The following is a 103,222-nucleotide window of genomic DNA, read 5'->3' as shown; positions in this document are numbered from 1 at the left end:
ATCGCGCGCATCGTTGGCGACGTGAAGCTCGCGCGCCCGCTGAAGCTCGTCGTCGACGCCGGCAACGGCGTCGCGGGTCCGCTCGCGACGCGCCTGTTCAAGGCGCTCGGCTGCACGCTCGTCGAGCGCTTCACCGACATCGACGGCACGTTCCCGAACCACCACCCCGATCCCGCGCACCCGGAAAACCTGCAGGACGTGATCCAGGCGCTGAAGGATACCGACGCCGAACTCGGCTTCGCGTTCGACGGCGACGGCGACCGCCTCGGCGTCGTCACGAAGGACGGCCAGATCATCTACCCGGACCGCCAGCTCATGCTGTTCGCGGAAGAAGTGCTGTCGCGCAACCCGGGCGCGCAGATCATCTACGACGTGAAGTGCACGCGCCATCTCGCGCAGTGGGTGAAGGCGAAGGGCGGCGAGCCGCTGATGTGGAAGACGGGCCATTCGCTGGTCAAGGCGAAGCTACGCGAGACGGGCGCACCGCTCGCGGGCGAGATGAGCGGCCACGTGTTCTTCAAGGATCGCTGGTACGGCTTCGACGACGGTCTCTACACGGGCGCGCGCCTGCTCGAGATCCTCGCGAAGACGGCCGATCCGAGCGCGCTGCTCAATGCGCTGCCGGACGCGATGAGCACGCCGGAACTGCAGCTCAAGCTCGAGGAGGGCGAGAACTTCCGCCTGATCGAGAAGCTGCAGCAGGAAGCGAAGTTCGACGGCGCCGACGAAGTCGTGACGATCGACGGCCTGCGCGTCGAGTACCCAGACGGCTTCGGCCTCGCGCGTTCGTCGAACACGACGCCGGTGGTCGTGCTGCGCTTTGAAGCGGAGACCAAGGAAGGGCTCGAGCGCATCCAGGCGGACTTCCGCCGCGTGCTGACGGCCGCGAAGCCGGACGTCGAGCTGCCGTTCTGAACCCCGGCGGCCTGCGGGCCCCCGCCGGTGCGACGACGGTAGAAGGATCGTCGCGCCATTCCCGAAAAGCGGCGCACGCTGACGGCGTGCGGCCGCTTTTTGCCTGTGTGCCTCCCCGGGCGCGATAAAATCGCGTCTTTATGCCTGTCGCCGGCTGTCCGCCGGCGTTTTTTCAGCGTGCAAAAGATCCTGATCGTGCGCGTGTCGTCGCTGGGCGACGTCGTGCACAACATGCCGGTGATCGCCGATATCCGGCGTCGCCATCCCGACGCGCAGATCGACTGGCTCGTCGAGGAGAGCTTCGTCGACCTCGTGCGGCTCGTCGACGGCGTGCGCGACGTGCTGCCGTTCTCGTTGCGCCGCTGGCGCAAGAAGCCGTTCTCGGGCGCGACGTGGCGCGAGATCCGCGCGTTCCGCAAGCGCCTCGCGGCCGAGCAGTACGACCTCGTGATCGACTGCCAGGGGCTCATCAAGACGGCCTGGGTCGCGAGCTGGGCGCGCGGCCCGCTCGCCGGCCTCGGCAATCGCACCGACGGCGCCGGCTACGAATGGCCGGTGCGCTTCTTCTATCGCAAGCGCGTGCCGATCGCGCCGCGCACGCACGTGGTCGAGCGTTCGCGCCAGCTGGTCGCGGCCGCGCTGGGCGACCCGGCGCCGACGCCGGCCGATCCGGTCGACTTCGGCCTCGATACGCGCGCGGCGGCGCGCGCGGTCGCGACGCTCGGCCTGAACCTGCCGGTGCCGTACGTGGTGTTCGTGCATGCGACGTCGCGCGCCGACAAGCAGTGGCCGGATGCCGCTTGGATCGAGCTCGGCCAGGCGCTCGTGCGGCGCGGCGCGTCGCTCGTGCTGCCGTGGGGCAACGACGCGGAGCGCGCGACCAGCGAGCGGCTCGCTCAGTCGTTCGGCGCGGCGGCGATCGTGCCGCCGAAGCTGTCGCTGCCGGCCGTCGTCGGCCTGATCGACGGCGCGGCCGCGACGGTCGGGGTTGATACAGGTCTGGTTCACATCGCGGCCGCGCTGAAGCGTCCGACGGTCGAACTGTACAATTTCGCGACGGCCTGGCGCACCGGCGGATACTGGTCGCCGAACGTCGTCAATCTCGGCACGGCGGGGCAGCCGCCGTCGATCGCGCAGGTGAAGGCGGCACTCGCGGGCTTCGGCCTGCTGTGATGCCCGTCATGCCTGTCCTGCCTGCCTTGCCTGTCACGCACGCGAACCGATCATGAGCGAATCCCAGATCATCGAAGTCCCGTCCGCCGACTGGAGCGGACACAACCTGTCGACGCCGCGCGAGCAGCTGCTCGCCGCGGTCGAGGAAGGCAAGGTGCTGTATTTCCCGCACCTGCGCTTCGCGATCGAAGGCGGCGAGGAAGCGTTGCTCGATCCGGCGCTCGCCGACCCGAAACGCAAGAACATCAGCCTCGCGCCGAACGGCGGCGCGCTCGTCGGCGTGCTAGGCGACAGCGTCACGCAATCGGCCGTGCGCGCGCTGGTCGCGCGCTTCCAGCAGCAGGCCGGCACGCTCGTCGACGGCCTGTTTCCCGAATACCGCGGCAAGCTGCGCGTCGCGCCGACGAGCCTGCGGCTGATGCAGGTCGAGACGCGCCAGACATCCTGGCGCAAGGACGACAGCCGGCTGCACGTCGACGCGTTCCCGTCGCGGCCGAACTACGGCGAGCGGATCCTGCGCGTGTTCACGAACGTGAACCCGGCCGGCGTGCCGCGCGTGTGGCGTGTCGGCGAGCCGTTCGAGGACGTCGCGAAGCGCTTCCTGCCGAAGATCCGGCCGCAGTTGCCGGGCTCGGCGTGGCTGTTGAACCTGCTGCACGTGACGAAGTCGCCACGCAGCGCGTACGACCACCTGATGCTGAACCTGCACGACGGGATGAAGGCCGATCTCGACTACCAGAAGACTTGTCCACAGCAGACGATGCCGTTTCCGCCGGGCAGCGTGTGGATATGTTTCTCGGATCAGACTTCGCACGCTGTGATGTCCGGCCAGTTCATGCTCGAGCAGACCTTCTTCCTGCCGGTCGACGCGATGGTGCGTCGCGAATGCGCGCCGCTCGGGATTCTCGAGCGCCTGCAGGGCAGGGCGCTGGTTTGAGCGCGCCTTTTCACCGACGCAATACGAGGGCTGCTGCATGCTGAGGGCGATCTATCGCACGCTGTGGTGGCTCGTCGCGCCGATCGCGGTGATCCGGCTCCTCGTGCGCTCGCGCAAGGAGCGCGGCTATCGCGAGCACATCGGCGAGCGCTTCGGCCACGTCGCCGGCCGTTCGCCGGACGATCGCGCGCCGCTGATCTGGGTGCATGCGGTGTCGGTCGGCGAGACGCGCGCCGCGCAGCCGCTGATCGACGCGCTGATGCGCGCGCGGCCCGACGCGCGCATCCTGCTCACGCACATGACGCCGAGCGGCCGCGCGACCGGCGAGCAGATCTTCGGCGAGCGCGTGCTGCGCTGCTACCTGCCGTACGACATGCCGGGCGCGGTGCGGCGCTTCCTGCGCGCCTGGCGGCCGACGCTCGGCCTCGTGATGGAAACCGAGGTGTGGCCGACGCTGATCGACGAGTGCCGCCGCGCGGACGTGCCGCTCGTGCTGACCAATGCGCGGATGTCCGCGCGCTCGCACCGGCGCGCGGCGAAGTTCGGCGCGGCGACGCGCGACGTGTTCGGCGGATTCTCGCGCGTGCTCGCGCAGAGCCCGGCCGACGCGGAGCGGCTGACGTCGCTCGGTGCACGCAACGTGGCGGTGCTCGGCAACCTGAAGTTCGACATGACGACGCCGCCGGAGCTGGCGGCGCGCGGCCACGCATGGCGCGACGCGATCGGCACGCGGCCGGTGTGGGTCGCGGCCAGCACGCGCGAGAACGAGGAGGCGCTGGTGCTGCAGGCGTTCGCCGCGATGAAGACGGCCGGTGCGCTGCTGATTCTCGTGCCGCGTCATCCGCAGCGCTTCGCCGAAGTGGAAGCGCTGGTCGCGCGCAATGGGTTCAAGTGCGTGCGGCGTTCGGTGTGGGCCGCCGACGCCGCGGCGCTCGCGGCCGGCCGGCCGGCCGCCGAACCGTTGCCGGCCGATGTGACGGTGCTGCTCGGCGATTCGATGGGGGAACTCGGCGCGTACTATGCGGCCGCCGACGTCGCGTTCATCGGCGGCAGCCTGCTGCCGCTCGGCGGGCAGAACCTGATCGAGGCGTGTGCGGTCGGCGTGCCGGTGCTGATCGGCCCGCACGTGTTCAACTTCACGCAGGCGACCGCCGATGCGGTCGCGGCCGGCGCGGCGATGCAGGTCGCGGATCCGCTCGATCTCGCGCACGTGCTCGATGCGCTGTTCGCCGACCACGCGCGGCGTGTCGCGATGGGCGCGGCCGGCGCCGCGTTCGCGTCGCGCCATCGCGGCGCGACCGCGCGCTCGGTGGACGTGCTCGCGGCGCTGCTGCCGCCCGTCGAGCGCGGCGGGCGTGCGATGCACGGCGCGGCCGACGCATCCGACGACTGAGCGGGCGGCGCAAGGCCGTCCCCCGGGCCGACGTGGCGGCGGCATGTCGCCGCCGCGTCGCTCACACCGTCAGCAATCCTTTCCTTTCGATGAACGCGACGACATCGGCGACGCCCTCGAGCGCTTTCAGGTTCGTCATCACGTAAGGCCGCTCGCCGCGCATCTTCTTCGTGTCGGACGCCATCACGTCGAGGTTCGCGCCGACGAGCGGCGCGAGATCCGTCTTGTTGATCACGAGCAGGTCGGACTTCGTGATACCGGGCCCGCCCTTGCGCGGAATCTTCTCGCCGCCGGCCACGTCGATCACGTAGATCGTCAGGTCCGACAGCTCGGGGCTGAAGGTCGCCGCGAGATTGTCGCCGCCCGATTCGATGAACACGATGTCGGCGTCGGGGAAGCGCGACAGCATGCGGTCGACGGCCTCCAGGTTGATCGACGCATCCTCGCGGATCGCCGTGTGCGGGCAGCCGCCCGTCTCGACGCCCATGATGCGTTCCTCGGGTAGCGCGCCCGCGACCGTCAGCAGGCGCTGGTCTTCCTTCGTATAGATGTCGTTCGTGATCGCGACGAGGTCGTAGCGCTCGCGCATCGCCTTGCACAGCATTTCGAGCAGCGTGGTCTTGCCGGAGCCGACCGGGCCGCCGATGCCGACGCGCAGCGGCGGCAGTTTCTTGGTGCGGCGGGCGGAGGAGGTTGCGGGTGCGTTCATGGCGTGGATCGGGTTCAGGAGCGGAACAACCGCGAATACTGGGTTTCGTGCCGTGCGGACAGGATGCCGAGCTGCGGCGCGAACGTGTTGATGGAGTCGGGCGGCGTCGCGAGCGCGCGGCGCACGGCCGCGTCGATCGCGCCGCGCAGCGCGACGATGATGCGCTGGCCGGCGAGCTGGCCGAGCGGCACCGCTTTCAGCGCGGCCGACGTCTGGTTCTCGACCCAGCCGAACGCGTATGCGGCGAGCGTGGCGTCGGCGCCGGCACCGTGTGCGGCCGCCGCGTATGCGAATGCGGTCGGCAGCGCGATCGGCGTGAGCGATGCGAGCGTCGCGCGGCGTGCGGCATCGCCCCATTCGAGCGACGCGCACAGTTGCGCGAGCGACCAGCCCATCTGCTCGGTCTCGCGGCGCAGCTCCGCCGATTCGCGGCTCGCGACGAACCATGCGTTCTCGCGCGCCAGCGCGTCGGCGTCGTGCGCGTGCCAGCGCGCGAGCTGGTGCGCGAGGAACGGCAGCTCGCCGTGTGCGAGCACGTCGGTCAGCCCGCTCGCGATCCAGTCGCGCGCGGTGTCGGCGTCGCGGATCAGGTTCGCGTCGAGCGCGGCTTCGAGTCCCTGCGAATAGCTGAACGCGCCGATCGGCAATGCGGGCGACGCGAGATGCAGCAGCGCGACGAGCTCAGTGGTGGTCATGACCGTGGTGGCCGTGCGAGCAGCCGGGACCATGCTGATGATCGTGATCGTGATCGTGATCGTGATCGTGCGAGTGCGAGTGCGAGTGCGAGTGCGAGTGCGAGTGGCCGTGGTGTTCGCCGAAGACCTGCTGCGCGAGCGCGTAGTCCTCGGCGAACGTCGCATCGTGCCCGTGCTTGTGGCCGCCACCATATGCGCCGGCTTCCGGCTGGAACGGTGCGCTCGTTTCTTCGACCTGCGTGTCGAGCCGGCGCAGCATGTCAGCGAGCACCGGATCGGCTTCGAGCTTCAGGTAACCGTCGCCGATCTCGACCGGCGTGTGACGGTTGCCGAGGTGATACGCGGCGCGCATCAGCGTGAGCGGGTCGGCCGCGCGTACGAGCAGCACCGTTTCGGAGGCAGCTGCGACGCGCACGAGCGCGCCGTCGTCGGCGACGAGCACGTCGCCGTCGCGCAGCACGGTGCCGCGCGGCAGCAGGACCGCGACGTCCTCGCCGGTGTCGAGCGTGGCCGCGAGGCGGCTCTTGCAGCGGGCGTCATAGGCGAGCGTGAGCGTCGGCGCGCGCGCGACGAGCGACGCGGCGAGCTTCACGTTCGGGGCAATGCGTTTGTCGAGGGTGCGCATGGAACGGAAAACCGGAAATCAGAACAGGAAATAGCGCTGCGCCATCGGCAGCACCGTCGCCGGCTCGCAGGTGAGCAGCTGGCCGTCGGCGATCACGTCGTAGGTTTCGGGATCGACGCTGATCGACGGGCGCCATGCGTTGTGGATCATGTCGGCCTTCGTCACGTTGCGGCAGTTGCGCACGGGCACGACGCGCTTCGCGAGCCCGTAGCGTTCGGCGATGCCCGCGTCGGCCGCCATCTGCGACACGAAGGTCAGCGACGTGCGCGCGAGCGCGCCGCCGCGCGTGGCGAACATCTCGCGGTAGTGGACCGGCTGCGGCGTCGGGATCGACGCGTTCGGGTCGCCCATCTGCGCCATCGCGATCATCCCGCCCTTCAGGATCATCGACGGCTTGATCCCGAAGAATGCGGGCTCCCACAGCACGAGGTCGGCCCACTTGCCGGGTTCGATCGAACCGACTTCGTGCGCGATGCCGTGCGTGATCGCCGGGTTGATCGTGTACTTCGCGACGTAGCGTTTCGCGCGGAAGTTGTCGTTGCGCGCGCCGTCCTCGGGCAGCGCGCCGCGCTGCACCTTCATCTTGTGCGCGGTCTGCCAGGTGCGGATGATCACTTCGCCGACGCGGCCCATCGCCTGCGAGTCGGACGACAGCATCGACAGCGCGCCGAGATCGTGCAGGATATCTTCGGCCGCGATCGTCTCGCGGCGGATCCGCGATTCGGCGAACGCGAGATCCTCGGCGATCGACGGATCGAGGTGGTGACACACCATCAGCATGTCGAGATGCTCGTCGAGCGTGTTGATCGTGTACGGGCGCGTCGGGTTGGTCGACGACGGCAGCACGTTCGCTTCGCCGCACACCTTCAGGATGTCCGGCGCATGGCCGCCGCCCGCGCCTTCGGTGTGGTACGTGTGGATCGTGCGGCCCTTGAACGCGGCGACGGTCGATTCGACGAAGCCGCCTTCGTTCAGCGTGTCGGTGTGGATCGCGACCTGCGTGTCGGTGTCGTCGGCGACCGACAGGCAGTTGTCGATCGCGGCGGGCGTCGTGCCCCAGTCTTCATGCAGCTTCAGGCCGATCGCGCCGGCCGCGATCTGCTCGACGAGCGGCTGCGGCAGGCTCGCGTTGCCCTTGCCGAGGAAGCCGAGGTTGATCGGCCAGCCGTCGGCCGCCTGCAGCATCCGCTCCATGTGCCACGGGCCCGGCGTGCAGGTCGTTGCGTTGGTGCCGGTGGCGGGCCCCGTGCCGCCGCCGAGCATCGTCGTGACGCCCGACGCGAGCGCTTCGTCGATCTGCTGCGGGCTGATGAAGTGGATGTGCGTATCGATGCCGCCGGCCGTCACGATCAGCCCTTCGCCGGCGATCACTTCGGTCGCCGCGCCGATCGCGATCGTCACGCCGGGCTGGATGTCGGGATTGCCGGCCTTGCCGATCGCGGCGATCCGGCCGTGCTTGATCGCGATGTCGGCCTTCACGATGCCCCAGTGATCGAGGATCACCGCGTTCGTGATGATCGTGTCGGGCACGTCGGCGGCCACGCGCTGCGACTGGCCCATCCCGTCGCGGATCACCTTCCCGCCGCCGAATTTCACCTCCTCGCCGTAGGTCGTGAAGTCGCGTTCGATCTCGATCAGCAATTCGGTATCGGCGAGCCGCACGCGGTCGCCCGTCGTCGGCCCGAACATTTCCGCGTACGCGCGGCGGCTCAAGCGTAGTGTCATGTGCTGTTCCTGAAGAGCGGGGCGCGGCTTACAGCGGCCCCATCACCTTGCCCTGAAAACCATAGACGGCGCGTTCGCCGGCCAGCTCGACGAGCTCGACGGTGCGCGTCTGGCCCGGCTCGAAGCGCACGGCCGTGCCGGCCGCGATGTTGAGCCGGAAGCCGCGCGCGGCCGCGCGATCGAACGACAGCGCGTCGTTGACTTCGAAGAAGTGGTAGTGCGAGCCGACCTGCACCGGGCGGTCGCCGGTGTTCGCGACGACGAGCGAGATCGTCGCGCGGCCCGCGTTCAGTTCGTGCTCGCCGTCGTCGGTGAGGATTTCGCCGGGGATCATGCGTGCTACCTCGGTCACGGAATCGGGTGGTGGACGGTGACGAGCTTGGTGCCGTCCGGGAAGGTCGCCTCGACCTGGATGTCGGGGATCATCTCCGGCACGCCGTCCATCACGTCGTCGCGCGTGAGCAGCGTCGTGCCGTAGTGCATCACCTCGGCGACGGTCTTGCCGTCGCGCGCGGCTTCCATCAGCGCGGCGGTGATGAACGCGACCGCTTCCGGATAGTTGAGCTTCAGCCCGCGCGCGCGGCGGCGCTCGGCCAGCAGCGCTGCCGTGAAGATCAGCAGCTTGTCCTTTTCTCGGGGAGTCAGTTTCATGAAGGCAGTCGTTCAGGAAAACGTAATTTTTATCGGTGCGCGGGATGCCGGCGGGGGCGCGGTTCATCGTAGCACCGTGCCGTTGTTCCTGCGTCGTGTATCCGATATGTAAGCAGCAAGGTGCGTGCCATGTCGGTGCGGCGTGCGGCGATGCGCGATCGTGGTGCGCGATGCATGGATCGTGGGCAGCACGGGCGGCGCTGCTGCGCCGAAACGGTGCGTGCCGGGCCGCGTGCTCAGGTCTGCCAGAGGCGCAGCGGTCGCGCGTCGACACCGTGCACGAGCGGGCGCAGGTGGAGCCAGCAGCCGGCGAAGTGACGCTGCAGCGCTTCCATCGACGTCGACACCGCGCGCACCAGCACGACGCCCGGCGTCACGCAGGTCGCGCCCGCGCGCAGCGTGTCGTCGAACGGCATCCGCGCGCCAAGCATTTCGGCGAGCGCGGCATCGCACGCGGCGCCGGCCGCCCACAGCGTGCCGTACACGGGAAAGCCGGCGAGGCCCTGCAGCGCGCCGCGCAGCGGATCGTGCGCGTCGAGCAGCGCGCGCTCGGTCCACAGCGGCCGGCCGTCGGCATCGACGAGTGCCGAACCCGACACGATGCGGCCCGCCGACCACGTTTCGCCGGCCGCCTGCCGGCCGAGCTGCGTCGCGTCCCAGCCGATCGCGCTCGCGCCCGCGCCGAGCGTCACCGTGAAGTCCAGCGCGGCGTGGGCCGCGTCGAAGAACAGGTTGTTCTGCGGCAGCCAGTCGAGCTTCGCGTGCGCGCCGACCGTGATGCCGATGCGTTGCGTCGCGTCGAGGCCGTTCGACTTGTACCACTTGGTCGCGCCGGGCGTCGTCAGCACCGCGTGCGTGCCGTCGCCGAGCGCGATGTCGATGTCGAGCCGGTCGCCGCCCGCGACACCGCCCGGCGGGTGGACGATGACCGCGTGGCAGATCGCGTCGCCTTCCGGATACAGCGGCCGCTGCACGCGCAGCGGGCCGTCGTGCAGCCGATGGACGAGCGTCGTGCGCGCGCCGTGCCGTTCGAAGCCGAGTTCGAGACGGCCGCGCCACGACTTGGCGACGGCGGGGCGGGACAGCGGGGCGTGGGAATCGAGGGCGGACATCGGCGGGAAGCAGGGAACGGGCGCGGTGATCGAGGATGCTACCGCAACACTATACGCTTGGGTGTTCGGGTTGCCGAACGTGGCGTAGGGGAGCGGCGACGGCACCGGCCATCGCGTGACATGCGTCGACCGTCGGCGCAACGCGTCGGCGCAATCCTGCGCTGCGTGGCGCGCTACACCGCGATCAGCTCGCGCACGCCGTTCGTTTCCATGTCCCGCGCATCGCCGCCGGCGATGACCTCGCCGCGGCTCATCACCCAGTAATGGTCTGCGATCGAGCGCGCGAAGTCGTAATACTGCTCGACGAGCAGCACGGTCATCTTCGATTCGTCGACGAGCTGGCGCAGCGTGCGGCCGATGTCCTGGATGATCGACGGCTGGATGCCCTCGGTCGGCTCGTCGAGGATCAGCAACTGCGGCTCGCTCATCAGCGCGCGGCCGATCGCGAGCTGCTGCTGCTGGCCGCCCGACAGGTCGCCGCCGCGCCGGGCGCGCATGTCCTTCAGCACCGGGAACAGGTCGTAGATGCGGTCGGGCACTTTCGATGGCGTCTTGCGGCTTGCCGCGCCGACGAGCAGGTTCTCCTCGACGGTGAGCCGCGGAAAGATGTCGCGGCCCTGCGGCACGTACGCGAGACCGGCCGCGACGCGCGCATACGGCGGCAGTGCGCCGAGCGCGGTGCCGCGCCACGACACGCTGCCGCTCTTCGCGGCGACGACGCCCATCAGGCAGCGCAGCAGCGTGCTCTTGCCGACGCCGTTGCGGCCGAGCAGCACGGTGAGCTTGCCGTCGTCGGCGGCCAGCGTCACGTTGCGCAGGATGTGGCTGCCGCCGTAGTACTGGTTCAGTGCATCGATCTTCAGCATTGCGTCACCGTCCGAGGTAAGACTCGATCACCGCGTCGTCGCGCTTGACCTGGTCGAGCGTGCCTTGCGCGAGCACCGCGCCTTCGGCCATCACCGTCACGCGGCCCGTGTCGCCCGCGAGCGCCGCAACGAACTCCATGTCGTGCTCGACGACCATCATCGAGCAGGTGCCGCGCAGCGTGTTCAGCAGCTTCGCGAGTTCCATCGTCTCGTGGTCGGTCATCCCGGCCGCCGGCTCGTCGAGCAGCAGCAGGGCGGGGCGCTGCATCAGCAGCATGCCGATCTCGAGCCGCTGCTTCTGCCCGTGCGACAACTCGCCGGCCGCGCGATACGCGTCGCTTTCGAGGCCGATCAGCGCGAGCGTCTCCTCGATCTTCGCCTGCGCCGCGCGGTCGAGCCGCGCGCGCAGCGACGCGAGCCAGCCCTTGTCGGTCTGCATCGCGAGTTCGAGGTTTTCCCACACCGGATGCTGTTCGAACACGGTCGGCTTCTGGAATTTGCGGCCGATCCCCGCGCGCGCGATCGCGGGTTCGTTCATCCGCGCGAGGTCGATGGTCTGGCCGAGAAACACCTTGCCGGCATCGGGCCGCGTCTTGCCGGTGATCACGTCCATCATCGTCGTCTTGCCCGCGCCGTTCGGGCCGATCACGCAGCGCAGCTCGCCCGCGTCGATCGCGAGCGACAGCTTGTTCAGCGCGCGAAAGCCGTCGAAGCTCACCTCGATGTCCTCGAGGTAGAGGATCGTGCCATGCGACGTGTCGATGCCGGGCGGCGCCACGCGGCCCATCGATGCGCTGCCGCTGACGGCCAGCAGCTCGTCCTCGGGCGGTGGCGTGAACTGGTAGAGGGCGGTGCCGTTCATCCGCGTTTCCCCTTTGCGAGCAGCGTGTCGACGAGGCCCATGATGCCGCGCGGCAGCAGGAGCGGCACGAGCACGAAGATCAGGCCGAGAAAGAACAGCCAGTATTCGGCGAAGTACGCGGTAAAGAGGCTTTTCGCGCCGTTCACCGCGAATGCGCCGACGATCGGCCCGATCAGCGTGCCGCGCCCGCCCACCGCGACCCAGATCGCCATTTCGATCGAGTTGCCGGGCGACATCTCGCCGGGGTTGATGATGCCGACCTGCGGCACGTACAACGCGCCCGCGATCCCGCACAGCACGGCCGACAGCGTCCACACGAACAGCTTGTACGCGAGCGGGCTGTAGCCGAGGAACATCAGCCGCGTCTCGCCGTCGCGCACCGCGGTGACCACGCGCCCGAGCTTGCTGGTGACGATTGCGCGCGCGACGATGAACGCGAGCACGAGCGTCGCGAAGGTCAGCAGCAGCAGCACCGTGCGCGTGCCGGGCGACGTGATCGGAAACCCGGCGATGCGCTTGAAGTCGGTGAAGCCGTTGTTGCCGCCGAAGCCCGTCTCGTTGCGAAAGAACAGCAGCATCGCCGCGAACGTCAGCGCCTGCGTGATGATCGACAGGTACACGCCCTTCACGCGCGAGCGGAACGTGAAGAAGCCGAACACCCACGCGAGCACGGCCGGCACGAGCACGACCAGCGCGAGCGCCCACGCGAGATGCTGCGTGCCGCTCCAGTACCACGGCAGTTGATGCCAGTCGAGAAACACCATGAAGTCGGGCAGGTCGCTGCCGTACTTGCCGTCGCGGCCGATCTCGCGCATCAGGTACATGCCGATCGCATAACCGCCGAGCGCGAAGAAGAGGCCGTGGCCGAGGCTGAGAATGCCGCAGTAGCCCCACACGAGATCGAGCGCGAGCGCGGCGATCGCGTAGCACATCAGCTTGCCGGCGAGCGTCATCGCATACGCGGACAGATGGAACGCGCTCGACTCGGGCGCGACCAGCGCGGCGAGCGGCACGCCGATGCCGATCGCGACGCACAGCGCGACGAGCGCGAGCCATGCGCGACGCGACAGCAGCGCGGGGCGGGGCGGCAGGCCGAGCGCGAATTTTTCTTCCGCACGCGCGGCGGCAGCGGGCTTCGGCGCGTCGGCGATCGGCTTCGACAACGAATCGGTGATTGAAGTCATGTCAGGCCTCCGCGCTGCGTCCCTTCGGGGCGAACATGCCCTGCGGACGTTTCTGGATGAACAGCACGATCATCACGAGCACCGCGATCTTCGCGAGCACGGCGCCCCAGAACGGCTCGATCGCCTTGCTGACGAGGCCAAGCCCGAAGCCGCCGAGCACGGTGCCGGCGATCTGGCCGACCCCGCCGAGCACGACCGCCATGAACGAATCGATGATGTAGTTCTGCCCGAGGTCGGGGCCCACGTTGCCGATCTGCGACAGCGCGCAGCCGCCGAGGCCCGCGATGCCCGCGCCGAACGCGAACGCATACGCGTCGACGCGCGCGGTCTTCACGCCGACGCACGCGGCCATCCGCCGGTTCTGCGTGACCGCGCGCACGAACAGGCCGAGCCGCGTCTTCGTCAGCACGCCCCACGCGACGCACACGACCGCGAGCGCGAACGCGAGGATCGCGAGCCGGTTGTACGGCAGGATCAGGTTCTGCATCACGGTGACGCCGCCGCTCATCCACGACGGGTTCACGACCTGCACGTTCTGCGCGCCGAACAGCATGCGCGTCGCCTGGATCAGGATCAGGCTCACGCCGAAGGTCGCGAGCAGCGTCTCGAGCGGGCGGCCGTACAGGTGCCGCAGCACGAGCCGCTCCAGCACGACGCCGACCAGCGCGGCCGCCGCGAACGAGACGGGCACCGCGACGAGCGGATACCAGTCGAACGCGGCCGGCGCGTAGCGCTGGATCAGCATCTGCACGACATAGGTTGCGTACGCACCGATCATCAGGAATTCACCGTGCGCCATGTTGATCACGCCGATCAGCCCGTACGTGATCGCGAGGCCGAGCGCCGCGAGCAGCAGCACGCTGCCGAGCGACAGGCCCGCGAACACGGTGCCGGCGATTTCGCCGCGGCGCTGCAGCGCGTGCAATGCGTCGAGGCCTTGCTGCGCGGCGTCGCGCACGCGCGCGTCGGGTTCCGTGTAGCTGCCGTCGGCATTCTTCGCGACGAGCGGGCGCAACTGCTCGATCATGTCGAGGTCGCGGCGCGCGGCCACCACCTGCACGGCTTCGAGACGCTTCGCCGGATCGGCGTCGTGCAGCGCGGCGATGGCCCACAGTGCGTCGAGGCGGCGCTTCAGCGCGGGATCGGTTTCCTTCGCGCGCGCGCGATCGATCATCGGCTTGAGCGCCGGGTCGGGCGACTTCAGCAGCGCATCGATCGCGTCGCGGCGCGCGGCGACGTCGGGCGACGCGAGTGCGAGGCCCGACAGCGCGCCGGCGATCTTCGTGCGCAGCAGGTTGTTCAGCATCACGGGCTGCGCGTCGCCGGCCGGCGTCGCGGCTTGCGTGAGCGCGTCGCGCGCGGTGTCGCCGGTCTGGATCAGCAGGCGGCCGTCGCCGGTCGCGAGCGCGTCGCCGCTCGACAGCGCATTGAGCAACGCGACGGCGCGCGGGTCGGCATCGGCGGCGAGATGGTCGACCGCGGCCGTCTTCGCGTCGAAGTCGTCGCCGGCGAGCGCGGCGGTATCGGCGGCCGTCAGGGCGAACGCGGCGCGCGGCAGTGCGCCCGCCAGCGCGGCACAGGCGACGACCGCGACGGCGGCGCGGCGAAAGCGTGTAGGCATCGGGAGATCCTGTCGGGCGTGGGAAAGCGGGTTCGTGCGGCGGTGCGCGTGCGATGCGTTACGGTGAGTACCGGCATTCGCGCACCGGCCTGCAAGCGGAGCGCCACGCCGGTGCGCTGCGCCCCGCATCACATCAGGCCAGCGCCGCGCGCTGCCGGCGCAGGAACGCCGGGATCGAGCTGACGATGTCCGGCTTGCCCTGGTTGCCTGCGATGTACGGGCTCCACGGCTGCGCGCGCACCGCGGTCTTCGTCTTCCACACGACGTTGAATTGCCCGTCGCCGCGGATCTCGCCGATCATCACCGGCTTGTGCAGGTGATGGTTGCCGTCCATCGAGAGCGTGAAGCCCGAGGGGCCGGCAACGGTCTGGCCGATCATCGCGACGCGCACCTTGTCGACGTCGGTGCTCTTCGCCTTTTCGACGGCCTGCTTCCACATGTGGATGCCCACGTAGGTCGCCTCCATCGGATCGTTCGTCACGCGCTTCGCGCCGCCCGGCAGGTTGTTCGCCTTCACCCACGCGGCAAACTGGTCCTTGAACTTCGTGTTGGTCGGGTTCTTCACCGACATGAAGTAGTTCCACGCGGCGAGATGGCCGACGAGCGGCTTCGTGTCGATCCCGCGCAGCTCTTCCTCGCCGACCGAGAACGCGACCACCGGCACGTCGGTCGCCTTGATCCCCTGGTTGCCGAGTTCCTTGTAGAACGGCACGTTCGAATCGCCGTTGATCGTCGAGACCACGGTCGTCTTGCCGCCCTGGGCGAAGTTCTTGATGTTCGCGACGATCGTCTGGTAATCGCTGTGGCCGAACGGCGTGTAGACCTCCTGAATGTCGGCGTCCTTCACGCCCTTCGATTTCAGGAACGCGCGCAGGATCTTGTTGGTCGTGCGCGGATACACGTAGTCGGTGCCGAGCAGGAAGAAGCGCTTCGCGCCGCCGCCTTCCGCGCTCATCAGGTACTCGACGGCGGGGATCGCCTGCTGGTTCGGCGCGGCGCCCGTGTAGAACACGTTGCGCGACATTTCCTCGCCTTCGTATTGCACCGGGTAGTAGAGCAGGCCGTTCAGTTCCTCGAACACCGGCAGCACCGACTTGCGCGACACCGACGTCCAGCAGCCGAACACGCACGCGACCTTGTCCTGCGTGAGCAGCTGGCGCGCCTTCTCCGCGAACAGCGGCCAGTTCGATGCGGGATCGACGACCACCGGCTCGAGCTTGCGGCCCATCACGCCGCCGTTCTTGTTGATCTCGGCGATCGTCATCAGCGCCGTGTCCTTCAGCGACGTTTCGGAGATCGCCATCGTGCCCGACAGCGAATGCAGGATGCCGACCTTGATCGGGCCCGTGCCCGCATCGGCCGCGTGAGCGAACGGACTCTTGCCTGCCAGCGCGAGTGCACCGGCCATCGAACCGAACTTCAACAGACTGCGACGTTTCATCGGGATCCCCTTGTCATGTTGGATGTGCGTGCGCCGTGGCGGCGCCGGCATCGGAGTAACGCAAGGCATGTGCCAGTCGCGCCGATGCACGCCGGGCGTGCCTGTGCGGGGCGGCGCGGGGCGCCGGCGCGGTGCGCATGACGCGTCGTGCAGCATGCGCGATCCGTTGCGGTGCGCTCGTGCGGGCGCAAATGGTGCACGGCTGGGGCCCGGGTTCGAGCGCGTGCGTCACACGTCGAAGGGGGTGCGGCGCGGGATCGATGCGCACGCATCCGGCCGTGTCGTGTCGGCGTCGCGTGCACATGGCTTGGTCATGAAGTGCCAGGGGAAGGGCGAGGCGCTCCGCTCGACGGGTGCGTTGCCCGGGTTCTCGCCGCCTCGCGTCATCGAGCGGACGCGGATGGCCGGCGTGCGGGAACAAACGGAAGAGGATGGAACGGTGCAGCAGAAACGCAAACGGGCGCGCGATGCGCGCCCGTTCGGCGGGACTGGAGCGATCGGCTATTACTCGCCGGTCGCCGTGGCGGCGCGCGATGCGCCGCCGGGAAGGTCAGTAACGCGGTACGGACGGATCGACGTCACGCGACCACGCGTCGATGCCGCCCTGCAGGTTGTACAGCTTCGTGAAGCCGCGCGATTCGAGGAACATCGCGACTTGCGCGCTGCGCATCCCGTGATGGCACACGCAGACGATTTCCGCTTCGTCGTCGAGCTCCTCGCTGCGCGCGGGGATCTGCTGCATCGGGATCGACACGCTGCCGGCGATCTGCGCGGTCGAGATTTCCCACGGCTCGCGCACGTCGAGCACGACCGGCGCGGGGCGCGCCGGATCGCGAAGCCATTCCGCGAGCATCGCGGGCGTCAGGATCTGCATGGGGCCGCCGCTCAGAACTTGAAACGCGACGGTTCGATCGCGTTGACGAGGTGGTCGACGTAGGTTTCGAATACGTCGGCGACGCGGTACTGCTTCTCGTCGATGCGCGTGATGACCTGCGCCTTCATCACCGGACGGCCGCCGACGAACGCCGACAGGCGGCCGCCGATCTTCAGCTGTTCGAGCATCTGCTGCGGCACGACCGGCAGGCCGCCCGCGACGCAGATCACGTCGTACGGCGCCTTGTCGGGCCAGCCGAGCGAGCCGTCGCCGAGCGCGACTTCCGCGTTCGTCACGCCGTCGTTGCGCAGGTTGTCGGCCGCGAACTTCGCGATGGCCGGATCGATCTCGACGGCCGTCACGTGCTGCGCGCGATGCGCGAACAGCGCGGCCAGGTAGCCCGAACCCGCACCGATCACGAGCACGTTCTCGTGCTTCTTGACCGCCAGTTCCTGCAGCACGCGCGCTTCGACTCGCGGGAACAGCATCTTGCTGCGGCCGCCGGGCAGCGGCAACTCGAGGTCGGCGAACGCGAGATCGCGGTGTTCGGGCGACACGTAGTGTTCACGCTTGACGATCGACAGCAGGCCCAGGACGTCCAGATCCAGCACGTCCCACGGCCGGATCTGTTGTTCGATCATGTTGAAACGCGCGTTTTCGATATTCATGGTGTGGTCACGCAGCCAGGTCGGCCATCAGCGGGGATAGAGAAACTTCGTGATTGTACCAAACGGGGCGGCGGCGAAGCCTTCAGACGGCCTGCAACAGACCTTTACGCCTTGCTCTTCTTGATCTGCGCCTCGAACGCGAGGTCGAGCTTGCTCGCCTTGCGCGGCTTTTTGGGGCCGAATTCGTCGACGAACCTGACGAATTCGTCGAGCGGCAGCGGCTCGCTGCGTTTCTCGGCGGTGCCGCCGGAGCGGTCGACCAGGTAGAACAGGCCGCCCGCCATCGCGACGGCGGCGAACTGCGGGTTGCCGGAACGGGTCTTCAGGCGTTCGACCGCGTGGGTTGCTTTGGTGGTGCGCATCGTGCGGGTTCTTGCAGGGGCGTGGAGCCCCTTACTTTATCAAACCGGCCGCCCGCATGCGGCCGTGCGGTGTCAGACGGTGCGCGAGTAGCGCTGATGCGGCGTCTGGCCGAGGTACGCGTCGAACGCCATCGCGATGTTGCGCACGACCATCCGGCCGGCCGGATGGATCGTCAGGCGGTCGCCGGCGACGGTCAGCAGGCCGTCCTGCTCGAACCCGCGTAGCGCGTCGAGCTCGCGCGCGAAGTGATCGGCGAAGCGGATCCCGTGCGCCGCCTCGATATGCGAGAACGGCAGTTCGAGGTTGCACATCAGCTGCGTGATCACGTCGCGGCGCAGCCGGTCGTCGGGCGTGAGCCGCACGCCGCGCGCGATCGGCAGCCGGCCCGCGTCGAGCGCGGCGCCATAGGCCGGCAGGTCCTTCGCGTTCTGTGCGTAGACGTCGCCGACCTTGCCGATCGACGACACGCCGAAGCCGATCAGGTCGGTATCCGCGCGCGTGCTGTAGCCCTGGAAATTGCGTTGCAGCGTGCCGTTGCGCTGCGCGCGCACGAGTTCGTCGGAAGGCCGCGCGAAGTGGTCCATCCCGATGTACACGTAGCCGGCCTGCGTCAGCATGTCGATCGCGAGGCCGAGCAGTGCGATGCGCGTTGCGGGCGGCGGCAGCGTCGCGTCGTCGATCTGCCGCTGCATCTTGAACAGGTGCGGCATGTGCGCGTAGCCGAATACCGACAGGCGGTCCGGCGCGAGCTCGATGATCGTCTCGAGCGTGCGCGCGAACACGGCGACCGTCTGGTGCGGCAGCCCGTAGATCAGGTCGACGCTGACCGATTGGAAGCCCGTCGTGCGCGCGGCCGACAGCAGGTCGGCCGTCATCGCGAGCGGCTGGACCCGGTTGATCGCCTGCTGCACGACCGGATCGAAATCCTGCACGCCGAGGCTCAGCCGGTTGAAGCCGATGTTGCGCAGGTGGACGAGCGTCGCGGGCGTGACCGTGCGCGGGTCGATCTCGATCGAGAACTCGGCGCCGGCGTCCGGCGCGAGCGCGAAATGTTCGCGGGTGGCCGCCATCAGTTCGGCCGTTTCGTCGTCGGACAGGAAGGTCGGCGTGCCGCCGCCCCAGTGAAGCTGCGTGACCGGGCGCGCGGGATCGAACAGCGCGGCCTGCAGCGCCAGTTCGCGCTTCAGTTGCTCGAGATACGGGCGCGCGCGGCGGCGGTTGTTGGTCGCGATCTTGTTGCAGCCGCAATAGAAGCAGGCCGTATTGCAGAACGGGATGTGAAAGTACAGCGACAGGTCGCTCGCCGACGCGCCGGGATCGCCCGCGGCGCGCACGTAGTCGGCCGGGTCGAATTCGTCGCGGAACTGCAGCGCGGTGGGGTAGGACGTATAGCGCGGCCCGTTCGCACCGTACTTCGCGAGCAAATCGGGACGGAACAGTGTGTCGGCAGAACCGGAACTCATGATGGTCTCGCGCTTTTTGGATGCTTTGGAGTATATGAACGCGCGTTCCGGCTGCATTGTGTAATAACGTCGCAGCCGGCGGTGGCACAATGCGCGGTGGGCTGCCGCACGCTGCGTCCGGTTGCCGCACCGTTTTTTGTTGTTCGTGAGAGAGCCGAGTGTCCGTCGAAATGCCTGTCCGTCCGGCGCCCGCCGAGGTCCCGCCGCCGCACGCGTGCCGCGAGGGGTGCGGCGCATGCTGTATCGCGCCGTCGATTTCCTCGCCGATTCCGGGAATGCCCGACGGCAAGCCGGCCGGCGTGCGCTGCGTGCAGCTCGGCGACGACCTGCGCTGCCGGATCTTCGGCCGGCCCGAGCGGCCCGCGTGCTGTTCCGGGCTGCAGCCGTCCGCCGAGATGTGCGGTGCGTCGCGCGACGACGCGCTCGCGTGGCTGACGCGCCTCGAGATCGCGACGCAGCCGTCGCCCGGCGCGGCCCGCTGACGCGCTGCCCGCGCTGTCGTTTGCCGGCACGCGCATGGAACCGGCGACGCGCGTCGAAGCACTAACTTGGGTCCCCGGCGCCACATGGGGCGGAGCCGATAACCGGACTGCCGCTTCGCCCGATACAGGAGATTGTTCAGCATGACCGCATCTTGCACGCCTGGCCGGCGCCGCTTCCTCGCCGCTTGCGCCGGCGCCATTGGCGTGTCGGTATCGCTCGCCGCCTGCGCGTCGACGTTTCCGTTCATTCCCGATCACTACACGTTCTCGCGCGGCGACGTGCAGAAGGCCGTCGCGCGCAAGTTTCCGTACCAGAAGACGGTCGCGCAGGTCGTCGACGTGTCGCTGGCGAATCCGGCCGTCAACCTGCTGCCCGACCAGAACCGCGTCGCGGTGCAGCTCGATGCGCATTTCGCGAGTCCGTTCCTGAGCGAACCGGTGAGCGGCAAGTTCACCGTGTCGGGCCAGCTGGCCTACGACGCGCCGAGCCGCTCGGTCGTGCTGAAGGCGCCGGCCGTCGACAGCCTCGTGCTCGACGGCAACGCGCAGATGTACGCGCAACAGGTCGGCGCGGCCGCCGGCCTGCTCGCGACGCAGGTGCTGACCAACTATCCGATCTATACGTTCAAGCCCGAGCAACTGCAATTTGCCGGCGTGAACTACGAACCCGGTACAATTACGATTCTTACAAACGGCATACGCGTGGCGATCGTCGAAAAGTGACGGCGCACCGCGCGGCCGGGTGGGCCGCGGCGGTGACGCGGCCCTTTCTTTCGACTACTTCGGAGTTGGGCCACGGATGGACTGGATCCTGATCTGCAAGGCATTGATCCTCGGCGTCGTCGAGGGGCTGACGGAATTCCTCCCGGTGTCGAGCACCGGCCACCTGATCGTCGCGGGCAGTTTCCTGAATTTCAACGATGCGCACGCGAAGACCTTCGACGTCGTGATCCAGTTCGGCGCGATTCTCGCGGTCTGCTGGGAATACCGGCAGCGGATCGTGTCCATCGTGTCCGGGCTGCCGAGCCGGCCCGACGCGCAGCGCTTCACGCTGAACGTCGTGATCGCGACCATTCCCGCGATCGCGCTCGGCCTGCTGTTCGAGAAGAAGATCAAGGCCGTGCTGTTCTCGCCGGTGCCGGTCGCATTCGCGCTCGTCGTCGGCGGCGCGATCATCCTGTGGGCCGAGGCGCGGCAGCGCGAACGCAGCGAGCCGCCGCGCGTGCAGTCGGTCGATGCGCTCACGCCGCTCGATGCGCTGAAGGTCGGCCTCGCGCAATGCTTCGCGCTGGTGCCGGGCATGTCGCGCTCCGGCTCGACGATCATCGGCGGGATGCTGTTCGGCCTCGACCGGCGCGTCGCGACCGAATTCTCGTTCTTCCTCGCGATTCCGATCATCTTCGGCGCGACGCTCTATGAAACCGTCAAGGACTGGCAGGCATTCACGGTCGACTCGCTCGGCCTGTTCGCGCTCGGGCTGGTTGCCGCGTTCGTCAGCGCGTTCGTGTGCGTGCGCTGGCTGCTGCGCTTCGTCGCGACGCACGACTTCACCGTGTTCGCGTGGTACCGGATCGCGTTCGGCCTGTTCGTGCTGCTGGTGGGCTACAGCGGGTGGCTGAACTGGGCGTGATGCCGGTGCGGGGGCGCAGGTGCTCCCGACAGATGGATGAAGAACGGCCCGATCGGCAAGATGCCGGTCGGGCCGTTTTTCATGGCGCGGCGCGCAGCATGCGCCGTGCTGCCGCGAGTCGTGGTCAGCCGGCGCGCTTGCGGAACACCAGGTCCCACACGCCGTGGCCGAGCCGCAGCCCGCGCCGTTCGAACTTCGTGACGGGGCGGTAGTCGGGGCGCGGCGCGTAGTCGGCGGCCGTGTTTTCGAGCGTCGGTTCGGCGCCGAGTACTTCCAGCATCTGTTCCGCGTAGTTCTGCCAGTCGGTCGCGCAATGCAGGTACGCACCTGGTTTCAGGCGCGATGCGAGGTGCGCGACGAGCGGCGGCTGGATCAGCCGGCGCTTGTGGTGACGCGCCTTGTGCCACGGATCCGGGAAGAAGATGTGCACGCCGTCGAGGCTTTCCGGCGCGAGCATGTGCTCGAGCACTTCGACCGCGTCGTGCTGGATGATGCGGATGTTCGGCAGGTCCTGCTCGCCGATCAGCTTCAGCAGCGCGCCGACGCCCGGCTCGTGCACCTCGACGCCGAGGAAGTCGTCGCCCGGGCGATGCGCGGCGATTTCCGCGGTCGACGCGCCCATCCCGAAGCCGATTTCCAGGATGCGCGGCGCGCGGCGGCCGAACACGGCATCCCAGTCGGGGATTTCAGCGGCGTACGGCACGACGAATCGCGGGCCCAGATCGTCGAGCGCGCGGCGCTGGCCGGTCGACACGCGGCCGGCGCGCGTCACGAAGCTGCGGATGCGGCGTCGGTGCAGCGGATTGACTTCGTCGGCGCCGTCGGCGGCTTCGTCGGGAAGGGCGGCGTCGTCCGGCGGCAGGCCGGCTTCGTTCGGATCGTCGTGCATCATCGGTGACAGAGAAAGGCTTGGTTCGGGCGCGGGCCCGTTACGCCCGCTACGCGCAGCGGTGCTGCCGGATGGACAGGCAGATGGTACAAAAAAGCCGCCTTCGACGAGGCGGCTCTTGCGCAGGCTGCCGAGCAGCCGAAGGTGGAGCGGGCGATGGGAATCGAACCCACGTCATCAGCTTGGGAAGCTGAGGTAATGGCCATTATACGACGCCCGCAGAACGCGTAATTCTACAGGGTTTGGCGCGGATGTTGCAAGCGAGGCGTTTTGAGGCGTTTTGGCCGCCGGCCTTGAAACCGGCATGGCCCGGTGGCGGTGCGATCGATCGCCGGTAATGAGCGTCAAGGATCGGTCTGCAGCGGTCCGTCAACGCAAGGTCGTCCGGAAAATGCGCTGGCGGCGCGCCTGCATGCGGGCCCGTGTCGAAAATGGACGAGTCGGTGTCGGACGCATACAAGCTGCGGTGCAGCTTTCGAACTAACGTGACAGACCTCTTACCCGATCGTTAGTCTGGAGCTGACATGTCCGATTTCATCACCGTTCTGCGCAAAACCTGCCCGACCCCGGTCGTCGACGCGACCAAGTGGAAGCGCATCGGCGGCGATCCGCACACCGTGAACCTCAACGCCTACGTCTCCGAGGACGGCAGCAAGATCATGGGCACCTGGATCTGCACGCCGGGCAAGTTCGAGGTGAACTACGAGAAATGGGAGTACTGCCACTTCCTCGACGGCTACTGCATCATCACGCCGGAAGGCGAGGAGCCGGTGCACCTGAAGGCCGGCGACGTGTTCGTGATCGAACCCGGCATGAAAGGAACGTGGGAAGTGGTGGAGACGGTGCGCAAGTACTTCGTCTTCGCCTGAGCGTGTGGATCGGTTCGGGCTGCGCCAACGCGCCGGTCGCACCGACGCGTTGAGCCGCACCTTCAGCCGATACCGACGAACAGCGGATTCAGCCGGGGATCGCCAGCAGCGAACCCCGGCCCAATAAAATAAAACGCGTTCCGGTTCGGAAACAGCTCGCCGAGCGTGGTCGCACGCTCGGCCGGTTCCACTATCGCGCCGATCGCGCCGGGTGACGCGCTGTTCACCCGCTGTTTCCCCCCGGTTCACCGGCAGCGACATGTTTCGCATGCGATGCCGATCGGCGCAGCGGTGCCGCGGTACAAGCGTAAATCGTGGGGGCGCCATTGGATCTCGGCGCGCGTTGCCGAGGCCGCGCATGGCCGACGCGCAAGTGCACGTGTCACGCGCCTCGCGCATGACGGAGCACGCGTTCGCACACCGATGCGGTACGGCGCGATTCGGATGCTGTCGCTCAAGCCGCATGACTTCACGGCATCGCGACGATCGCGAGCCTGCAGGGTATCGCGCAAGCGCCTATGATGCAGCGATCCGCCCGTCACGCCGGCTGCCGCGCGTGCATGGCCCGCGAACGCCGAACGTTTTCCCGGAACCCCGACCATGCGCATCACCGACATCCGTGAGCAGGCGATCCCGGTTTCCCGCTATGCCGATCCGGCGATTCCGTCGGGCGGCCTGACGACGAGCGTCGTCGCGATCGTCACCGATGTCGTGCGCGATGGCCGGCCGGTCACGGGCTATGGCTACGCGTCGGTCGGCCGCCATGCGCAGGGCGGGCTGATTCGCGAACGGTTCGCGCCGCGTCTGCTGGCCGCCGCGCACGCCATCGCCGACGACGCCGGCACGAACCTCGATCCGTTTCGCGCATGGCGCGCGATGATGGCGGGCGAGAAGCCCGGCGGGCACGGCGAACGCTGTGTCGCGGTCGGCGTGCTCGACATGGCGATCTGGGATGCCGCCGCGAAGATCGCGGGCCTGCCGCTCCATCGCTTCGTCGCCGACCGGCTCGCGCGCCACGCGGCGCCCCGCGTGCGCGTCTACGCGGGCGGCGGCTACCGCTATCCGCACGACGATCTCCCGCACCTGTCGGACGAGATGCGCCGCATCGCCGATCTCGGCTACACGCACGCGAAGATCAAGATCGGCGGCCCGGATATCGACCAGGACACACGCCGCGTCGAAACCGCCGCGGCCTGCCTTGCCGACAGCTCGCATCTCGCGGTCGACGCGATGAACGCGTACGACGCGACGAGCGGCCCCGCTGCCGCCGCGCGGCTGGCCCCGTTCGAACTCTGGTGGTTCGAGGATCTGTGCGACCCGCTCGACCTGCCGCTTCACGCGGACCTGACTGCGCAATACACGCCGCCGGTCGCGGCCGGCGAGGCGTTGTTCTCGCTCGCGGAAGCGAAGCTGCTCGAGCGCTACGGCGGCCTGCGCCCGGACCGCGACGTCCTCGTGTTCGATCCGGTGCATTGCTATGGCCTGCCGGGCTACCTGCAGATCGTCGACCATTTCGTGTCGAACGGCTGGCGGCGCGATGCGTTCTGGCCGCATGGCGGTCATCTGTTCTCGCTGCACGTCGTGTCGGCGCTCGGGCTCGGCGGCGCGGAAGTCAGCCCGTTCGCGTTCCATCCGTTCAGCGGGCTGGCGGACGGCGCAACGGTCGACGCCGGCTACACGCCCGTGCCGCAGGCGCCGGGCATCGGTTTCGAGCTGCATGCCGATGCCTGTCGCGCGTTTCGCTCGGTCGCGGGCCGCTGACCGGCGCCGCCGGTGTCAGCGCGCGTCGATCGCGAAGCGGGCCGTGCATGCTTTGGCGGGCCGGCTTGGCGCGGATGCCGCCGTCAGCCGATCGCGTGCACGCCGACCAGCAGCAACGCGCCGACGACGATCAGCAGCAACGCATGAATGCGCGTGCCCATCACGCACACGGTCGACCCGACCGCGATCGCCCGCGCGGCCCAGCCGCCGTCGAGCGCGCGCAGCAGCACCCAGACCGACGCGAGGATCATGCCGGCCGCGACCGGGCGCAGGCCGGCTTCGAGTGCGATCTGCCAGCGTGCGCCCTGGTGCCGCCGCCACAGATGCGCGACGCCGTAGATCAGGAACGCGGTCGGCCCGAACAGCGCGAGCGTCGCGATCACCGCGCCCCAGAAGCCCGCCACCTGCCAGCCGATCAGCGTCGCGAGCAGCGAGCCGGGGCCGGGTGCCATCCGCGCGATCGCGAAGTCGTTCACGAACTGCGTGGCCGTCATCCAGTGATGCACGTCGACGACCTGCCGCTGGATGTCGGCGATGATCGCCTGTCCGCCGCCGATCGTCGCGATCGACAGCGGCGCGAATACGCCGAACAGGGCGGCGTAGCGTGACGGGGCAGTCATCGTTCGGCGCTCCCGCCGGTGGCGGCGCCCGCACGGCGGTATTCGAGCGCGACGCTCAGCGTGCCGCCGATCAGCACGGTCCAGACGAGCGGCCAGTGCAGCACCGCCACCGACACGAACGTCAGCGTCGTCACCGCGAAGGGCAGCGCGCGGCGCGGCAGCCGGCGCACCGCGGTGATCGCCATCGAGATCGACAGCCCGATCGCCGCGGCGGCCGCGCCCGCGAGTGCGACATGCGTGAGTGGAAAGCGCGTGAGCGTCGAGAACGCGACGCCGAACAGCACGATCAGCACGGCCGGCGGTGCGATGATGCCGGTGAAGCCGGCCACCGCGCCGCGCCATCCGGCCAGCCGGTAGCCGATCCAGATTGCGAGGTTCTTCACGTTGACGCCCGGCAGCGCCTGCGACAGCGCGAGGCCGTTGAGGAACGCCTCTTCGTCGAGCCAGCGCCGCTCGTGCACGAAGTCGCGCATCATGCGCCCGCTCAGCCCGCCGCCGAAGCTGGTGAGGCCGATTTGCGCGAACGCGATGAACAGGGCGAGGACGCCGGGGGGCGGGGCAGCGCCGTCGGGCGGCGCGGGTGCGATCGGGGTGGCGGGCGAAGACATCGGACGGACAAGGCGCGGCGGGTGGGCAGTCGCCCATGGTAGCAAGCGGTGCCTGTCAGCACGCTGACATCGGGCCGGCGAGGATGCTTGCGCAACGACGTCGGCGCGCCCGCCGAAACCGGCGCGCGGCTAGGCCCGCACGACCGTCACGCCCGCGGCCTCGATCGGCTCGGTCAGCGCCGCATCGGTTTCCCGTTCGACCACGATGGCCTGTGCGAGCGCGAGCTCGCCGATCACGAACTGCGACGCCGCACGCAGCTTGGATTGCGACGCCAGCACGATCGTCTCGCCGGCTCGCGCGGCCAGCGCGCGCTTGATCGCCGCTTCCTCGAAGTCGCCGGTGCTGAGCCCCGCGACCGGATGAACGCCCGTGACGCCCATGAAATACAGGTCGGCGTGGATGCGCGCGATGCCTTCCATCGCCGCGGCGCCCACCGCGACGATCGAATGCTTGTACAACCGTCCGCCGATCAGGATCACGTCGATCGACGGATGCGCGGCCAGCGCGACGGCGACGCTCGGGCTGTGCGTGACGATCGTCGCGCGCAGGTCGGGCGGCAACTGGCTGACGAGCAAGGCCGAGGTCGTGCCGCCGTCGACGATCACGACCTGTCCGGGCGCGATCATCTGCGCGGCGCGGCGTGCGATACGCCGCTTTTCCGCCGTGTCGAGCGTCTCGCGCTGCGCGAACGGCGCGACGGCCGGCGACGCCGGCAGCGCGCCGCCGTGCACGCGTTGCAGCAGGCCTTCGGCCGCCAGCTCGCGCAGGTCGCGGCGCACGGTGTCCTCGGACACGCCGAATTGCGCGCTCAGTTCGACAGCCAGCACCTGGCCGTCGCGGGCGAGCGCGTCGAGGATCGCTTTCTTGCGTTGGGTCGTCAGCATCGTGTTTGCACGAAATTTCTTGAAATTGCACGAATATGCACGTTACCATGAGTGCCATCACTTGTCGAATGGGAGGCCGCCATGGCCGCAACGCGGGACCGCGTCCGCATCGTCGATACGACGGTGCTGTCCGATGACTGGTATGTGCTGAAGAAGGTCACGTTCGATTTCCTGCGCCGCGACGGCACGTGGCAGCGCCTGAGCCGCGAAACCTATGATCGCGGCAACGGCGCGACCATCCTGCTGCGCAACGCGGCGACGGGCGATGTGCTGCTCACGCGGCAGTTCCGGATGCCGGCGTTCGTCAACGGACACGACGGGATGCTGCTCGAAGCCGCCGCGGGCCTGCTCGACGACGCGACGCCCGACGCACGCATCCGTGCCGAGGCCGAAGAGGAAACCGGCTATCGCGTGCGCGGCGTGCGCAAGGTGTTCGAGGCGTTCATGAGCCCGGGCTCGGTGACGGAGAAGCTGCATTTCTTCGTCGGCGAATACGATGCGTCGCTGCGCACGGGCGACGGCGGCGGGATCGCGGAGGAGGGCGAGGATCTCGAGGTCGTCGAGATGCCGCTGCACGCGGCGCTGGATGCCGTCGAGCGCGGCGAGATCGTCGACGCGAAGACGATCATGCTGCTGCAGTACGTCGCGCTGCGTGAACCCGCGGGCGGGCGCGCAACGACGGGATGAGGCCGCGGCGCGGCACTCGAACGGGCGTATGATCGCGCGACGCCATTCGTACACCGTTCGACGCTACCGCTGCGCCATCATGCCGATTTCCGATTCGCCCGACTCCACCGGTTCCGCCGATTCCAACGCCGCTGCCGCGCCACTGCCGGCGCATCTGGTCGCGTCCGCCGTCGAGGCGCTCGCGCGGGCCGATGCGCTGCTCGTGACGGCCGGCGCCGGCATCGGCGTCGATTCGGGGCTGCCCGATTTCCGCGGCACGGACGGCTTCTGGCGCGCGTATCCGGCGCTGCGCCACGAGCGTTTCGAATTCCACGAGATCGCGTCGCCGCACGCGTTCCGCGCGCATCCGCAGCTCGCATGGGGCTTCTACGGGCACCGTCTCGAACTCTACCGTCGGACGGTGCCGCACGCGGGCTTCGCGATCCTGCGGCGCTGGATGGACGCGATGCCGAACGGCGGCTTCGTGCTGACGAGCAATGTCGACGGCCAGTTCCAGAAGGCCGGCTTCGATCCGGCGCGTGTCGTCGAGATTCACGGTTCGATTCATTCGATGCAATGCCTGCGACCCTGCTCGGACGACACGTGGGACGCCGCGCCGTTCACGCCCGACGTCGATGCGGCCGCGTGCCGGCTGGTCGGCGAGTTGCCGCGCTGCCCGCGGTGCGGCGGCCTCGCGCGGCCGAACATCCTGATGTTCGGCGACCACGGCTGGCTCGGCGAACGCTACGACGCGCAGGAGCGGGCGCTGCACGACTGGATCGCGCAGGCAGGACGGGTGAGCGTCGTCGAGATCGGCGCGGGCACCGCGATTCCGACCGTGCGGCTGCTGAGCGAACGGCTCGGCGCCGACGTGATCCGCATCAACGCGCGCGAAGCGCATGCGCGCCGCGCGGACGTGATCGGGCTGAAGGGCGGCGCGCTCGCGACGCTCGCCGCGCTCGACCGCGCGTGGCACGGCGGTTGAACGCCGCACCCCGGCACGGCCTGCGTTCGCCCGTTGCGGTTGGCCGACGAGCGCCTGCACGAGTGCCGGGGCTTGTCGCACGGCACGGCGGTTGAACGCCGCACCCCGGCACGGCCTGCGTTCACCCGTTACGGCTGGCCGACGAGCGCCTGCACGAGTGCCGGTGCTTGCGGCGAACCGAGGCCGGTCACGTAGTCGTAGCTGCCCGCGGCGTTGCAGATGCTGCCGCAGCCGCCGTTGGACCCGGTCGTGACGTCGTGATAGTCGCTGCCGTAGGCGTTTTTCCCGACCGTATAGAGCGTGTTGTAGGTACCGCTCAACGGGCTTTTGCCGGCCGCCGCGCGCAGCGAATTCGCGATCGCGACGAGTGCCGACCATTGCGGCGCGCCTGCGCTGGTGCCGCCGACCTGGAACCAGCCCGCCTGCCCCTGGTAGGTGACCGAGTCGTACACCGCGAAACCGCTGGACGGGTTCGCGTCGTAGCTGACGTCGGGCACGCCGCGCTTGCCGGCGACCGGCACCGGCCAGGAGGTCTGGCCGGCCGGTTCGCCCTCGACGGAACTCACGCCGCCGCCGCTGCCGCTCCACGCGGCCTCGCCGACGTAGGCGCCGGACGCGTCGGTGGACAACGTCGTGCCGCCCACCGCCACCACGTACGGCGACGCCGCCGGGTACTCGGTGCCGGTGCCGCTGTCGCCGGACGACGCGACGAACGTGACACCCGATACGTTGAAGTGGCTGTCGAAGCCGGTTTCGCTGTTGAACTCGTTGCCGCCGAAGCTCATCGACACGACCGACGCGCCGCGCTTGACCGCGACGTCGACCGCGGCCATCAGGTCGTTGAAGCTGGCCGACGCGGCCTCGACGAGCACGATTCTCGCCTTCGGCGCGATCGCATGCACCCATTCGACGTCGAGCGATATCTCGAGCGCCCAGCCCGAATCGGCCCTGGGCCGCGCGCCGCGTGCATATACCTTGGTGAAGCAGCCGTTCGCCGTGGTGCAGGCCGGCAACGAGAACGCGTTGCTGAACACGCCGAGATCGGACTCGATCCGCGGGTCGTCGTATGCGTCGACGATCGCAACGACCATCCCGTCGCCCTGGTTGGCGATCGTGTCGAATCCGTACGCGTGCCGGGTGAGCGCCGGCGTGAGGCCGGCCACCGTGGCCGTGCTTGAGCGCGGTTTCGTATGGAACGGCGGACGGGCGAATCCCTTGGGTGCACGGGCGCCCTCGACGTAGGGCGGCGGCCCGTTGTCCCCGGCGAGCGCGACGCTCGACGCGAGCAGCGACGCGCACAGCGCCGCTATCAACATGGAAGACAGGCGGATATTGTTCATTCTTCGAATCTCCATGTCGATGGAGTAGGGGGCGAAACAATTCTACGAAATCGGCTGCGTAAATTGCATCGGATATCGAACGAATACGGGAATATCTGATGAGGGTAAATACGTGAAATACCAATGGAATGCGGCGTTCAGGCGCTGGCGTGCCGCCCGATGAAGCTGATCTTTCCGGTATTAAAAATCTGATAAATAATCGACGCCGGTTTGATTTGTAATGTCCGGCGTAATCGATTGGAAAAAATCGATTGCGGCACGGATGCCGGAATAACGAAATGCGTGATGCCGGTGCGACGCGATCCGGGCCTCGTCCGCCGGCCCTCCGGAATTGCCGTCGCGGCGCGATTGCGCATACAGTTCGGCGTAGGCCGCATCCGCGATGCGGGCTCGTCAGCGAGGAGTTCCCTTGTTCTATTCGATGGTCGCGATCTTCGTCGGCGCCGGACTCGGCGCATTGCTGCGCTGGTTTCTGAGCCTTGCGCTCAACGCGTTCTTTCCCGCCGTGCCGCTCGGCACGCTCGCCGCGAACCTGATCGGCGGCTACGTGATCGGCGTTGCCGCCGTCGTTTTTACCACCCGCGTCGGGCTGCCGCCCGAGTGGCGGCTGTTCGTGATCACCGGCTTCCTCGGCGGCCTCACGACGTTCTCGACCTATTCGGTCGAAGTGATGACGCACGCGGTGCAGGGCGAATTCGGATGGGCGTTCGCGGTGGCTGCCCTACACTTGACTGGATCGTTCACGCTGACGGCGCTCGGCATGTGGACCGCGCGCGCGTGGTTCGCGGCGGCCTGAGCGCGCCGGCACCGGGAGGACGCGATGGACAGGGTCTTCTTGCGCTTCTACGTGCACGAGCAGCACCGGCTGCACTGGAAGCCGCTGTGGGAGTGGTTGCTGGAGGAGGGAAACCGGATGGGGGTCGCGGGCGGTTCGGCGTTTCGCGCGATGGCCGGCTTCGGCCGGCATCGGGTGCTGCACGAGGACCGCTTTTTCGAACTGCAGGGTTCGCTCGCGGTCGAGGTCGAGTTCATCGTCACCGAGGACGAGGCGAAGCGGCTGCTCGAGCGCGTGTCGCGCGAGAAAGTGCGCGTGTGCTACGCGATGATTCCGGCGAATTTCGGCGTGATCGACACGCTCGAGGCGCCGCCGGCGCAGGGGCCGGCAGCGTAGCGCGACACGTCGGATCAGATGCCGAAGATCGTCAGCGACACGGCGGCGCGCGTGACGATCATCAGCAGCACCTGCACGATCACGAACAGCAGGATCGGCGACAGGTCGATGCCGCCGAGGTTCGGGATCACACGGCGCAGCGGGTTCAGGAACGGTGCGGTGAGCTGGTAGAGGATCGGCATCGCCGGCGAGCGCGGATTGAGCCACGACAGCAGCGCCATCAGGATCGTCATCCAGATCACGAGATTGAGCGCCCACTTCACGACGGTGAGCAGCGCGACCACGACGAGCGTCGCGATCACCGAGGCCGGGTCGAAGCCGGCCATCACGACCATCAGCACCACATAGACGAGCGCGGTGAGCAGCGCTGCGACGACGCTTGCCCAGTCGATGCCGCGCACGCCCGCGATCACGCGGCGCAGCGGCAGCACGAGCCAGTTGGTCGCCTGCAGCACGGCCTGCGTGACGGGGTTGTACGGCGGCACGCGGACGGCCTGCATCCAGACGCGCAGGATCAGCGCGGCGCCGAACAGCGTGAAGACGGTATTGAGCAGAAAACGGGCGATCTCGCCGAACATCGTTGGCATCCTTTTTATACAGTCGAGTAGCGTGCGGCCGCCAACGCCGGATGGCGGCGCATCGGCCGACACCTTATCACGCCTCGTCCCGCGGCGGGGAGGGGTGCCCGGTCGTGCGCGCGAGCGACGTTTCGACGGCCTGCGTGAGCGCCGGCAGCGCGGCCGGCGGCGCGGCGCGCTTCGCCGCGAGCGCGACCGCGCGGCGGGTCATCAGCGCGTACAGCGTCGCGTGATCGCCGCCGCGCGCCTCGAGCAGCGCGAGCTGACGCTCGACGATGCCGGTGTCGCCGCGCGATACCGGGCCCGCGAGTGCGTTCGCGAGGCCCTTGTCGCGCGCGGTCTCGATCGTGCCGGCGAGCATCGGCAGCAGCGCGCGCAGTGCCGCTTCCTCGTCGAAGCCGAGGCCGCGCCACAGCTCGACCGCTTCCGACAGGCCGCACAGCGCGAAGCTCGCCGCGTAATGGGCGGCCGCGTGATAGAGCATCCGGCCGCCGGCCGGAATCGACAGCGGATGGCAGCCGAGTGCGTCAGCAAGCCGCAGCAGCGTCGCGTGCAGCGCGCCGTCGGCTTCGAGCGTGACCGAGCAGCCGTCGATGCGGGCGAGATCGGCGTCGGTGCCGCCGAACAGGTAGAGCGGATGGAAGCCGCCCGTGGCCACGCCTTGCCGCTTGGTCGGATCGAGCAGCTCGACCGCCGACGCGCCGCTGCAATGGACGAGCGCCTGGCTCGCCGCGCGCGCCGCGTCGAACCGCAGCGCCGCGGCGGTCGACGCGAGATGGTCGTCGGGCACGGTGAGGAAGATCAGGTCGACGGCGTCGACGACCTGCTGCGGCGTGTCGAGCGCGCGGCAGCCGTCGATGCGCGCGGCGAGTGCCGTGGCCGATTCCGCCGTGCGGCTCGCGATCGCGACGACCGGAAAGCCGGCCGCCGCGAAACGCAGGGCGAGACAGCGCGCCAGGCGGCCGGCGCCGATGAAGCCGAGGCGAGGAGTGTCGGGAAGGGACATGGCGGGTCACGAAGCGAAAACGGAGCAGCCGCCAGTATCGCAGGAATGACGGGGCGGCCGCGCAAGGGCAACGCCGGGCGAGGACGACCTGGACGGCGGCGTTCGATACGGGGTAGCGGTAAATTCGCGCGGCCGTTTTCGCCGCCCGCGACGATCGCGTGATTCGGCCCCGAATCACGCGGGGGCCACATCCCCGTTGAATTGTCGGCGTCTTGTCTCAAATTTGTAATCGTTCATTACGGAAGCGTGCCCGCCGTGCTTGCCGGATCCGGTAAGACTGACCGGACAATGTGTCGCGCTTTCACTGGTCGGACGGAATCACGCGACCGGCAAGCGATGTCAAGGATCCGCAAGGCCACGCCGCACGGTGTTTGCAGCCGGATGGAATTGCAATTTGCAACAAATGCGCGATACGCGCGCGGCGGGTTTTCGCTACATTGCTTGCATGCGACGTGCATGCCCGCCGTTGCCGACAGGAGCGCACAAATTACCGCTCCAGCAGGAGAATCGAAGTGAAAAAGCTCATTCCGTTCATCGCCGCCGCCGCGCTGGGCCTGGGTGCCGCGAGCGCCGCGCAGGCCCACGTGTCGATCGGGGTCGGCATCGGGGTTCCGATCGCACCTGCGTATCCCGTGTATGCGGCGCCGCCGCCCGTGTACTACGCACCGCCGCCCCCGCCCGTGTATTACGCGCCGGCGCCGGCCTACTATGCACCGCCCCCCGTGGTCGTCGGCGGCTACTACGGCCGTCCGTACTGGCGTCACGGTTACGGCGGCTGGGGCCACCACGGCTACTGGCGTCGTTGACGCATTCCGCGCGGCGGCCTGACCGCGCGCGGCAAAACGGCGCAACGTCCCGCGTGGGGCGTTGCGCCGTTTTTCATTGGGCGCGCGATCCGGTGCGCGCCGGTTACGACACGGCGTGCGCGATCAGGTCGCGATAGCCGCCGACGATCACGCTGTACGAGAAATACGCGAACAGCAGCGCCGACGCGACGTGGCATGCGCGCATCAGCCCCGCGCCCGCGCGCTTGCGGCCCTGGCTCGCGAGCGTGCACATGAACAGCGTCCACGCGAGGCCGCCGAGGAAGAAGCCGGACAGGAACACCGACGCCGTGGCCGGCGTGGTCGCGCCGGCTTTCGCGATCAGCGCGCCGCCGACCGCCGCGAACCACAGGATCGCGCTCGGCGACGACATCGCGAGCAGCATCCCGCGCATGAAGCTGCGCCGCGCACTGGCACGCGGCTGCGGCGTGTCGTCCGCATCGCCGTCGTCGGTGCCGCCGGCCGGCGCGAGCGCTTCACGCGCCATCTTCCACGTGAGGAACAGCAGCACCGCACCGCCGCCGATCCAGACGATCCAGCGCACGGTCTCGAACTGCAGCAGCACGGCCATGCCGGCGAGCGCGAGCGCCGCGTAGACGAGGTCGCCGACGCACGAGCCGACGCCGAGCCAGAAGCCGGGCCGGAAGCCGTGCGACAGCGTCAGCGACAGCATCGCGACGTTGACGAGGCCGATGTCGAGACATAGCGAAAGCGACAGGAAGAATCCGTCGGACAGCATCGAGGCGGGAGGAAAGCTCATCGTCGTTCTTGTCGGGTGCGTTCAGCGCGCGGACTTACAGTCCGATCTCCTGCCAGAGGCGGTCGACGCGCGCCTTCACGGCGGCGTCCATCTCGATCGGGCGGCCCCATTCGCGGTTCGTCTCGCCGGGCCACTTGTTGGTCGCGTCGAGCCCCATCTTCGAGCCGAGGCCCGCGACGGGCGACGCGAAATCCAGATAGTCGATTGGCGTGCTGTCGACCATCACGGTGTCGCGCACGGGGTCGACGCGCGTCGTGATCGCCCAGATCACCTCGTTCCAGTCGCGGATGTTCACGTCCTCGTCGACGACCACGATGAACTTCGTATACATGAACTGCCGCAGGAAGCTCCACACGCCGAACATCACGCGCTTCGCATGGCCGGCGTAGCTCTTCTTCATCTGGACGATCGCCATCCGGTAGCTGCAGCCTTCCGGCGGCAGGTAGAAGTCGGTGATCTCGGTGAACTGCTTCTGCAGCAGCGGCACGAACACCTCGTTGAGCGCGACGCCGAGCACGGCCGGCTCGTCGGGCGGCTTGCCCGTATAGGTCGAGTGATAGATCGCGTCGCGACGCATCGTGATGCGCTCGACGGTGAACACCGGGAACCACTCCTGTTCGTTGTAGTAGCCGGTGTGGTCGCCGTACGGGCCTTCGAGCGCGTGCTCATAAGCGGCCGACGCGTTGCCGGCCGGCCGCGGCGGTGCGCCGGCCGGGGCAGGGGCGGGCGCGCCTTCCTGCGGATAAATGAAACCTTCGAGCACGATCTCCGCGCGGGCGGGCACCTGCAGCGTGTCGACGCCGGGCGTCAGGCACTTCGCGAGCTCGGTGCGGCTGCCGCGCAGCAGGCCGGCGAACTGATACTCGGACAGCGAATCGGGCACCGGCGTCACCGCGCCGAGCGTCGTGGCCGGATCCGCGCCGAGCACGACCGCGACCGGATATGGCTTGCCGGGGTTCTTCAACGCGAATTCGCGGAAGTCGAGCGCGCCGCCGCGATGCGCGAGCCAGCGCATGATCAGCTTGTTGCGGCCGATCAGCTGCTGGCGATAGATGCCGAGGTTCTGGCGCGGCTTGTTCGGCCCGCGCGTGACCGTGAGGCCCCACGTGACGAGCGGCCCCGCGTCGCCGGGCCAGCAGGTCTGGATCGGCAGCTTGTGCAGGTCGACGTCGGCACCTTCCCAGACGATCTCCTGGCACGGCGGCGACGACACCGATTTCGGCGCCATGTCCCATACGGCCTTCGCGAGCGACAGCAGCTTGCCGGCGTCCTTCAGGCTCTTCGGCGGATCCGGCTCCTTCAGCGCGGACAGCAGCCGCCCGAGGTCGCGCAGCGAGCCGAGCGCGGCGTCGTCGCCGGCATCGACGCCCATCCCAAGCGCGACGCGGCGCGGTGTGCCGAACAGGTTGCCGAGTACCGGGAACGCATTGCCGGGCGGCGCGGCGAACAGCAGCGCCGGGCCGCCGGCGCGCAGCACGCGGTCGCACAGCTCGGTCATTTCGAGCACGGGCGACACGGGTTGCGTGACGCGCCGCAGTTCGCCGAGCGCCTCGAGGCGCTGGATGAAATCGCGTAAGTCTTTGTATTTCATGAACAAGGTCCGGGCCGCCCGCAAGGCGGGCAGCGATGGGCGGGCGCAGCGGCCGGCTGCGGCCCCGAATCGAGCGCAGATTTTACCCGGGCCGCCGCGCGCACGCCCGGGCGGAGAAAAAAGTGGACCGCGCGGAGAGCCCCTACGGCAGGGGGCTCGCGATCTGAAGGGCGGTTCAAAATTACTTTTTGTTATAATTTGAAGGTTTTATAGTGTTGACGATCTATAAAACCCTGCTAGAATCCGCTCACATTGGCTGCAGGGTAAAAGGCTTCGAGCCGCCAATCACCGATCTTTGACGCAGCGCGTCACCGTCCGCCGAAACCTGCACGGCGTATTCGACGGCCTTTGTCGTAGTCCCAGCCAGCGCCACCAGACGCTGGTTTTTTGCGTGGGTGCCACCGCGTATGCCCGCCTCGCCCAATGTGCGAAGGTGCCGGCCGTCTTATACCGTGGCCTCGAACGGTACTTATACCGTTTCCCCGATGCCTGCATGCCCCGACCAAGGCGTGCGGCGTCGTGATTCCGCGGCGCGTTTTCTGTCTCGCCATCGAGCCGAGCGAGCCGCACGAGTCATGTTCATGGGAGATGATCTGAATGAACGCTTGGTTATCGTGGCGTCCCAGTGAGCAGCATGCACAGATCGTGCGCAACATGCTGCGTCGCGGGACGCGAGTCAGTCACCATTTATTCAGCGTCGTCGGCTGTTTCGCCGTCGCGATCGCACTGGCCCTGTGGCTGCTGCCGACCGTGCGCGGGAACCTCGCCGCGAAGCTGATGCCGGTCGTATCCGCGGCCGTGCAGGCCGGTCCGGCCCGTCTGCTGACCGGCCATCCGCTGCCGAACTTCGCGCCCGCCGGCGCGCAGCCGCAGCAGGAAGAGGCTCCCGAGACGGATGCGCTCGCCGTCGGTCTCGACGTGGCACCGGAAACCGCCGCGCAGAGCGATGCGTCCGATCCGGCCCGCAACGGCCCGTCGCCTGTCGCGCTCGCGAAACTGATCCCGTCCCAGCGGGTCCCGGCCGATGCGCGCGACGACCGTGCGCTCGCGTCGAACCGCCAGCAGGCGCTCGTCGCCACCTACCTGTCGCGCCGTTACCGGGTCGCCCAGGAGCCGCTCGGCCAGCTCGTCAAGGCTGCGTTCCAGACCGGCCACGACGTCGGCCTCGATCCGCTGCTGCTGCTGTCCGTGATGGCGATCGAATCGGGCTTCAACCCGTACGCGGAAAGCGGCGTCGGCGCGCAAGGCCTGATGCAGGTCATGTCGAAGGTCCATTCCGACAAGTTCGAATATTTCGGCGGTACCGACACCGCGCTGCAGCCGCTCGCGAACCTGCAGGTCGGCGCGCTCGTGCTGAAGGACTGCATTGCCCGCGGCGGCTCGCTTGCGAACGGCCTGCGTCTGTACAACGGCTCGACCAACCCGGACGACACCGTGTACGGCTCGAAGGTCATGGCCGAGCGCGGCCGCCTGCGCGACGTCGCGCACGGCCGCAGCGTGCCGGTGAATGCGCCGCAGGCGCCGGCCCAGCCGTCGAAGCCGATCGTCACCGCGGCCGTGACGGCAGCGGCAGGCAACACGAAGCGCATGCACGCGACGCTCGACGCCGCGCAGCCGATCGCCGCGAAGGCCGCCGCGGCGCCGAAGGGCGCGCCGCAGCAGGACGACGCAAGCGTCGACACCGCGAAGCAGGCGCACGGCGATCATTCGGAGCTCGGCGCGTAAGTCACGCAACGCCCTGCGGTTCCGGCAGGACTCAAGCAAAAAGGCACCCGATTCGGGTGCCTTTTCGTTTTGGCGTGGACGGTAGCGCCCGGCACGCCGGCCGGGAGGGCCGCTCGGACGTCAGTGCTGGCCGAACAGCGTCGCGAGCCGCTCGACGGCCTCTTCGAGGCGCGAATAGGCGGTCGCATAGGACAGCCGGATATAGTCGCGCGGCGCATGCACGCCGAAATCCATGCCCGGCACCAGCACGACGCCCGCGTCGTGCAGCATCGCCTGCGTGAGCGCCGTGCTGTCGCCGGCCGCCGGATGGGCGACGCCGCCGCAGTGCGCATAGACGTAGAACGCGCCGTCCGGCATCACGGGCACCGTGAAGCCGAGCCGTTCGAGCGCCGGCGCGATGAAGTCGCGGCGACGCTTGAATTCGAGGCGGCGCGCCTCGTAGATGTCGAGCGCCGCCGGTTCGAAGCACGCGAGCGCAGCGTGCTGCGCGAGCGTGGACGGGCAGATGAACAGGTTCTGCGACAGCTTTTCGAACGTGCTCACGAGCGCGGGCGGTACGACCAGCCAGCCGAGCCGCCAGCCGGTCATGCTGAAGTACTTCGAGAAGCTGTTGACGGTGACGACATCATCGCCGTACGACAGCGCCGACACGGGCGCCGCGTCATAGCTGAGCCCCTGGTAGATCTCGTCGACGATCGTGAAGCCGCCGCGTGCGCGCACGGCTTCGACGATCCGCTTCAGTTCGTCCGGTTCGAGCGACGTGCCGGTCGGGTTCGACGGCGACGCGAGCAGCACGCCGCGCGTGCGGCTGCCCCAGCGCGTGCGGACGTCGTCCGCGGTGAGCTGGAAGCGCGCTTCCGGGCCGCTCGGCACGAGCACCGGGCGGCCTTCGGCAGCCGCGACGAAGTGCCGGTTGCACGGGTACGACGGGTCGGGCATCAGCACCTCGTCGTCGCGGCCCACGAGCGCGAGGCACGCGAGCAGCAGCGCGGCCGACGCGCCGGCCGTCACGACGATCCGCTCGGGGCTGATCGTGAGGCCGTACGCGCGCGCGTAGTGCGCGGCGATCGCTTCGCGCAGCGGCGCGATGCCGAGCGCGCTCGTGTACTGCGTGACGCCGCGGCGCAACGCGGCCGCCGCCGCCTCGACGACGGGCTCCGGTGCGGTGAAGTCCGGCTCGCCGATGCCCATGTGGATAACGTCGCGCCCGGAGGACTCGAGCCGCTGTGCCTCCTTCATCAGTTCCATCACGTAGAAGGGCTGGATCGCGTCGACGCGTGCGGCGAGCGTGACGAGCGAATCGGCGGTGGTATTCATCGGTCGGGCGGAGCGGGGAGGGGGAGGGAGAACGAAAAACGGGCGCTCGCGCGCCCGTCTACCTGCGGAATCAGCCGTTGCGGCGCGCCTGCGTTTCGGCGGGGCGCAGCTTCGCGGCGAGCTTGTCGAGCACGCCGTTGACGTACTTGTAGCCGTCGGAGCCGCCGAACGTCTTCGCGAGTTCCACTGCTTCGTTGATGATCACGCGGTACGGCGTTTCGACATGATGCGTGAGCTCGAACGTCGCGATCAGCAGCACGGCGCGTTCGACCGGCGACAGCTGGTCGACCGGACGGTCCAGCGACGGCGTGAGGGCTTCGACGAGCGTCGCATGCTCGCGAATCACGCCGTGCAGGATCGCGTCGAGCAGCTCCTTGTCGGCCTTGTCGTAACCGAGCGCGCCGCGCAGTTGCGCGTCGATCTCGCCGGGGGCCGCGTTCGACAGCAGCCACTGATACAGGCCCTGCGTCGCCAGCTCGCGCGATTGTCGGCGGGCGCTCTTCTTCATGCGCGCTCCTCTTCGTCGTCTTCGTCTTCTTCGTCCTCGTCCTCATCGTCGCCGAGCTGGTCGAGTGCCATCGTCAGGTTGGCCATCTCGACCGCGACGCGCGCGGCGTCACGACCCTTTTCGGTCATGCGCGCGACGGCCTGCTCGTCGTTTTCGGTCGTCAGGACCGCGTTCGCGATCGGCAGGTTGAAGTCGAGGCCGATGCGGGTGATGCCCGCGCCGCTTTCGTTCGACACGAGTTCGAAATGGTACGTCTCGCCGCGGATCACCGCGCCGAGCGCGATCAGTGCGTCGAACTGGCCGCTTTCCGCGAGCTTCTGCAGCGCGAGCGGGATTTCCAGCGCGCCGGGCACCGACACGAGCAGCACGTCTTCACCGGAGACGCCGAGGCGCTCGAGTTCTTCGACGCACGCATCGGCGAGGCCGTTGCAGACGGGTTCGTTGAAGCGGGATTGCACGATGCCGATACGCAGGCCGTCGCCTTCGAGATTCGGTTGGTATTGTCCGATTTCCATGATCTGGTCCGTGGTGTGGATGAACGGTTATAGGGCGAAAGCGTCGTGGCGGGTTACGCGTGGGACGCCGGGCAGGACTTGGCTTCGCCGCCGGGCATCGGAATGAAGCCCGTGACTTCGAGGCCGTAGCCGGACATGCTGCCCAGCTTGCGCGGATTCGACAGCACCTGCATCCTGGCGACGCCGACATCGCGCAGGATCTGCGCGCCGATGCCGAACGTCTTGAAATCGACCGGCCGGCGCTTCAGCGCAGCGGCCTTTTCTTCCTCGTCGAACGCCTTGAAGACGTCGATCAGATGTTCCTTCGTGTCGCCGCAGTTGAGCAGCACGATCACGCCGAGGTCGCGTTCCGCGATGTCGCGCATCGCCGCGTCGAGCGTCCACGAGTGTGTCGAGACGCCCGTCTCGAGCAGGTCGAGGACCGACAGCGGCTCGTGCACGCGCACGGGCGTATCGACGTCGGGCGACGGCGTGCCGCGCACCAGCGCGATGTGCGGCGAGCCGCTCGGCTGGTCGCGGTACAGCACCGCGCGGAACGTGCCGTGCGCGGTCTGCATCGTGCGCTCGGCGATTCGCTCGATGATCGATTCGGTGCGGCTGCGGTACTGGATCAGGTCGGCGATCGTGCCGACCTTCAGGCCGTGTTCCTTCGCGAACTCGAGCAGGTCGGGCAGGCGCGCCATCGTGCCGTCGTCCTTGATGACCTCGCAGATCACCGCGGCCGGCGTGAGCCCGGCGAGCGCGGTGAAGTCGCAGCCGGCCTCGGTGTGGCCGGCGCGCACCAGCACGCCGCCCGGCTGCGCCATGATCGGGAACACGTGGCCCGGCTGCACGATGTGCTCGGGACGGACGTCGTGCGCGACCGCCGTGGCGATCGTATGCGCGCGGTCGGCGGCCGAGATGCCGGTCGTCACGCCTTCGGCCGCTTCGATGCTGACCGTGAACGCGGTGCCGTACTGGGTGCCGTTGCGGTAGGTCATCAGCGGCAGGTGCAACTGCTTGCAGCGTTCCTGCGTCAACGTCAGACAAATCAGGCCGCGGCCGTACTTGGCCATGAAGTTGATCGCTTCCGGCGTGACGAATTCGGCGGCGATCACGAGGTCGCCTTCGTTTTCGCGGTCTTCTTCGTCGACCAGGATCACCATCCGGCCGGCTTTCAACTCCGCGATGATGTCGAGCGTGGAGGCGAGCGTCATAAGGGGGCGAGAAAGAGGAAAGTGCGTATTTTACGCCAGCCGGGCCGCGTTTCGGCTGGCACCGGCTGCGCGCGGCCGGCGAGCGCGCCGAAACGCGGCGCGACCGGCCTGCGAGGCGGGCCTGCCCGGGCCGCCGCGGCCCGCCCGATGTCAGGCAGCCGCAGGCTGGCCGGGGCCCCGCCGTGCGTCACGCGTGGTCGTTGCGGCCGCCGAGGTAGTCGAGCTTGCCGAGTTCGACGCCGCTGTGACGCAGGATGTCGTACGCCGTCGTCACGTGGAAGAAGAAGTTGGGCAGCACGAAGTTCAGCAGGTACGACTGCCCGGTGAACTCGATCGGACCGACACGCATCTTGAGCACGACCTGGCGTTCTTCGCTGCCGTCGATCTGCGCGGCGTCGAAGCCTTTCAGGTAGTCGATCGTCTTCTGGATGCGCGCATGCAGTTCGTCGAACGTCTGCTCGACGTCGGGGAAGCTCGGGATGTCGACGCCGGCGAGCCGGGCGGCGCAACCCTTGGCCGTGTCGGTCGCGATGTACACCTGGCGGACGAGCGGCAGCATGTCCGGATAGAGGCGTGCGCCGATGAACACCGACGGGTCGATCTGCTTCTCGGCCGCATGCGCCTGCGCCTTGCCGAGGATGTGCTGCAGGTTGGTCAGGCCGCGGATCAGGACGGGCAGCGAAGCCTGGTACATCGAGATGGACATGGGGACGACTCCTGGAGGAAAAGGGGCAGCCGGTACGCGGCGCACCGTGCGTCGCGGCGCCGAAAACGCTGCCGTTGCATCTTAGCGCGACGGGATGGCGCGTGCGCGTCGTTGGCCATCAGGCCAGGTGCCGCGCCGAGCCGCCAGCCGCCAATCCCTGCCCAGGGGGCGGAACCGCCCGATCAGTCCTGATGCACGCCCTGCGATGCCGACATCATCCGCTCGACATACCGCGCGATCATGTCGATTTCGAGATTGACCTTGTCGCCGGCCGTCACGTGACGCAGCGTCGTGACCTCGACCGTATGCGGGATCAGGTTGATCGAGAATTCGCAGCCGTCGGCGCGATCGTCGACCGTGTTGACGGTCAGGCTCACGCCGTTGACCGTGATCGAGCCCTTGTACGCCAGATAGCGGCCGAGCTCGCGCGGTGCGACGATGCGCAGCTCGTGCGACTCGCCGACCGGCGCGAAGCGCGTCACGGTACCGAGGCCGTCGACGTGGCCCGACACGATGTGCCCGCCGAGGCGGTCGTGCGCGCGCAGCGCCTTCTCGAGGTTCACTTCGCCGGGTTGCGCGAGCCCGACCGTGCGGTTCAGGCTTTCGCGCGACACGTCGACGTCGAATCGGGTGCCGGTCTTGGCGATCACCGTCATGCACGCACCCTGGATCGCGATGCTGTCGCCGAGCGCGACATCGGCGAGGTCGAGCCCGCCGGCCTGTACGGTCAGCCGCACGCCCGCGTCGGGCGACGCGCCGAGCGGGGTGATCGATTCGATGCGGCCGACGGCCGCGACAATTCCGGTAAACATCGTGACGGCTCCGTTCAATGCGTGGCAGGGGGCGGCGCGACACGCGCCAGGATCCGCAGATCGTCGCCGATCCGCTCGACGCTGTGGAACGCGAGCCGCGTGCGGGCGTCGAGGCTCGCCGGTGCGGCGAGGTCGAACATGCCGGCCGCGTCGCTGCCGAGCAGGCTCGGCGCGAGATAGACCAGCAGCTCGTCGACGCACTGCTCGCGCAGCAGCGAGCCGTTCAGCTTGTGGCCGGCCTCGACGTGCAGCTCGTTGACGCCGCGCGCGCCGAGCGCCGCCAGCATCGCGGGCAGGTCGACCTTGCCGTGCGCATTCGCGAGCGGCACGATTTCCGCGCCGCGCGACTTCAGCACGTTCGCGCGCACTTCGCCGGCGGCATCGAGCCGGCCGCAGAAGATCAGCAGCGGCGCGCCTTCGAGCAGGCGCGCATCGAGCGGCAGGTCGAGGCGGCTGTCGACCAGCACGCGCTGCGGCTGGCGCGGCGTGTCGATGCCGCGCACGGTCAGGAGCGGGTTGTCCTCGCGTACGGTGCCGATCCCGGTGAGGATCGCGCACGCGCGCGCGCGCCAGGCGTGGCCGTCGAGGCGCGCGGCCTCGCCGGTGATCCACTGGCTTTCGCCGGACGGCAGCGCGGTGCGTGCATCGAGCGACGCGGCCGTCTTCATCCGCACCCACGGGCGGCCGCGCGTCATCCGCGACACGAAGCCGATGTTCAGTTCGCCCGCTTCATGCGCGAGCAGCCCGCAGCGCACGTCGATGCCCGCGTCGCGCAGCATTCCGAGGCCGCGCCCGGACACCTGAGGATTCGGGTCTTCCATCGCCGCGACGACCTTCGCGACGCGCGCGTCGATCAGCGCGTTCGCGCACGGCGGCGTGCGGCCGAAGTGGCTGCACGGCTCGAGCGTCACGTACACGGTGGCGCCGGCGACGTCGTGGCCGCGCGCGCGCGCGTCCTTCAGCGCCTGCACTTCCGCGTGGTCCTGGCCGGCCGGCTGCGTAAAGCCTTCGCTGATCACGTCGCCGTCCTTGACGATCACGCAGCCGACGCGCGGGTTCGGCGCGGTCGTATACATGCCGCGCGCCGCGAGCGTCAGCGCGCGCTGCATGTGGGCGAAATCGGTATCCGAGAACATGCGTGCGGACCCGGGTCAGGCGGCCAGCGCCGCGAACGCGCGGCGCGCGGCCGCGAGCGTCGCGTCGATCACCGCGTCGTCGTGCGTGCTCGACACGAAGCCGGCCTCGTACGCGGACGGCGCGAAGTACACGCCTTCGTCCAGCATCAGGTGGAAGAAGCGGTTGAAGCGCTCGGTGTCGCTCTTCGTGACTTCCGCGAAGCTGGTCGGCACGCGCTCGGCGAAGTACAGGCCGAACATCGCGCCGATCGAGTCGGCCGCGAACGGCACGCCGGCCGCGCGCGCTTCGGCCGCGAGGCCGTCGGCGAGGCGCTTCGTCTGCGCGGTGAGCGCGTCGTAGAAGCCGGGCGCCTGGATCAGCTGCAGCGTCTTCAGGCCCGCGGCGACCGCGATCGGGTTGCCCGACAGCGTGCCGGCCTGGTACACGCCGCCGAGCGGCGCGAGGTGGGCCATGATGTCGCGGCGGCCGCCGAACGCGGCAGCCGGCATCCCGCCGCCGATCACCTTGCCGAGGCAGGTGAGGTCGGCCGCGATCCCGTAGTACGCCTGCGCGCCGCCGAGCGCGACGCGGAACCCGCACATCACCTCGTCGAAGATCAGCACGGCGCCGTGCTTCGTGCACAGCGCGCGCAGCGCGTTCAGGAACTCGGGCGTGCCGCGCACGAGGTTCATGTTGCCCGCGACGGGCTCGACGATCACCGCGGCGATCTCGTCGCCGAACGCGCCGAACGCTTCTTCCAGCGCGGCGACGTTGTTGTATTCGAGGACGGTCGTGTGCTTCGCGATGTCGGCCGGCACGCCGGCCGACGTCGGGTTGCCGAACGTCAGCAGGCCCGAGCCGGCCTTGACCAGCAGGCTGTCCGCGTGGCCGTGGTAGCAGCCCTCGAACTTGACGATGCGGCTGCGGCCCGTGAAGCCGCGCGCGAGACGCAGCGCGCTCATCGTGGCCTCGGTGCCGCTCGACACCATCCGCACCTGCTCGATCGACGGCACCAGCTTGCAGATTTCCTCGGCGATCTCGATTTCCGCTTCGGTCGGCGCGCCGAACGAGAAGCCGTCGGCGAGCACGTTCTGCACGGCCGACAGCACTTCCGGATGGACGTGGCCGACGATCATCGGGCCCCACGAGCCGATGTAGTCGATGTACTGCTTGCCGTCGGCATCCCAGAAGTACGGGCCTTGCGCGCGCGACACGAAGCGCGGCGTGCCGCCGACCGAACGGAAGGCGCGCACCGGCGAGTTGACGCCGCCCGGGATGGTCTTCTGGGCGCGTTCGAAGAGGATCTGATTGTTGGACATGTGCGAAACCTGCGAGAGAAGGGCGCGGGGGCCTGTGCACGGGCCGCGGCGCCTGAGCGGAACGATCGTCTGATTGTACCGGAGACGCGCCCGGCGGGCCCGCGGCCGGGTCTGCGGCCTTTGCGCGCGTGGGGGATTGGCCGGCGCGAACGGCGCGCGGCCGATCCGGCCCGCTTATCGTGGCGACCGGCGCTTGCCGGTCAGCTCGGCCCAGCGCTTCTCGAGCGGGCCTTCGACCATCGGCTTGATCGACGTGCCGGAGGATTGAGCGTCCCAGGTCTGCACCGAGTACGGATGCGCGCGCAGCGCGTCGCGCGGGATCACGACGTCCTGGTGGGCGTCGACCAGCCAGTCGTAGACGAAATCGATGCACAGCCGGTAGCCGCGCTTCGTCGCCGGGTCGGGCACCTCGTAGGGCGCGCGCGTCACGTAGCCCGAGCCGAACACGCCCTTCGGCTCCTGCGCGACGCGGTGCAGGAACACACGGTCGCCCGGCAGGATGCCGCGCGCGAAGCCGCAGCCCCACACGTCGTGCACGGCATCGCCGGCCTTCACGCGCGCGGCGACGTCGGGCAGCTCGGGCCACGGCCATTTCTTGGGGCTCCAGATCAGCAGGAAGGCGGTCATCGGGTCGGTCGTGCGTCGGATTGATCAGACAAGAGAGGCGGGGAGCAGCAAGCTTAATCGAATCCGCGCGCGGTCTGCCGCGACGCCGGTCATGCGCGCGTGTTCCAGCCTGGCGCGGCAGACCGCGCGCGGCACGCGAAAAAGTTGCGCGTACAATCATGTGCTTGAACGCGCCGCTTGCGGCGTAGCCTCCCGTCTTCACCGCCACGCGTGCCCCGATGCGCGCGGGCCTCCATTGCGGATACCCATGTCCCACGTCGTCCGGCGCCGGCCCGATGCCCGGCTGATCCTGTTGCTCGGCGCGCTCGCGGCTTGCGGGCCGATCGCCACCGACATGTACCTGCCGAGCCTGCCGTCGATCGCCGACGGTTTCTCGGTGAGCCCCGGCGCCGCGCAGCGCACGCTGACGAGCTTCATGGCCGGCTTCTCGATCGGCATGCTGCTGTACGGCCCCTTGTCCGACACATGGGGCCGCCGGCCCGTGCTGCTCGGCGGCATCGCGCTGTTCACGCTCGCGAGCGTCGGCTGCTTCGTGTCGGGCTCGATCGACATGCTGATCCTCGTGCGCTTCCTGCAGGCGCTCGGCGCGGGCGCCGCGTCGGTGCTCGCCCGTGCGATCGCGCGCGACGCGCACGAGCCGACCGATGCGGCGAAGGTGCTGTCGATGGTCGCGATCGTCACCGCGGTCGGGCCGCTGCTCGCGCCGCTGATCGGCGGCCAGATCCTGCGCTTCGCCGGCTGGCGCGGCGTGTTCGTCGTGCTGGCCGCGTTCGGCGCGCTGTGCGCGGCGACCGCGTACCTGCGCGTGCCCGAAACCTGGCCGAAGGAGCGGCGCAAGAGCACGGCCGTGCTCGCGTCGTTCGCGTCGTACGGGCGCATCCTGTCCGATCCGGTCGCGTGGGGGCACATGCTGTGCGGCGGGATGGCGTTCGCGTCGATGTTCTCGTACATCACCGCGACGCCGTTCGTGTACATCGAGTATTTCCACGTGTCGCCGCAGCATTACGGGCTGCTGTTCGGCCTGAACGTCGTCGGGATCATGATCGGCAACTTCGCGAACACGCGGCTCGTCGGCCGCGTCGGCTCGCTGCGCCTCATCGCGACCGCGTCGCTCGTGAGCTGCGTCGCGTCGCTCGCGGTCGCATTCGTCGCGCTGACGGGACTGGGCGGGCTGTGGTCGATCGTCGTGTGCCTGTTCTTCGTCGTCGGCGTGGTCGGGATCCTGTCCGCGAACTGCACGACCGACCTGATGCACCGCTATCCGCACAACGCGGGTGCGTCGGCGGCCGTGTTCGGCGCGATGCAGCTCGCGCTCGGCGCGCTCGCGAGCATCGCGATCGGCGCACTGGCGGACGGCACGCCGTTCGCGATGGGTGTGACGATCGGCGTCTGCGGCGTGCTGTGTTTCGTCGGGCGTTACCTCGTGCTGCGCTGGCATGGCCGGCCGGTGAAAGCGGGGGCTTGAGCGGTGCGGGAGGATCGGCCTCACCTGGAGCGGTCTGACGAGCGATTATCGAGTCGATAGCTGCGCTTCGGGTTGATGACGAACCGTTTGACCTGAGCGTCGAGTTCCTTGCTGTGGTACAGGTCCAGGCATTTCAAAAAATCGAACCCGACGCCTTTGATTTCGGACTCGACGATCGGATTGCGATAGTCGCGTGCAAGAAAACGATTGACTAGCGATTTGCCCGCGTCGGGATTCCGTTCAAGATCGAAGTACGTCCAGTCCATCAGCGCACTCGCGCTGCATCCCGCGTCCATCGCAGCGGACGGTTCATTCCGATACGCGGTCGCGACACACTCGGCGAGCACCATGTCCTTGTAATTCTGGGCGTAGGTTCGGGCGCTGGCTTGTGGCGACGATGTCGTATCTGTTGCATGGCCCGATTGTGCCGCCAACGTCAGTGCCAAAAATATCACACGCTGGAACAGCGGATTTTGTCTCATGGCAGGCTCCAGACGCGTGCACAGATCCAACACATCGCCTAAAAAATAAACCGGTCTATTTGGCGAGGTACGATCAGCGCGGCAGACTTTCCAAGCGCTGATTGTTCCACTCTCCATCCAAAATAGCCTGATAGAGCATGCCTAGAGTCAGTGGCACTTTGTCATATTTTTCTCGGCGTTTTCTGGAGAAAGCCATCCGCGCCACTTCAATCAAGCTGAAGCCCTCTCCTGAGAAGTAGCGATTGAACTCAAAATCTCCAACTTGCACCGGAAACTTATCGAAGAAGCTCTCCATAAACTCGATCGCATCGTCGCCAGTGATATCCAAATCACCCTCGACGGCATGACCTTTTGTGAGAATTTTTTGGGGACTAACACCGGCCTCCCTTCTCACAAAATCCTCAAACTCGTTCCATGTAAATTGGCTCATCAGAACACCTTGTCCTCAGGCTTAACAAGCGCGTTATAGCGCGACACGGAACGAATGCTGATCATCGTGACATCGTTGGCAGCAATGACCCAGCCAACGACAGGAACCGCGCGCCCAACGAAAACCCCGATGTTTCTCACCAGAATGAACCTCAAGCGCTTAACGCTGGCGTTGGTCAGCGTTGGGAGGATCTTCTTCTTCAAATCGTAGTCCAGATACTTGCGACTCAATATCGACGCAACAGAAGTACCCGGCGTGGTACCAAAAGGCTTTGCTCGTGTTGGCATCCAATTTTGACCGGCCACAATGGCAACCACCGCTGCTACATCGTCAACACCAAGCTCCTTGCATGTCTCATCGACAAAGACAAGGAAAAACAGCTCCATCGGCGTGAGATCTCGATGTGTACCAAAGGCATAGGTATTGTTCATTATAGTATTCCTCTCTCAGGCTATCGACGAGGCTGAAACCTCGAAGAGAACGATCCCCTGCCTATCGTCTCGGGTGCTGCCTCCCAGCGAAGGCGGGGGATTTGATCACTTCTGCTTTGCCCGATCGCTGGATATTGGTGGCCACGTTGCCCCCAATCGTTCGCGCAACTTTCTCCGTGGAATTTATCGGCGCATAAATGCGCATTGCTGCTGCCCATGCGGCTGAAAAGCGTGGTCTAGGCATATCCCTCTCCGCAAACTGGATGAACGTGATGCTGTCGATGCCAATCGGGGTTCTGCGAGAAACGCGTCATTTCTCGCGTCGAACCGGGATGGCCGCATCACGCGGAGCGAAGGAAGTTACCGAGCCTGGGCAACTGCTGACAATTGGACTTGTTCGAAAATAGGGGCGTGTACGAACGTATGAGTCACGCGCAGCCCTCGGCAGACGGCATCGTCGATGCCTGCCGGGCCGCTGTGGTGCGGGGCGGTGCCGCACATGTGAAACACCCCGAACGCCGGGCTTGAATCCAGCATTCGGGGTGTCGTGTATCGACGGCGTTTCGCCGAAGCGTCAATCCCGCGCGACGTCCTTCGCCGCCGGTGACGCGCCGTGGCTCAGCCAGTCGAGCACGTCGGCCGTTTCGTCGTCGCTCGCCCGTGCGCGCGCCTGCGCGACGGCCTCCGGCAGCTCGCCGTTGGTCGACGCGCGACGGATCGCGACGCCGACCGCGAGGATGTCGATCATCAGCAGATGCAGGATTCGCGAGATCATCGACAGCTGAGATTCGCGCATCTCGATGTGATCGGTCTCGAGCGCGACGGTCGCGCGCTTCGCGAGCGGCGTGTTGCTCGACGTGATCGCGATCACCTTCGCGCCGGCCTGCATCGCGACCTCCAGCACACGCAGCAGCTCCGGCGCGCGTCCCGACTTCGACACCGCGACGATCACGTCGCCCTTGCCGAGCAGCGCGGCCGATGCGGCCTGCATGTACAGGTCGCCGTACGCAATCGTCGGGATTCCGAAGCGGAAGAACTTGTAGTGCGCGTCCTGCGCGACGATGTTCGAGTTGCCGAGCCCATAGAACTCGATGCGGCGCGCGCCGTTCAGGATCTCGATCGCGTTCTCGACGTGCTCGAAGTTCAGGTGTTCGCGCAGCTGCAGGATCGCGGACACCGTGTTGTCGAGCACCTTCGCGCCGAAGTCGGTGGCCGTGTCGCCGAGATGGACCTGGCTGTGGCTCATCGGAATCGTGCCGGTGAGGCCGGTCGCGAGCTTCAGCTTGAAGTCCGACAGCCCCTGGCAGCCGAGCGAGCGGCAGAAGCGGATCACCGTCGGCTGGCTCACGTCCGCCTTGCGCGCGATGTCGACGATCGGGTCGTTGATGATCGAGCGCGGATGGTTCAGCGCGAGATCGGCGACGCGGCGCTCGGCCGGCGTCAGCGCGTCGCGCATCTGGCGGATCCGCTCGAACACGGCCGACGACGCGCCGCCCGAACGGTTCGACAGCTGCTCCGCGAGGATCGCCGATACCCCGAGGAACGCCGGATATTCGGCGGTGATCAGGTAGGTCGGGATGTTCTGGAGATAGTGCGTGAAGCGGCCCTTCGCCTCGAAGCGTGCGCGGAACGACGAGCGCGTGAACAGTTCGCCGAGCTTCAGCGCGACGCCACCGCCGATGTACACGCCGCCGAGCGCGCCGAGCGTCAGCGCGACGCTGCCCGCGAACGCGCCGAGGATCCCGCAGAAGCATTCGACCGTCTCGAGCGCGAGTGCGTCGCCCGCATGCGCACGCTCGACGATCTCGGCCGTGTCGACGGTCGCGGCGACGCGTTTCTTGTCGCGCGCGGCGAGCGCACGATAGATGATCTCGATGCCGGGCCCCGCGCACACGCGCTCGAACGACACGTGCGGAAACTTCTTGCGCGCGTACTGCAGCACGAGATCCTCGCGCTCGTCCTGCGGCGCGAACGACGCGTGACCACCTTCGCTGCCGAGCGCGATCCAGCGGTCGTCCGCCGGAATCAGGCCGGACACGCCGAGCCCGGTGCCGGGCCCGAGCAGCCCGATCACGCTGTTCTGGCGGCGCGCGCCGCCGCCGATCTGCACGCGCTGCGCATCGGTCAGGCCCGGCAGCGCCATCGCGAGCGCGGTGAAGTCGTTGACGACGAGCAGCGTGTCGAAGCCGAGCGCGCGGCGCGTCGCCTCGATCGAGAAGCTCCAGTCGTGATTGGTCATCGTCACCTGGTCGCCGTCGACCGGGTTCGCGATCGCGATCGCCGCGTGGTTCACGCGGCTGATTTTCACGTCCTTCAGATACTTGCGGATCGCGTCGGTGAGCGTCGGGTAGTCGGCGCCGGGATAGACGCGGATCTGCGTGATCTCGCCGGGGCCGGTTTCCAGCGCGAATCGCGCGTTGGTGCCACCGACGTCCGCGAGCAGGCGCGGGCCGTCGGCATGCTGGCCGGCGACGACAGCCTTACTTTGCGCACCAGTAGACATCGAGCTGGGTCCCCTTGTCGTTGGCCAGTTGGGAAATCGCGTTCTTCTGCAGCGTCGCGGCCGCGGCGTCGAGGACGTCGCGCTTGGCGGGGCCCGCGATCAACAGGAACAGCCGGTCGACGCGCTTCAGCGCATCGAGCGAAAAGCTCACGCGTGCATGCGGCGCGGCGCCGGGATGCACGGCGACGAAGCGCTCGGTCGTCGTGATCGCATGGTCCCATTCGGGCGCGTCCGCGAAGATCGACGCCGTGTGGCCGTCCTCGCCCATGCCGAGCACCGCGACGTTCGGCACGCGGTAGTCGGCGTTGGCATTGAGCGCGGCGACGTGCGCATCGAGCGATGCGCGCGTGTCGACGAGCGGCAGGAAGCGGGCAGGGGCCGCCGCGTGCTGCAGCAGCGTGTCGCGCACGAGGTGCGCGTTGCTGGCCGCATCGTTCTCCGGCACCCAGCGGTCGTCGACCAGCGTGACGTCGACGCCGGCCCAGTCGAGCGCTGCGTGCGACAGCGTGTGCAGGAACGGGCGCGGGCTCGTGCCGCCGGACACCGCGAGCGTCGGGCGCGCGGGGCCGCCGAGCGCGGCGCGCAGCGCATCGCCGACGGCGCGCGCGAGCGCTTCGCTTTGCGCTTCCTGGGTGTCGAAAGCGTGGATCTCGATCACATCTCCTCCGGACTGCTTTGTCTGTTCAATTCGTGCGAATCGTGGGGCACGTTGCCGCGCGCTGGCGCGCACGGCAACGGTTTGCATCAGTTTTCTTCTTCGAGCCAGCAGGTGCCGTGCTGCGCGAGCATCGCGCTCGCCGCGGCCGGCCCCCACGTGCCTGCCGCGTACGGCTTCGGCGGTTTCAGCGAGCGTGCCCATTCGTTCAGGATCGGCTCGACCCAGCGCCACGCGGCTTCCTGCTCGTCACGACGCACGAAGAGGGCGAGGCGGCCGTTGATCACGTCGAGCAGCAGGCGCTGGTACGCCTCCATCTGCCCTTCCTTGAAGAACTGGTCGAACGCGAGGTCGAGGTGCACGCTCGCGAGGTTCATCCCTTCGCCGGGCTGCTTCGCGAGGCAGTACAGGCGAATCGTCTCGTTCGGCTGCAGCCGGATCACGAGGCGGTTCGAACCGGGGCGCAGCGCGGTCGGGCCCAGCGCCGAGTGCGGCACCGGCCGGAAGTTCACGACGATCTCCGCGACGCGGTCGGCCAGACGCTTGCCGGTGCGCAGGAAGAACGGCACGCCGGCCCAGCGCCAGTTCTCGATCTCGACCTTCAGCGCGACGAAGGTTTCGGTCGGGCTGTCGGGTTTCACGCCGGGCTCGGTGGCATAGGCCGGCACCTGTGCGCCCTTGATCACGCCTGCATGATACTGGCCGCGCACCGCGACCTTGCCGATGTCGCGCGGATCGATGGGCTTCAGCGCACGCAGCACGCGCAGCTTTTCGTCGCGCACCGCGTCGGAATCCATCGAGTGCGGCGGCTCCATCGCGACGATCGACAGCAGCTGCAGCAGGTGGTTCTGCACCATGTCGCGCAGTGCGCCCGTATTGTCGTAGAAATCGCCGCGCGCCTCGACGCCGAGCTCCTCGGCGATCGTGATCTGGATGCTCTCGACCCATTCGCGGCGCCACAGCGGCTCGAACAGCGCATTGCCGAAGCGCAGCGCGAGCAGGTTCTGTACCGGCTCCTTCCCGAGATAGTGGTCGATCCGGTAGATCTGGTCTTCCGCGAAGATCTCGCCGACCGCGTCGTTGATCGCGTTCGACGATTTCAGGTCGTAGCCGAGCGGCTTCTCGAGCACGATGCGCGCGCCCTCGTTCAGGCCGACCGACGCGAGCGCCTTGCAGATCGGCACGAACAGCGACGGCCCTGTGGCGAGATAGAACACGCGGATGCCGGACAGCTGCGCGACCGCATCGCGCAGCACGACGTAGTCCTCCGCACGGCCGAGGTCGAGCTTCACGTATTCGATGCGCTCGAGGAAGGATTTCCACACGCTTTCGTCGAACGCCTTGCCGGCCGCCTTCGCCGCATGCGGCTTCACATGCGTGTCGACCCACTCGAGATAGCCGGCCCGATCCGATTCGTGCCGCGCGACGGCAACGATCCGGCCGCTTTCCGCAAGCATGTTGCCGCGGTGCGCTTCGAACAGCGCGGGCAGGATCTTGCGCATCGACAGGTCGCCGGTGCCGCCGAAAAGTACGAAGGTAAAGCTGGAATCGGTATGCATGTGTCTCCGCCGATTGGGGGTGCTGGGAAGCGATCCGTAGTGTGATAAAAATATTTTTGACACTGAATTGTAGTTTAACTACAATCCGCCGCAAGGGGTAGCACCTGGGCGAAGAAAAAAAGAAGCGCGGTCGACGAACTGCGCGAGCTTCGCCTTCGGGAGCGCCTTGTGCCGAATGTTATCGGACATTGACGGTGCGCATCGTCCGCGCATCGTCGCCCCCGGGCTCGCGCCGCGGCATCGCGGCGGGCCAGAAACACAAAGAGGAGACACGCCGTTGAATCTCGATTCACGCTTTCTGTAAGAGCCCGGCCGGTCATCGGCCCCGTACGCTGCAATGCGTCCCGCGGCTCGATTTCCCCGTCGTTTATCAAGAAGCCGGTTCCCCGTCAGGGAACCTCACGAGTTGATTCAGTCTGGAGGAGATAAGTAATGAAAGTTCGCTCGATCATGGGCGCGCTCTGCGCCGCGGGTCTGATGGCTGGCGCCGTGGCGGCGCAGGCGGCCGAGAACGTAACCGTGCTGCACTGGTGGACCTCGGGCGGCGAGTCGAAGGCCGTCGGCGTGCTGAAGGACGACGTGCAGAAGCAGGGTTACGTGTGGAAGGACTTCGCGGTCGCGGGCGGCGCCGGCGCCGCGGCGATGACCGCGCTGAAGACCAAGGTGATCAGCGGCGACGCACCGTCGGCCGCGCAGATCAAGGGCCCGCTGATCCAGGACTGGGCCGACCAGGGCGTGCTCGTCAACATCGATTCCGCCGCCGGCGACTGGAAGCAGAACCTGCCGCCGGAAATCGACAAGATCATCAAGTACAAGGGCCACACCGTCGCCGCGCCGTTCTCGGTGCACCGCGTGAACTGGCTCTATATCAACAAGGCCGCGCTCGACAAGGTCGGCGCGAAGGTGCCGACCACCTGGCCCGAATTCTTCGCGGTGGCCGACAAGCTGAAGGCTGCCGGCATCCAGCCGGTCGCGATGGGCGGCCAGCCGTGGCAGGACCTGACGCTGTGGGAAGACGTCGTGCTGTCGCAGGGTCCGGCGTTCTACAAGAAGGCGCTCGTCGATCTCGACCAGGCCACGCTGACGTCGCCGCAGATGCTGTCGGTGTTCGACACGGTGCGCAAGATCCAGGGCTATTTCGACACGGGCCGCAACGGCCGCGACTGGAACCTCGCGACCGCGATGGTGATCAACGGCAAGGCCGGCATGCAGTTCATGGGCGACTGGGCGAAGGGCGAGTTCGAGAACGCCGGCAAGAAGGCGGGCAAGGACTACATCTGCGCGGCGGTGCCGGGCACCGCGAATTCGTACACGTTCAACGTCGACTCGTTCGTGTTCTTCCAGCAGAAGGGGCAGAAGGACGCGACGCCGGGCCAGGTCGCACTCGCGAAGACGATCATGACGCCGGACTTCCAGGAGCAGTTCAGCCTGCTGAAGGGCTCGGTGCCGGTGCGCCTCGGCGTGAAGATGGACAAGTTCGACGACTGCGCGAAGAAGTCGTATGCCGACGAGCAGACCGCGATCAAGTCGGGCGGCTTCGTGCCGTCGCTCGCGCACGGGATGGCGCAGGGCGATGCAACGGCCGGCGCGATCACCGACGTCGTGACGAAGTTCATGAACTCGCAGCAGGATTCGAAGAGCGCGGTCGCCGCGCTCGCGAAGGCCGCGAAGGTGAAGTAAAGCGCGACAGGCGCCCGGCCGGAAACGCAGGATCGGCCGGGCGTTCCTGCATGTGCAGCAAACGGGCTCGCTCGCGGGCCCGTGTCGTACCCGGCGCCGGCCCGGCCTGCGTCACCCTCGTTCCAGGAGTCGAATCAAGTGGCTGCCCCTCTTAGCGGAAACGGATCCGGCGCTGCCGCCGCACGGCGCACGTCGCCGATGTCGGCCTTCGCCGATCGCTGGATTCCGAAGCTCGTGCTCGCGCCGAGCCTCGCGATCGCCGTGGTGTTCATCTACGGCTTCATCCTGATTACCGGCTATCTGTCGCTGACCAATTCACGGCTGTTGCCGAACTACGAATTCGACGGCTTCGGCCGTTATTCGGATCTGTTCCAGAACGACGTGTGGTGGACCTCCGCCGCGAACCTCGGCTGGTTCGGGATTCCGTTCATCGCGATCTGCGTCGCGCTCGGGCTGTTCCTCGCGATCCTGCTCGACCAGCGGATCCGCAACGAAGGCGCGCTGCGCGCGATCTTCCTGTATCCGATGGCGCTGTCGTTCATCGTCACGGGCACCGCATGGCAGTGGATCCTGAACCCGGGCCTCGGCCTGGAGAAGGTGATGCACGACTGGGGCTGGACGAGCTTCTCGTTCGGCTGGCTCGACGATCCGGACAAGGCGATCTTCTGTATCGTGATCGCCGCCGTGTGGCAGTCGACCGGCTTCGTGATGGCGCTGTTTCTCGCCGGGTTGCGCGGCGTCGACGCGGAGATCTTCAAGGCCGCGCAGGTCGACGGCGCGACGCTGCCGACCATCTACCGCAAGATCGTGATCCCGAGCATGCGCCCGGTGTTCTTCTCGGTGCTGCTGATCCTCTGCCACATCACGATCAAGACCTTCGACCTGGTCGTCGCGCTGACGGCGGGCGGCCCCGGCACGTCGTCGTCGCTGCCGGCCATGTTCATGTACACGTTTTCGTTCAACCGCGGCCAGCTCGGGCTCGGCGCGGCGTCGTCGGTGATGATGCTCGCGACCGTGGTCGCGGTGCTGGTGCCGCTGATGTATATGGAATCGAGGAGCACCCGCAATGCAGCCTAAAGTGACGATCAGCCGGGCAGTGATCTATGCGGCGCTGATCCTGTTCGCGCTGTATTTCCTGTTCCCGATCTACGTGATGCTGTCGACGTCCTTCAAGGACCTCGACCAGCTGCGTACCGGCAACCTGTTGACGCCGCCGACGCACTGGACCTTCGATCCGTGGGTGAAGGCGTGGAGCGGCGCGTGTACCGGCGTGCGCTGCGACGGCATGAAGCCGTTCTTCCTGAACTCGCTGCAGATGGTGATTCCGGCCGTGCTGATCTCGTCGCTGATCGGCGCGTTCAACGGCTACGTGCTCACGCACTGGCGCTTTCGCGGCGCGGATGCGCTGTTCACGATGATGCTGGTCGGCTGCTTCATCCCGTTCCAGGTGATCCTGCTGCCGATGGCGCGCCTGCAGGGGATGCTCGGCCTCGCCAACACGATTCCGGGCCTGGTGTTCGTGCACGTCGTGTACGGCATCGCGTTCACGACGATGTTCTTCCGCAACTTCTACGTGAGCGTGCCGGCCGAGCTCGTGAAGGCCGCGCGCATCGACGGCGCGGGTTTCTTCACGATCTTCACGAAGATCCTGCTGCCGGTGTCGCTGCCGATCTTCATGGTGTGCCTGATCTGGCAATTCACGCAGATCTGGAACGACTTCCTGTTCGGGATCGTGTTCTCCGGCGTCGACTCGATGCCGATCACGGTTGCGCTGAACAACCTCGTCAACACGTCGACGGGCGTGAAGGAATACAACGTCGACATGGCCGGCGCGATCATCGCCGCGCTGCCGACGCTGCTCGTCTACGTGGTCGCCGGCCGCTACTTCGTGCGCGGGCTGACGGCGGGCGCGGTGAAGGGGTAAGCGCGGCTTCATCCGATACGACGAACCGGCCGCGCACGACGCGCGGCGCATCGAAACGAACCCGACGCGGTGCCGTGGCGCCGCGCGAGACGAGACAGAGGATTCACAGCATGGCAAGCCTTTCCATCCGTGACGTGTACAAGACCTACCCGAACGGGGTGCCGGTCCTGAAGGGTGTCGACATCGAGATCGAGGACGGACAGTTCTTGATCCTGGTCGGCGGCTCGGGCTGCGGGAAGTCGACGCTGCTCAACATGATCGCCGGTCTCGAGACCGTGACGAGCGGCGAGATCTGCATCGACGGCAAGGTCGTCAACGACCTGTCGCCGAAGGATCGCGACATCGCGATGGTGTTCCAGTCGTACGCGCTGTACCCGTCGATGACGGTGCGCGAGAACATCTCGTTCGGCCTGAACATCCGCAAGGTGCCGAAGAGCGAGCAGCAGCAGATCGTCGAGCGCGTGTCGGCGATGCTGCAGATCCAGCATCTGCTCGACCGCAAGCCGGGCCAGCTGTCGGGCGGCCAGCGCCAGCGCGTCGCGATGGGCCGCGCACTGGCGCGCGATCCGTCGCTGTTCCTGTTCGACGAGCCGCTGTCGAACCTCGACGCGAAGCTGCGCATCGAGATGCGCGCGGAAATCAAGCTGCTGCACCAGCGCCTCGGCACGACGATCGTCTACGTGACGCACGACCAGATCGAGGCAATGACGCTCGGCGACCGGATCGCGGTCATGAAGGACGGCGTGGTCCAGCAGTTCGGCGCGCCGCAGGAAATCTACGATTCGCCGTCGAACCTGTTCGTCGCGGGCTTCATCGGCGCGCCGCCGATGAACTTCATCAACGGCCGCCTGGTGGAGCAGGGCAGCGGGGTCGCGCTCGAGATCGATACGGGCCTCGCGCGCAGCGCGCTGAACCTGCCGTTCGACGCGAAGCGGATGAACGGCCACGTGGGCCGCGAGGTGATCCTCGGCCTGCGTCCGGAGCGCATCACCGACGCGCGCAATGCGCACCACGGCGAGGCGTCGAAGCTGCAGCCGATCGACGTGCGCGTCGACGTGACCGAGCCGACCGGGCCGGACACGCACGTGTTCGCGCAGGTCAACGGCAAGCGGATCGTGAGCCGCGTGCACCCGGCCGCGAACCCGCAGCCGGGGCAGACGCAGTCGCTGCTGTTCGACGTGTCGAAGGCGGTGCTGTTCGATCCGGCATCGGAAGAGCGGATCGCGTGAGGCCGCGGTTGCGCTGAATGAAGAAGGGGCCGTCTCGAAGGAGCGGCCCCTTTTGTTTCTGGCGGTGCGTCTGGTGTTGCGGCGGCGATCAGTGCGGCAACCGCACGTCGAACTTGAAGGTCGCGAGCCGCGCGACGAGGATGAAGCCGGTCGCGAGCAGCACGCTGTACACCGAGTCGAACTGCAGCCACGCGAGCAGCAGGTAGAACCAGCAGCCGACGAACGCGCAGGTCGCGTACGGCCGCGAATCGCGCAGGATCAGCGGGATGTCGTTGCACAGCACGTCGCGGATGATCCCGCCGACCACGCCGGTGATCACGCCCATCATCACCGCGATGAAGCGCGGCATCTCGGCATCGAGCGCGATCGCGGTCCCCGAGATGCTGAAGATGCCGAGCCCGATCGCGTCGGCCACCAGCAGCAGCCGCTCGGCCGACAGCCGCGACAGCATCCGCAACACGAACGGCGCGAACAGCGCGAGCACGAAGATCGCGATCACGTAGTCGTCGTGCACGACCCAGTAGAACGGCCGGCGTTCGAGCAGGATGTCGCGCAGCGTGCCGCCGCCGAATGCGGTGGCGAGCGCGACGACGAACGTGCCGACCGAGTCGAGACGGTTCTTGCGCGCCTCGATGAAGCCCGAGATCGCGAACGCCAGCGTCGCGATCGCCTCCAGTACCGCGATCGCGAGCGTCAGCCTAGGATGCGGCACGCGGCCCCCGATCGGCGGGCGCCGCGAGCGGCTGCAGCAGCACGAGCACCGCGCCCGCGCCGCCGTCGTGGCTGCGCGCCTCGCAGAACGCGATCACTTCTTCCTTCTGCACGAGCCACGCGCGCACCTTGCCTTTCAGCACGGGTTCCTTGCCGATCGAGCCGAGCCCCTTGCCATGGATCACGCGCAGGCAGCGTAGCCCCTTCTTGCCGGCTTCGCGGATGAATTCGGCGAGCGCATCGCGCGCCTCGTCGCGCCGCATCCCGTGCAGGTCGATCTGCGCCTGCACGATCCACGCGCCGCTCCTCAGCTTGCGCACGACGTCGCGACTGATGGCGGGGCGGTGGTAGTACAGCGATTCGTCGCTGTCGAGCAGCGTCTCGGGATCGAATTCGTCGGACAGCGTCGCGTTCAGCACGGCTTCCTCGTCGCGCTGCGTCTGCTTCGGCACCGGGTCGGGCGGCGTACGGCCGGATTTCGCGCGCGGCGGCGCGTTCAGCGGCTGGATCGCGCCGATTTCGTTGCGGAACAGGTTCGCGTCGGCTTCGGCCTTGCGTTCGGCCTTCGCGGTTTCGATGCGCTCGCGGTCGCGGCGATCGGCTTCGCCTTGCAGCGACTTGCGCAACGCGCCGAGGCCGGCCAGGCCCTGGCCGCGCAATGCGGCGGCGTCGGGCGCGGGCGGCGGCGCCGCGGGCGCCGGGTTTGCGGGACGGGCGGCGATCTTCCGCTTCGCGGGATCGCTCGGATGGGGCTGGTTCTTCGCCATGATTCGGTAACCGGGCAGGCGCGTTCGGGCGCGCGGGCACAAAAAAAGCCGCTGCGCGACGGCAGCGGCTTTCCGGTCAAGCCTGCTTCGCGGCAGCGGACGCCATTGTAGCGCCCGGCGCGCGAAGGCTCGACGCTTACTTCTTGTCGTGCAGGCTTTCGAGGTAGCGCTGCGCGTCGAGCGCGGCCATGCAGCCCGTGCCGGCGCTCGTGATCGCCTGGCGGTACACGTTGTCCTGCACGTCGCCGGCGGCGAACACGCCCGGCACGCTGGTCGACGTCGCGTTGCCCTGCAGGCCGCTCTTCGTCAGGATGTAACCGTCCTTCATCTCGAGCTGGCCCTGGAACAGGTCGGTATTCGGCTTGTGGCCGATCGCGACGAACACGCCCTGCACGGTGAGGTCCTGCTTCTCGCCGGTCTTCACGTTCTTGATGCGCAGGCCCGTGACGCCCGAATCCTCGCCCGTCACTTCGTCGAGCACGTGATCCCACTTGATGTCGACGACGCCTTCCTTTTCCTTCTCCAGCAGGCGGTCGATCAGGATCGGCTCGGCGCGGAACTTGTCGCGGCGGTGGATCACCGTGACCTTCTTCGCGATGCCCGTCAGGTAGAGCGCTTCCTCGACCGCCGTGTTGCCGCCGCCGATCACCGCGACTTCCTGGTTGCGGTAGAAGAAGCCGTCGCAGGTCGCGCAGGCCGACACGCCCTTGCCCATGAACAATCCTTCGGACGGCAGGCCGAGATACTGTGCGGATGCGCCGGTCGCGATGATCAGCGAGTCGCACGTGTATTCACCCGAATCGCCGATCAGCCGGATCGGCTTTTCGTGCAGTTTCGCGGTGTGGATGTGGTCGAAGACGATTTCGGTGTTGAAACGCTCGGCGTGCTCGAGGAAGCGCGCCATCAGTTCCGGGCCTTGCACACCCTTCGCGTCCGCCGGCCAGTTTTCGACGTCGGTCGTGGTCATCAGCTGGCCGCCCTGCGCGATGCCGGTGATCAGCACCGGGGACAGGTTGGCGCGAGCCGCGTAGACGGCAGCCGTGTAGCCGGCGGGGCCGGAACCGAGAATCAGGACTTTGGCGTGTTTGGGCGTGGACATGTGCGAATCCGTAAAGGGCGGCCGCGGCGGGCGGGGTAAGGCTCGCCGGACGGTCTGGGTTGACCGGGATGCCGTCGTAGATGGGTATCAGACGCGCATTATAAAGGCCCCGTTGCTGCGCTGCCGAACGAGAGTTTCAATCGTGGCGATAGCGTTCGTCGGCGGATCGCCAGCAGTGGCGGGGCAGGTTGGGCGGGTCGGGTCGGGTTGGGGGCGGGCGGCTGCGGCCCGTGGCGGCGCATTGCCGCGGCCGGGCGTCACGGGCCGACCGGCGGCCGGATCGCATGCGCGGGTATCGGCTTCGGCCGCCCCGACCCTCTTATGTAACCGTCATTTACACTTGGCGCCCCGGTGCAGCGTTTACAATAAGCGCGATCGAACGACAGGCGGGCGCGCGGCCCGTCCTCTTTATACGGATTCATGGCAAAAGCTCCTTATTCCGCCCAGGCACAGGCGTTGCCGCACCGGATGTCGAAGCTCCTCACGGAGATCCGCTGGATTCTCCAGGTCGCGCTCTGCGCTTTTCTGGTGATGGCCCTGTTGAGCTACAGCCGGCGCGATCCGAGCTGGACGCACGCCGCGCAGGTCGACCACATCTCGAACTGGGCCGGCCGCGTCGGCGCGTGGACGGCCGACATCATCCTGCTGCTGTTTGGCCTGTCGGCCTACTGGCTGATCGTGCCGCTCGGGCGGCGCATCGCGGTCAACTACCGGCGCATCACGCGCCACGAGGCGGTCGCCGACGAACCCGAGCGGCCGATCGGCTGGCTCACCGAGATCCTGGCGTTCGTGCTCGTCGTGCTCGCGTGCGACGGCATCGAGGCGCTGCGCATGTGGTCGCTGAAGGTGCAGCTGCCGCGCGCACCGGGCGGCGTGATCGGCGAGGCCGTGGCGGGTGCGATGTCGCACGCGTTCGGCTTCACCGGCGGCACGCTGCTGCTGCTGATCCTGCTCGCGATCGGCCTGTCGCTGTATTTCCGCTTCTCGTGGCTGTCGGTCGCCGAGCGCGTGGGCGGGGCGATCCTGTCCGCCGTCAACGTCGCTAAGCTGCGCCGCGAGGCCGAGCGCGACCGCAAGCTCGGCGAGGCTGCGGCCGTGCGCCGCGAAGGCAAGGTCGAAGAGGAGCGTGTGCGCATCGAGGATCACGAACCCGTGACGATCGTGCCGCCGGTCGTCACGCCGGCGAAGTCCGAGCGCGTCGAGCGCGAGCGCCAGGTGCCGCTCTTCACCGACCTGCCGGGCGATTCGACGCTGCCGCCGGTGTCGCTGCTCGATCCCGCGCCGAAGACGCAGGAAGCGATTTCCGCCGATACGCTCGAATTCACGTCGCGCCTGATCGAGAAGAAGCTGAAGGACTTCGGTGTCGAGGCGAGCGTCGTCGCCGCGTATCCGGGCCCGGTCGTCACGCGCTACGAGATCGAGCCGGCCACCGGCGTGAAGGGCAGCCAGATCGTCAACCTCGCGAAGGATCTCGCGCGTTCGCTGTCGCTCGTGTCGATCCGCGTGGTCGAGACGATCCCCGGCAAGAACTACATGGCGCTCGAGCTGCCGAACCAGCGCCGCCAGACGGTCCACCTGTCCGAGATCATCGGCTCGGAAGTCTATGCGGCCGCGTCGTCGGCGCTGACGCTGAGCCTCGGCAAGGACATCGGCGGCAAGCCGGTATGCGCGGACCTCGCGAAGATGCCGCACCTGCTGGTCGCCGGCACGACCGGTTCGGGCAAGTCGGTCGGGATCAACGCGATGATCCTGTCGCTGCTGTACAAGGCCACCGCCGAGCAGGTGCGGCTGATCCTGATCGATCCGAAGATGCTCGAAATGAGCGTCTACGAAGGCATTCCGCACCTGCTGTGCCCGGTCGTCACCGACATGCGCCAGGCCGGCCATGCGCTGAACTGGACGGTCGCGGAGATGGAGCGCCGCTACAAGCTGATGAGCAAGCTCGGCGTGCGCAACCTGGCGGGCTACAACAACAAGATCGACGAAGCGGCGAAGCGCGAGGAAAAGATTCCGAATCCGTTCAGCCTGACGCCGGACGATCCTGAACCGCTCGGCCGCCTGCCGAACATCGTCGTCGTGATCGACGAGCTGGCCGACCTGATGATGGTCGTCGGCAAGAAGGTCGAGGAACTGATCGCGCGGATCGCGCAGAAGGCGCGCGCGGCCGGCATCCACCTGATCCTCGCGACGCAGCGTCCGTCCGTCGACGTGATTACCGGCCTGATCAAGGCGAACGTGCCGACGCGGATCGCGTTCCAGGTATCGTCGAAGATCGACTCGCGCACGATTCTCGACCAGATGGGTGCCGAATCGCTGCTCGGGATGGGCGACATGCTGTACCTGCCGCCGGGCACCGGGCTGCCGGTGCGCGTGCACGGCGCATTCGTCGCCGACGACGAAGTGCATCGCGTCGTCGAGAAGCTCAAGGAGCAGGGCGAGCCGAACTACGTCGAAGGGCTGCTCGAAGGCGGCACGGCCGACGGCGACGAGGGCTCGGCCGGCGCGGGAACCGGCGAAGGCGGCGAGGAGTCTGATCCGCTGTACGACCAGGCGGTCGAGATCGTCATCAAGAACCGCCGCGCGTCGATTTCGCTCGTGCAGCGCCATCTGCGGATCGGCTACAACCGCGCGGCGCGGCTGCTCGAACAGATGGAGCAGTCGGGGCTCGTGTCGGCGATGTCGTCGAGCGGCAACCGCGAAATTCTTGTGCCGGCGCGCGACGCGGAATGAGTCCGCGGCGCCCGCAGCGCCGGCCACCCAGGGAGAAAACCGCAATATGCAGCAACATTCGTTCGCAGTGTCCCTTCGTTCGACGCGGCGCTGGCTCGGCGCGGCGCTCGCCGGCGCATCGCTGATGCTCGCGGCGACGCACGCGTTCGCGGGCGGCACCGAGCAGCTGAAGGCCTTCGTGTCGCAGGTGCGCTCGGCGAAAGGCGATTTCACGCAGCAGATCGTCAAGGCGCCGGCCAAGGGCGCGAGCGCCGTGCAGGCCGCGCCGAAGCCGAACGACAATTCGAGCGGCACGTTCGTGTTCTCGCGTCCGGGCAAGTTCATCTGGACGTACCAGAAGCCGTACCAGCAGGTGCTGCAGGCCGACGGCGACAAGCTCTACGTGTACGACCGCGACCTGAACCAGGTCACCGAACGCAAGCTGAACGGCGCGCTGGGCGCGAGCCCGGCCGCGATCCTGTTCGGCAGCAACGATCTCGACAAGAACTACACGCTGCGCGATGCAGGCGAGAAGGGCGGCATCGAGTGGCTCGAGATGCTGCCGAAGGCGCAGGACACGCAATTCCAGCGGATCGGCATCGGCTTCCGCAACGGCACGCTCGCCGCGATGGAATTGCACGACGTATTCGGCAACGTCACGCTGCTCACGTTCACGAACATCCAGACGAACCCGCCGCTGAAGAGCGATACGTTCAAGTTCGTCGTGCCGAAGGGCGCGGACGTGATCAACGGCTGACCGGCACCACGCCGTTTTCCCGACACGGGCCTGCCGGCGACGGCAGGCCCGTGTTGTTTTTTGGGGCGCGGGCATCGGGCGCGGGCATCGGGCGTCGGGATCGGGCGCAAGCACCAGGCGCGGCGGTGCAGTCGCGCGGCTGTCATAATGTCGGGTCCGGCGGCCCGTTCGGCCGCCATCGTTTGATCTGGAGCGAGGGTTCATGTCCGACCTGTTTCAAGTCGAGCCGCGCCGGCCGCTCGCCGAGGCGCTGCGGCCGAAGACGCTCGCCGAGGTGATCGGCCAGACGCATCTGCTGGGCGAAGGCAAGCCGCTGCGGCTCGCGTTCGAATCCGGCAAGCCGCATTCGATGATCCTGTGGGGGCCGCCCGGCGTCGGCAAGACGACGCTCGCGCGCCTCACCGCGCTCGCGTTCGACTGCGAGTTCATCGCGCTGTCCGCGGTGCTCGGCGGCGTGAAGGACATCCGCGAGTCGATGGAGCAGGCGAAGGACACGCTGAATCGCACCGGCCGCCACACGATCCTGTTCGTCGACGAAATCCACCGCTTCAACAAGGGGCAGCAGGATGCGCTGCTGCCGTTCGTCGAGTCGGGGCTCGTGACCTTCATCGGCGCGACGACCGAGAACCCGAGCTTCGAAGTCAACTCGGCGCTGCTGTCGCGGGCGCAGGTGTACGTGCTGCAGTCGCTGAACGACGACGAGATGCGTCAGCTGCTCAAGCGTGCGCAGGAAATCGCGCTCGACGGGCTCGCGTTCGACGACAAGGCGATCGATACGCTCATCGGTTATGCGGACGGCGACGCGCGGCGCTTCCTGAACCTGCTCGAGCAGGCGCAGACGGCCGCAGCCTCGGCCAAGGTCACGACCATCGATGCCGAGTTCGTCAGCAGCGCGATGACGCTGAACGCGCGGCGCTTCGACAAGGGCGGCGACAACTTCTACGACCAGATCTCGGCGCTGCACAAGTCGGTGCGCGGTTCGAGCCCGGACGGTGCGCTGTACTGGTTCTGCCGGATGATCGACGGCGGCGCGGATCCGAAATATCTCGCGCGGCGCATCGTGCGGATGGCGTGGGAAGACATCGGCCTCGCCGATCCGCGCGCGCTGCAGGTGGCGAACGACGCGGCCGAGACCTACGAGCGGCTCGGCTCGCCCGAAGGCGAGCTGGCGCTCGGGCAGGCGGTGATCTATCTCGCGTGCGCGGCGAAGAGCAATGCGGGCTACAACGCGTTCAACCAGGCGATGGCGTTCGTGAAGCAGGACAAGTCGCGCGAGGTGCCCGTGCATCTGCGCAATGCGCCGACCAAGCTGATGAAGGAACTCGGCTACGGTCACGCGTATCGCTACGCGCATGACGAGCCGAATGCCTATGCGGCCGGCGAGTCGTATCTTCCGGAAGGGATGCGCGAACCGCGCTGGTACAAGCCGGTGCCGCGCGGGCTCGAATCGAAGATCGCCGACAAGCTCGCGTGGCTGCGCGAGCTCGACCGCGAGGCCGGCAAGAAGGACTGACCGGCCGAGCGCGGCGCGACGGCCGGCGCTGCCTGGGGCGTGTCAGCGCCGGCGGCCCGGCTGCTTCTTCCAGTACTCGAACGGCTCCTCGTGGCAGTCGATGTCGAGCTCGGCGACCCGTGCGTGCAGGCGCTCCTGTGCATCGGCGATCGCGAGGTTGTAGATTGCCGGCGCGATTTCCTCGACGAAGAAATGCAGCAGCGCACCGGCCTGGATGTTGCCGATCGGCTCGTCCATGTTTTCTGTGAAATACCGTTGCAGCGACGCGATCGCGCGGTCGCGAACATCCTTGTCCAGTTCGATGGCCATCGGGTTCCCTCGGGTGATGGTGATGCGAAGACGGGTGCGTTGCCCGCCGCGTTGCGCCCGGCCGGGGCGGCTGTCGCGCGCTGCGCCGCGGCGTCGCGCAACGCGCTTCGCCGGCTGCGGGCGCGCAGGCCGGCAATGCGATACTGCCACGCCCGTCGCGCGTTTGCGGCACTGTCCATCCGGCCAATGCCGTGGCGGCCCCGCGGTGCGTTAGAATTCCCGTCTTACACAACGATTTTCCAAGTCCTCCCATGCTCGACATCCAGTTGCTGCGCAAAGACCTCGACGGCGTCGCGAAGCGCCTCGCCGATCGCGGCTACACCCTCGACGTCGCCGCGTTCTCCGCCCTCGAAGCGGAACGCCGTGCGATCCAGACCCGTACCGAAGAGCTTCAGGCGCGCCGCAACAGCCTGTCGAAGCAGATCGGCGCGATGAAGGGGAAGGGCGAGGACACGTCGGCCGTCATGGCCGAAGTCGGCGGGATCGGCGACGAAATGAAGGCGTCGGAGGCCAAGCTCGGCGAGATCCAGACGCGCCTGTCCGACCTGATGCTGGGCATGCCGAACATCGCGCACGAAAGCGTGCCGGTCGGCAAGGACGAAGCCGACAACGTCGAAGTGCGCCGCTGGGGCACGCCGCGCCAGTTCGACTTCGAGGTGAAGGATCACGTCGACGTCGGCACGCCGCTCGGCCTCGATTTCGAAACCGGCGCGAAGCTCGCCGGCGCACGCTTCACGATGCTGCGCGGCTCGATCGCACGCCTGCACCGCGCGCTCGCGCAGTTCATGATCGACACGCACACGCTGCAGCACGGCTACAGCGAGACGTACACGCCGTACATCGTGAATCCCGAGATCCTGTACGGCACGGGCCAGCTGCCGAAGTTCGCGGACGACATGTTCCGCGTCGAGAAGGGCGGCGCCGAAAACACGATCACGCAGTACCTGATCTCCACGTCCGAGATTTCGCTGACGAACACCGTGCGCGAGTCGATCGTCGAAGGCTCCGCGCTGCCGATCAAGCTGACCGCGCATTCGCCGTGCTTCCGCTCGGAAGCCGGTTCGTACGGCCGCGACACGCGCGGGATGATCCGCCAGCACCAGTTCGACAAGGTCGAGATGGTGCAGGTCGTCGCGCCGGACGCGTCGTATGCGGCACTCGACGAGATGGTCGGCCACGCGGAGGCGATCCTGCAGAAGCTCGGCCTGCCGTACCGCGTGATCACGCTGTGCACGGGCGACATGGGCTTCTCGGCCGCGAAGACGTTCGACCTCGAAGTGTGGCTGCCCGCGCAGAACACCTATCGCGAGATCTCGAGCTGCTCGAACACCGAGGCGTTCCAGGCGCGCCGGATGCAGGCGCGTTTCCGCAACGCGCAGGGCAAGCCGGAACTCGTGCATACGCTGAACGGCTCCGGCCTCGCGGTCGGCCGCACGCTCGTCGCGGTGCTGGAGAACTACCAGAATGCCGACGGTTCGGTCACGGTGCCCGAGGCGCTGCGTCCGTACATGGGCGGCATGGAGCGAATCGAAGCGCCTGCGCAGGCGTCGTGAGATCGCTGCGCGATCGGTGTTCGACGGGCTCGCAAAAAATTTTGCAAAAAACGCTTGTGAGTTTCGAAGAGATCGTTCTATAATCTTTTCTTTCCCGGACACGACCAACCGGGAAATGAAGCAGCAAGGAAGGAGAGGTGGCAGAGTGGTCGAATGTACCTGACTCGAAATCAGGCGTACGGTTTCCCCGTACCGTGGGTTCGAATCCCACCCTCTCCGCCAAAATACGAAGCCCCGTGATCCGGAAGGATCACGGGGTTTTTCGTTTTGGTCGCCCGGTGGCGAGCGTGGATGCGATGTGCGGTACGCGCGCGCGTACCGATCGGCCGGCACCCCACCCGCTTGGGCGTTGTTGCCTCGGTTCCCGCCGCCCACGGATCGCCACGGGCTTCGTGCTCGACCCGCACGGTTCCCGCCGCCGCTTGCCCGCTTCAGCCTTGATCTCGCGCGCCGTTAACAGAGCGGTCGGCGGCTCGCGCTTTTTGCGCGGTCGCCGTTCTCCGACGATCCAAGGTCCCATGAAGCTGAGCTACAAGATTCCCCTCGCATTCGCCATTGCGCTGCTGCTGATGTTCTGCGGCGCGCTATACGGCATCCGCATTCTCAATCGCTCGATCGACACGTTCGCGAACGACGTGCAGACGCACGTTGCCGACGAGCGGCTCGTATCGGCCACGCTCGTGCAGTTCAAGCTGCAGGTGCAGGAATGGAAGGACACGCTGCTGCGCGGCAAGCAGCCCGACAAGCTCGACAAGTACTGGCAGGCATTCCAGACGCGCGAGCGCACGGTAGACACGCTCGCCGCGCAGCTCGTCGGCGAGCTGCCGCCCGGCGAGAGCCGGACGCTCGTCGAGCAGTTCATGCGCGCGCATGCGGCGATGGGCGACGGCTACCGGCGCGGGTTCGACGCGTTCAAGGCCGCGGGCTTCGAGCCGACGGCCGGGGACGCGGCCGTGGCGGGCGTCGACCGGGCGCCCGCCGCGCTGCTCGAGCGCGCGGCGAAGGCGATCGCCGACGAGAGTGCTGCCGTATCGTCGCAAGCGAGCCGCGATGCGCGCCACGCGACCGCGGCGAGCGTCGTGCTCATGCTGATCGTGCTCGGCATCGCGATGATCGGTGCGTTCCTGTTCAGCCGCGCGATCCTGCGGCCGCTCGATCGCGCCGTGGCCTGTGCACAGGCGGTGGCCGGCGGCGACCTGACGCGCGACGTCGACGCGGCCGGCCGCGACGAGATCGCCGATCTGCTGCGCGCATTGAAGACGATGCAGGCGAGCCTGTCTGGTGTCGTGCTCGAGGTGCGTACGCATGCCGAAGCCGTCGCGACCGCGAGTGCGCAGATCGCGGCGGGCAATCACGACCTGTCGTCGCGCACCGAGGCGCAGGCTGCCTCGCTCGAGGAAACCGCGGCCAGCATGACCGAACTGACGGGCATCGTGCGCCAGTCGGCCGAGCACGCGCAGCATGCGGCGCAGCTCGCACGCGACGCATCGGACATCGCGTCCGCGGGCGGTGGCGTGATGACGGACGCGGTCGGCACGATGAGCGGGATTGCCGCCAGCGCGGCGAAGGTCGGCGAGATCATCGCGGTCATCGACGGCATCGCATTCCAGACCAACATCCTCGCGCTGAACGCGGCCGTCGAGGCGGCGCGCGCGGGCGAGCAGGGGCGCGGCTTCGCGGTCGTCGCGTCGGAGGTGCGCACGCTCGCGCAGCGCAGCGCGGCCGCCGCCAAGGAGATCAAAACGCTGATCGAGCAATCGACGCGGCGGGTCGACGAGGGCGCCGTGCTGATCGCGCGCGCGGGCGAATCGATCCACGAGATCGTCGGCGCGGTGCAGCGGGTCACGTCGATCGTCGGCGAGATCTCGTCCGCTTCGCAGGAGCAAAGCGGCGGCATCCAGCAGGTGAACGTCGCGGTCACGCAGATGGATGAAGCGACGCAGCGCAATGCGGCGCTGGTCGAACAGGCGTCGGCGGCGACGCAGGCGCTGGCCGAGCAGGCGAGCGCGCTGCGGCACGCGGTCGCCGTGTTCAGGCTGCCGCAGGCCGCGTGACGATATTGCCGACCGCGACCGCGACCGCGACCGCGACCGCGACCGCGACCGCGACCGCGACCGCGCCGTCCTGCGTCACCCCGCGGCCGAATACTGCGCGAGCACGCGAGCGCGGATCGATGGCTTGATGTTCGATTGCGCCATGTTGCCGCCATAGTGCGCGACGACACGCGGATTCATTACGCGATACCAGAGCGGCGGCACATAGGCGAACAGGATCATCGTCGCGTAGCCGGCCGGCAGTTGCGGCGAGTCGTCGAAGTGTCGCAGCGCCTGGTACGAGCGCGTCGGGTTCGCGTGATGGTCGGCGTGCCGCTGCAACTGGTACAGGAACAGGTTGGTGACGACGTGATTGCTGTTCCACGAATGCTGCGGCGTGCAGCGCTCGTAGCGGCCGCTCGGCAGCTTGCGGCGGCCGAGCCCGTAGTGCTCGACGTAGTTGACGACTTCGAGCAGCGACGCGCCGTACACGGCCTGGATCACGAGGAACGGGATCACGATCTTGCCGGCCATCGCGAGCGCGATGCCCCACACGACGACGGTCATCGCCCACGCGTGCAGCACCTCGTTGCGCCAGGTCCACGGCGATTGCCCGAGCCGCTCGAGGCGTGCCTTCTCGAGGCGCCACGCCGAGCGGATGCTGCCCGTCACAGTGCGCGGCAGGAAGGCCCAGAACGATTCGCCGTAGCGAGCGCTCGCCGGATCCTCGGCCGTCGCGACGCGCACGTGATGGCCGCGGTTGTGCTCGACGAAGAAGTGCCCGTACGCCACCGGCGCGAGCGTGACTTTCGCGAGCCAGCGCTCGAAGCGGCTGGTCTTGTGCCCGAGTTCGTGCGCGGTGTTGATCGAGATGCCCGTTGCGGCGCCGAGCGACAGCGCGAAGCCGACGTAGTCGTACCACGCGAGCGCATGCGTGCCGACGATCCGCACGCACATGAAGAACGCGATGTATTCGACCAGCGTCGCGAGATAGACGATGTAGCGGTAGTAGCGCTCGCGTTCGAGATGCGGGACGACGGCTTCGGGCGGATTGTCGCGATCGTCGCCGATCAGCGTGTCCAGGACCGGGATCACGCCGAACGCGAACAGCGGGCCGAACCACCAGAACACGTGGAGGCCCGTCGACAGCGCGAGCTGGGCCGAGAGGATCGGCAGCGTGATCGTCACCGCGCCGAGCAGCCACAGATAACGTTTGCCATCCGACCAGCCCGAGGCCGATGCGTCGGTCATTGCCATTGTCTCCCTCCTTTTCGGGGCCGGCTCCCGCGTGTGCGGGTGCGGCGGCCGAGTGACGCGCTTGTCGTCGTTCGAATCGTCGTGGGTCCGCGGCACGGCGCGCGGCACCGGATCGGTGGTCCGGTTGTGCCAGTTATACGACCGTCGCGCGCGCTTTCCAAACCCCGCCGCTAGGCGGGCGACTTCAAACGGCGGCCCGTGCAGGACGCGGGCCGGGAGGGGCCTGCGCCACGGTGATTGAAACAGGCCGGAGCGGGTCCGATCCGCTCGTGCGGCCGGCATTCTCGTCGGATGAATACGTGAGGCCACACGCGCGAGTATCCGGCGGCTGGGTCCGCAACGGATGTTGCAATGCAATAAATGCGACGCGACATCGCGTGGCGGCGCGGCTTTTTGGGATACATATATTACGGATCATTACGGCGCCGCTGCGGGGTAACGTCGGACCCTGACCACATGAATGCCATGCATGACAAGGCGAGCGGGGCGACGCGTCCGACTTCGCCGTTCGGACTGCCATGCGTCGCGGCCCGTCGACGCGTCGATGCTGCACCCGCACACCCGCGCGTGCGCGACGCGTGCTGCCTTTCGATCCGCGCTGTCATTTGAAAATTACGATTTGACTCATGCCCCGCTTTCGGTTGAAGCTAGTAACTTGCTGTCCGAAGGGGGCTGTGCCTGCATGAGTTCGACCTTGACCGTTCGTCGTATCGCTGCCGATCAGGGCGGCGTGTATCGCGAACTCCGCGCCGCATCGCTGCGTGAGCCCTACGCGCCCGGTGAAGCGCCGGAGGCCGAATTGCTGAACGTCGATTCCGACGCGGCGGCGGCCATCGCCGCGCTGCGTGCCGCGTCCGACGAGTCGACGACTTTCCTGCTGTACACCGAAGGCCATCCGGCCGGCATGATCGGCGCGTATTTCGACACGACGCCCGAGCGGCGCGCGTTCGTCAGCGAGCTGTGGGTCGCGCACGCGGTCCGCCACCTGCGCGGCGGCGTGCTGTTGCTGGAAACGGCTACCGCGTGGCTGGCCGAACGCGGGGCGCGGGACGTCTACGCATGGATCGCCGATGCGAACCGCAACGCGATCCGTTTCTACGAACGGGCGGGCTTCGGCAACACGGGCGAGCATGCGCCGATCGCGCGGATGCCCGGCGCGATGAAGTCGTTGTTCGTGTCGCACTTCAACACACCCTGACGCATGAATGCGCGGGCCGCACGGCGTGATGAAGGCCCGGCCGCCCGCCCGACTGCCCGCCTGCCGGTTGCGCGCTCGCCGCGACCGTCGCCCCCCGGTTCCCCAAAAATAATGGCCGCACGCGTGGACGCCTGTAAAATACGCAAAAATTTTTTGCAGAGTGTCCATGTCGCTTAAAAAATCGCCATTCTTCGAGCTGCGCAGCGGATCGGTCGATACGTTGCTGTTCACCGTGAAGACGACCGATCTCGATGCGTTGCGTACCGAACTGGTCAAGCGCTTCGAAGCGACTCCCGAGTTTTTCGCCGATGATGTCGTCGCGATCGACGTCCGCCGCCTCGCGGACGGCGAACGCGTCGCGCTCGCCGACATCCGCCAGATGCTGAACGACGTGCGGATGCGCCCGGTGGGCGTCGTCGCGCTGGCGACGCAGGGCTGGGCGGGGGAAGCCGGCCTGCCGTTGCTCGAGGCGCGCGATCGCCGCGTGTCGGCCGCGAAGCCGGCCGACGAAGCGGAGGCGGCGCCCGTCGCGGCGCCGGCCGCTGCCGCGGCAGCCGAACCGGCGCCGGAACCTGCGCCGACGCCGGTTGCGGCGGGCGGCCAGACGCTGGTGATCGACCGGCCGCTGCGTTCGGGGCAGCAGATTTACGCGAAAGGAGACCTCGTGGTGCTGGCGCCGGTCAGTCACGGTGCCGAGATCATCGCGGAAGGCAACATCCACATCTACGCGCCGTTGCGCGGCCGCGCACTCGCGGGCGTGCACGGCAATCACGACGCGCGCATTTTCTGCACGTGTCTGGAGCCGGAACTGATTTCGATCGCGGGTATCTATCGAACGACCGAGAACCCGTTGCCCGCGGACATACTGGGCAAATCGGTGCAGATCCGGCTCGAAGAGGAAAAACTGATGATCGAACCGCTGCGCCTGACGTGATTCACGCGGCACGCTCCGGGTCGATCGGCTCTCATTGACGAACACAGGGTATTGGGTAAATGGCAAAAATCATCGTGGTGACTTCGGGCAAGGGCGGCGTGGGCAAGACGACGACCAGCGCGAGCTTCGCGTCCGGCCTCGCGCTGCGCGGCCACAAGACGGCCGTGATCGACTTCGACGTCGGCCTGCGCAACCTCGATCTCATCATGGGCTGCGAGCGTCGCGTGGTGTATGACCTCGTCAACGTGATCCAGGGCGAAGCGAACCTGAACCAGGCGCTGATCAAGGACAAGAAGTGCGAGAACCTGTTCATCCTGCCGGCATCGCAGACGCGCGACAAGGATGCGCTCACGCGTGACGGTGTCGAGAAGGTGCTGAACGACCTGGTCGCGATGGACTTCGAATACATCGTCTGCGACTCGCCGGCCGGTATCGAGGCGGGCGCGCTGCACGCGATGTACTTCGCGGACGAAGCGCTGATCGTCACGAACCCGGAAGTGTCGTCGGTGCGCGACTCGGACCGCATTCTCGGCATCCTGTCGTCGAAGACGAAGCGCGCGGCCGAAGGCAAGGATCCGATCAAGGAACACCTGCTGATCACGCGCTACAGCCCGAAGCGCGTGAGCGAAGGCGAAATGCTGTCGCTCGAGGACATCAGCGAGATCCTGCGCATCAAGCTGATCGGCGTGGTGCCGGAATCGGAAGCCGTGCTGCACGCCTCGAACCAGGGCCTGCCGGCCGTGCACATCGACGGCACCGACGTTGCGGAAGCGTACAAGGACGTCGTCGCGCGCTTCCTCGGCGAGGACAAGCCGCTGCGCTTCACCGATTATCAGAAGCCGGGCCTGCTGCAGCGCCTCTTCGGCAGCAAGTAACGGAGGCCGCCCATGTCCATCCTTTCGTTTCTCCTCGGCGAGAAGAAGAAGTCCGCATCGGTCGCGAAGGAGCGCCTGCAGCTCATCATCGCGCACGAGCGGGTCGGCGGCCGGCCGCCGGCCGATTACCTGCCGGCGCTGCAGAAGGAGCTGGTCGCGGTCATCTCGAAGTACGTCCATATTTCGAACGATGACATCCGCGTGAGCCTCGAGCGCCAGGACGATCTCGAAGTCCTCGAAGTGAAGATCGAGATTCCGCAAGCCTGACCGCTGTCTGTCCCCCCGCACGGTGGCGCCTGCCGCCGTGCGCGTCTTACGCCCTGTTGCACTTTCGGTCGCGCCGTAACACGGCGTCTGTCGGCCGTTGGTCGATCTCCCGCATTGAACGAATACGCTCGCGTCATTTGTCAATCAGGAGGTTGTGATGGCTGTCTCTACCGTTCAACGCCGTATCGTTTCGCTCGTACTGTTCGCCGTGGGCCTGTCAGCCGTCGCCGCGCCGCTCGCCGCATGCGCCGACGAAATCCTCGTCGGTACGCCCGTGATGGTGCAGTCGGGCCGGGTGGTCGTCGCCGAACCGGTGGCCGCGCCCGCCGAGGAAATCGTCGTCGTCGCGCCGAACGCGCCGCCGCCGGTGCGCTACGAGGTCGTGCCCGACGCACGCGTCGGCTATGTGTGGGAGCGCGGTCACTGGCACTGGGATCATGGCCGCTACGTCTGGATCGGCGGCCGCTGGGAAACCGAGCGTATCGGCATGCACTGGGTGCCGGGCCACTGGGATCAGCGCGGCCCGAACTGGTTCTGGACGCGCGGCCATTGGGCCTGACGGAGGCGCGCGATGAAAAGAACCGCCCTTGCCATTGCGCTCGTCGCGATCACGCTCGCCGGCTGTATCGTCGTGCCGGCGCGGCCCGTCTACTATCGGCCCGCGCCGGTGGTGATCTACTGAGGGGTACGCGGGCCCGTCTGCGCCGGGCCGCTCGTGCCGGAAGGAGTCGTGCCGGAAGCGGTCGTGCCGGAAGCGGACGGTCCGTCGTCGTGCGACGTCGCGGGCGTGTGCGTGGCGGCGTTGCCGGCCGCCGGGGCCTCCGGCTCGCCACCGTCCCGTTCGCGCAGCGTGTCGAGCGGATCGGCGGGCGCGGCGGCCGCGTCCTGCGGCTCGACGACGCCGGCCGCAACCGCCGGCGCCGCGGCGGGTTCAGCGGCGGCCGCGGGCGGCGCGAGATAGCGCTGCGCGAGTGTTTCGTAGAGCGGCGGCGCGAAGAAGCGCGCCATCCGGCTCGACACCAGCGCGGTCGCCATCAGCGAAATCACGAGCGCGTGACCGTTGATCATCTCCATCACGATCACGAACGACGTGATCGGCGACTGCGTGACCGCCGCGAGGTAGCCGACCATCGCGAGCGCGATCAGCATCGGCAGGCTCATGTCGCCGAACACGAGGTGCAGCAGGTTGCCGAACCCGGCGCCGATCGACAGCGACGGCGCGAAGATCCCGCCCGGAATGCCCGGCAGGTACGACGCGACCATCGATACCATCTTCAGGAACGGATAGAGCACCGACAGCCGTTCATGGCCGTCGAGCAGGCCGCGCGCCTCGGCATAGCCGCTGCCGAACGTCGTTCCGCCCGACACGAGGCCGACGACGGCGATCACGAAACCGCACAGCGCCGCGAACGCGATCGGGCGCTCGCGATACAGGCCGAGCAGGCGCGCGGGCAGCCAGCGCCCGGTATTGAGCAGCAGCCAGCTGAAGAGGCCGCCCGCGACGCCGGTCACGAGCGCGGTGACGAGCACGGCGACGGCGAGCATCTTCGGGAAATGCTGGCCGGCGTCGATCGTGCCGAAGTACGTGTAGTTGCCGTTCAGGCCCAGCGCGACGACACCGGCGAGGATGATCGCGGTGATCAGCACGCCGCTTGCGCGGGCGGAGAAGCTGCGGGTCAGCTCCTCGATCGCGAACACGATCCCGGCGAGCGGCGTATTGAACGCGGCCGACAGGCCGGCCGCCGCGCCGGCGAGTACGAGCTGTCGTTCGATCTGCGCGTTCGAGCGCGGGTAGAAGCGCCGCAGGTTGAACATCAGCGACGCGCCGACCTGCACGGTCGGGCCTTCGCGTCCGATCGTGAAGCCGCCGAGGATGCCCATGAACGAGATCAGGACCTTGCCGAACAGGATGCGCAGGGTCAGCAGCCGCGCGCCGAACGCGCCCGGGCTCGCATGCAGCGTCGCAATGACCTGCGGGATCCCGCTGCCCTCGGCGCCGCGGAAGAAGCGGCGCGTGAGCCATGCCGACGCGGCGGCGATCGACGGCGTCAGCAGCAGCGGCAGCCACGCGGCGTGGTCGCGCATCGTGCGGAACGTGTCGTAGCCCCAGTCGATCAGCCGCGCGTACAGCACGGCCGCGAGGCCCACGGCGATCGCGCCGAGCCAGAACACGCCGTACTGGCGCCAGATCCGCAGCGAGCGGCGGGTGAGGGCGGGAAACAACCCGGAAAGCAGGGCAGGAAGGGCGGGGCGTTGCATCGGCGGAAGCCGGGAGGGCAAAGAGCGCATTATAAAAAGAACCTGATGCAGCCGGGGCTCGACAAATCCTCACAAAAGCGTCGCACTTTGTTGCAAATGTAATGTCGGCGTAATGTATCAACGCGGCAACCGTCGTTAGCATCACCAAATGGCCGGCCCACCCCATTCATCATAAGAAAAGTGAAACGCATCCTCATCGTGAAAGTGACGTCGCTCGGCGACGTCGTCCAGACGCTGCCTGTCGTCGCGGACCTCCACCGTGCCTTTCCGGGCGTAACGGTCGACTGGGCCGTCGACGAATCGTGCGCCGAGGTCGTGCGCTGGCATCCTGGTGTGAGCAAGGTGCTTTGCGCGCCGTTGCGGCGGTTCAAGAAGCTCCGGAACGGCGGCGACCTGAAGGCGATCTCGGCGTCGATCGGCGCGCTGCGCGCGCACCGCTACGATGCGGTCATCGACCTGCACGGCGTCTACAAGAGCGCGATCATCTCGGCACTCGCGCGTGCCGCGCGCCGCGTCGGCTATCAGACGCAGGATCTCGGCGAGGCGGGTGCCCGCTTCGCCTACTCGCATCGCTTCGGCCCGCGGCCGGACTGCGACGCGTGGCACGGGATGCGCGTGAGCGCCGGCGAGGCGCTGGGCTATGTCCCCGAGGGCAGCGCCGCTTACGGGATCGTCCCGCCGCAGGATGCGAGCCTGCCGCCCGCCGTGACCGACGGCGCGCCGTTCATGCTGCTGTTTCACGCCACGTCCAATCCGGACAAGCAATGGCCCGCCGACCACTGGGCCGCGCTGGCTACGCAGATGATGGCGCGCGGCGTGCGCGTGCTCGTGCCGTGGGGATCGGCAGCCGAACACGACGCTGCGCAGGACATTGCCGCGCGTGCGTCGGGCGCGATCGTGCTGCCGGCGATGTCGGTGCGCGAACTGGGTGCGGCCATCGGCCGGGCCGCCCTCGTGGTGGGAGTCGATACCGGGTTCGTGCATATGGCGCACGCGCTGCAGCGGCCGACCGTGATGATTTTCGTCGCGACGTCGCGTCACCATTGCGGCATCGGCGGCGCGCCGAACGCGCTGTCGATCGGCGAACCGGGCGCGCCGCCGTCGGTTGCGCAGGCACTCGATGCGATCGATGCGGTCGGGCCGGCCTATGGCGCGCTGCGTGACCGGCTGACGGCCTAGGGCCAGCGCGAGCCCGCTATCGGCATGAACCGGCCCGGGGGAAGCGGGCCGCGCGTTCAGGCGAGCAGCGCTGCGACCGTCATCACCGCGGCGACGGCGGCCAGGTTGGCGAGAAGCGCCTCGAACAGGACGCCGCGCCAGGTTTTCGGCCGGAAGCGCGCCGCGAGCAGCAGGGCGCCACCCGGCGCGAGCGCCAGGCTCAGGACGAGGCCAGCGTTGTCGAGGCGGAGGTTCATTGCGGCGGCTCCTTCAGCGGAGGGAGCCCGGGGTGCGTGACGGCGCCCCCGGATCGAGCATAGGCGGCGACCCCGCCGCACAACCCGGGGCGCCTCGAGGGCTCAGACGAGCGATGCGTCGCGGGTTTCGCGCATCAGCAGCACGCCGACCAAGCTGATTGCCGCCGCAACCGACACGTAGCCGCCGACCCACGACAGGCCGCCGCGCGCGGCGAGCAGCTGCGCGATGTATGGCGCGATCGACGCGCCGAGGATCCCGCCGAGGTTGTACGCGACCCCCGCGCCCGTATAGCGGACGTTGGTCGGGAACAATTCGGGCAGCAGCGCGCCCATCGGCGCGAACGTCACGCCCATCAGGAACAGCTCGATGGTCAGGAACAGCGCGACGAGCGGCATCGAGCCGCTGCCGAGCAGCGGCTCCATCGCGAAGCCGGACGACAGCGCGGCGATCGCGCCGACGACCAGCACCGGCCTGCGGCCGAAGCGGTCCGAGGCCCACGCCGACAGCGGCGTCGCGAGCCCCATGAACACGACCGCGAAGCACAGCAGGCCGAGAAAGCTCTGGCGCGGAATATGCAGCGTCGACACGCCGTACGACAGCGAGAACACCGTCGAGATATAGAACAGCGTGTAGCAGACCACCATCGCGAGCGCGCCGAGCAGCGTCGGCTTCCAGTGTTGCGAGACGAGCGTCGCGACCGGCACGCGCACGCGCTCGTTGCGGTCGAGTGCGGCCTGGAACGCCGGCGTCTCGGTGATTTTCAGCCGCACGTACAGGCCGAGCGCGACGAGCACCGCGCTGACGAGGAACGGGATGCGCCAGCCCCAGCTGCGGAATTGTTCGTCGGACAGCGACAGCGCGAGCGCGAAGAACAACCCGTTCGACATCAGGAAGCCCACCGACGGGCCCAGCTGCGGGAACATCCCGAACCAGCCGCGCTTGCCTTGCGGCGCGTGCTCGGTCGCGAGCAGCGCCGCACCGCCCCATTCGCCGCCGAGGCCGATCCCCTGGCCGAAGCGCAGCACGCACAGCAGCACCGGTGCGAGCGCACCGATCGTGTCGTAGCCGGGCACGAAGCCGATCGCGGTGGTGGACACGCCCATCACGAGCAGCGACGCGACGAGCGTCGATTTGCGGCCGATGCGGTCGCCGAAGTGGCCGAACAGGAACGAGCCGATCGGCCGCGCGATGAACGCGATGCCGAACGTGACGAATGCGGACAGCGCCTGGGCGGTCGCGGAGCCGTGCGGAAAGAACACGGGGCCGATGACGAGTGCCGCGGCGGTCGCGTACACGTAGAAGTCGTAGAACTCGATCGCGGTGCCGATGAAGCTCGCGAACACGATGCGCCGGTGGCTGACGGCGCCGGCCGAACCGGTTGCGTGTGCAACGGCCGGGGGAGATGCGGACATGGATGTCTCCGTTTTGTCGTTGGGCGGTCGGCCGGGTGAGCGCTCGGGCAAGCGGACGCCTGCCGGGAGCGGCCGAGCGGATGAGGCGGCGGCGTGGACGCGCGGCGTGGCGCGGACGTCACCCGCCGGTCGACGATGGAGACGGATAGGTCGCCGCCGCCCGGTGCCGGCGTGGTCGGCTCGCATGCCGGGTGCGGCGCGCGAACGCGCGCGGGAGGGTGGCCGCGCGATTGCGGAAAATTATAGCCAGCGCCGCGACATGGCGGCAAACGCGGGCGGGCGCGGGCTCAGTCGATCGATTGCGCCTGCGCGGATGCGGTGCTTTGCAACTGGAAGTGGCCGTCGTCGTTGAACAGCCAGCCTTCCATCATCTCGAGCCGGCCATTGCCGTCCAGCAGTTTCGACGGCGGTGGCGGCAGTGGCGCCGAGCGGCGCAGCGACGCGAGCGCGAGCGCTTCCGCTTCACTGTCGCCGTTGCTGCGATAGACGGATGCGTTGACGAGCTGGCCACTGCGATCGACGGTGAACGCGACGACGACGAGCGAGCGCAGCATCGCCTGCGGCACCCCGTGCGACACGGCGGACGGATTGTGCTCGGCGACGCACTGCGCGACTTCCACGCGGTACTGGTCGCGATTCGCGCTGCGGATGACCGACGGAATCGTCAGGATCGAGCGCAGCGACGGGGGCGGCGTGATCGTGCAGGCGGCAAGCATGACGGCGGAGACCAGCGCGGCAATGCGCAGCCGGTCGACGCCCGGGCAGGGAAGAGAAGGCATGGGGGAGTGCCGGAGGGTGACGATAAAAAAATGATAGGCGTCTGCGCGCGGCGCGTTATCGGGACAAACGCATAGCACGCGAAGCGCGATGTGCCGATTCGCGGATGATGGCGATTCGGCGGGGCTTCCGGCGCGCATCGCGACGCGATGTGACATGACACGTGACCATGCGGGCACGACGATTGCGCACGCGCGGCGCGTCCCTGACGCAACGGCAGCGGCGTACTCGACCGGCTCAGTAGCCGTGTGTCACGAGCGATAGAACGGACAGGTCCGGATGCGTGCCGTCGATGATGGTCTTGCCGATGTGCACGGCTTCATGCACCGCTTCCTCGACGCTCGCGAAGCTTTCTTCGCCGTCCGCATGGAACGGCACGGCATGATCCGGCAGCGCGGGGTTCACGCCCGGATGGCAGACATAGCCTGTGTAGGTGTAGCGCGCATCGCTGCCGGGGACGAGGCCCGGCACCACATGGATCTCGAAGCCTTCGTAATCGACGTGATCGGGCGCTGTCGACAGTTCGGTCATGGCGGTCTCCGTGTGCCGCACGCACGGATGGTGCGGGCGGCATCGAATTGCGGCGGCGGTCGTGTCGCCGTGCTGATCGAATTCTAGGCGATGGCGGCCCGGCCCGTGAGGGCTGCGCGCGTCGCCAGCGGCAACGTCGAGCGTGCCGCAGGCGGTGCGTGTTACCGCGTGCAGCGCGCGTCCTTGCGCTGCACCACGAGGATCACCGGATACTTCTGGCCGTGCTCGAGTTCCACCGGCGCGACGACCGTCAGCGTCGCCGGGTCGGAATCGTCGTACACGCTGACCTGCTCGTTGCGGATGTAGGTCACGCCGGTGCAGTTCGACGCGCGCCCGTCATCCGACACCTTGCACTGGAGCTCGTTTTCCTTCAGGTAGTTGTACGGCGTCGGGCTCGCGAGATATTCGCGCAGGCCGCGCGGCGAGCCGCCGACGCCCTTCACGTACGCGATCGCGCACGACGGTGTTTGCGCGTCGGTGCCGGAGGCGGAATCGGCGGCCGCTGCGTGCGTGCCGACGGCGGCCAGCAGGGCGACGAGCGACGAGGCGATGAAGGGCTTCATGACGTGGATTTCCCGTTTCGCGAATCGGAGCGCCGGATTGTAACGGCATCGGGCGAGATGCGTCGGCAGGCAGAGGGGGCAGCGTGCGCGGCGCGCCGCGGACAAACAAAAACCCCGTCATTCGATGAATGGACGGGGTTGGGCGAACTTCCTGGCGGAAGCGGTGAGATTCGAACTCACGGACAGTTTCCCGTCGCCGGTTTTCAAGACCGGTGCCTTAAACCGCTCGGCCACGCTTCCACACGAGGCGGCATTGTAACCGAAATGCCGCCTCGTTCCGCTTCAATCGTCACGCAGGAACAATTCCTGCAGGTCGTTGAGGAAACGCTGGCCGAGCGGCGTCGGCGCGATCTGCGCGAAATCGCGCGTGATCAGCCCGCGCCGTTCCGCTTCCTTCAGTGCCGGCTCGATCGTGCTGATCGGCAAACCCGTGCGTTCGACGAAGCCGTGCACCGGGAAGCCCTCGACGAGCCGCAGCGTGTTCAGCATGAACTCGAACGGCAGGTCGCGCGCCCCGACTTCACGCTCTTCCTGCACCGGCGTGCCGGCCGTCGCCTGTTCGATGAAGGTGGCCGGATGCTTGTAGCGCGCCTGCCGCAGGATCCGGTTCGGGAACGACAGCTTCGTGTGCGCGCCCGCGCCGATCCCGAGATAGTCGCCGAAGCGCCAGTAGTTCAGGTTGTGCTTGCACTGATGATTCGGCTTCGCGTACGCCGACACTTCGTAGCGGTCGTAGCCGGCCTCGGCCGTGCGCGCGTGGATCCATTCCTGCATGTCGGCCGACGCGTCGTCGTCGGGCACCGCGGGCGGAAACTTCGCGAACAGCGTGTTCGGCTCGAGCGTCAGGTGATACAGCGACAGATGCGGTGGCGCGTACGACAGCGCGGTCTCGATGTCGGCCCGGCATTCGTCGAGCGTCTGGTTCGGCAGCGCGAACATCAGGTCGAGGTTGAAGTTGTCGAACGTCTTCGCGGCGATCTCGACGGCCGCGCGCGCCTGCGCGGTGTCGTGAATACGGCCGAGCGCTTTCAGATGGCCTTCGTTGAAACTCTGGATGCCGACCGACAGGCGGTTCACGCCGCTCGCGCGGAATTGCGCGAACTTCGCGGCCTCGAACGTGCCCGGGTTCGCCTCGAGCGTGATCTCGGCGTCGGCATCGAGCGGCAGCAGCGCGCGCACGTCGGACAGCAGCCGGTCGAGGCCGGCCGCGGACAGCAGGCTCGGCGTGCCGCCGCCGATGAACACCGTATGCACCTGCCGGCCCCAGACGAGCGGCAGCGCCTGTTCGAGATCGGCGCGCAGCGCATCGAGGTACTCGGTTTCCGGAAACCGCTCGCCTTTCCACTCGTGCGAGTTGAAATCGCAGTACGGGCACTTGCGCACGCACCACGGAAAATGCACGTACAGCGCGAGCGGCGGCAGCGACGTGAGCCGTACCTGCCCGGGCGACGTGAAGGTCGCGACGACGCGCGCGCCGGTTTCCGCCGCCTGGCTCATGCGGCCTCCGGTTGCGAATGCGTGACGAGGACGATCATGCCGGTTCCTCCGCGAGCCGCGCGAGCAGCGCCTTCAGCGCGAGCGCGCGATGGCTGTGCGTGTTCTTCACGGCCGGCTCGAGTTCGGCCGCCGTCGCGCCGAGCGACGGCAGGAGGAAATACGGGTCGTAGCCGAATCCGTGCTCGCCGCGCGGCGTGTCGACGATCTCGCCCACCCAGCGACCTTCGGCGAACAGCGGTTCGGGATCGTCCGCGTGGCGCACCAGCGCGAGCACGCAGCAATAGTATGCGCGTCGGTCTGCGACGCCGCGCAGCTGCTCGACGAGGTACGCATTGTTGGCCGCGTCGCCCTTGGCGCCGCCCGCGCGCTGCGCATAGCGCGCCGAATAGACGCCCGGTGCGCCGCGCAGCGCGCGCACGCACAGCCCCGAATCGTCGGCGATCGCCGGCAGGCCGGTGAGCCGCGACGCGTGCCGCGCTTTCGTCAGCGCATTCTCGATGAACGTGCCGAACGGTTCTTCCGCCTCGGGCACGGCCAGGTCGCCCTGCGGCACGATCTCGATGCCGACCGTCGAGAACAGCGCGGTGAATTCGCGCAGCTTGCCGGCGTTGTTCGACGCGAGCACGATGCGCGACAGCGGCGCGAGGGTGCGATCATCAGACATGGCGGGCGCCCAGCACGTCCTTCTGCAGCTGCACGAGCTGGCCGATCCCGTTTTGCGCGAGGTCGAGCAGCGCGTTCATCTCGGCGCGCGAGAACGGCACGCCTTCGGCGGTGCCCTGGACTTCGACGAAGCCGCCGGCGCCCGTCATCACGACGTTCATGTCGGTATCGCACTGCGAATCTTCGGCGTAGTCGAGATCGAGCACGGGCGCGCCTTCGTACACGCCGACCGAGATCGCGGCGACGTGGTCGGTGATCGGCGAGCGCGCGAGCTTGCCGGCCGCGATCAGCTTCGACACGGCGTCGTGCGCGGCGACGAAGGCGCCGGTGATGCTGGCCGTGCGCGTGCCGCCGTCGGCCTGGATCACGTCGCAGTCGATGTGGATCGTGCGCGGGCCGAGCGCCTCCAGATCGAACACCGCGCGCAGCGCACGGCCGATCAGGCGCTGAATTTCCTGCGTGCGGCCCGTCTGCTTGCCGCGCGCCGCTTCACGGTCGCTGCGCGTGTGCGTCGCGCGCGGCAGCATCCCGTATTCGGCCGTCAGCCAGCCCTGGCCGCGATCGCGCAGGAATTCGGGCACGCGCTCGGCGACGCTCGCGGTGCAGATCACCTTGGTATCGCCGAATTCGACGAGTACCGAGCCTTCGGCGTGTTTCGTGTAGTGGCGCGTGAGGGCGACCTTGCGCAGTTCGTCGGCGCGGCGGCCGCTCGGGCGGGACAGGGAAGACGTCATGGGGGAATCGTGGACGGAAGAGGAAACCCCGATTTTAGCGCCGAACGGCAGGCGTGCCCGGCGGGGTGGGGCGCAAAAATGGGATAATGCGCGCTTCCCGCCCCGCGCCTTGCAATGCGCCGGGCGCCTCGACATATTCCCGCCCGTGAAGGGCACCCAGACGGCGAGACGAACCATGATCTACAGCATGACGGGCTATGCGAGCGCGACGCGCGAACTCGCGACGGCCACCGGCAACGGCGGCACCAGCGTGTCGGTCGAACTGCGCACCGTGAACTCGCGCTTCCTCGACCTGAATTTCCGCATGCCGGACGACGTGCGCGCGTGCGAACCCGCGCTGCGCGAAATGCTGATGAACAAGCTGTCGCGCGGCAAGGTCGACGTGCGCATCAACCTGCAGCGCGGCGAGCAGAGCATCGGTGCGGGCGCGCTGAACCAGACGGCGCTCGGCCAGCTCGCCGAGCTCGAGCGTTCGGTGCTCGATTCGTTCCCGGGCGTCGGCCGCCTGCGCGCGGGCGAGATCCTGCGCTGGCCGGGCGTGCTCGCCGAGAGCGGCGTGTCGGCGGACGCGATCCGCGACGCGGTGCTCGCGTGCGGCAAGGAAGCGATCGGCGAGCTCGTCGTCGTGCGTTCGCGCGAAGGCGCGCAGCTGGCGACGATGCTGCTGTCGAACGTCACCGAAATGGAAGCGATCGTCGCGCGCATCACGCCGCTCGTGCCTGAGCTGATCGCGAAGCATCAGCAGAAGATCGTCGAGCGGCTGCAGGAAGCGCTCGGCATCGCGGCGCCCGAAGGCAGCGCGCCGATCGTCACGCGCGAGGAAGCCGCGGAACGCATTCGTCAGGAAGTGACGATGTACGGCATCCGGATCGACATCGCGGAAGAGCTGTCGCGACTCACCGCGCACCTGAACGAAACGCGTCACGTGATCGAGAAGGGCGGCCGCGTCGGCAAGCGTCTCGACTTCATGATGCAGGAACTGAATCGCGAAGCAAACACGCTCGGCTCGAAGGCGGCGGCGAAGGAACTCGCCGACGCATCGATGGCGCTCAAGCTGTTGATCGAGCAGATGCGTGAGCAAGTGCAAAACCTGGAGTAAAGCAACATGACCGACCTCAACCGCGACGGCCACGCGTCGCATGCGCTGCACGGCGGCGTCTATCCCGGCAACCTGTTCATGGTCGTCGCGCCGTCGGGTGCCGGCAAGTCGACGCTCGTGAACGCGTTGCTGTCGAAGGACAGCGACATCTGCCTGTCGATCTCGTACACGACGCGCAAGCCGCGCCCGGGCGAGCAGGACGGCCAGCACTACCACTTCACGACCGTCGAGGATTTCCGCGCGCGCCACGCCGCGCACGAATTCCTCGAGAGCGCGGAAGTGCACGGCAACTATTACGGCACGTCGCGCGTCTGGATCGAAGAGCAGATGATGAACGGCCACGACGTGCTGCTCGAGATCGACTGGCAGGGCGCACTGCAGGTGAAGAAGCAGTTCCGCAACGCGGTCGGCATCTTCATCCTGCCGCCGTCGCTCGACGCGCTCGAGGAACGTCTGAAGAAGCGCGGCCAGGACGAACCGAACGTGATCACGCGGCGCCTGCTGGCTGCCGGCAGCGAGATCGCGCACGCGTCGGAAGCGGAATACGTCGTGATCAACGAGAATTTCGATCGTGCGCTCGCCGAACTCGAATGCATCGTCGCGGCCACGCGCCTGCGCTTTGCTTCGCAGTACGCGCGACACGCGGAGCTGTTCATCGAGCTCGGCATCCATCTGCCTCACGCGGAATGACGCGAGGGTAGAGGGACATAAGGTAGAATAACGACTATATTCAGAAGGAATTTCCAACATGGCTCGCATTACCGTCGAAGACTGCCTGAAGCAAATCCCCAACCGCTTCGAACTGGCGCTCGCCGCCACCTACCGCGCGCGGCAGCTCGCGCAAGGCCATACGCCGAAGATCGAGAGCCGCGACAAGCCGACCGTCGTCGCGCTGCGCGAGATCGCCTCCGGCCAGGTCGGCGTCGAGATGCTGAAGAAGGTGCCGGTGTAACGCGCATCCGGCCCGTTCCAGCCATGTAGTCCACGCGCGCAACGACTCGACCTGGAGGCGAATATGAGCACCACCCCATCGTCCGCCTCCGCGGATTCGACCACCGAAGCCACGGCCCAGTCGCCTGCGCGCCAGTACATCGACGCGGTCCTCGAACAGTCCTTTCGGCACCTGTTCGGGCCGACCGCCACGCCGGAGCAGCCGCGCAAGCACGGCGTCGTTTCGATCGCGAAACTGACGGGCGTGCTTGCCGAGTATCTCCCTCCGGAAGAAATCAAAGAGGTCAAGGCGGCGTTCCACTTCAGCGACGAAGCCCACCTCGGTCAATATCGCCAGAGCGGCGAACCCTACATCACCCATCCCGTCGCCGTCGCGGAAATCTGCGCCGGCTGGAAGCTCGACGCGCAAGCCGTCATGGCGGCGCTGCTGCACGACGTGATGGAAGACCAGGGCGTGACCAAGAGCGAGCTGGCCGAACGGTTCGGCCCGAAGGTTGCCGAACTGGTCGACGGCCTGTCGAAGCTCGACAAGATGGAGTTCCGCAGCCGCGAGGAAGCGCAGGCGGAAAACTTCCGCAAGATGCTGCTCGCGATGGCGCGCGACGTGCGCGTCATCCTCGTCAAGCTCGCCGACCGTCTGCACAACATGCGCACGCTCGGCGCGGTGCCGATGGAAAAGCGCCGCCGCGTCGCCCGCGAAACGCTCGACATCTATGCGCCGATCGCGCACCGCCTCGGGTTGAACAACACGTATCGCGAGCTGCAGGACATGAGCTTCGCGAACTTCAACCCGCATCGCTACGCGACGCTCGAGAAGGCCGTGAAGGCCGCGCGCGGCAACCGCCGCGAAGTGATCAGCAAGATCCTAGAGGCCGCCCAGCGCGCGATGGGCGATGCGAAGCTCGACGCCGAGATTACCGGCCGCGAAAAGACGATCTACAGCATCTATCGCAAGATGCGCGACAAGCAGCTGTCGTTCTCGCAGGTGCTCGACGTGTACGGCTTTCGCGTCGTCGTCGAGAGCCCGCTCGACTGCTACACGTGCATCGGCGCGCTGCACGCGCTGTACAAGCCCGTGCCCGGCAAGTTCAAGGACTACATCGCGATCCCGAAGATCAACGGCTACCAGTCGCTGCACACGACGCTCGTCGGCCCGTTCGGCGCGCCGATCGAGTTCCAGGTGCGCACGCGCAAGATGCACGAGATCGCCGAGGCCGGTGTGGCCGCGCACTGGCTGTACAAGAACGGCGGCGCGGACCTGAACGACGTGCAGAAGCGCGCGCACCAGTGGCTGAAGTCGCTGCTCGACATCCAGAGCGAAGCCGGCGATTCGAGCGAGTTCCTCGAACACGTGAAGATCGACCTGTTCCCGGATGCGGTCTACGTGTTCACGCCGAAGTCGAAGATCATGGCGCTGCCGCGCGGCGCGACGGCGCTCGATTTCGCGTATTCGATCCACAGCGATCTCGGCAACCAGTGCGTGGCCGTGAAGATCAACAACGAGTTGCTGCCGCTGCGTACCGAGCTGAAGAGCGGCGACATCGTCGAGGTGATCACCGCGCCGTATTCGAAGCCGAACCCCGCATGGCTCGGCTTCGTGCGCACCGGCAAGGCGCGTTCGGCGATTCGTCACTACCTGAAGACGATGCGCCTGAACGAGTCGGTGCAGCTCGGCGAGCGGCTCGTCGACCAGAGCCTGAAGGGTTACGGGCTCGCGCTGGCCGATGTGGGGCCGGAAGTGTGGGAGAAGCTCGTCCAGTGGACGGGCAACAAGAGCCGCCAGGAAATCTTCGCGGACATCGGCCTCGGCCGCCGCGTCGCCGCGGTGATGGCCAAGCGCATCGAGGTGCTGATGAGCGGCCGCGATGCGGACGACGATCTGCCGAAGTCCGAGCGGCACCCCGCGCATAATGCGCCGCCGGTCGTGATTACCGGCACCGAAGGGATGTCCGTGCAGCTGTCGGCGTGCTGCCGGCCGATTCCGGGCGACGCAATCATGGGCTATATCGGCATCGGTCTCGGGATGGCGATTCATACGACGGATTGCCGCGTCGCGCAGCGCATCCATCGCCGCGATCCGGGCCGCTGGATCGACGTCGAATGGGCGCCGCAGCCGGGTCGTCTGTTCGACGTCGCGGTGAAGGCGCTCGTGAAGAACACGAAGGGCATCTTCGCGCGCGTCGCGGCGGATATCACGTCGGCGGACGCGAACATCGTTCACATCGCGATGGACGAGGATCTGACGCACGAATCGACGGTGCTGCGCTTCGTGATCCAGGTGAGTGACCGCGTGCATCTCGCGAACGTGATGCGGCGCGTGCGGACCAATCCGGACGTGATGCGGATCATGCGCGAGCGCTCGACCGACGACAGCGTGCACGCGCGTCATGACGGCGGCATGCGCATCGAGCGCGAGCGGCAGGATTACTGACGCCGCGCATTGCGATGCAGCGGAATGAGACGGCGGCCACGGGCCGCCGTTTTCGTTTGTGATGTGGGCTTGGCGTTGTGTGGCGGCAGCTCCCGCACGATTCGGGCGCGATCGGTGTTGCCGGGAAGAGGAGGAGAGGCGAAGAGGGTAAGCGGAAAAGAAAAAAGGGCCTTCCCGGAGGAAGGCCCTTCTGAGGTGGCGCGGCTGGCAGGATTCGAACCCACGACCCCTTGGTTCGTAGCCAAGTACTCTATCCAACTGAGCTACAGCCGCACGCAAAGCGGTACTACTTCAACTGTCGGAACCTTCTACGGTGGGAAGGTTCCCAAAAAGGTGGCGCGGCTGGCAGGATTCGAACCCACGACCCCTTGGTTCGTAGCCAAGTACTCTATCCAACTGAGCTACAGCCGCACGCAAAGCGGTACTACTTCAACTGTCGGAACCTTCTACGGTGGGAAGGTTCCCAAAAAGGTGGCGCGGCTGGCAGGATTCGAACCCACGACCCCTTGGTTCGTAGCCAAGTACTCTATCCAACTGAGCTACAGCCGCACGCAGAAGCGGAAGTATAGCAGGGTTGTATAAAAAGGGAAGCCTTATTCGCAAAAAATGTCACCCGATCTTGGGAAGGCCGCCTTCGTGTACCCTTGAAGCATCAGTCATCCATGCGTTGAATCTGCATCATGAACAAGGCGTTTGTCAAAGAGTCGGACGGCGACGACGACGATCTCGACCCGGGTCAGCCCGCGATTCCGGCGGGCACGAAGAATTACATCACCCCGGCCGGCCACAAGCGGCTCAGGGACGAGCTCCTGAACCTGATCGACGTCGAGCGTCCCGAGGTCGTGCGGCTGGTGTCGTGGGCCGCGTCGAACGGCGACCGGTCGGAGAACGGCGACTACATCTACGGCAAGCGGCGGTTGCGCGAGATCGACCGCCGGATCCGCTTCCTGACGAAGCGGCTCGATCTCGCCGAAGTCGTCGACGCGAGCCGCCAGGAGAACGTCGACCAGGTGTTTTTCGGCGCGACCGTCGATTACGCGACGCCGGACGGCGAGGATCATACCGTTACCATCGTCGGGATCGACGAGGTCGATCTCGATCGCGGTTGCGTCAGCTGGATCTCGCCGGTCGCGCGGGCGCTCATCAAGGCGAAGATCGGCGATACCGTCACGCTGATGACGCCGGCCGGTCCCCAGCCGATCGACGTGCTCGACGTTCGCTATCCGGCGTCGGGCAGCGCGTGAGCATGGCGCGGCGCATGCGTGGGGTGCAGCGCTGAAACGAACGAGCGCCCCGGGTGGGGCGCTTCGTCATGACGGTCCTGGCCGAACGACCGGGCTCACACGCATCGCTCAGAAGCGATGGCGCATGCCGGCCGTGACGGCGATCTGCTTGTTGGTGGACGACGCGGTGCCGAGCCCGTTGATGTTCGCGCCGATCGCCAGGCCGTCCGCATTGACCCGCTGGTATTCGCCCTGCAGGTACAGGTCGGTGCGCTTCGACAGCGCATAGTCGGCCTGCAGGTTGAACTGGTGCCAGCTCGGCGTCTGGCCGTCGAGGCGGCTGTCGGTGTACGTGTACGAGCCGGCGAGCGAGAACGCCGGCGTCAGCGCGTAGCGGCCGTTCACTTCGTAATTGTTGAAGCGCGTGCCGCCGATGAGCGGGATGCCGCCCGACACGCCGGACTGCCCGGCGCTGATCCTGGCCGAATCGGTCAGGCGTGTCTGCGTGAACACGAAGCCGGCCGTCGCGGGCCCGAACGCGTAGTTGAGGCCCGCGCCCCAGGTGCGCTGACGGCTGGCGCCGAACGTCCAGTCGCCGGCTACCGCGCCCGGGTCGCTGGCCGCGAGCGCCAGCGCGTTGACGTTGTTGTTCAGCTGCATGTACGCGGCCGCGACGTTGAAGCCCATGTAGCTGTACGACGCGCCGACGCTGTACGCGCGGTTGTTCGAGAAATTGCTGGAATTCGAGAAGCCGTACAGCGCGCCGAATTTCAGGCCGCCGTAGTTCGCGCTCTGGTACTTGACCGCGTTGTTGATCCGGAACGAGTTGTTCAGGTTGTCGTTGTCGAACGGGTGCGCGAACTGCGTGCCGCCGTACTGGGTGCCGGTCAGCGACAGCGGGCCGAGGAAATCGACGACGCTGTCGTACTGGCGGCCGAGCGTGAGCGAGCCGTAGCTCTCGTGCGCGAGCCCGACGAACGCCTGGCGGCCGAATTCGCGGCCGTTCTGCTTGAGTGAACCGTTATTGATGCCGAAGCCGTTTTCCAGCGTGAAGATCGCCTTCAGGCCGCCGCCGAGATCCTCGGTGCCGCGCAGGCCCCAGCGGCTGCCGTTGATCGAGCCGCTCGTCTCCTGCCACGCGCTGTGACCACCCTGGTTGTTCGTGTAGGTGATGCCGGCGTCGATCAGGCCGTACAGCGTGACGGCGCTTTGCGCATGGGCGCCGGTGGCGTACGCGCCCGCCAATGTCGCGACGATCAGGGTCTTTTTCATGATCTGTCTCCAAACAGGATGATGTCGATCGAACCTGCTGCGGGCATCGGCGGCGTCGCAGGTTGGCGACGCCGTGCGCATTGGGCGCGGCACCCTCGTCGGATATCCATTTGCAGTGTACGGATCGGTCCGGGCGTAGAAGAAAATTGCTTCCCGCAATACTGTATTTTGAATCCGGCAAGAATCAGCATATGCGCCGAGAGGCCCGGCCATCAAGACTTTGCGGCAATGCAGCACGCGAAAAAAGCAATCAGGACTGCGTATCGGGTGTCGCGGGCGTTGCGCGATCGCGACAGGCGGTCAATGACGGGCGAGAGCACGCCTAGCGCGATTATTGACACATCGGCAATAGAGGTTTGTGCGGGGCATGGATAATGAAAGGATGTTCTCTCGCTATACTGCGATCTCTGCTTTCCGAAGCAGACTTTTTCGTTGACGGAAAAGATCTCCAAACCTTTGTCGGCGCGACTTCCCAGTCGCGCTTTTTTTTGCCCTGTCGTTCCGATCCCTACTGCGCGTACGAGCGCCGCTTGCGCTTGCGCTTGCCGGTCGGCTGCGTGTCGTCGGCTTCGGCCTGCGGCGGTGTGTACGTCCAGTCTTCCATTACGTAGTGACGGGCGTCCAGCGGTGACGCCAGCAGGTTCTGCCAATGATCGCCGTGCCAGGTCGGGTCGAACTCGGTGTCGCACGGCGCTTCACGGGTCTCGGCCAGCGCGCGGGACTTGCGGCGTACGCGTGCAAGCCGGCTCGCGAAGCGCTTGAATCCGTCCAGCCACATGGCCTTCTCCTTCCCATTGCCTTTGCACCAGCATCGCAACGTCCCCCGTTTTCCGCAACCCGGAAAAAACCCGAGGAATTTACCGAAACGATTCGTCCCCGGTATGTTTTTCACGATTTCGATTATTGGCGATCCGATCCCGGTAATATTGACAGGTTCTTGATGCGAATCAATTAATAAAAGGCGATCGTGTACCGATTCCAGTGGCATTAGCGTTTTTTTGATAAAGAAAGCCCTAAAAATTCCCTTGACGCACCCGGATTGTCCAATTTATAAAGTCAGCACTCCGTCCCCGGGCGGAGCGCTGGGGGGAGTGTCGGCGCGCCGTTGCGGGATTTCGGGAAGCGGCTATAACAGTAGCTTTTTTGATCTAAACGAGTGGGGAACGAAGGTATGGATACCGGTATCGTAAAATGGTTTAACGATGCTAAAGGTTTCGGCTTTATTACGTCCGACAATGGCGGCGAAGATTTGTTTGCGCACTTTTCCGAAATCCGGATGGACGGCTTCAAAACGCTGAAGGAAAACCAGCGCGTTTCCTTTGACGTGAAAGTCGGGCCGAAAGGCAAGCAGGCAGCGAATATCCAGGCGGTCTGACGCGCCACGCTTCGCCGATCACGTCCGGCCCCCGCATCGCGGGGGCTTTTTGCTTTCCGGGGCACGAAAATCGGCGGCCGGCGAATCGATTCGGGTTCGGACTGGTCGCGAACGCATCTGCCGGTGCATACTCACGAAAGCATCGTTTCCCCCGTCTTTTCATGTCCGATTCCCGTCCGTCCGATCCCGCCTGCGACCAGCCGCTCGTCTTCGTCGACCTCGAAACCACCGGCGGCTCCTCCGCCGAGCACCGCATCACTGAAATCGGCGTGGTCGAACTCGGTCCGCTCGGCGTATCGACATGGACGACGCTGGTCAATCCGGGACAGTCGATTCCGCCGTTCATCCAGCAGCTGACGGGCATTTCCGACGAGATGGTGCGCGACGCGCCTTCGTTTGCGTCGCTCGCGCCCGCGCTGTTCGAGCGGCTCGACGGCAAGCTGTTCGTCGCGCACAACGCGAGCTTCGACCGTGGCTTCCTGCGCGCCGAATTCGAGCGCGCCGGCATCGCGTTCAATCCGGACGTGCTGTGCACGGTGCGCCTGTCGCGCGCGCTGTTTCCGCGCGAGGCGCGGCACGGACTCGATGCGCTGATCGAGCGGCATGGCCTCGTTCCATCCGCCCGCCACCGGGCACTCGCGGATGCCGATCTGCTTTGGCAGTTCTGGCGGCAATTGCACGAGATCGTGCCGCTCGAGCGTCTGCGCGACCAGATTGCGCGTACGACGCGCCACTTCCGTCTCGCGGGCGGCATGACCGAAGCGTGGCTCGATACCGCGCCGGCCGGCTGCGGCGCGTACGCGCTGTTCGGGGAGGACGACGAAGCGCTGTATGTCGGCCGCAGCGTGCGCGTGCGGCAGCGCTTGCGCGCGCTGCTGACCGGCGAGCGGCGCTCGTCGAAGGAAATGCGGATTGCGCAGCAGGTACGGCGGGTCGAGTGGCGGGAGACCGGCAACGAACTGGGCGCGATGCTCGCCGAAGCGCAGTGGATCGCCCGCCTGCGTCCGTCATACAACCGGCGTCCCGCAGCCGATCACGCCCGTGCGGGCAATGCGCCCTGGCCGTTCGACGGTGCGGTCGCTTTCGAAGCGAGCGGCGAGCGCCGCCTGTTTCACGTGATCGACGGCTGGCGCTACCTCGGTACGGCCGAATCGCTCGACGCGGCCATGCGGCTCGTGGCCGACGGCGCGGACGGCGCGTTCGAACCCCATACCCATCGTCTTCTGCAGACGCATCTCGCACGCGGCCTGCAACTCATTCCGCTCGCGGCACTGACGCCTGCCGACTGAGCGGCGCGGGCCGCGGCGCGCGACGCCGCCGTCAGCCGATCGCGCTGGCGCCGCCTGCGGCGCAAACGTGCGACAGCGCGGTGCCGAGCGCCTGCGTCTGGGTGGAGTCGTAGCGGGTGAGCGTCTTCCAGTTCGCGATGCTGCGTGCGAGCCGCGCCTGGCAGTCGGGTGCGTCGCGCAGCGGTGCGACTTGCGCGAGGCCCGTCAGCATCTTTTGCGTGAGCTGGTCGAGCGCCGGCCGCGTGCTGGTTGCGAGGTCGGGCGGCGTGCCTTCCGGCGGCTGCGTCGCGCGCCACTTTGCAAAGAGCGCGTTCTGCACGTCCTTGCTGGCTGCGATCTGATCCTCGAAAAACGTGCGCGCGAACGCCGGATCCACGCCGGACTGTGCGGCGCGCTTCTCCACCGATGCGAGCAGTGCCGCTTCGCGCGGCCGATCCTCGATCGCCTGGTGGTTCGCCCATTTCCATCGCGCGACGGGTTCGGCCAGCGCGAGCCGCTGCGATGCGAGCGCGACGAGATTGGTGAGCGCCGTGTCGTCGCCGTCCGCGCGCGCGATATGCGGTGACGAAAAAAGGGCGACGCCGAGCGCGGCGACAGCGACGCTGGCACGAATGGCTTGTTTCATCGGAACGATCGGGAGAGGGGAGAGCCGGACAGGCCGGAGGTGGAAAACCAGAAGGATAGACGAAGACAGTCGCGCGGCGGAACGACGCGACAGAAGAATCAGCGGACGCGCTGATCCGGCACCGTCAGGCCGTTGCAGCCGGGGTGCGAAGCGATCTGCGCCGAAAACGCAGCGATGAACCGCACGATATCGATCGACACGTGGCGGTTACAGGACGGAACGTAGGTTCACTTCGGCGAGTACAGCTTGTGCTGCTCGTCGAAGAATGCCCGGACGTGCTCGGGCAATTCGGCGAGGAATTCCACGCCGACGGGTTCCGGATCCGGGCTCATCACTTGCTCGGGCGGGGGCATGCGGGTTGGTCTTTCGTCCATGTTCGTTTCTCCAGCGGGTTCAATGATTATCAACCTCGCGCTTGGATTTATGCCAGTGGCGAATCGTTAGATTTTGTCTCTGTTGTATTAACGGCACATGCGCTGCTGCGCGCCGAGCAATGCCGACTATCACACCCTGCACAATCGGCAACAATTGGGCCGCTTGCTATACTTGCGCGCACTTTTTCCTGGACCGCGATGAAACGAACGACGCGATGGATCGGCCTCGTATGGCTGGCGCTGGTACTGAACGTACTGTCGCCCGTCGTCGGCTACGCGCGTCTCGCATCGAGCGGTTCCGGCGGGCTCACGCTCGAGTTGTGCAGTGCGGCAGGCGCTCGCGAGGTCGTCCTCGCGGAGTCCGGCGACGACCGCGGCGCGGCGTCGTTCGATCATGCCGGCGTGCCGCACTGCGTGTACTGTCCCGGCTTCGCGGCGAACGTCGCGCTCGGCACGAGCCTGCCCGCGTTGCCGGGTTTCGTACGCGCGTTCGCGTACCGGGCGGCCGCCCCGGCCGTTCCCGATGTTCCCCGCACGGGCATCCGTCTCGCGCAGCCGCGCGGTCCGCCTGAAAACGTCCCGATCTGATTGATATCGTTCGCGCGCCCCGGTGGCGCGCGTGCCGCCCGCGGCCCGGTCCGCGCGCCGTGCCGTCTGTGCGCGGCGCGTTGGCTTGCGTGCGGCGGCGTCCGGTCACGTTTTCAGGAATTCATCCATGTCGTTCACCTTCGCCGCGCGGCCCTCGCGCGGCCGGCTCGCGCTTGCCTGCGCGGCCGCTTTTGCCTGGCCGGCCGCGCAGGCGGCCTCGATCGATGGCGCATCCGCCGCGCCGGTGCCCGCCGGCGCCGGCGACCCGGCCGGCCGTGCCGCACCGGTCGCCGCGCTCGCCTCTGCGGGCGACACGCTGACCGCCGTCAGCGTCACCGCGAGCCGGCAACCCGTCGATCCGGATACGCCGGCCGTCGTCGAGTCGATCACGCGCGAGCAGATCGACGCGCATACCAACGTCACCACCGAGGACGCGCTGAAGTACGCGCCCAACCTGATGGTTCGCAGGCGCTACATCGGCGACCGCAACAGCGTGTTCGCCGGCCGCGACTTCAACGAACTGCAGAGTGCGCGCGGGCTCGTGTACGCCGACGGCCTGCTGCTGTCGAACCTGCTCGGCTCGAGCTATGCGTATCCGCCGCGCTGGTCGCTGATCGCGCCCGACGATATCGCGCGCGTCGACGTGCTGTATGGCCCCTTTTCCGCGCTGTATCCCGGCAATGCGATCGGCTCGACCGTGCTGCTGACGACGCGGCGTCCCGACAAGCTCGAGGCGTCCCTGTCGACGCAGTTCTTCACGCAGCGCTATCACGACGGCTACGGGTTCGCGGACAGCTTCGGCGGCAATCACCAGGCCGCTCGGATCGCGAACCGCGTCGGCAAGTTCTGGTTCTCGCTGTCGCTCGACCGGCTGGAGAACGACGGCCAGCCGATGCAATATGCGAGCCCCAACGCCGCCTACAACCCGCAGCTGGGGGCCGCGGTGCCCGTGACGGGCGCGGCCACCGACATCGGCCCCAACGGCAAGCCGCGCACGATCGTCGGTGCGCAGAACATCGAGCGGACCGAGCAGCTCAACGAGACGGTCCGGATGGGCTATGCGTTCACGGACCGCGTCGACGCGACGCTGACGCTCGGGCACTGGGAGAACCATTTCCGGCAGCACGGCGAAACCTTCCTGCGCGACGCGGCCGGCAATCCCGTGTACGGCGGCAACGTGTCGCTCGGCGGCCGGAACGTGACCGTCGCGCCGAGCGCGTTCGCGCCGCAGCGCGGCGACCAGGAGAACTGGCTGTACGCGCTCGGGCTGAACGGCCGGCTCGATTCGGGCTGGCGGCTGTCGGGCGTGGTTTCCGCCTACGACGTGTCGCGCGACGTGCTGCGCGCGGCATCGACCGTGCAGGGCGGGGCGGGCACGCTGTTCCAGGGCGACGGCACGGGCTGGCGCACGCTCGACCTGAAGGCCGAGGCGCCGGAAGTGGAGGGGCACACGCTCACGTTCGGCTATCACTACGACAACTACTTCCTGCGCAACGTCACGTACAACACGGCCGACTGGCTGGCCGGGCCGACCACGTCGCTCGCGAGCGTCTACCGGGGCGACACGCGCACGCAGGCGCTGTTCGCGCAGGACGCGTGGCGTTTCGCGCCCGGCTGGCTCGCGACCCTCGGCCTGCGCTACGAGCGCTGGGATGCGTACGGCGGCGCGCTCGGCAACGCGAACGGCACGCTCGGCTACGCGGACCGCGGCGCGAATGCGCTGTCGCCGAAAGTCGCGCTGCAATGGGACGCGACGGACGTCTGGCGTTTCCGGCTGTCGTTCGCGACCGGCACCCGCTTCCCGACGGTCGGCGAGCTGTTCCAGGGCACGATCTCGAACAACGCGATCGTCAACAACAACCCGAACCTGCGGCCGGAAAAGGCGATCGACTGGGACTTCACGGCCGAGCGCGACGTGGGCGTCGGCGTCGTGCGCGCGAGCGTGTTCCAGAGCGACCTGCGCGATTCGATCTACAGCCAGACGACGGTGTCGGGCGCGTCGACCGTCACCAACATCTCGAACGTCGATCGCGTGCGCGTGCGCGGCGTCGAGCTCGCGTTCAGCGGCCAGAACGTCGGGCTGCGCGGGCTCGACATCGACGCGAACGTGTCGGCGAGCAACGCGCAGACCCTGGCCGACACCGCGAATCCCGCGTACGTCGGCTCGCGCTTTCCGCGCATCCCGCGCATGCGCGCGAACCTGCTCGCGTCGTACCGCTTCGACGAGCACTGGCTCGCGAGCGTCGGCGTCCGCTACTCGGGCCGCCAGTTCAACACGCTCGACAACAGCGACGTGAATCCGGACGTGTACGGCGGCACGAGCATCTTCACGGTCGTCGACCTGAAGGCGCGTTACCGGTTCGATCGTCACTGGACTGCGTCGGTCGGCATCGACAACCTGACGGACCGCCGCTACTACGTGTTCCATCCGTATCCGGGCCGCACTTTCTTTGGAGAACTGAAATGGTCGCTGTGAAATCGCTTGCGGCAGGCTGCGCGCTGTGGCTCGCGGCGCTGTCGCCTGCCGGCGCGCACGACGCGCCGAAAGCCGCCGATCCGCACGCGGCGCACATGAGCATGCAGGCCGCACCGGCGCAACAGAAGCAGCCGCTCGCGACCGGCGCCGCGTTCGACGCGCGGCACCGGCTGTGGGTCGCATGGGTCGAAGGCGCGCGCGTCGTCGTCGCGCACTCGGACGATGCGGGCCGCACGCTGTCCGCGCCCGTGACCGTCAACGCGATGCCCGAGCCGATCTACACGAGCGCGGAGAATCGCCCGAAGATCGCGACGAGCCCGGACGGTCGCGCAGTGTACGTATCGTGGTCGATGCCGCTGGATGCGCCGTACACCGGCATGGTGCGCTTCGCGCGTTCGCTCGACGGCGGCGCGACCTGGAGCGTGCCGGTCACCGTGCATCGCGACCGGCAGGCGATCACGCACCGCTTCGACATGATGGCGGTCGATCCGGCCGGCAACATCGCGATCGCGTGGATCGACAAGCGCGATCTCGTCGCGGCGAAGGCGGCGGGGCAGGCGTACGAAGGGGCGGCCGTCTACTACGCGGTGTCGCGCGACGGCGGTGCGTCGTTCGAGCCCGAGCGCAAGGTGACGGATCACACGTGCGAATGCTGCCGCATCGCGATGGCGATCGATCCGGCCGGGCACATCGAAGCCGTGTGGCGCAACGTGTTCCCGGGGCAGATCCGCGACCATGCGCTCGCGGTGTTGCCCGTTTCGGCATCGGAGTCCGTCGTGCCGGTGCGTGCGACGTTCTCGAACTGGCATGTCGAGGCTTGCCCCGAGCACGGGCCGGCGCTCGCGATCACGCCGGACGGCACGCGCCATCTTGCGTGGTTCGGCGTCGTCGACGGCCGCGCCGACGTGTTCTATTCGCGCATCGGCGCCGATGGCCGGCCGAGCGGCACGCCGTGGGCGTTCGGCGCGAATCCGGCGGTGCCGGCCGAGCAGGCATCGCATGCGGCACTCGTCGTGCGCGGCGAGGTCGTCTGGCTCGCATGGAAGGCGTTCGACCGCGACACGATGCAGATCAAGCAGCGCCGCTCGGACGATCGCGGCGAGCACTGGTCGGCGCCGCGCGTGATCGCGTCGACGTCGGGCGCGAGCGACAACCCGCAACTGCTCGACGATGCGGGCCGCATCTACCTGTCGTGGCGTACGCGTAACGACGGCTACCGGCTGATTGCCGTGGAGGGGGCGCAATGAAACGGCTGATCGTGTTGATCGGCGCCGTGTTCGCAAGCCTGCCGGGATGGGCTGGCGGACTGCAGCCGCTGCGCGCGGCCGAGGTCGCGAAGGTGTACGCGACGGCGCACGAACGGCCGCTCGCAGTCGAGATCTGGTCGCTCGATTGTGGCTACTGCCACGAGAACGCCGCGCATCTGGTCGCGTGGCAGCGCCGCCATCCGGACGTGCAGCTCGCGATGGTCTCGATGGACGCGTACGACGACAACGGTGCGGCAATCGCACAGGCGCTCGCGCAAATGAACCTGCCGCCGCAGGTCGCGCAGTATGCGAACGCCGAGCCGATGCCCGAGCGTCTGCGGGCGGCGCTCGATGCGGGATGGCGGGGAGAAATGCCGCGTACCGTGTGGGTCGGCCGCGACGGCGCACGCGACGCGCGCAGCGGCTTGCTGACGACCGACGTGCTCGACGGCTGGTTGCAGCGCGGCAAGCGCCGCTGAAACGGACGGCGGCGCGGGGGATGCCCCGCGCGCCGCTTCGATGCGACAAACGAAAGCGCGCCCGAAGGCGCGCGAGAAGATCGTCAGGCCGCGCGCCTGAACAGCCGGATCACGAACAGCAGGATCACGGCGCCGATGACCGCGACGATCACCGAGCCGATGAAGCCGCTGCCGAGGGTGATGCCGAGCAGCCCGGCCAGCCAGCCGCCGATCACCGCGCCGACGATACCGACGATGATGTCGACGATCAGGCCGAACCCGCCGCCCTTGACGAGCACGCCCGCCAGCCAGCCGGCGATCGCGCCGATGATGAGCCACATAATCAAGCCATGAGTCATGGTGATCCTCTCCTTGTGTTGAGTCGAAATGACCGGACGTCGGCTGTTTCACCGCAAGCTGCATGAAGCGGCATGCGACCCGCCGCGCCGCCCACGCAATGTAACGCGATAGACGGGTCGGAATCGTTAAGTAATGTTATGCACCCTTAACGGGTTTTTCCAGAGGATTCGTCTGTCATTCGAAATGAATCTGTAAGGAGGGGCCGCACGATTGTGCGTCATGCATCATGCGTCATCGTCCGTGCGTCGGCGCCGGTGTGCCCGTGTCGGGCAGGCCGTCGCCGGCGTCGGCAATCAGGCGGGTGACGGTTGCCGTATCGCCGATCGCCTCTATCGCCAGCAACGCGAAGCGGGCGAGAAAGAGCGCCGCATCGGTTTCGCCGATGCCGGTCATCGTGCGGCACAGGTCGGTGTAGAGGATGTCGCGTTCGGTATCGGTGATCATGCGTGCTCCTGAATGTTGGCCGACGTGCGCGGGCGCAGCGCGCGTTCGAGCGCGGCGGTCACGTCGGCGGCGCGTGCATCGTGCCAGCGGCCGAGCACGTGTCCGTCCGGACGTACGAGATAGACGGTGCCGTCGCGCGCGCCGTACAGGTCGAACAGCCGGCCGTCGGCATCGTAGCCGCCGCATCCCGGCTGTTGCGGTGCCGCGTGCCGTGCAAGCGTGACCAGCGCGAACGGTATGCCGGCGTCGTGCAGGTTTCGTTCGAGATCGGCGAACGACGGATCGGGCGCACCGTCACGCATGAAGCGGAACGCGGTGAAACGCGGACCGACGAGATCCGTCAGGTGGCCGCGTCGCATGCCTTCGCCGGTGCCGATGTCGCCCGACGCGTGCAGCATCAGCGGACATTCCGCGAGTACCATGCCGGGCGACGGCCCGGCCGAAAACGCATCGCGCTCGTCCGCATTGAGCGGTGACGCCGTGTAGGCGATGGCCGACGTCTGGCGCGGATTGATTAGCGAACGCAACGCCGGATGCCGGACCGCGAGCGTCAGCACGGCCTTGCGCATCAGGTCGAACGCGAACGACGGCGGCGCCATGAACTCGGTGCTCTTGGTGCCGTAGCGCAGGTTCTCGTGCGTCGCGAACACGCGCTCGTCCGAATAGCTGTCGAGCAGCGCGTCCGACGCGAGGCCGCGAATCGCGTACGCGAGTTTCCACGCGACGTTGTCGGCGTCGTCGATGCCCGAGTTCGCGCCGCGCACGCCGAAGATCGGCACGAGGTGGGCGGCGTCGCCGCAGAACAGCACGCGGCCGTGCCGATAGCGTTCGAGCGTCAGTGCGTTCGCCTTGTAGATCGTGATCCAGATCGGCGACCAGTCGCCGCGCTCGCCCATCATGTCGAGCAGGCTCTGCACGCGCGGGATCACGTTCTCGGGTTTCACGGCCGCTTCGGGATCCTCATCGTCGCGCAGCTGATAGTCGATCCGCCATACGTTGTCCGGCTGCTTGTGGACGAGTACCGTCGAGCCGGGGTTCGACGCCGGGTCGAAGTACGCGAGCCGCTCGGTCGGCCGGTCGCTGTCGAGCGCGATATCGACGATCACGTAGCGGCCTTCATAGCTTGTGCCCTGCAGCGACAGCCCGAGCGCATCGCGTATCGTGCTGCGCCCGCCGTCGCTCGCGACGACCCAGTCGGCATCGAGTGCATAGCGGCCGAGCGGCGTATCGACGTCGAGGCGCGCGCCGTCCGGGTGCTGCGTGACGCCCGCGACTTTCGTCTGCCAGCGGATCTCGATGAGCTCGGGGCGGCGCAGCGCGGCATCGAGCAGGAACTGCTCGATGTGATACTGCGCGAGGTTCACCATCGGCGGCAGCTTCTGGTTCTCGTCCTGCGGCATCGTGAAATGAAGCACTTCGTCGTGACGATGGAAGCTGCGTCCGCCGCTCCACGGCAGTCCGACGCGCATGAAGCTGTCGAGCGCGCCGAGCCGCTCGATGATCTCGAGGCTGCGTCGCGAGATGCAGATCGCGCGGCTGCCGTGACAGACCGAATCATCGGCTTCGAGCAGCACGCTGCGGATGCCGTGATTGGCGAGGCCGAGTGCGACAGCGAGGCCCACCGGGCCGCCGCCGACGATCGCGACGCGGTGCCGCTGCGTATCGACACCGGCGCTGCAGGTCGGCAGGTGCGGGGGATGACGCACGGCGACGAACGGGTAGGGTTTGAATTCGATGCCCATCGTTGGCTTCCAGGTTGCGCTGATCGAACGCGCACGCTCGGCGACGCGATGCGTGCGGCAGGTTGGATGCAGTATGGAAGCCGCGCCGGACACCGCTGTCCCCATTCCGGGTACGGCGAACGGCTGGCGGCGGGCCGGGATTTACCCCGACGCGTTCAGGATCGGCAATCGAAGTTCAGGGTTGCAGGCACAGCGCGAACAGCTGGCGCTGGCTCGAGATGCCGAGGCGCCGGTACGCGCGCTTCTGATAGGTGACGACACTCGAAGCCTTCACGCCGATCGTCTCGCCGATCTCCTGTGCGGTCTGGCCTTCGAGCACGCCGCGCAGCACGTCGAGCTCGCGCTTGGACAGTGTCGGGCATGCGCCGCGCAGCCGCGCGAGCATCTGTAGCGGGATGCCGATCTGCGCCGAGCCCGCGAGCGCATAGTGATGCTGCGCGGCCTGCGCGATCAGCGGTGCGAGCGTTTCGATGGCCGTGATCTCGCGCGGCTGGAACGTGCCGCTGCGGTGCGCGCGATACAGATTGATCGACAGCCAGGTCGAGTCGTTCGGCTGCATCAGCAACGCGAGGCGATCGGAGACGTCGGGGCCGCGGTAGCAGGCCGTGCGATACGCGTCGTGGCCGATCTCGTCGCCGGCCTGCTGATGCAGCAGCACGTCGCGGCGCTGCGTGCGGCGACCGGCGGCCGAGACGATTCGCTGGTTGCCGTCGAGCGCATAGAAATGGCGCGCATAGGTGTCGGCAACGTCGCGCAGGTAGCGGCCGCCGCGATGGTCGGCGACCGAGACGGTGCGCGGCCGGTTGCCGAACTCGTACGCGAAGATCGTGCACTGCGTGACGGCCAGCGCATCGTCGAACAGCTTCAGGATTTCCGCGGCGAACGCGTTCGGCTCGCTGCCGCCGATCGCGGCGACGAGACCGGTTGCACGGGACACGTCTAGTTGTCCGCTGAGGTTCGGTCGCTCGAGACGCCAGGTGCGCATGATGCTGGGGAGGGGCGGGTGGTCCGGCGATTGTAATCGGCGGCGTGCGGTGCGGGAGTCGGGGGATGCCCGCAAGCGGAAATGACGGTGAGGGTGGCGCACGACTTCGCGCATCGGAGATCGTGGCTGGAATTGCGGCCGGAAAAGAGAAAAGGCCTGACAAGCGATGCTTGTCAGGCCTTTATATCTTGGTGCCGGAGATAGGAGTCGAACCTACGACCTTCGCATTACGAATGCGCTGCTCTACCAACTGAGCTACACCGGCAGCAGAGAAATGAAATTATATGGTCAAATCCGAGATCTTGGCA

106 protein-coding genes and 7 tRNA genes are annotated in these 103,222 nt (G+C 67.5%); 43 read left to right on the top strand and 70 right to left on the bottom strand.

Annotation, left to right across the window (positions count from 1 at the left end; translation table 11 throughout):
• The 4 genes from DID99_RS14330 to waaA all read left to right on the top strand — a co-directional run.
• Positions 1-915 (top strand): phosphomannomutase/phosphoglucomutase (locus tag DID99_RS14330; protein WP_148094675.1); only part of this gene is annotated, 915 nt, incomplete at its 5' end.
• A 177-nt stretch (positions 916-1,092) separates the two neighbouring features.
• Positions 1,093-2,088, top strand: a complete 996-nt coding sequence (gene waaC, locus DID99_RS14325) for a lipopolysaccharide heptosyltransferase I (RefSeq protein WP_124487740.1) — start codon at positions 1,093-1,095, stop codon at positions 2,086-2,088.
• A 52-nt stretch (positions 2,089-2,140) separates the two neighbouring features.
• Positions 2,141-3,025: a Kdo hydroxylase family protein gene (locus DID99_RS14320; protein ID WP_124521586.1), complete on the top strand. Its 885-nt coding sequence runs from the start codon at positions 2,141-2,143 to the stop codon at positions 3,023-3,025.
• 37 nt (positions 3,026-3,062) lie between these two features.
• Positions 3,063-4,418 (top strand): lipid IV(A) 3-deoxy-D-manno-octulosonic acid transferase, encoded by a 1,356-nt coding sequence (waaA, locus tag DID99_RS14315; RefSeq protein WP_124571050.1) that lies wholly within the window; start codon positions 3,063-3,065, stop codon positions 4,416-4,418.
• A 61-nt stretch (positions 4,419-4,479) separates the two neighbouring features.
• On the opposite strand, the gene ureG is transcribed toward waaA, so the two are convergent.
• From ureG to hemN, 16 genes are all read right to left on the bottom strand, one after another.
• A complete protein-coding gene (gene ureG, locus DID99_RS14310; protein ID WP_044846268.1) occupies positions 4,480-5,127 on the bottom strand; it encodes an urease accessory protein UreG in 648 nt (215 codons plus the stop codon).
• Between the two features lie 14 nt (positions 5,128-5,141).
• Complete coding sequence (locus tag DID99_RS14305; protein ID WP_124487743.1) at positions 5,142-5,822, bottom strand: urease accessory protein UreF; 681 nt, start codon at positions 5,820-5,822, stop codon at positions 5,142-5,144.
• The gene (ureE, locus tag DID99_RS14300; RefSeq protein WP_124666964.1) at positions 5,809-6,447 is read right to left on the bottom strand and encodes an urease accessory protein UreE; all 639 of its coding nucleotides are present in this window, start codon (positions 6,445-6,447) and stop codon (positions 5,809-5,811) included. Before ureE ends, DID99_RS14305 begins: the two co-directional genes overlap by 14 nt.
• 18 nt (positions 6,448-6,465) lie before the next feature.
• Complete coding sequence (gene ureC, locus DID99_RS14295; protein WP_044846265.1) at positions 6,466-8,172, bottom strand: urease subunit alpha; 1,707 nt, start codon at positions 8,170-8,172, stop codon at positions 6,466-6,468.
• Between the two features lie 28 nt (positions 8,173-8,200).
• Positions 8,201-8,506: an urease subunit beta gene (locus tag DID99_RS14290; protein ID WP_044846264.1), complete on the bottom strand. Its 306-nt coding sequence runs from the start codon at positions 8,504-8,506 to the stop codon at positions 8,201-8,203.
• A 14-nt stretch (positions 8,507-8,520) separates the two neighbouring features.
• Positions 8,521-8,823, bottom strand: a complete 303-nt coding sequence (gene ureA, locus DID99_RS14285; RefSeq protein ID WP_006406310.1) for an urease subunit gamma — start codon at positions 8,821-8,823, stop codon at positions 8,521-8,523.
• A 236-nt stretch (positions 8,824-9,059) separates the two neighbouring features.
• Entirely contained in the window at positions 9,060-9,935 is an 876-nt protein-coding gene (locus DID99_RS14280) for an urease accessory protein UreD (protein ID WP_124487745.1), read from the bottom strand.
• A 173-nt stretch (positions 9,936-10,108) separates the two neighbouring features.
• On the bottom strand, positions 10,109-10,801 hold the full coding sequence (gene urtE, locus DID99_RS14275; protein ID WP_124487746.1) for an urea ABC transporter ATP-binding subunit UrtE: 693 nt from the start codon (positions 10,799-10,801) through the stop codon (positions 10,109-10,111).
• Positions 10,802-10,805: 4 nt separating this feature from the next.
• Positions 10,806-11,663 (bottom strand): urea ABC transporter ATP-binding protein UrtD, encoded by an 858-nt coding sequence (urtD, locus tag DID99_RS14270; protein WP_044846261.1) that lies wholly within the window; start codon positions 11,661-11,663, stop codon positions 10,806-10,808.
• A complete protein-coding gene (gene urtC / locus DID99_RS14265) occupies positions 11,660-12,847 on the bottom strand; it encodes an urea ABC transporter permease subunit UrtC (protein WP_044846260.1) in 1,188 nt (395 codons plus the stop codon). The genes urtD and urtC overlap by 4 nt, the downstream gene beginning before the upstream one ends.
• Position 12,848: 1 nt before the next feature.
• On the bottom strand, positions 12,849-14,468 hold the full coding sequence (gene urtB / locus DID99_RS14260; RefSeq protein ID WP_124487747.1) for an urea ABC transporter permease subunit UrtB: 1,620 nt from the start codon (positions 14,466-14,468) through the stop codon (positions 12,849-12,851).
• A 133-nt stretch (positions 14,469-14,601) separates the two neighbouring features.
• Positions 14,602-15,909: an urea ABC transporter substrate-binding protein gene (gene urtA, locus DID99_RS14255; protein ID WP_124487748.1), complete on the bottom strand. Its 1,308-nt coding sequence runs from the start codon at positions 15,907-15,909 to the stop codon at positions 14,602-14,604.
• 550 nt (positions 15,910-16,459) lie between these two features.
• Positions 16,460-16,783: a rhodanese-like domain-containing protein gene (locus DID99_RS14250; protein ID WP_006758748.1), complete on the bottom strand. Its 324-nt coding sequence runs from the start codon at positions 16,781-16,783 to the stop codon at positions 16,460-16,462.
• A gap of 11 nt (positions 16,784-16,794) precedes the next feature.
• Positions 16,795-17,451 carry a protein-L-isoaspartate O-methyltransferase gene (locus DID99_RS14245; protein ID WP_124487749.1) on the bottom strand — a complete coding sequence of 219 codons (657 nt, stop codon included), beginning with the start codon at positions 17,449-17,451 and terminating at the stop codon, positions 16,795-16,797.
• A gap of 104 nt (positions 17,452-17,555) precedes the next feature.
• Positions 17,556-17,813 carry a hypothetical protein gene (locus DID99_RS14240; RefSeq protein WP_044846256.1) on the bottom strand — a complete coding sequence of 86 codons (258 nt, stop codon included), beginning with the start codon at positions 17,811-17,813 and terminating at the stop codon, positions 17,556-17,558.
• A gap of 72 nt (positions 17,814-17,885) precedes the next feature.
• Positions 17,886-19,277 carry an oxygen-independent coproporphyrinogen III oxidase gene (gene hemN / locus DID99_RS14235; protein ID WP_124666963.1) on the bottom strand — a complete coding sequence of 464 codons (1,392 nt, stop codon included), beginning with the start codon at positions 19,275-19,277 and terminating at the stop codon, positions 17,886-17,888.
• A gap of 170 nt (positions 19,278-19,447) precedes the next feature.
• On the opposite strand from hemN, the gene DID99_RS14230 reads away from it, so the two are divergent.
• The 3 genes from DID99_RS14230 to DID99_RS14220 all read left to right on the top strand — a co-directional run bounded on the left by DID99_RS14230 (position 19,448) and on the right by DID99_RS14220 (position 21,389).
• Positions 19,448-19,759 (top strand): YkgJ family cysteine cluster protein, encoded by a 312-nt coding sequence (locus tag DID99_RS14230; RefSeq protein WP_044846310.1) that lies wholly within the window; start codon positions 19,448-19,450, stop codon positions 19,757-19,759.
• A 141-nt stretch (positions 19,760-19,900) separates the two neighbouring features.
• Positions 19,901-20,482: a DUF1439 domain-containing protein gene (locus tag DID99_RS14225; RefSeq protein ID WP_044846254.1), complete on the top strand. Its 582-nt coding sequence runs from the start codon at positions 19,901-19,903 to the stop codon at positions 20,480-20,482.
• Positions 20,483-20,558: 76 nt separating this feature from the next.
• Positions 20,559-21,389 (top strand): undecaprenyl-diphosphate phosphatase, encoded by an 831-nt coding sequence (locus tag DID99_RS14220; protein ID WP_044846253.1) that lies wholly within the window; start codon positions 20,559-20,561, stop codon positions 21,387-21,389.
• Between the two features lie 124 nt (positions 21,390-21,513).
• Here DID99_RS14220 and trmB read toward each other — a convergent pair whose 3' ends face one another.
• Together trmB and DID99_RS14210 are read right to left on the bottom strand one after the other, a co-directional pair.
• Positions 21,514-22,281 (bottom strand): tRNA (guanosine(46)-N7)-methyltransferase TrmB, encoded by a 768-nt coding sequence (trmB, locus tag DID99_RS14215; RefSeq protein WP_059605632.1) that lies wholly within the window; start codon positions 22,279-22,281, stop codon positions 21,514-21,516.
• 142 nt (positions 22,282-22,423) lie between these two features.
• A tRNA-Gly gene (locus tag DID99_RS14210) sits at positions 22,424-22,498 on the bottom strand.
• Positions 22,499-22,802: 304 nt separating this feature from the next.
• Between DID99_RS14210 and DID99_RS14205 the strand changes: the two genes are divergently transcribed.
• Complete coding sequence (locus DID99_RS14205; protein ID WP_124666962.1) at positions 22,803-23,147, top strand: cupin domain-containing protein; 345 nt, start codon at positions 22,803-22,805, stop codon at positions 23,145-23,147.
• 62 nt (positions 23,148-23,209) lie between these two features.
• Here the strand turns inward: DID99_RS14205 and DID99_RS37840 are convergent, their stop codons facing one another.
• Entirely contained in the window at positions 23,210-23,374 is a 165-nt protein-coding gene (locus tag DID99_RS37840; protein ID WP_260427300.1) for a hypothetical protein, read from the bottom strand.
• Between the two features lie 373 nt (positions 23,375-23,747).
• On the opposite strand from DID99_RS37840, the gene DID99_RS14195 reads away from it, so the two are divergent.
• Positions 23,748-24,908, top strand: a complete 1,161-nt coding sequence (locus DID99_RS14195; RefSeq protein ID WP_124551319.1) for an enolase C-terminal domain-like protein — start codon at positions 23,748-23,750, stop codon at positions 24,906-24,908.
• A gap of 83 nt (positions 24,909-24,991) precedes the next feature.
• Here DID99_RS14195 and DID99_RS14190 read toward each other — a convergent pair whose 3' ends face one another.
• From DID99_RS14190 to DID99_RS14180, 3 genes are all read right to left on the bottom strand, one after another.
• A complete protein-coding gene (locus DID99_RS14190) occupies positions 24,992-25,528 on the bottom strand; it encodes a chromate transporter (RefSeq protein WP_124521610.1) in 537 nt (178 codons plus the stop codon).
• Positions 25,525-26,136 (bottom strand): chromate transporter, encoded by a 612-nt coding sequence (locus tag DID99_RS14185; protein WP_124571040.1) that lies wholly within the window; start codon positions 26,134-26,136, stop codon positions 25,525-25,527. Before DID99_RS14185 ends, DID99_RS14190 begins: the two co-directional genes overlap by 4 nt.
• Before the next feature lie 129 nt (positions 26,137-26,265).
• Entirely contained in the window at positions 26,266-27,021 is a 756-nt protein-coding gene (locus DID99_RS14180; protein ID WP_044846306.1) for a DeoR/GlpR family DNA-binding transcription regulator, read from the bottom strand.
• An 81-nt stretch (positions 27,022-27,102) separates the two neighbouring features.
• Here DID99_RS14180 and DID99_RS14175 point away from each other — a divergent pair, with 81 nt between their 5' ends.
• Complete coding sequence (locus tag DID99_RS14175; protein ID WP_044846237.1) at positions 27,103-27,708, top strand: NUDIX domain-containing protein; 606 nt, start codon at positions 27,103-27,105, stop codon at positions 27,706-27,708.
• Positions 27,709-27,787: 79 nt separating this feature from the next.
• The gene (locus DID99_RS14170; protein WP_124487755.1) at positions 27,788-28,672 is read left to right on the top strand and encodes a Sir2 family NAD-dependent protein deacetylase; all 885 of its coding nucleotides are present in this window, start codon (positions 27,788-27,790) and stop codon (positions 28,670-28,672) included.
• Between the two features lie 128 nt (positions 28,673-28,800).
• On the opposite strand, the gene DID99_RS14165 is transcribed toward DID99_RS14170, so the two are convergent.
• A complete protein-coding gene (locus tag DID99_RS14165; RefSeq protein ID WP_124666961.1) occupies positions 28,801-30,012 on the bottom strand; it encodes a S53 family peptidase in 1,212 nt (403 codons plus the stop codon).
• Positions 30,013-30,149: 137 nt separating this feature from the next.
• Positions 30,150-30,368 carry a hypothetical protein gene (locus tag DID99_RS14160; RefSeq protein ID WP_124666960.1) on the bottom strand — a complete coding sequence of 73 codons (219 nt, stop codon included), beginning with the start codon at positions 30,366-30,368 and terminating at the stop codon, positions 30,150-30,152.
• A gap of 53 nt (positions 30,369-30,421) precedes the next feature.
• On the opposite strand from DID99_RS14160, the gene crcB reads away from it, so the two are divergent.
• Positions 30,422-30,808: a fluoride efflux transporter CrcB gene (gene crcB / locus DID99_RS14155; RefSeq protein WP_044846234.1), complete on the top strand. Its 387-nt coding sequence runs from the start codon at positions 30,422-30,424 to the stop codon at positions 30,806-30,808.
• A 24-nt stretch (positions 30,809-30,832) separates the two neighbouring features.
• The gene (locus DID99_RS14150; protein ID WP_124487758.1) at positions 30,833-31,183 is read left to right on the top strand and encodes a DUF190 domain-containing protein; all 351 of its coding nucleotides are present in this window, start codon (positions 30,833-30,835) and stop codon (positions 31,181-31,183) included.
• A 14-nt stretch (positions 31,184-31,197) separates the two neighbouring features.
• Here DID99_RS14150 and DID99_RS14145 read toward each other — a convergent pair whose 3' ends face one another.
• Together DID99_RS14145 and DID99_RS14140 are read right to left on the bottom strand one after the other, a co-directional pair.
• On the bottom strand, positions 31,198-31,761 hold the full coding sequence (locus DID99_RS14145) for a YggT family protein (RefSeq protein ID WP_044846232.1): 564 nt from the start codon (positions 31,759-31,761) through the stop codon (positions 31,198-31,200).
• A 76-nt stretch (positions 31,762-31,837) separates the two neighbouring features.
• Positions 31,838-32,767 (bottom strand): Rossmann-like and DUF2520 domain-containing protein, encoded by a 930-nt coding sequence (locus tag DID99_RS14140; protein ID WP_124666959.1) that lies wholly within the window; start codon positions 32,765-32,767, stop codon positions 31,838-31,840.
• A gap of 512 nt (positions 32,768-33,279) precedes the next feature.
• Between DID99_RS14140 and DID99_RS14130 the strand changes: the two genes are divergently transcribed.
• The gene (locus DID99_RS14130) at positions 33,280-33,573 is read left to right on the top strand and encodes a hypothetical protein (RefSeq protein WP_044846230.1); all 294 of its coding nucleotides are present in this window, start codon (positions 33,280-33,282) and stop codon (positions 33,571-33,573) included.
• Positions 33,574-33,676: 103 nt separating this feature from the next.
• On the opposite strand, the gene DID99_RS14125 is transcribed toward DID99_RS14130, so the two are convergent.
• A complete protein-coding gene (locus tag DID99_RS14125) occupies positions 33,677-34,351 on the bottom strand; it encodes a LysE family translocator (protein WP_124487761.1) in 675 nt (224 codons plus the stop codon).
• Between the two features lie 34 nt (positions 34,352-34,385).
• Complete coding sequence (locus DID99_RS14120; protein ID WP_124487762.1) at positions 34,386-35,942, bottom strand: UbiD family decarboxylase; 1,557 nt, start codon at positions 35,940-35,942, stop codon at positions 34,386-34,388.
• Between the two features lie 597 nt (positions 35,943-36,539).
• Here DID99_RS14120 and DID99_RS14115 point away from each other — a divergent pair.
• A complete protein-coding gene (locus DID99_RS14115; RefSeq protein WP_124571035.1) occupies positions 36,540-37,667 on the top strand; it encodes a lytic transglycosylase domain-containing protein in 1,128 nt (375 codons plus the stop codon).
• A gap of 120 nt (positions 37,668-37,787) precedes the next feature.
• Here DID99_RS14115 and DID99_RS14110 read toward each other — a convergent pair whose 3' ends face one another.
• The 9 genes from DID99_RS14110 to DID99_RS14070 all read right to left on the bottom strand — a co-directional run bounded on the left by DID99_RS14110 (position 37,788) and on the right by DID99_RS14070 (position 45,783).
• Positions 37,788-38,984, bottom strand: a complete 1,197-nt coding sequence (locus DID99_RS14110; protein ID WP_124571034.1) for a pyridoxal phosphate-dependent aminotransferase — start codon at positions 38,982-38,984, stop codon at positions 37,788-37,790.
• A 70-nt stretch (positions 38,985-39,054) separates the two neighbouring features.
• Positions 39,055-39,492, bottom strand: coding sequence for a transcription antitermination factor NusB (nusB, locus tag DID99_RS14105; RefSeq protein ID WP_044846225.1), 438 nt, complete (start codon positions 39,490-39,492; stop codon positions 39,055-39,057).
• Positions 39,489-40,007, bottom strand: a complete 519-nt coding sequence (gene ribH / locus DID99_RS14100; protein ID WP_124521635.1) for a 6,7-dimethyl-8-ribityllumazine synthase — start codon at positions 40,005-40,007, stop codon at positions 39,489-39,491. Before ribH ends, nusB begins: the two co-directional genes overlap by 4 nt.
• Positions 40,008-40,060: 53 nt before the next feature.
• Positions 40,061-41,203 carry a bifunctional 3,4-dihydroxy-2-butanone-4-phosphate synthase/GTP cyclohydrolase II gene (ribBA, locus tag DID99_RS14095; protein WP_124666958.1) on the bottom strand — a complete coding sequence of 381 codons (1,143 nt, stop codon included), beginning with the start codon at positions 41,201-41,203 and terminating at the stop codon, positions 40,061-40,063.
• A 187-nt stretch (positions 41,204-41,390) separates the two neighbouring features.
• Positions 41,391-41,909 (bottom strand): DUF1993 family protein, encoded by a 519-nt coding sequence (locus DID99_RS14090; protein ID WP_124487766.1) that lies wholly within the window; start codon positions 41,907-41,909, stop codon positions 41,391-41,393.
• 182 nt (positions 41,910-42,091) lie between these two features.
• Complete coding sequence (locus tag DID99_RS14085) at positions 42,092-42,721, bottom strand: riboflavin synthase (protein WP_124571033.1); 630 nt, start codon at positions 42,719-42,721, stop codon at positions 42,092-42,094.
• Between the two features lie 14 nt (positions 42,722-42,735).
• Entirely contained in the window at positions 42,736-43,857 is a 1,122-nt protein-coding gene (ribD, locus tag DID99_RS14080) for a bifunctional diaminohydroxyphosphoribosylaminopyrimidine deaminase/5-amino-6-(5-phosphoribosylamino)uracil reductase RibD (protein ID WP_124666957.1), read from the bottom strand.
• 15 nt (positions 43,858-43,872) lie between these two features.
• Entirely contained in the window at positions 43,873-45,156 is a 1,284-nt protein-coding gene (gene hemL, locus DID99_RS14075; protein ID WP_059680798.1) for a glutamate-1-semialdehyde 2,1-aminomutase, read from the bottom strand.
• 174 nt (positions 45,157-45,330) lie between these two features.
• The gene (locus DID99_RS14070; RefSeq protein ID WP_124487770.1) at positions 45,331-45,783 is read right to left on the bottom strand and encodes a hypothetical protein; all 453 of its coding nucleotides are present in this window, start codon (positions 45,781-45,783) and stop codon (positions 45,331-45,333) included.
• A gap of 247 nt (positions 45,784-46,030) precedes the next feature.
• Between DID99_RS14070 and DID99_RS14065 the strand changes: the two genes are divergently transcribed.
• Complete coding sequence (locus DID99_RS14065; protein WP_124487771.1) at positions 46,031-47,248, top strand: Bcr/CflA family multidrug efflux MFS transporter; 1,218 nt, start codon at positions 46,031-46,033, stop codon at positions 47,246-47,248.
• A 20-nt stretch (positions 47,249-47,268) separates the two neighbouring features.
• Here the strand turns inward: DID99_RS14065 and DID99_RS14060 are convergent, their stop codons facing one another.
• The 6 genes from DID99_RS14060 to zwf all read right to left on the bottom strand — a co-directional run bounded on the left by DID99_RS14060 (position 47,269) and on the right by zwf (position 53,308).
• Positions 47,269-47,730 (bottom strand): type VI secretion system amidase immunity protein Tai4, encoded by a 462-nt coding sequence (locus tag DID99_RS14060; RefSeq protein ID WP_124487772.1) that lies wholly within the window; start codon positions 47,728-47,730, stop codon positions 47,269-47,271.
• A 73-nt stretch (positions 47,731-47,803) separates the two neighbouring features.
• On the bottom strand, positions 47,804-48,160 hold the full coding sequence (locus tag DID99_RS14055) for a DUF1493 family protein (protein ID WP_124487773.1): 357 nt from the start codon (positions 48,158-48,160) through the stop codon (positions 47,804-47,806).
• A complete protein-coding gene (locus DID99_RS14050) occupies positions 48,160-48,591 on the bottom strand; it encodes an STM2901 family protein (protein ID WP_124487774.1) in 432 nt (143 codons plus the stop codon). The genes DID99_RS14055 and DID99_RS14050 overlap by 1 nt, the downstream gene beginning before the upstream one ends.
• Positions 48,592-49,165: 574 nt before the next feature.
• Positions 49,166-51,094, bottom strand: a complete 1,929-nt coding sequence (locus tag DID99_RS14045) for a bifunctional transcriptional regulator/glucokinase (protein WP_124571031.1) — start codon at positions 51,092-51,094, stop codon at positions 49,166-49,168.
• Complete coding sequence (gene pgl / locus DID99_RS14040) at positions 51,072-51,752, bottom strand: 6-phosphogluconolactonase (RefSeq protein WP_124666956.1); 681 nt, start codon at positions 51,750-51,752, stop codon at positions 51,072-51,074. Before pgl ends, DID99_RS14045 begins: the two co-directional genes overlap by 23 nt.
• Before the next feature lie 86 nt (positions 51,753-51,838).
• Positions 51,839-53,308: a glucose-6-phosphate dehydrogenase gene (zwf, locus tag DID99_RS14035; RefSeq protein WP_124487777.1), complete on the bottom strand. Its 1,470-nt coding sequence runs from the start codon at positions 53,306-53,308 to the stop codon at positions 51,839-51,841.
• 432 nt (positions 53,309-53,740) lie between these two features.
• On the opposite strand from zwf, the gene DID99_RS14030 reads away from it, so the two are divergent.
• From DID99_RS14030 to DID99_RS14015, 4 genes are all read left to right on the top strand, one after another.
• On the top strand, positions 53,741-54,988 hold the full coding sequence (locus tag DID99_RS14030; RefSeq protein ID WP_124521642.1) for an ABC transporter substrate-binding protein: 1,248 nt from the start codon (positions 53,741-53,743) through the stop codon (positions 54,986-54,988).
• A 138-nt stretch (positions 54,989-55,126) separates the two neighbouring features.
• Positions 55,127-56,065 carry a carbohydrate ABC transporter permease gene (locus DID99_RS14025; protein WP_124487779.1) on the top strand — a complete coding sequence of 313 codons (939 nt, stop codon included), beginning with the start codon at positions 55,127-55,129 and terminating at the stop codon, positions 56,063-56,065.
• A complete protein-coding gene (locus DID99_RS14020) occupies positions 56,055-56,912 on the top strand; it encodes a carbohydrate ABC transporter permease (RefSeq protein WP_044846210.1) in 858 nt (285 codons plus the stop codon). The genes DID99_RS14025 and DID99_RS14020 overlap by 11 nt, the downstream gene beginning before the upstream one ends.
• Positions 56,913-57,022: 110 nt before the next feature.
• Positions 57,023-58,141: an ABC transporter ATP-binding protein gene (locus tag DID99_RS14015; protein WP_124521644.1), complete on the top strand. Its 1,119-nt coding sequence runs from the start codon at positions 57,023-57,025 to the stop codon at positions 58,139-58,141.
• An 88-nt stretch (positions 58,142-58,229) separates the two neighbouring features.
• On the opposite strand, the gene DID99_RS14010 is transcribed toward DID99_RS14015, so the two are convergent.
• The 3 genes from DID99_RS14010 to trxB form a co-directional block, all read right to left on the bottom strand.
• Positions 58,230-58,853 carry a trimeric intracellular cation channel family protein gene (locus tag DID99_RS14010; RefSeq protein WP_044846208.1) on the bottom strand — a complete coding sequence of 208 codons (624 nt, stop codon included), beginning with the start codon at positions 58,851-58,853 and terminating at the stop codon, positions 58,230-58,232.
• Complete coding sequence (locus DID99_RS14005) at positions 58,840-59,619, bottom strand: Smr/MutS family protein (protein WP_124666955.1); 780 nt, start codon at positions 59,617-59,619, stop codon at positions 58,840-58,842. The genes DID99_RS14010 and DID99_RS14005 overlap by 14 nt, the downstream gene beginning before the upstream one ends.
• A gap of 136 nt (positions 59,620-59,755) precedes the next feature.
• Positions 59,756-60,718 (bottom strand): thioredoxin-disulfide reductase, encoded by a 963-nt coding sequence (trxB, locus tag DID99_RS14000; RefSeq protein WP_124666954.1) that lies wholly within the window; start codon positions 60,716-60,718, stop codon positions 59,756-59,758.
• A gap of 420 nt (positions 60,719-61,138) precedes the next feature.
• On the opposite strand from trxB, the gene DID99_RS13995 reads away from it, so the two are divergent.
• The 3 genes from DID99_RS13995 to DID99_RS13985 all read left to right on the top strand — a co-directional run bounded on the left by DID99_RS13995 (position 61,139) and on the right by DID99_RS13985 (position 65,697).
• Complete coding sequence (locus tag DID99_RS13995; protein WP_124487781.1) at positions 61,139-63,448, top strand: DNA translocase FtsK; 2,310 nt, start codon at positions 61,139-61,141, stop codon at positions 63,446-63,448.
• Positions 63,449-63,494: 46 nt separating this feature from the next.
• Positions 63,495-64,184, top strand: coding sequence for an outer membrane lipoprotein chaperone LolA (gene lolA / locus DID99_RS13990; RefSeq protein WP_044846204.1), 690 nt, complete (start codon positions 63,495-63,497; stop codon positions 64,182-64,184).
• A 202-nt stretch (positions 64,185-64,386) separates the two neighbouring features.
• Positions 64,387-65,697, top strand: coding sequence for a replication-associated recombination protein A (locus tag DID99_RS13985; RefSeq protein ID WP_044849211.1), 1,311 nt, complete (start codon positions 64,387-64,389; stop codon positions 65,695-65,697).
• A gap of 42 nt (positions 65,698-65,739) precedes the next feature.
• Here the strand turns inward: DID99_RS13985 and DID99_RS13980 are convergent, their stop codons facing one another.
• Positions 65,740-66,006, bottom strand: coding sequence for a DUF2164 domain-containing protein (locus DID99_RS13980; protein WP_124487783.1), 267 nt, complete (start codon positions 66,004-66,006; stop codon positions 65,740-65,742).
• A 251-nt stretch (positions 66,007-66,257) separates the two neighbouring features.
• On the opposite strand from DID99_RS13980, the gene serS reads away from it, so the two are divergent.
• From serS to DID99_RS13965, 3 genes are all read left to right on the top strand, one after another.
• A complete protein-coding gene (serS, locus tag DID99_RS13975; RefSeq protein WP_044849213.1) occupies positions 66,258-67,559 on the top strand; it encodes a serine--tRNA ligase in 1,302 nt (433 codons plus the stop codon).
• A 131-nt stretch (positions 67,560-67,690) separates the two neighbouring features.
• Positions 67,691-67,781: transfer RNA gene (locus DID99_RS13970), tRNA-Ser, on the top strand.
• A gap of 296 nt (positions 67,782-68,077) precedes the next feature.
• The gene (locus DID99_RS13965; protein ID WP_124487784.1) at positions 68,078-69,613 is read left to right on the top strand and encodes a methyl-accepting chemotaxis protein; all 1,536 of its coding nucleotides are present in this window, start codon (positions 68,078-68,080) and stop codon (positions 69,611-69,613) included.
• Positions 69,614-69,688: 75 nt separating this feature from the next.
• On the opposite strand, the gene DID99_RS13960 is transcribed toward DID99_RS13965, so the two are convergent.
• The gene (locus DID99_RS13960; protein WP_124666953.1) at positions 69,689-70,849 is read right to left on the bottom strand and encodes an alkane 1-monooxygenase; all 1,161 of its coding nucleotides are present in this window, start codon (positions 70,847-70,849) and stop codon (positions 69,689-69,691) included.
• 544 nt (positions 70,850-71,393) lie between these two features.
• On the opposite strand from DID99_RS13960, the gene DID99_RS13955 reads away from it, so the two are divergent.
• The 5 genes from DID99_RS13955 to DID99_RS13935 all read left to right on the top strand — a co-directional run bounded on the left by DID99_RS13955 (position 71,394) and on the right by DID99_RS13935 (position 74,682).
• A complete protein-coding gene (locus tag DID99_RS13955) occupies positions 71,394-72,047 on the top strand; it encodes a GNAT family N-acetyltransferase (protein ID WP_260426262.1) in 654 nt (217 codons plus the stop codon).
• Positions 72,048-72,213: 166 nt separating this feature from the next.
• Positions 72,214-72,981 (top strand): septum site-determining protein MinC, encoded by a 768-nt coding sequence (gene minC / locus DID99_RS13950; protein WP_124571024.1) that lies wholly within the window; start codon positions 72,214-72,216, stop codon positions 72,979-72,981.
• Positions 72,982-73,040: 59 nt separating this feature from the next.
• Positions 73,041-73,856: a septum site-determining protein MinD gene (gene minD / locus DID99_RS13945; protein WP_044849298.1), complete on the top strand. Its 816-nt coding sequence runs from the start codon at positions 73,041-73,043 to the stop codon at positions 73,854-73,856.
• Between the two features lie 12 nt (positions 73,857-73,868).
• The gene (gene minE / locus DID99_RS13940; protein ID WP_006486661.1) at positions 73,869-74,123 is read left to right on the top strand and encodes a cell division topological specificity factor MinE; all 255 of its coding nucleotides are present in this window, start codon (positions 73,869-73,871) and stop codon (positions 74,121-74,123) included.
• A 157-nt stretch (positions 74,124-74,280) separates the two neighbouring features.
• The gene (locus DID99_RS13935) at positions 74,281-74,682 is read left to right on the top strand and encodes a YXWGXW repeat-containing protein (RefSeq protein WP_124666952.1); all 402 of its coding nucleotides are present in this window, start codon (positions 74,281-74,283) and stop codon (positions 74,680-74,682) included.
• Positions 74,683-74,798: 116 nt separating this feature from the next.
• Here DID99_RS13935 and DID99_RS13930 read toward each other — a convergent pair whose 3' ends face one another.
• Positions 74,799-76,382, bottom strand: coding sequence for a chloride channel protein (locus DID99_RS13930; RefSeq protein WP_260444576.1), 1,584 nt, complete (start codon positions 76,380-76,382; stop codon positions 74,799-74,801).
• Between the two features lie 180 nt (positions 76,383-76,562).
• Here DID99_RS13930 and waaC (DID99_RS13925) point away from each other — a divergent pair, with 180 nt between their 5' ends.
• On the top strand, positions 76,563-77,561 hold the full coding sequence (gene waaC / locus DID99_RS13925) for a lipopolysaccharide heptosyltransferase I (RefSeq protein ID WP_044849276.1): 999 nt from the start codon (positions 76,563-76,565) through the stop codon (positions 77,559-77,561).
• A 56-nt stretch (positions 77,562-77,617) separates the two neighbouring features.
• On the opposite strand, the gene DID99_RS13920 is transcribed toward waaC (DID99_RS13925), so the two are convergent.
• From DID99_RS13920 to rph, 9 genes are all read right to left on the bottom strand, one after another.
• On the bottom strand, positions 77,618-77,797 hold the full coding sequence (locus tag DID99_RS13920; RefSeq protein ID WP_124666951.1) for a hypothetical protein: 180 nt from the start codon (positions 77,795-77,797) through the stop codon (positions 77,618-77,620).
• A 102-nt stretch (positions 77,798-77,899) separates the two neighbouring features.
• The gene (locus DID99_RS13915; RefSeq protein WP_124571021.1) at positions 77,900-79,210 is read right to left on the bottom strand and encodes an MFS transporter; all 1,311 of its coding nucleotides are present in this window, start codon (positions 79,208-79,210) and stop codon (positions 77,900-77,902) included.
• Between the two features lie 287 nt (positions 79,211-79,497).
• Positions 79,498-79,989 carry an energy transducer TonB gene (locus tag DID99_RS13905; protein ID WP_124571020.1) on the bottom strand — a complete coding sequence of 164 codons (492 nt, stop codon included), beginning with the start codon at positions 79,987-79,989 and terminating at the stop codon, positions 79,498-79,500.
• Between the two features lie 235 nt (positions 79,990-80,224).
• Positions 80,225-80,518: a hypothetical protein gene (locus DID99_RS13900; RefSeq protein ID WP_044848553.1), complete on the bottom strand. Its 294-nt coding sequence runs from the start codon at positions 80,516-80,518 to the stop codon at positions 80,225-80,227.
• A gap of 161 nt (positions 80,519-80,679) precedes the next feature.
• Positions 80,680-81,081: a hypothetical protein gene (locus DID99_RS13895; RefSeq protein ID WP_124571019.1), complete on the bottom strand. Its 402-nt coding sequence runs from the start codon at positions 81,079-81,081 to the stop codon at positions 80,680-80,682.
• Positions 81,082-81,233: 152 nt separating this feature from the next.
• A tRNA-Ser gene (locus tag DID99_RS13890) sits at positions 81,234-81,321 on the bottom strand.
• 42 nt (positions 81,322-81,363) lie between these two features.
• Positions 81,364-82,578, bottom strand: a complete 1,215-nt coding sequence (hemW, locus tag DID99_RS13885; RefSeq protein WP_124487791.1) for a radical SAM family heme chaperone HemW — start codon at positions 82,576-82,578, stop codon at positions 81,364-81,366.
• 34 nt (positions 82,579-82,612) lie between these two features.
• Entirely contained in the window at positions 82,613-83,242 is a 630-nt protein-coding gene (gene rdgB / locus DID99_RS13880) for an RdgB/HAM1 family non-canonical purine NTP pyrophosphatase (protein WP_044848529.1), read from the bottom strand.
• Entirely contained in the window at positions 83,235-83,975 is a 741-nt protein-coding gene (rph, locus tag DID99_RS13875) for a ribonuclease PH (protein ID WP_124666950.1), read from the bottom strand. Before rph ends, rdgB begins: the two co-directional genes overlap by 8 nt.
• Positions 83,976-84,150: 175 nt before the next feature.
• On the opposite strand from rph, the gene DID99_RS13870 reads away from it, so the two are divergent.
• The 4 genes from DID99_RS13870 to DID99_RS13855 all read left to right on the top strand — a co-directional run bounded on the left by DID99_RS13870 (position 84,151) and on the right by DID99_RS13855 (position 88,456).
• Positions 84,151-85,074, top strand: coding sequence for a YicC/YloC family endoribonuclease (locus DID99_RS13870; RefSeq protein WP_124487794.1), 924 nt, complete (start codon positions 84,151-84,153; stop codon positions 85,072-85,074).
• Positions 85,075-85,080: 6 nt separating this feature from the next.
• Positions 85,081-85,764 carry a guanylate kinase gene (gmk, locus tag DID99_RS13865; protein WP_124487795.1) on the top strand — a complete coding sequence of 228 codons (684 nt, stop codon included), beginning with the start codon at positions 85,081-85,083 and terminating at the stop codon, positions 85,762-85,764.
• A 58-nt stretch (positions 85,765-85,822) separates the two neighbouring features.
• Positions 85,823-86,026: a DNA-directed RNA polymerase subunit omega gene (rpoZ, locus tag DID99_RS13860; protein WP_044848533.1), complete on the top strand. Its 204-nt coding sequence runs from the start codon at positions 85,823-85,825 to the stop codon at positions 86,024-86,026.
• Positions 86,027-86,089: 63 nt separating this feature from the next.
• Entirely contained in the window at positions 86,090-88,456 is a 2,367-nt protein-coding gene (locus DID99_RS13855; RefSeq protein ID WP_044848534.1) for a bifunctional (p)ppGpp synthetase/guanosine-3',5'-bis(diphosphate) 3'-pyrophosphohydrolase, read from the top strand.
• A 196-nt stretch (positions 88,457-88,652) separates the two neighbouring features.
• On the opposite strand, the gene DID99_RS13850 is transcribed toward DID99_RS13855, so the two are convergent.
• The 3 genes from DID99_RS13850 to DID99_RS13840 all read right to left on the bottom strand — a co-directional run bounded on the left by DID99_RS13850 (position 88,653) and on the right by DID99_RS13840 (position 89,005).
• Positions 88,653-88,729 (bottom strand) — tRNA-Arg (locus DID99_RS13850).
• A 61-nt stretch (positions 88,730-88,790) separates the two neighbouring features.
• Positions 88,791-88,867 (bottom strand) — tRNA-Arg (locus DID99_RS13845).
• 61 nt (positions 88,868-88,928) lie between these two features.
• Positions 88,929-89,005: transfer RNA gene (locus DID99_RS13840), tRNA-Arg, on the bottom strand.
• A 131-nt stretch (positions 89,006-89,136) separates the two neighbouring features.
• On the opposite strand from DID99_RS13840, the gene greB reads away from it, so the two are divergent.
• Positions 89,137-89,700: a transcription elongation factor GreB gene (greB, locus tag DID99_RS13835; RefSeq protein ID WP_124496799.1), complete on the top strand. Its 564-nt coding sequence runs from the start codon at positions 89,137-89,139 to the stop codon at positions 89,698-89,700.
• Positions 89,701-89,808: 108 nt separating this feature from the next.
• Here greB and DID99_RS13830 read toward each other — a convergent pair whose 3' ends face one another.
• The gene (locus DID99_RS13830; RefSeq protein ID WP_124666949.1) at positions 89,809-90,951 is read right to left on the bottom strand and encodes a porin; all 1,143 of its coding nucleotides are present in this window, start codon (positions 90,949-90,951) and stop codon (positions 89,809-89,811) included.
• A 508-nt stretch (positions 90,952-91,459) separates the two neighbouring features.
• The gene (locus DID99_RS13825) at positions 91,460-91,729 is read right to left on the bottom strand and encodes a hypothetical protein (protein WP_044848537.1); all 270 of its coding nucleotides are present in this window, start codon (positions 91,727-91,729) and stop codon (positions 91,460-91,462) included.
• 393 nt (positions 91,730-92,122) lie between these two features.
• Here DID99_RS13825 and DID99_RS13820 point away from each other — a divergent pair, with 393 nt between their 5' ends.
• Positions 92,123-92,326, top strand: a complete 204-nt coding sequence (locus DID99_RS13820; RefSeq protein ID WP_006476615.1) for a cold-shock protein — start codon at positions 92,123-92,125, stop codon at positions 92,324-92,326.
• Positions 92,327-92,487: 161 nt separating this feature from the next.
• The gene (locus DID99_RS13815) at positions 92,488-93,615 is read left to right on the top strand and encodes an exonuclease domain-containing protein (protein WP_124666948.1); all 1,128 of its coding nucleotides are present in this window, start codon (positions 92,488-92,490) and stop codon (positions 93,613-93,615) included.
• A gap of 31 nt (positions 93,616-93,646) precedes the next feature.
• Here DID99_RS13815 and DID99_RS13810 read toward each other — a convergent pair whose 3' ends face one another.
• Both DID99_RS13810 and DID99_RS37260 read right to left on the bottom strand, forming a co-directional pair.
• Complete coding sequence (locus tag DID99_RS13810) at positions 93,647-94,240, bottom strand: chorismate mutase (RefSeq protein WP_124521672.1); 594 nt, start codon at positions 94,238-94,240, stop codon at positions 93,647-93,649.
• A 227-nt stretch (positions 94,241-94,467) separates the two neighbouring features.
• Entirely contained in the window at positions 94,468-94,614 is a 147-nt protein-coding gene (locus DID99_RS37260) for a hypothetical protein (protein ID WP_009690993.1), read from the bottom strand.
• A 198-nt stretch (positions 94,615-94,812) separates the two neighbouring features.
• On the opposite strand from DID99_RS37260, the gene DID99_RS13805 reads away from it, so the two are divergent.
• The 4 genes from DID99_RS13805 to DID99_RS13790 all read left to right on the top strand — a co-directional run bounded on the left by DID99_RS13805 (position 94,813) and on the right by DID99_RS13790 (position 99,404).
• Positions 94,813-95,202, top strand: a complete 390-nt coding sequence (locus DID99_RS13805) for a DUF2946 domain-containing protein (RefSeq protein WP_124571016.1) — start codon at positions 94,813-94,815, stop codon at positions 95,200-95,202.
• Positions 95,203-95,329: 127 nt separating this feature from the next.
• Positions 95,330-97,678 carry a TonB-dependent receptor gene (locus DID99_RS13800; RefSeq protein WP_124666947.1) on the top strand — a complete coding sequence of 783 codons (2,349 nt, stop codon included), beginning with the start codon at positions 95,330-95,332 and terminating at the stop codon, positions 97,676-97,678.
• Positions 97,666-98,925: a sialidase family protein gene (locus tag DID99_RS13795; protein WP_124666946.1), complete on the top strand. Its 1,260-nt coding sequence runs from the start codon at positions 97,666-97,668 to the stop codon at positions 98,923-98,925. Before DID99_RS13800 ends, DID99_RS13795 begins: the two co-directional genes overlap by 13 nt.
• Positions 98,922-99,404 (top strand): TlpA family protein disulfide reductase, encoded by a 483-nt coding sequence (locus DID99_RS13790; RefSeq protein ID WP_124666945.1) that lies wholly within the window; start codon positions 98,922-98,924, stop codon positions 99,402-99,404. The genes DID99_RS13795 and DID99_RS13790 overlap by 4 nt, the downstream gene beginning before the upstream one ends.
• Positions 99,405-99,487: 83 nt before the next feature.
• Here DID99_RS13790 and DID99_RS13785 read toward each other — a convergent pair whose 3' ends face one another.
• The 5 genes from DID99_RS13785 to DID99_RS13765 form a co-directional block, all read right to left on the bottom strand.
• The gene (locus DID99_RS13785; RefSeq protein ID WP_044848544.1) at positions 99,488-99,742 is read right to left on the bottom strand and encodes a GlsB/YeaQ/YmgE family stress response membrane protein; all 255 of its coding nucleotides are present in this window, start codon (positions 99,740-99,742) and stop codon (positions 99,488-99,490) included.
• A 232-nt stretch (positions 99,743-99,974) separates the two neighbouring features.
• A complete protein-coding gene (locus DID99_RS13780) occupies positions 99,975-100,187 on the bottom strand; it encodes a hypothetical protein (RefSeq protein WP_124487803.1) in 213 nt (70 codons plus the stop codon).
• The gene (locus DID99_RS13775; RefSeq protein ID WP_124666944.1) at positions 100,184-101,929 is read right to left on the bottom strand and encodes an FAD-dependent oxidoreductase; all 1,746 of its coding nucleotides are present in this window, start codon (positions 101,927-101,929) and stop codon (positions 100,184-100,186) included. Before DID99_RS13775 ends, DID99_RS13780 begins: the two co-directional genes overlap by 4 nt.
• A 175-nt stretch (positions 101,930-102,104) precedes the next feature.
• A complete protein-coding gene (locus DID99_RS13770; protein ID WP_124487805.1) occupies positions 102,105-102,914 on the bottom strand; it encodes a LuxR C-terminal-related transcriptional regulator in 810 nt (269 codons plus the stop codon).
• Positions 102,915-103,103: 189 nt separating this feature from the next.
• Positions 103,104-103,179, bottom strand: a tRNA-Thr gene (locus tag DID99_RS13765).
• Between the last annotated feature and the right edge of the window lie 43 nt (positions 103,180-103,222).

The organism is Burkholderia sp. Bp8986, assembly GCF_003854225.1.
Lineage (GTDB): Bacteria > Pseudomonadota > Gammaproteobacteria > Burkholderiales > Burkholderiaceae > Burkholderia.
This window is presented reverse-complemented; position numbering and strand designations above follow the sequence as displayed.

What these genes read in the sequence shown, in the direction of transcription:
- DID99_RS13915 (WP_124571021.1), bottom strand. Translation starts at nt 79,210, where the DNA reads ATGTCCGCATCTCCCCCGGCCGTTGCACACGCAACCGGTTCGGCCGGC.
- DID99_RS13800 (WP_124666947.1), top strand. Translation starts at nt 95,330, where the DNA reads ATGTCGTTCACCTTCGCCGCGCGGCCCTCGCGCGGCCGGCTCGCGCTT.
- waaA (WP_124571050.1), top strand. Translation starts at nt 3,063, where the DNA reads ATGCTGAGGGCGATCTATCGCACGCTGTGGTGGCTCGTCGCGCCGATC.
- DID99_RS14085 (WP_124571033.1), bottom strand. Translation starts at nt 42,721, where the DNA reads ATGTTTACCGGAATTGTCGCGGCCGTCGGCCGCATCGAATCGATCACC.
- DID99_RS14320 (WP_124521586.1), top strand. Translation starts at nt 2,141, where the DNA reads ATGAGCGAATCCCAGATCATCGAAGTCCCGTCCGCCGACTGGAGCGGA.
- minC (WP_124571024.1), top strand. Translation starts at nt 72,214, where the DNA reads ATGTCGCTTAAAAAATCGCCATTCTTCGAGCTGCGCAGCGGATCGGTC.
- DID99_RS14240 (WP_044846256.1), bottom strand. Translation starts at nt 17,813, where the DNA reads ATGCGCACCACCAAAGCAACCCACGCGGTCGAACGCCTGAAGACCCGT.
- DID99_RS14090 (WP_124487766.1), bottom strand. Translation starts at nt 41,909, where the DNA reads ATGTCCATCTCGATGTACCAGGCTTCGCTGCCCGTCCTGATCCGCGGC.
- lolA (WP_044846204.1), top strand. Translation starts at nt 63,495, where the DNA reads ATGCAGCAACATTCGTTCGCAGTGTCCCTTCGTTCGACGCGGCGCTGG.
- DID99_RS14030 (WP_124521642.1), top strand. Translation starts at nt 53,741, where the DNA reads ATGAAAGTTCGCTCGATCATGGGCGCGCTCTGCGCCGCGGGTCTGATG.
- DID99_RS13960 (WP_124666953.1), bottom strand. Translation starts at nt 70,849, where the DNA reads ATGGCAATGACCGACGCATCGGCCTCGGGCTGGTCGGATGGCAAACGT.
- hemL (WP_059680798.1), bottom strand. Translation starts at nt 45,156, where the DNA reads ATGTCCAACAATCAGATCCTCTTCGAACGCGCCCAGAAGACCATCCCG.
- DID99_RS14305 (WP_124487743.1), bottom strand. Translation starts at nt 5,822, where the DNA reads ATGACCACCACTGAGCTCGTCGCGCTGCTGCATCTCGCGTCGCCCGCA.
- DID99_RS14175 (WP_044846237.1), top strand. Translation starts at nt 27,103, where the DNA reads ATGGCCGCAACGCGGGACCGCGTCCGCATCGTCGATACGACGGTGCTG.
- rpoZ (WP_044848533.1), top strand. Translation starts at nt 85,823, where the DNA reads ATGGCTCGCATTACCGTCGAAGACTGCCTGAAGCAAATCCCCAACCGC.
- minD (WP_044849298.1), top strand. Translation starts at nt 73,041, where the DNA reads ATGGCAAAAATCATCGTGGTGACTTCGGGCAAGGGCGGCGTGGGCAAG.
- DID99_RS14165 (WP_124666961.1), bottom strand. Translation starts at nt 30,012, where the DNA reads ATGAACAATATCCGCCTGTCTTCCATGTTGATAGCGGCGCTGTGCGCG.
- DID99_RS13815 (WP_124666948.1), top strand. Translation starts at nt 92,488, where the DNA reads ATGTCCGATTCCCGTCCGTCCGATCCCGCCTGCGACCAGCCGCTCGTC.
- DID99_RS14140 (WP_124666959.1), bottom strand. Translation starts at nt 32,767, where the DNA reads ATGTCCCTTCCCGACACTCCTCGCCTCGGCTTCATCGGCGCCGGCCGC.
- DID99_RS14150 (WP_124487758.1), top strand. Translation starts at nt 30,833, where the DNA reads ATGGACAGGGTCTTCTTGCGCTTCTACGTGCACGAGCAGCACCGGCTG.
- DID99_RS14060 (WP_124487772.1), bottom strand. Translation starts at nt 47,730, where the DNA reads ATGAGACAAAATCCGCTGTTCCAGCGTGTGATATTTTTGGCACTGACG.
- DID99_RS13995 (WP_124487781.1), top strand. Translation starts at nt 61,139, where the DNA reads ATGGCAAAAGCTCCTTATTCCGCCCAGGCACAGGCGTTGCCGCACCGG.
- DID99_RS14065 (WP_124487771.1), top strand. Translation starts at nt 46,031, where the DNA reads ATGTCCCACGTCGTCCGGCGCCGGCCCGATGCCCGGCTGATCCTGTTG.
- DID99_RS14045 (WP_124571031.1), bottom strand. Translation starts at nt 51,094, where the DNA reads ATGTCTACTGGTGCGCAAAGTAAGGCTGTCGTCGCCGGCCAGCATGCC.
- DID99_RS13985 (WP_044849211.1), top strand. Translation starts at nt 64,387, where the DNA reads ATGTCCGACCTGTTTCAAGTCGAGCCGCGCCGGCCGCTCGCCGAGGCG.
- DID99_RS14015 (WP_124521644.1), top strand. Translation starts at nt 57,023, where the DNA reads ATGGCAAGCCTTTCCATCCGTGACGTGTACAAGACCTACCCGAACGGG.
- DID99_RS13895 (WP_124571019.1), bottom strand. Translation starts at nt 81,081, where the DNA reads ATGAAGCCCTTCATCGCCTCGTCGCTCGTCGCCCTGCTGGCCGCCGTC.
- DID99_RS14115 (WP_124571035.1), top strand. Translation starts at nt 36,540, where the DNA reads ATGAACGCTTGGTTATCGTGGCGTCCCAGTGAGCAGCATGCACAGATC.
- DID99_RS14250 (WP_006758748.1), bottom strand. Translation starts at nt 16,783, where the DNA reads ATGCAGATCCTGACGCCCGCGATGCTCGCGGAATGGCTTCGCGATCCG.
- zwf (WP_124487777.1), bottom strand. Translation starts at nt 53,308, where the DNA reads ATGCATACCGATTCCAGCTTTACCTTCGTACTTTTCGGCGGCACCGGC.
- DID99_RS14205 (WP_124666962.1), top strand. Translation starts at nt 22,803, where the DNA reads ATGTCCGATTTCATCACCGTTCTGCGCAAAACCTGCCCGACCCCGGTC.
- DID99_RS13805 (WP_124571016.1), top strand. Translation starts at nt 94,813, where the DNA reads ATGAAACGAACGACGCGATGGATCGGCCTCGTATGGCTGGCGCTGGTA.
- DID99_RS37260 (WP_009690993.1), bottom strand. Translation starts at nt 94,614, where the DNA reads ATGGACGAAAGACCAACCCGCATGCCCCCGCCCGAGCAAGTGATGAGC.
- urtA (WP_124487748.1), bottom strand. Translation starts at nt 15,909, where the DNA reads ATGAAACGTCGCAGTCTGTTGAAGTTCGGTTCGATGGCCGGTGCACTC.
- DID99_RS14120 (WP_124487762.1), bottom strand. Translation starts at nt 35,942, where the DNA reads ATGAAATACAAAGACTTACGCGATTTCATCCAGCGCCTCGAGGCGCTC.
- DID99_RS14125 (WP_124487761.1), bottom strand. Translation starts at nt 34,351, where the DNA reads ATGAGCTTTCCTCCCGCCTCGATGCTGTCCGACGGATTCTTCCTGTCG.
- DID99_RS13935 (WP_124666952.1), top strand. Translation starts at nt 74,281, where the DNA reads ATGGCTGTCTCTACCGTTCAACGCCGTATCGTTTCGCTCGTACTGTTC.
- DID99_RS14055 (WP_124487773.1), bottom strand. Translation starts at nt 48,160, where the DNA reads ATGAGCCAATTTACATGGAACGAGTTTGAGGATTTTGTGAGAAGGGAG.
- DID99_RS14170 (WP_124487755.1), top strand. Translation starts at nt 27,788, where the DNA reads ATGCCGATTTCCGATTCGCCCGACTCCACCGGTTCCGCCGATTCCAAC.
- DID99_RS13775 (WP_124666944.1), bottom strand. Translation starts at nt 101,929, where the DNA reads ATGGGCATCGAATTCAAACCCTACCCGTTCGTCGCCGTGCGTCATCCC.
- ribD (WP_124666957.1), bottom strand. Translation starts at nt 43,857, where the DNA reads ATGTTCTCGGATACCGATTTCGCCCACATGCAGCGCGCGCTGACGCTC.
- DID99_RS13980 (WP_124487783.1), bottom strand. Translation starts at nt 66,006, where the DNA reads ATGGCCATCGAACTGGACAAGGATGTTCGCGACCGCGCGATCGCGTCG.
- DID99_RS13965 (WP_124487784.1), top strand. Translation starts at nt 68,078, where the DNA reads ATGAAGCTGAGCTACAAGATTCCCCTCGCATTCGCCATTGCGCTGCTG.
- DID99_RS14195 (WP_124551319.1), top strand. Translation starts at nt 23,748, where the DNA reads ATGCGCATCACCGACATCCGTGAGCAGGCGATCCCGGTTTCCCGCTAT.
- DID99_RS14220 (WP_044846253.1), top strand. Translation starts at nt 20,559, where the DNA reads ATGGACTGGATCCTGATCTGCAAGGCATTGATCCTCGGCGTCGTCGAG.
- trxB (WP_124666954.1), bottom strand. Translation starts at nt 60,718, where the DNA reads ATGTCCACGCCCAAACACGCCAAAGTCCTGATTCTCGGTTCCGGCCCC.
- DID99_RS13930 (WP_260444576.1), bottom strand. Translation starts at nt 76,382, where the DNA reads ATGCAACGCCCCGCCCTTCCTGCCCTGCTTTCCGGGTTGTTTCCCGCC.
- DID99_RS14005 (WP_124666955.1), bottom strand. Translation starts at nt 59,619, where the DNA reads ATGGCGAAGAACCAGCCCCATCCGAGCGATCCCGCGAAGCGGAAGATC.
- DID99_RS14245 (WP_124487749.1), bottom strand. Translation starts at nt 17,451, where the DNA reads ATGAATATCGAAAACGCGCGTTTCAACATGATCGAACAACAGATCCGG.
- DID99_RS14160 (WP_124666960.1), bottom strand. Translation starts at nt 30,368, where the DNA reads ATGCGCAATCGCGCCGCGACGGCAATTCCGGAGGGCCGGCGGACGAGG.
- ureG (WP_044846268.1), bottom strand. Translation starts at nt 5,127, where the DNA reads ATGAACGCACCCGCAACCTCCTCCGCCCGCCGCACCAAGAAACTGCCG.
- DID99_RS14280 (WP_124487745.1), bottom strand. Translation starts at nt 9,935, where the DNA reads ATGTCCGCCCTCGATTCCCACGCCCCGCTGTCCCGCCCCGCCGTCGCC.
- DID99_RS13820 (WP_006476615.1), top strand. Translation starts at nt 92,123, where the DNA reads ATGGATACCGGTATCGTAAAATGGTTTAACGATGCTAAAGGTTTCGGC.
- DID99_RS13825 (WP_044848537.1), bottom strand. Translation starts at nt 91,729, where the DNA reads ATGTGGCTGGACGGATTCAAGCGCTTCGCGAGCCGGCTTGCACGCGTA.
- DID99_RS14050 (WP_124487774.1), bottom strand. Translation starts at nt 48,591, where the DNA reads ATGAACAATACCTATGCCTTTGGTACACATCGAGATCTCACGCCGATG.
- ureE (WP_124666964.1), bottom strand. Translation starts at nt 6,447, where the DNA reads ATGCGCACCCTCGACAAACGCATTGCCCCGAACGTGAAGCTCGCCGCG.
- DID99_RS14190 (WP_124521610.1), bottom strand. Translation starts at nt 25,528, where the DNA reads ATGACTGCCCCGTCACGCTACGCCGCCCTGTTCGGCGTATTCGCGCCG.
- DID99_RS14180 (WP_044846306.1), bottom strand. Translation starts at nt 27,021, where the DNA reads ATGCTGACGACCCAACGCAAGAAAGCGATCCTCGACGCGCTCGCCCGC.
- DID99_RS14110 (WP_124571034.1), bottom strand. Translation starts at nt 38,984, where the DNA reads ATGAATACCACCGCCGATTCGCTCGTCACGCTCGCCGCACGCGTCGAC.
- greB (WP_124496799.1), top strand. Translation starts at nt 89,137, where the DNA reads ATGAACAAGGCGTTTGTCAAAGAGTCGGACGGCGACGACGACGATCTC.
- urtB (WP_124487747.1), bottom strand. Translation starts at nt 14,468, where the DNA reads ATGCCTACACGCTTTCGCCGCGCCGCCGTCGCGGTCGTCGCCTGTGCC.
- DID99_RS13900 (WP_044848553.1), bottom strand. Translation starts at nt 80,518, where the DNA reads ATGACCGAACTGTCGACAGCGCCCGATCACGTCGATTACGAAGGCTTC.
- DID99_RS13810 (WP_124521672.1), bottom strand. Translation starts at nt 94,240, where the DNA reads ATGAAACAAGCCATTCGTGCCAGCGTCGCTGTCGCCGCGCTCGGCGTC.
- DID99_RS13785 (WP_044848544.1), bottom strand. Translation starts at nt 99,742, where the DNA reads ATGACTCATGGCTTGATTATGTGGCTCATCATCGGCGCGATCGCCGGC.
- DID99_RS13905 (WP_124571020.1), bottom strand. Translation starts at nt 79,989, where the DNA reads ATGCCTTCTCTTCCCTGCCCGGGCGTCGACCGGCTGCGCATTGCCGCG.
- urtE (WP_124487746.1), bottom strand. Translation starts at nt 10,801, where the DNA reads ATGCTGAAGATCGATGCACTGAACCAGTACTACGGCGGCAGCCACATC.
- urtC (WP_044846260.1), bottom strand. Translation starts at nt 12,847, where the DNA reads ATGACTTCAATCACCGATTCGTTGTCGAAGCCGATCGCCGACGCGCCG.
- DID99_RS14290 (WP_044846264.1), bottom strand. Translation starts at nt 8,506, where the DNA reads ATGATCCCCGGCGAAATCCTCACCGACGACGGCGAGCACGAACTGAAC.
- ureA (WP_006406310.1), bottom strand. Translation starts at nt 8,823, where the DNA reads ATGAAACTGACTCCCCGAGAAAAGGACAAGCTGCTGATCTTCACGGCA.
- hemW (WP_124487791.1), bottom strand. Translation starts at nt 82,578, where the DNA reads ATGAGCCAGGCGGCGGAAACCGGCGCGCGCGTCGTCGCGACCTTCACG.
- nusB (WP_044846225.1), bottom strand. Translation starts at nt 39,492, where the DNA reads ATGAAGAAGAGCGCCCGCCGACAATCGCGCGAGCTGGCGACGCAGGGC.
- DID99_RS14145 (WP_044846232.1), bottom strand. Translation starts at nt 31,761, where the DNA reads ATGTTCGGCGAGATCGCCCGTTTTCTGCTCAATACCGTCTTCACGCTG.
- rdgB (WP_044848529.1), bottom strand. Translation starts at nt 83,242, where the DNA reads ATGTCTGATGATCGCACCCTCGCGCCGCTGTCGCGCATCGTGCTCGCG.
- DID99_RS13770 (WP_124487805.1), bottom strand. Translation starts at nt 102,914, where the DNA reads ATGCGCACCTGGCGTCTCGAGCGACCGAACCTCAGCGGACAACTAGAC.
- DID99_RS13780 (WP_124487803.1), bottom strand. Translation starts at nt 100,187, where the DNA reads ATGATCACCGATACCGAACGCGACATCCTCTACACCGACCTGTGCCGC.
- ureC (WP_044846265.1), bottom strand. Translation starts at nt 8,172, where the DNA reads ATGACACTACGCTTGAGCCGCCGCGCGTACGCGGAAATGTTCGGGCCG.
- DID99_RS13795 (WP_124666946.1), top strand. Translation starts at nt 97,666, where the DNA reads ATGGTCGCTGTGAAATCGCTTGCGGCAGGCTGCGCGCTGTGGCTCGCG.
- ribH (WP_124521635.1), bottom strand. Translation starts at nt 40,007, where the DNA reads ATGGAAATCGGACAATACCAACCGAATCTCGAAGGCGACGGCCTGCGT.
- rph (WP_124666950.1), bottom strand. Translation starts at nt 83,975, where the DNA reads ATGACGTCTTCCCTGTCCCGCCCGAGCGGCCGCCGCGCCGACGAACTG.
- DID99_RS14185 (WP_124571040.1), bottom strand. Translation starts at nt 26,136, where the DNA reads ATGTCTTCGCCCGCCACCCCGATCGCACCCGCGCCGCCCGACGGCGCT.
- DID99_RS13855 (WP_044848534.1), top strand. Translation starts at nt 86,090, where the DNA reads ATGAGCACCACCCCATCGTCCGCCTCCGCGGATTCGACCACCGAAGCC.
- trmB (WP_059605632.1), bottom strand. Translation starts at nt 22,281, where the DNA reads ATGATGCACGACGATCCGAACGAAGCCGGCCTGCCGCCGGACGACGCC.
- DID99_RS14070 (WP_124487770.1), bottom strand. Translation starts at nt 45,783, where the DNA reads ATGACCGCCTTCCTGCTGATCTGGAGCCCCAAGAAATGGCCGTGGCCC.
- DID99_RS14230 (WP_044846310.1), top strand. Translation starts at nt 19,448, where the DNA reads ATGCCTGTCCGTCCGGCGCCCGCCGAGGTCCCGCCGCCGCACGCGTGC.
- urtD (WP_044846261.1), bottom strand. Translation starts at nt 11,663, where the DNA reads ATGAACGGCACCGCCCTCTACCAGTTCACGCCACCGCCCGAGGACGAG.
- DID99_RS14020 (WP_044846210.1), top strand. Translation starts at nt 56,055, where the DNA reads ATGCAGCCTAAAGTGACGATCAGCCGGGCAGTGATCTATGCGGCGCTG.
- gmk (WP_124487795.1), top strand. Translation starts at nt 85,081, where the DNA reads ATGACCGACCTCAACCGCGACGGCCACGCGTCGCATGCGCTGCACGGC.
- DID99_RS13955 (WP_260426262.1), top strand. Translation starts at nt 71,394, where the DNA reads ATGCTGCACCCGCACACCCGCGCGTGCGCGACGCGTGCTGCCTTTCGA.
- DID99_RS14225 (WP_044846254.1), top strand. Translation starts at nt 19,901, where the DNA reads ATGACCGCATCTTGCACGCCTGGCCGGCGCCGCTTCCTCGCCGCTTGC.
- DID99_RS13870 (WP_124487794.1), top strand. Translation starts at nt 84,151, where the DNA reads ATGATCTACAGCATGACGGGCTATGCGAGCGCGACGCGCGAACTCGCG.
- hemN (WP_124666963.1), bottom strand. Translation starts at nt 19,277, where the DNA reads ATGAGTTCCGGTTCTGCCGACACACTGTTCCGTCCCGATTTGCTCGCG.
- minE (WP_006486661.1), top strand. Translation starts at nt 73,869, where the DNA reads ATGTCCATCCTTTCGTTTCTCCTCGGCGAGAAGAAGAAGTCCGCATCG.
- ribBA (WP_124666958.1), bottom strand. Translation starts at nt 41,203, where the DNA reads ATGACGCTCGCCTCCACGCTCGACATCATCGCGGAGTTGAAAGCCGGC.
- DID99_RS13790 (WP_124666945.1), top strand. Translation starts at nt 98,922, where the DNA reads ATGAAACGGCTGATCGTGTTGATCGGCGCCGTGTTCGCAAGCCTGCCG.
- serS (WP_044849213.1), top strand. Translation starts at nt 66,258, where the DNA reads ATGCTCGACATCCAGTTGCTGCGCAAAGACCTCGACGGCGTCGCGAAG.
- DID99_RS13830 (WP_124666949.1), bottom strand. Translation starts at nt 90,951, where the DNA reads ATGAAAAAGACCCTGATCGTCGCGACATTGGCGGGCGCGTACGCCACC.
- DID99_RS13920 (WP_124666951.1), bottom strand. Translation starts at nt 77,797, where the DNA reads ATGAACCTCCGCCTCGACAACGCTGGCCTCGTCCTGAGCCTGGCGCTC.